Below are 115,343 nucleotides of genomic sequence, written 5' to 3' on the forward strand. Positions count from 1 at the left end.
TTCTATTTTGACTATCTCGAGAAAATTAGCTTCTCCCTGTTGATTTCGAAGCTTTGTATAACATCAAACCATCATAATTTATATAATACACCGCAATAAATAATTATTTTAAGTATTTATCTATAGATAGATACTTAAAATAATATAAAAAACCACCGCACCTTTAGCGCTGTGGTTTAGTATAGTTTCCATTATAACATTAGTTTTGCTTGCCAACGAAAGACGACTATTTAAGACTTCTACTTCCATGCTTTAGAAAATGAATGATGGCGAAAAGCTTCAGCTAATCCTGTAATTTGCTGCATACGTAAGATTTCATCATTATCCATACCTAATTCCTGACTTATATCATCATTTGTCCACTTCATATCACGCAATTTGATAACAAGTTGCGAGGTAAGTTCAACCTGATGTACACCTCGCGCAATATTATGTCGAATAGATGACGAAATTCGATTATCTATAGTTTTATTTAAAATAACAATAGGAATATAATCACTAATCGATTGATTTATCTGTTTATCTTTTTTAATAATTTGGCTTCGGTGATAACCATCAATAATAACATAACTATTAGATCCTGTTTGCTTCCCTACGACTACAGGGATTGTTATACCATCTTTTTTTATTGAGTGTTTAAGAAGCTTAAATTCAACGGGCCCTACTTTATTTGGATTATAATCATTATCCTTAACTAAGGCGCTATCCACTAATTTCACATTGAGTGTTGGATGTTTAAATTCAACTATTTTCGCCGATATATCGGAAAGTTGATTAAATATCTCGACTCGTTCTTCAATCGATAAATCCAATAAATCAGATACGTCTAGTTCATTTAATATCTTTAATAACCGAATAAAGTTATTTGTAATATCCATCATTACCTCGCCAAAATGTAATCGTTATATAATTGAATATAGTGATTGGTGATTTTTTTATTTTGGCTAAAAGATAATCCCGTACACCAATAATCATTTTTAATTAATACTTTACAAATACGTCTCCAACTAGGAATTGTTTTTTGTGCTTCTAATTTTTTATCCGCAGAATCAGGAATACTCAAGACTCCAATTTTCTTACCATTTTTCCTCCACCAAAGTAGAAACTTAAAAATACGAGAACGATAATGTTCAGATAAATGCGGAGGCATACTATTGAGTAAGTATTTACTATATTTTTTATATGTATAACCTTCTGGAAGGTTAAATCTATAATATCCAACAATATGTCCTTGTTTTTTACTATACCTAGCACCAAAATTAACGCCTTCAACACGTTCAACAAGTTTTTGCCAAGTCTGTGGTTCCAGTATTTGATATAACCACAAACCTTTACGTTGACTGTCACCAAATGGCTGACACAAACGTTGTTGAGATAAATTGACACCCGCTAGATTCATCAAGTCATAAATTAAATTATAATCCCAACCAAATTTACCATTAGCAGCCCAAATATCATTAACATGCCAATCATAAATAGGATAAGCATTGTATACGTTTTCACTAAGGCGTGTGGTCCACTTAATTCCGTAAAATGTGCTTTTTTTTTCATTCTTAATTGTACGATATCGATTAAGAGATTCGTCTGCACGTATTGCTACTAAGCACGCGCATCGTGCTTTTTTAAGATTTTGATACCAAAGGCTAAACTCAGTAATAAATTCTTCAAACTCCATCCCAATCTTAAAAAAAGGAAAAAAATTGAGATCACTAATAACTGAATAATGTGTAGGTAATGGACGTAGCCAACGATTTTCATCATCGGGATTCCAACAAATCCATTTGGGCTGAAATTGAGATGCAACATTACGCAAACTTAAAGGAAGACAGATCCAATAAGGATTAATTTCATTACGTTCTACCATACGATAAATATAGTCAATTGTATGATGATACTGCGCTTCTAAATCAACGATAAGAACATCAATAGGTAATCGACCCAATCGTCGAGCTTCTTCTATTGCGAGATTTAATAAGACACCAGAATCTTTACCACCAGAAAAAGAAATATAAAAATGAGAGAAATTACATAAAATTAATCGCATTCGTTCTCTAGCAGCCAAATTAACATTAACATTTAATGCTCTTTTCATAACGAAATAAACCCAAAAAAACTAGTGGTATACGCATTAATCACTTTAAAAAAGTAACGCCTATTATTTTACTTTATATATAGATACTACATAAAACCCCCGAACCGTTATTATTACTGCAATATAAGAGCTCTATAACCTCCAATTTAAATGCTTAAGTTAACTACATCTAATACTTTGATACTTTGATACTTTGATATTGGAAATTTTCCAGGTAAAATAGTGATATATAATCTTTAGATAATATTTATAAGTAAGAAACCACTCACAAATGAGCATATATATAAAAACAGTCCACAGATATAAATACGAATAGCTCTAAAATTAAACATCGCTATATATCGAACTCTATCTGCATCATATCCAGCCATTAACAGCATAGATTCTGTCGTTTTAGATTGCTTTGCCCAAGAATACAAAACGATGAAAGAAGATAAAAATGTGATCAAAAAAGTGACTTCTCCCATATTAAGTTCATTACTAATCCAAGCCCAAAAAAAACCATATAAAATAAGCACCCATATATTCCCCCAAAAGAAACCTTCAATACTTACAACATAAAGTGTTTTTATTAAAGCGATACTCAGTACCGCAATAAAAAACAAAGACATCAAAAATAACAAAGAACCTCCTGACTATAAGCAAATTAAAATACCACTCAATAATAGAAATATTAAGTAGTATGTCTATAATCTGTGGAGAGTAAAGTATTCTAAGCTATTGAGCCATTCATATATGAAATATGTAACATCAAAATCATACCTATTTGGCATTCGTTCTATTTTTAACCGTAATTAAAGTTCTATTACATAAAAAATGTGCCACATGTCGCACTAAATGCCTTGCCATTGATAAGATAAAAATACAGTAACAAAAACACCTAATAACTCACTCCACTTATCATCCATCATCAAATTAAGAATTATCTACAACCCATAAAAAAGGCCCATATAGGGCCTATTCAAGAATTAATTTGTCATCTTTCTCAAAGTTAGTAAGCAAAGTACATTTACTCTCATCTGATGTTGATACAACACTAACCCTATTATCGCAAACTCACACTGCTCTGCTTCTATAGACAACCACAACGGTTGATTTACAGGATTATATATCTGGAATGAATTTTATGGCAAAGATCATAATGACGTCACCAACAGCTACAAAATGGATTAATGGCTGGAAACTGAAAGAATTCAAGAGAATAAAGACAATAATTTATAGCAGTTCCACAATTAACAGGCACTTAGCCGTTAAAATAAGGTAATTTCACCTTTTGACTCATCCCCCCAAGGATATTCGCTAAGATTATCTAAATGATATGTTGGTCGAGTAGAAGGGATCGCAATATCGACAACAGTCCCTCTTAAATCACTATAACGTTTCTTATATATAGTCTTAATTACGATCTCTTTACTATCTAAATCAGTATCTACGTACGTATAGCCTGATGCGAGCGGAGCATTTGAGTATGACTTTAATACTAATTCTTGACTCTCTTTCGCAACTATCGTGAATAACACAACAAATAACAGCCCAAGAATAATTTTAATTACCGTATTTCTACTAATCATACTACTGGTATTCCCCCGTACTGAATACCTATCACTTCTGAAAAACCATCGATAAACCCTTCAGCTGGGATAATGTAACCACCTAAATTAACTGAGTGGTTCTGAATTAATTCGTTTGTTATGTCTTTATTTGCCTCACTATCAGGCATGATAGCTAACGTATTAGGTTGCTCGCACTTCATAGCTATATTTATACTTTTCTCGCCCATTTCAAAATCAGTATTAATAATATCGGTTTCACCTGTATTGCAAACCTTACCGTTAAATATAATAAATTTAGTCTCAATAATATGGTCGCTAATAGCATATGAAAACTGACCTTTCCCTGTACCAGCAGCACTATCAACAATAGGACTTATTAATATCCCTGGCTCAGTACTTACCCATCGATCTATAGACTTAGTAGAGATATTTAGTTCTGATATAACCTCACTTTCTGTCATTTTATTATATTTTGCGCATCCTGAAAATAAAAGTACAAGAGCAACTATCGATATAATTCTCATCATTTAAAATCCTAACGTTGATATATTAACTTTAATTATTAAGACCATTACCTCTAAGTAAATTTTCTTTAGAATAGTTAAATGAATCGCCTTGTATATAATCATATCTAGCGATCATTCATCCTGATTGATAACTGACCTTCAATTATTGAATTTTATTTTTTGGTTTAAGAAAAAGGCGTCCTTTCCTTATTAATATTATTACTTGAGTTTTTTCAACGCTTGGTTAAATGAGTTCGTTGAATAAGTTAAGTTTTCAATTATTACACCATCTTTTGTCTTGAACTCATTTAAAAGATATTGAGTGCCAGCCTCTGTTTTAGGATTGAAGCTCCTTAATTGACCCTGTCGTTGCTCTTCCATCATGATTTTTTTGCCGTTAACCATAATCGGGGACTCAGTTTCAATCAATTTGATCCCTACATCATCTGATTTTTTATCGGAAACCATCATCATAGAAAAGATAATCTTTCCATCTTTTTTCTCGAAAGATGAAACCGCCGTAATTCCATCTTGCTTCACTTGAGGGGAACCGATAAGACCGTCTTCAACGACCCAGCCAGTTACAGGACTGGCCGCAAATGTTCCAAATGAAACGAACAAAGACGCAATAGCAATAGTTTTAATTGTAGTTTTCATAAATTTACCTATTTAAATAATGAGAGATTTTAAGTGTTTTACTTTTACGAACGTAATCAACAAACTTTGATAATTCAGTAATTAGTTATTTATTTTTAAGAGGATATTTCACCCCGAAACCGCTTACCTATAAAGCAACAAAGTTGAAATAAAAAAACCGTCATCGACGGTTGCATCCAAACAATAAGTCTTCTTTATTTAGGCATAAAGAATTTAACTCTTACCAGTTTCACTTCCTTATAACCCCTTGATACTCGATAACAATTCCGATGTGAAACTTCACTATAACCACTAAAAACCCAATAAACTCTAGTGCTTATATCTTCAATGCACAAACACCTGTACCACTAGTCGCAACATTCAATATGGTACTTATTATTATTTTATAGAAAATTAGTGCTAGAAGCTTTTATTAAGAATTATACAATTCAATTCTTAATCAGTTGGACTAATAGTTTATTAAGTACATTTATTGACGTACGTAATTTATAAAAGAGCTATGAGATCTATCTCAATAGCCTGAATTATAATAGCATAATTAGTACAGAGTCAATACAAGTGTTAACTTTATGGTTAACAGTATAGATAATAGTATACCATGACTATAGAGCTGATTTTATAGTAACACATTCAACTTATTGCTTTTCCGAAGTTTATTTTTTACTCTTTTGCTGACTCTATTCACTTACTCTAAAAATAAATTTCGTTGCTAAAGCTAATTTCCTTTGGCTTTAATATAGATAAAATAAATAATCTTGATACAAACAATAAACTTAGTGATTAAAACAGCCATAATACTTCTGCTAAATATTATAGCTGCAATAATTTATTATTTAATCACCCCACAAACCAAACGTGCGCCACCACCACCAAGAGGGCTAGGATGGTCTGAATGGTTATCACCTCCAGCATGAATCATTAAAGCTCGCCCTTTTAAATCAGACAATTTCAATCTAGGAGCGAGAACGGGTTGCTCAACATTACCTTTCATGTCGACATAAAGCGGCGGTAAGTCACCTAAATGATTATCATCATTCCATGGATAGCCATGTTTATTCGTTTTCATTGGATCATAGTGACCACCTGCAGCACCACCTAAAACAGGTTTGCCCATTTTTTCTGTTGTGCCACATGATGGATTAACATGAACATGGAAACCATGTAATCCTGCAGGTAATCCAGCTAAGTGCGGAGTAAAGACTACACCATATTTTGTTTGCTGTGCTGATATAGTACCTACCATTGCACCAGAATTAAGATCTGTCATTTTAACAGAAAAATCTGCAGCACTTGCGCTCGCAGAAGCTAAAATCAAAGTAGAAAGTAGTATTTTTTTCATATTTATTATCCTTTAAAATAATTCCATACCACAGTTAAATCATATTTTATTAATTATTTACCGCTCCAACTTATTAAATGAATCTAATGCTTTTCGTTGTCCAAATAAAGTAGCAAACTCTTCTAAACTTAGCCCTGATTTATTACGATGTTCTCCATAACTACAATTAGCCTTATATAACTTCCTTGCTATTTTTATTTCACCTTTAAGTAAGGCACCCATGAAAGCTGTATTTCCTCTTTTATCTTCAATACAAGCATTAGCACCTTCTTTAAGCAATAAATCGACGGATAATTCATGCCCATAATAAGCGGCAACCATCAATGCGGTATAACTTTGAGGATTACGCTCATTAATAGGAAATCCAGCATAAATAAATTCATTTATCACTTCATTATTTCCAACCCTAGCAGCATCAAAAAATAATAATATTAGCTGTTCAGAGTCTTTTTTATGACGATCTAAGGCCATTGCTAAATTTGATGTTGCTAATAGCATCAGAGAAAACGTAATATAAATTATATTTTTCATTTTCTTCACCTTTGAATAGAGGAAACTTACAAAGGTGCTAATTGGGGGAATTAGCAATACCCTTTGTAAGCTAATGTTATTTAAATACTTTTATTAGTTATTTTCTCCAATGGTATATGGGTAGCTTTAGCCAAACGCATCCCATAGTTTTCATCTGCTAAATAAAAATAGCGTACCATTTTTATTTTTATTTCTTCATCATTAACTTTATTTAAGTCACCTGAAAGGTTATGAATAAGATCTTTTTTATCTTGCTCATTAAGACTTCTATAAAATATACCTGCTTGATAAAAATCGCGTGGATTATTAATACCCTTCTGTTGAATAACGCCATGAAGTTTTGTTTCAATACTTTTATATTGTGGATCATCCGATAATTTTATCTGATTACTTGGTTCGTAATTAATATTTGAATCTATTTTAGCGTTATTACTAAATCCATCTTGATTATAGTTGTTGACCTGCGCTAATGGACGGTTTATTGGTAACTGAAATTGATTTACCCCTACACGGTGGAGCTGCGTATCAGCATAAGCAAATAAACGCCCTTGAAGTAATCGGTCTTCAGATGGTTCAATTCCAGAAATTAAATTAGATGGAGCAAATGCAGCTTGCTCTGTTTCCAAGAAGAAATTACTAGGTATACGATTGAGCGTCATCGTGCCTACTTTTTTCTCTGGAATATTAAGCCATGATTTTGTTGCATCTAATCCATTATAATTAAGTTTATCCATTTGTTCAGGAGATAATACTTTTACATAGAGATCCCATTTTGGATAGTTACCTGCTTTTATTTCTTTATATAAATCATTGGTTAAATGATTAAAATCTTTGCCTTGAATCTCTGCAACTTCATTAGGCCTTAGACTTTTTACACCTTGCTGGCTTTTCCACTGAAATTTAACATAATTGACATCGCCTTTGTTATTAATCCATTTATATGCGTGAACACCAAATCCATCCATCATTCGATAACTAGCAGGAGTTCCTAAATTACTATAAACCCATGTAAGCATATTTGTAGCGCTAGGCTCTAAACTAAAGAAATCAAAAAAACGATTAGGATCTTGTATATTAGTAATAGGTGATGGTTTTAAAGAGTGCACCATATCAGGAAACTTAATCGAATCTCGAATAAAAAACACCGGTAAGTTATTGCCAACTAAATCCCAATTTCCCTGTTCGGTATAAAATTTGGTGGCAAAACCTCTAGGGTCTCGCAATGTTTCAGGCGAGCCCTTAGAATGAATTACGGTTGAAAATCTAACAAAAACAGGCGTTATCTTACCTTTTTCTGCAAATGGCGCGGATAGCGTTAAATCTGAAAAATCAGACTCTGCAACAAATTCTCCATGCGCTCCAGTACCACGAGCATGGACTACACGCTCTGGGATACGCTCTCTTGCAAAACGTTGAAGTTTTTGAATAAGTTGAACATCCTGAAGCAGTACTGGCCCGTTTTCTCCTGCTGTTATTGAATTTTGATTATCACCAACTGGTGAGCCATTATCTCTTGTTATTGTTTGAGCTTGTAAAGACGCACTCGCTAACACAGTTATTATTAACAATATATTATTCGACGATCGCATAATTATTTTCCTTATACACACATTCCATTTACACACATATTCATATCTAACGACTTTTTTACTTCTATGCAAAAGTATCTAGACATTACAAGAATGTATAACTGTTAATAACTATGATATTAATAGGTATTAACAATGAAATTTTTACAAGAAAAAAAATTGCTAATAACCATTTTTCACAAGCAAAATACAGCAAGGAAATAAATATTTAAGAGAAATTTATGCCACAAATGTAAAATATAACTCAATCATTAAGTCACCATTATTAAATATATTTTTCAGCAACAAACTCTCTATTAATACTTTAATAAAGAACATATAGGTAGAATCTTTACCTGAATGAGTTAGCTAAAAGAAAATTTCTTTTTTATATTTAGATGCCATTACTTAATGAGAATTAAATACGAAGATATAATATATGCTAAAAAATATCACAATAGCTTTAGGGGCAGGATTTATTGGCAGCCTAGCAAATATTTTAGCTATTTATCTCTTAAATCTATTGCAAGGATTATCCAAACCAGCTTATATTTTCATTTATAAACAGGTTTTTGGGGAGGATTATAGGCTTTACTTTATTGTTTGCCTTTTTTCAAACTGAAATGGTTTATAAAAAGTATTAATTAGTGCAACATTAATTTTATTATCAATATCTTCTAGCTCCTTTGCGCATGACTTATATTATTCTACAGAACCAGTATTCCAAATGACGCCGAAAGGAAATCTTCTTGTCGATAAAAGATGGTCTAGCTAGATGGCCAGCAGCAACCGTCACAATAACAGAAATTAAAAGTTTAACCTCACAAAACCAAAAGTTTAGCGCCGTATACACCAATGAACTGAATAAATTGCAATTAACATACTCAGGACTGCCTGCTTACTCTTGGTTTAAAGATACTTATAAAATAATTTTACAGGTGATGGTGTAGGCAAAACTTGGTCATTAATCTTAAAGGATAAATCTCCAACAATGTTCGCAAGTTTAACTACTAATAAGCCTTAGTTCAGTTAAGGAATACCTATATTAAATACCGTCTATTGCGGCTCTATTTTTACATAAATGTTATCCTTATTTGCAAAGCTCGAATATAAAAAAGGCTACCAAAGGTAGCCTATAACGAGATTTTTATTTAAAAATCATAACTCTAATATTTTCTTAAAATCTCTATGATTGCCGTTTTACTATCTGAATGAATAATAGCATCTATATCTTCGTCATTTTGGAACAATTCAGATAATGCCATAATCGTATTGATATGACTGTCCGAATCTATTGCTGCTAATGTTACCGATAAATATACATCGCCATTATCTTCTGATTCTAAATCCACACCATTCTTAAATACCGTAAGTTGAAGCCCGGCTTCATTTACACCATCTTCAGGTCTAGCATGTGGCATTGCTATTTTAGGAGCGAGAACATAGTAAGCACCAATTTCTCGATGCTTCTGCTTAATTGCTTCTACATAACAAGGATCAACTTTTCCATTCTTCAGCAAAACTGAACACATTAAGTCTAATGCAGAATTAACCGTTAAATGCTTTTCTGATGTGACGACAATACCGTCATTACCAATTAAATCAAATAAGCTCATGAAACAATCCACCCTAGCACAAGTCCAACGACACCAAAGTCAAAATCAGAGAAGGTTGTGGCCTCTAAGCCTAAGCCACCTAGTACTGGAAGTAATAACATTGGTAAGATCGATATACAGATACCTTGTGTAAATGAGCCAAGTATTGCCCCGCGTAAACCGCCCATAGCATTACCGTATACGCCAGATGCACCGCCGACAAAAAAGTGAGGAACAACGCCAGCGACAATGACTGTCCATCCCATCATACCCTGTATACCCATTACTAACAGACCAGCAGAGAAGGACGATAAAAATCCAATTAATACAGCATTAGGAGCAACTGGAAATACCATTGGACAATCTAAAGCAGGTTTTGCGCCTGGTACTAATTTATCTGAAATACCTTTAAATGCAGGGACGATTTCAGCTATAAACATTTTTACACCTTGTAATACGATGTAAACGCCACCCGCAAATGTTAAAGATTGCATAAATGTAAAGACTAACCAATTTTGACCACCGGAAATGCTTTCAACAAATTTACTACCGGCAAACACTGAAGCTAATAAAAAAAACAGCACCATGGTTGTCGCTATCGCTACAGGTGTATCGCGTAAAAACATTAAGCTTTTTGGTACGTTAATATCTTCTGTTGACTTAGATATATCACCAAATTTACTGCCGATGTAACCTGATATAACGTATGAAAGTGTTGAGAAATGACCCATGGCTAACTGATCTGTACCCATCACTTTTACTGTATATCTCTGAGCTATTGCTGGCATAATTACCATTAAGGAACCAACAATGATTGAACCCAATGCAACTAATATAGTGCCTTTAATGCCAGCTGTTGATAAAATTACAGCAACTAACATCGACATAAACATCGTATGGTGACCCGTTAAAAATATAAACTTTAAAGGTGTAATGCGAGCCAAAATAATATTTACGATGAAAGCAAAAAATATAATTAGTGCCATTTCATAACCGAACGCTTCTTGTGCTATAGCGACAATTGCTTCGTTATTTGGAATAACACCACTAACACCAAATGCTTCTGTAAATATTGTTGAAAAATTATTTAATGCGCCTATTAATGCTCCCGCACCAAAACCTAGAATTAAGTACCCCATTACGGTTTTAATGGTACCTTTCAAGATAGTTGATATATCAGATTTTTGTACAACCAATCCAATAAAAGCAATTAAACCAACCATTATTGCTGGCTCTTTTAATAAGCTCAGCATAAATTCAAAGAAGTTAACCATATTCATTAATCCTTAAATTAAAGCTGTTAACTGTTCTTCAATAGATGCTTTATCAAAAATATTTTTAAGACTGATAATATTTATTTTTCCAGCCGCTTCTAATTGCGTTGCCACATCTGTTGCTGCTACCCATATATCAGCATTACTTGAGACTGCTGATGATAAATCCTCATGATCAACCTCAGCATCAAAACTAATTTTTTTTATCACATCTTTAACAGCCATTTCCATCATTAATGAAGTGCCTAATCCGTTTCCGCATACAACTAAAATCTTTTTCATTTTATATACTCTTTTTGTAGGATATTTAGGAATGAACTATTTCATTGCCTTGTTATTATGCAGAAATCTTAAAGGGTAAACCGATGAACAAAATAGATCTGCGTCACAAACACAAAATGAGATTGTGACGCAGATCTACTTAATAGAGTCTTATTAATAAAATGATTTATTACTGTTTTTCAGTGGAATTAAAACTGTGATGAATGTTGCACTATTTTATAATCGATAAATTCGAAAACCATATAATTAAATAAAACTAATCTAACTATTACTTACCATAATCTGTCAGCATTTTTTTCAATAATCTATTTACGTCTTTCGTTTTTTTATTTCGTTTAGTCAGCGCACTTAGCGACGTCGGTATTTTAGACTCTTCTTTTGTAATATCACCTTTATTAGCTTTTAATTTCATTTTCTGTACAGCTGGTAATAACAATCGAACTTCTTCGCCATCCTCATTAACTAATAAGACAACATTTTCTGATTCAACTTGTACAATAGTTAATAAACCATGCTTCATTGATTCAATTTTCTCACCAACCATAATCGATTCTGGTGGAACAGAACGATCTGCTAACTGTCCATTTCTTAACTTTGCTGCGCTAATAGCTCGAACATTGCCAGTATTTTCAAAAAAGACAATAACTGTATGTGTGTTGTAATATTCAATAACACGAACCAAACCATGTCTTTTTGTTTTGAATGTCGCACCATCTTGCATATCTTGCGGTGCAACCATCTTCTTAGGTAGCATACATATTCCTATCTCACACAGCTAAGCATGATTATCATAATTAATCTGTGCTTTTCATCTAAGAGTATAAACATATCAAACAATAAGATAAATTACGGATTTACTATCTCCCTTATTTGTTCATCTTAGTCTAATTTGTCTAAACCATTTTTATGTTACTTATTCCACTACCGTGTAATCATAAAAAGAATACAACATGATGAAGGTGCAATAAGAGCATTGGGTCATTTTCCCCCAAAGAGCGCAACTACATAAGCATCTGATAATATATATTATTTTATAAAGGTTTCGATGTTCTTAACCTCAAATTAAAGCGATATATTGATTTTAAAACATATCGTTATAATATTATAAGCGTAATATGTATCTTATAATCCCAGTAATAACATCTAAGGTAATTGGATACCCGCTATGTGTGATCAACAACCGTCATTGTCTGTTTTTGCTGCAGGAAGTCTTCGCTCGACGCTTACTCAGATAAAATCACAATTAGAGCAATTAAGCCAACAGCCAATAACGTTTACCTTTGGCCCTGCTGGTTTGCTTAACCAAAAAATACAAGAAGGGCTCCCTTGTGATCTTTTCCTATCTGCAAATATGACTCACCCCCAACACTTACATTCTATTTTAAAAATGAAAAACATTGCCCCTTTTTGTCATAATAGCCTCTGCATAACCATTGCACGCCGTCATTATCAGCAACAAAAAACATGGCTCGATTATCTTAGTGACCCGACATTAGTGTTAGCAACATCAACTCCTGATTGCGATCCCGCCGGTGACTACACTTGGCAACTGTTTGATAAAATAGCCAAACAAAATAAAGTATTAAGTGATCATTTAAAAAAAGTAGCACGGCCTTTAGTTGGCGGTATAAAAACGCTCACAATACCAACAGGATACACTGCTGCCTCTTTTCTTATTCATCATCATAATGTTGACATGTTTATTGGCTATTCTCATTACCAACACATCATTCAAAATGATCCAGAGCTAATAGTGATACCTATCCCTTCACAGGACAATACCATGGCTACTTATGGACTTGCATATAACAATAACGCCGTACTACCCATTGTAAATTATCTACTCTCCGCGCAAGGACAACACTACCTACAACAAGCAGGATTTAGTCCAATAAGCCAAATAATGGAATAAGCGTTTTATATGTTTGTTGCTCAACAGTAAAAGCAACTTGTTCGACGTTAATACCATAAGCCTGCTGGATATTCGATGGAATTAATACTTTATTACAACAGTCAAATTGCCACTTTCCTTGAGGAAATAATAGTAATGCTTTATCTGCAACTAATAAGGCATGGCTAGGATCATGAGTTGTGAAAATTATGCATTTATTATCACGACGAGCAAGTTTTCGTAATAGCTGTAATACTACCTGCTGGTTATGCAAGTCTAACGCTGAAGTTGGTTCGTCTAAAGCGATGACACTACAATCGGCAACTAATGCTCGAGCAATTAGTACCAATTGTTGCTGGCCACCAGATAGTTGTGTAAATATACTATCCGCCAACTCTACAATCGCTAAATCGGCTAAAGCAGCTAAAGCGCGTTGTTCATCATCACCGCTAGGTTGAAAGAACAATCCTATCTTTTGCGCCAATCCCATCAATACAACATCAATAACTCGATAAGAAAATGCCAATACACTCGACTGTGGTACAAACCCTATCCCTCCTTGAACCAAAATATCACCACTAAGAGGCGGTTGAATGTTGACCAAGCTATGCAATAATGTTGTTTTACCACAGCCATTAGCTCCTAAAATTGCACAGACTTCCCCTTTACAACAAGCAAAACTCATTGGTGAAAAAAGGGCTACTTTAGGCCCAAATTGCAGCCTCTGTACCACTAAACAATCCGCTATATTTAACGCCATTATTATTAACCTCGTCTTTCTCTAGCTAATAAAAAAATGAATAACGGCGCACCAAACAATGCCGTAATAATACCTAATGGAATTTCAGCCTGGCTCATCGTTCGAGCAATATCATCAACGATAACCATAATCCCAGCACCTAACCAAAATGACATTGGTAATAATCGGCGATGATCTGCACCAACAATGGTACGAGCCAAATGTGGCACTACTAAGCCAATCCAACCAATGCTACCGCTAACGGCAACTTGAGCTGCAATCAAAATTGCACACAATAATAGTACCCACAGCCTTAATCGAGCTACAGATAGCCCTAACGCTTTAGCTTCTGTATCCCCTAAAGACAAAATATTAATACGCCATCGTAAGCGGTATAAAATGCCTCCAGCCAAGATTAATGGTACTAACAATAACCCCACCTTATGCCAATTAGCGGTAGCAAAACTGCCCAATAACCAAAAAACAATACTAGGTAATTTTTCTTCAGTATCAGCTAAATACTGAACTAAATTCACTAGTGCAGCAAAAATACCACTCAAAACGATACCAAGCAGGATCAATATTAAGCGATCATTTTTTCCTAGCAAATTAGCCAGAACGTATATAACCGCAAGCGCTAATAAGCCAAAAGCAAAAGTAGAGCTCATCATAAGAACGGCAGGTAAACCGAATAAGATAGCTAAAGTGCCGCCAAATGCCGCACCAGAACTGACACCTATAATATGAGGATCAACCAATGGGTTATGAAAAACACCTTGGAGTATCGCACCACTGAAAGCGAGGCAGCCACCAACACAGAGAGCAATAACAATACGCGGTAAACGAATAGACCAAACAATATGGTTAGGTAAACTATCCGTTAAAAAAGGATGTGCAAATTCGTAACTAAGACGAGATAAGGTTAATGGATATTGGCCTAACGTTAGTGAAAACACAGCAATAACTAGCACTATTATCGCAGCAATAATATTATTTTGTTTATAAAAGAAACTATTCATCATGCTATTTTAGGTAACTGACGCGATAAAACTTATGATAATAAGCCTGAACTTTTGTATTTAAATCAACATCTTTAAATAACTGTGGATATAAGGTTTTTGCCATCCACCACTCACCTAATGCTACCGCTTCAGGCATTGGATATCCCCATGCTTTCGCATATTCAGGCATCAAATAAACACGTTGATTTTTAACTGCGTTCATCCATTTAAAATCAGAATCATGTCTCATTTTTTCAATCACATCAGGAAAACGATGCTGAACAAAAATCACTTGAGGATCCCAAGCTAAAACTTGTTCCATCGCAACTTGATGGTAGCCTTTTAATGTTGATGCTGCGACGTTTTCACCACCAGCACGAGCCATCATGACACCCGTATATTTTCCCGAACCATAAGTACTTAAATTCGGATTAGCCATATATACACGAAGTCGTTGACTTGGTTTTATAGTAGCTAGACGTTGTTTTAATTGCTTTTGTTGTGAGAATGTCGCATCGATCAAGTCTTTACCTTGTTGAGGTTTATTAATTACCGTTGCAATTAACTTTATTCCTTCAGCCAAGCCTTGATCATAAGCAGACACATCATCTTTTAAGCTCGGATTTAACTTATTTCTTTCCGAATCAGCTGCATGACGTAATGAAACAGCAACAACAGGTATGCCTTCTATTTCAATCTGCTTAATCATTTCAGCTGGCGCATAATTGGCTACAAATACCACCTGAGGATGAATGGCCAAAAGACTTTCGATATTTACTTGAGTTAAATCTCCAGGCATAGGCATAGTTACAAGAGAAGGAGCCAATCTAATGTACCCCTCACCTAATTGTTTTTTCCAACTACTTTGAATTCCAACAACTTTATTTAACGCATTTAATTGATTAAGTATGTTAAGTGTTTGATGCTGTAAAACCACAATTCTAGTCACTTTATCTGGGATCTCAACTGTACGCCCAAGTTGATCAATAACACGACGAGCAGCATAACTTGAAGATGAATTAACTAATAAAAAGAGAGCTATAGCTATGTGCAGGATTTGATGACGCTGATAATATTTAAACATAAAAAATTTCATTGAATACCGATATATAGCAAACTATACATCGATCTATTTTATGATTCAATATGCTTAATTATGGTTCTGTTACAAATAACCTTAATAGAATCCAACATTTCAAACGCAAAACTCACAGATAACGCTTAATAAACACCCACCTCACCAACTAAAAATGTAACAATTTGTATCTAAGCGCTTATTGCTCTTCATTTTATTTCTTTTATTTCAACAATGTATTATTCAAGCAAAAATACAAATCGTGACAATAAATATTTTTATATTTTTAAAAAATATACACATAACCTATATATACAACTGGTTTAATAATGAATGGAAGGAACCATGATGAAGATTAGATTATTATCAGCAGTAATTGGTATATCGATGCTACCCCTCTCGCTCGCTATTAGTTCTGAAATGAATAGAACATTATCAACTGAGCAACAATATTTTGCGCAAGAGTACCAATCTAAATATAGTCAAATTAATGATCGCTTAAGAGAATTACAGACATACGCAGAAAACCCTGACAATGTAATTATTATTAACGGTGAGCGTTTTATAGAACTAAGTGGTATTAAATATAAATTAAATAATAAAAATAATCCGGAAATTCCGTTAAGATCGTGGGACGACACTTCAGCGATACAAACCCTATTCCCATTCTTTACTGATGATTGGGAACTAAGCCAATATTCTGGCGGTGCAGTATTTGTAAACAAATATTTTGGTAACTATAACTATGGAAATGGTTGCCTGCTTGAGTATTATCCAGATGGAAGTATTCAGAATGGTCAGATTACCGATATAATAATTGAAACATCTAGCTGCTCAGTTAATTCATTTGATACTAATGTACGCTATTTTGGTAACCCTATAAGATTAACGCCTCAGGATTTTAATCAAGATCGTTTCCATGCTACTGCTGTAGAACGCTATAGAGATCGACTCTACATTACTCGTTCAGTGCAAAATCAAAATAATTATATTGATGTTTATAATATCAAAACGAATGAAATTATAGATAGGATTGAAGGCAGCACAACATCTAGTGGGCAAACGTACAAATATCATCGTTTAAATGAATTATACATTGAAGACAATTACTTATTTGTAGTTTCGTGGGAATCTAACCGTGTTGATGTTTTAGATCTTGATAATAATCATCAACATATCATGCAAATTGGTATCGATAGTTCTACAGGTACTGGCTTATTTAGACCACAATCAGTTGTAGGTAACAATAATTATCTATTTATATCCGATGCCAAAGATAAGATTGCTGTCATAGAAAAAACGCAAGTAACACCAGAAAACTCGAACCACATGGATCGCTTTGCATCGTTGGCATTTGGCACAGGTCAATATAGTCATCGATTGGTACAAATGCATATATTAAATGACTATTTACTTGTTAATACATCTAATAATAATTATGCAATTTACGATACGAGAAAAATTCAACCAGGTATCACACTACAGCCTGAAAAAGTTGTAGCGTTAGCCCCTAACAAAATTGAACGTTCAGGCGAACATTTGATAATAAATATCAATGGCCGGCTAGAGTGGCACAAGATATCGACATTTATCGCTAATAACTTTGAGTTTATTGAGCCTGAAGGAAATATTAAGTCATTAAATGGAGATGAAATTAATAACTATCAAGATATTCATTTTGATAATAATGAGCTAATAACGATAACCGCTAATAACATTAATATTAACTCGTACATCGTTAATAGCGACATCACTTTTACCGCAGATCAAAGTCTGGAGGTAACTCCAGTACAGTTTAATCAACTCATGCCTAGTGCAATACAGCAAATCTATACTAATAATGACACGTTAGACATTCTTACAAATGCAGAGCTACGATCTGTACGTATAAATAAGTTAATTAACACAAAATTTATTGATAATAGTACAGTTGAAATCACTAACTATAATGCAAAAACAGTCACCAACATTGATATTGAAGCAAAACTAAATGGCATTGATAAGTGGTTTATATTAGGGAATATCGACACACTGCCACCCTTTACACGTATTACACTTCCCCTATCTGCTTTTGGTGAAGTTGGACGCTATAACAGTAGCAATAATGATGGTGTATTTGATCTCACTACAATGATGAGCAGAGATGATAATTTTACTGACTTACTACAGACATCATTTAATTCCAAAACAGATAAATTTGTACAAAAGATCAAAAAAATAAAGCCTCGGTGGAACATACGCACAACGGGTGCGAGCACTGGTAACTGGCTACCAATGAGCGCACTACATGCTCGTGAATACCTCATCATGATGACAAACTTTGCTTATATGGCGTCATCTGAAGAGTATAAATTATTCTGGTTCAATTTCAGTGAAATGTACGGAAATGGGACAGAGTTCTATGGAAACGCAGGCCCAGTAGAAGGTCCTAATGGCTTCTTCACACCAAATGACTATGATCACTACTATGATGCAATGCTTAATCGTGATTACTTAAGTCTAGGTGTTGTTCAAAATGTTGGGGGCTTAGGTAGCCCATCTATTACAGGTATTTCTGAAAACAATTTTTATCTTCACTACTATGGTTACTATGGGATCCTAGCTCACGAGTTTGGCCATGGCTTTGATGGTAAACACCTTTATAACGATGGCACCGCTTTCTCTGCTTCATGGTTTGGGTTCCAACCTATGATGACTGACTTAGGGATGTACTTGATCCGTAAAGGTGATATGCCTTATCTTGATGTAGATGAAGATCTAAACGGTTTTTACAAAGATGAGAATGCTCGATACCGTCACTTCCCTGCAACAGCGAAGCGGGCTCATCGACCTGATAGTAACTCAAATAAATTTGATAAATGGTTTATGGCCTCTTCAACAATGCCTCAAGGATGGTTCGCTAACACTGACTCCTTTAAATATGAGCAACTAAATAATCATGAGAAAGCTTCAATAGCTAAATTAAATAAAGATGGACAGCAACTTCCAATTTGCCGGTTTACTCAAGAGATAGAAGGATACCAAAAAACGCTATACGGTTATGTTAATGAAATAACACCTAATAGCTATGAATGTACATTAGGAAGTGAAATCAGTTATCGACTAAGTAATGGTACCTATTTCACTCCAGTGTCAACGCTAAACCAATTTGATTGGCTATCGCTACATAGTCCAGATTCTTCTGGTCAGTTAGTGGCAAGTGACCAAGGATCGCCATTGTGCACGATTAATTCATCTGGCTTCTATGGTGTTGGCTTTAATGTAAATAATGCCTGTCAACAGATTCCAGAAATATATTGGTCGAACGGCAACAGGTGGTTTTTCTCAAGTGGCCATAGCACCTATCAATATCGCTAACAGCCATTAACCAGCAATTCCTCCCCCAATAACACTTAATTATTGGGGGATTCCCCATCAACTTAGATATTTGATTCAACTTAGCGGAGTCGGGACTAGATATTGTAATTCGTCATTCCCGTGACTTTTTCTAATCAAAAAATTAAATACTAACTCTTGTTTTATAATCTTTTTAAAGAAAGGCGCACATATTTTCTAGTATCGTCTTGCTAATAATTCACCTTATACTTTCCTTTGGGGTTTATAGCAAAATTTCAGCTAAGTATATATAGTTTTGTCCGTGAACTTATGTAATTAACTATCTCAATCCTTCCTTCTCATTATTTAACTGAGATGAACACTCAATTTAAATATTACCTAATTATCAAATTCATTCTAATTAATATACTTACCCTATCGAAACAAAATCAGATAAAAAGAGATATCGAATGAATAAAGGAAAAATCAAAACTGCAACTATAGCTATATGTATAGCTATATTACTAGGTAGCTCTGTCCAAGCTAATGAACTTAAGCCAGAAAAATTTGTAAGTACCGATCAATCAGTACATACAGTAGAAATAAAACAAGCAGCTATGAATTACGCTAAGTTTTGGAATACGGGGAAAGAAGCATATGCTCGTGAAGCTTTATTAGAAAACTTTCAAGATATGACCCCACCCAAAGGCAGAAAAAAAGGTATTGAAGGTGTACTGGAGGCCTCTCAAAATTTCCGAAAAGTCATACCTAATTTACATGTAGAAGTTGAGCATCTACTTATTAGTGGTGACTTTGCAACAATTCGATACCGTTTTAAAGGTAACTTTAACGGCAAAATGGGAGACGTTATAGGTCAAGGCCAAGTTGTCGATTTTCCAGCTGTTGATATTTATGAAGTACATAATGGAAAAATCATAAGAAATTGGCATTTGGAAGACTATAATACTTTCTTTTCTCAAGTAAAATAATCTCTGCTGTTAGTTCATCTTCAAAATAGAAGAACCATTAAAAAACCATGCACTACCCCAGCAACAAAACATTCAATAAATTAATGTGTTATTCATTAACATATCTAAACAACACCTGTAACCTATTATTTTTCAATAAAATATAGTAACAACCTAATTATTCTGGATTAGGATTATTGCCATTAGTCGGGGAGCTTTAAGCTGAGATCACCATAATGGTGGGCCCCGTTGAACCTGAACCAGTTAGCACTGGCGGAGGGTGTTAGGTTTTTTTTGAAAAAAATCACAAACAATAAATTTTTCTTTATAAATCATAACATTAAGACAACAAAAAAGTATTATACAAATTTCTAATTAAGTCATTTTCCTGCCCCATTTATGTCCCATTTCCTACTCTCTGTCCCATTTTACGTCCCATTCTAGCCTCATTTTTTATTAAATATTCTCCTACGATTATCCTTCTATTACTACACCAAACCAGCCCTCAAAAAACGCTTACTTTCAACCAATCCATAAGCATTAATTTCTCATAAATCACATCACACAAAACACGTCTATATACTGCATTAGCCAACAAAAAAGGCGCACTCAGTACGCCTTTATAATGCTGACAATTAATGGCTGTTGCTATTAGTTACCAAAGGTTCTTAATTTTAGATAAATGATTAGGTAAATCTTGTGGTTTTTCACAGCATACTTGTTCCATCACTTGCTGAAGCTGTTTCTTAATCATATTCATCGCATGGTGACCACCGTTTTGACCTAGAGCGCCAACACTATACATAAAGCTCCGCCCCATAAATGTAAAGTCCATCCCAGCAGCTAGAGTACATGCAATGTCAGAACCTTCTCTAATACCACTATCCATCATAATGGTTGTTTGGCCTTTACACGCATTAAGAATTTCGATCCCTTTACTTATGGTTGATGGACCTGCATCCAACTGTCGTCCACCATGATTAGAGACGATAATGCCATCCAACCCTATTTCAATAGATTTTTTTGCATCTTCAACAGTCGATAAGCCTTTTAGTACTAAGTTCCCATCCCATTTATCACGTAACTTTCGTACTTTTTCCTCGCTCAAGCGACCATTAAAGGTTTTATCCATAAATAGGGCTAAATGATGCATATCCATTGAGCCCGACATATATTTGGTTAACGTTTTAAACTCAGGTTTTCCTTTAATTAAGGTCTCAAGCGCCCATTCAGGAGAAAGCATTATCTGCAGCATATTTTCTGCTGTCATTTTTGGAGGCATTGCCAACCCGTTTTTTATTTCTTTCGGACGATAAGCAAATGTAGGAACGTCTGATAATAGTACTAACGTTTTAACCCCTGCTGCTTTACAACGAGCAAGTAAATCATCAGTGATAGCATCATCAACTGGGTGATATAACTGAAACCACATTTTGCCTTCAGTAATTTCAGCAATCGTTTCAATTGATTCTGTTGACACTGTACTCAATATAAATGGGACGTTATGCTCAAAAGCTGCTTTTGCTAAAATCTCAGGAGCTTTCGGCCAAATTAGTCCTTGTAGTCCAACTGGACTTACACCAAATGGAGCATCATAAGTTTCACCGAACAATGTCGTTTTTAATGAAACATCCTTATAATCTCTTAAATAATAAGGAATAAGTTCAAGTTCTCGAATATCATCCGTATTACGTCTTAAGCCAATCTCGTTGTTACAGCCACCATCAACATATTCAAAAGCAAACTTTGGCAAACGTGATTTTGCTTTTTTCCTAAGTAAATCAACAGATGGATATCTAGTATTAAAATAGTCGTTCATGATACATCCTTTATTCTATTTGTTATTTTTATTAAATTTTTATATTTTATAACAGTCACTTAATCATCACATAAACACTACCGCTAATCATTCACGAACTCACCATTAATGCATCTGTAATATGAAAACCATAGATCATAATTAAGCCTATAATCCCGGTAGCGACGAGATAATAAAAAGTAGGAATAATCGTTTTACGTAGAATCGCTCCCTCTCGACCTAATAGGCCAACAGTGGCTGAAGCCGCTACAACATTGTGTATCGCAATCATATTACCAGCAGCCGCACCCACAGCTTGTAGTGACACCATAAAAGCGCTTGAAACCGATAATGTACGTGCAACTTCAAACTGGAACTGACTGAACATCATATTAGACACAGTATTAGAACCTGCAATAAAAGCCCCTAAAGCACCAATTCCGGCACTCAATGCAGGAAACCCAACGCCCACAATGCCAGACACAAAATTAGCCGTCATCACTGGCATACTAACTAAATCAGCACCATTAACTCCTGAGTTAATAAAGATCCGTACCATAGGAATAGTAAAGATAAGTACGAAGCCAGCCCCTAACAAAGTCTTACTCGACTCACCAAATGCGTTCATCATTGGTTTAAGACTGCCAGATTGAATCAATGTCGCCATCAGAGCTGAAAACACCAAAATACCGCCAGGAAGATAAAGAGGTTCTATCGCTGCACTGATCCCAACCTGTCCAAGTATATTGGTAAAAGATAAACTCACTCCCCCTAACAAAGCTTTAAAATCGACACTAACACGACTGATTACCAATATAAGCGCCAACAATACATAAGGACTCCATGCCAATACCAAATTCATTGGCTTATTATCTTGTTTAATGTCCATCTTTAATGAGCCAAGCCACTCGCTAGGCCAGCACTCTTCCTTCTCAAAATCCCATACTTTCTTTGGAACTAAAAAACCTCTTTTCGCCGCTGATACCACTATCGCTAAGCTGACTAAACCACCAATAAGAGAAGGAAATTCAGCACCAAGAAATACACCAGTTAAAGCATAAGGAATGGTAAAAGCTAAGCCTGCAAATATGGCGAAAGGTAATATATCTAAGCCTTCAGTCCAGCTACGCTTTTTACCAAAAAAACGAGTCAGCATCATGGCCATAAAAATAGGAATAAAAATACCAACGACGCTATGAATAAGTGCGACATTAGACGTTATTTGCTGCAGATAAAAATCCCAAGTAGAGCCATTAGCAATAAGACCTTCCGTAATATTATGAGTATCAAGTCCCTTATTAACACCTACAATAATCGGTGTTCCCACAGCGCCAAATGAAACGGGGGTCGATTGGATCATCATTCCCATTAATACTGCAGCCATAGCAGGAAAGCCGATAGCAACTAATAGAGGTGCAGCAATTGCTGCTGGGGTACCAAATCCTGATGCGCCTTCAATAAATGAGCCAAAACACCATGCAATGATAATTGCTTGTACTCGTCGATCAGCAGAGATACCTGTAAAACCATTTCGTATCGCGTTTATTGCTCCGGTATGTTTTAAAGTGTTTAATAAAAAAATAGCACCGAAGATAATCCACAATACAGAAATAGTAATTACAACCCCCTGTAATGATGAAGCAAAAATACGAGCAACAGACATATCCCATCCTAAAAGAGCAATGATGACTGTCATAAAAAAGGCAACAGGCATTGCTCTAATAGCAGGCCAATTAAGGGCCAATAAGAGAACACCGGCGACCGCTATCGGAGTAAATGCGATTAACGCATATAGAGTTTGACTCATTATTATTATCCTTTTATTTCACGCTTAGTTGAGTGCTATAAATGTCTATTAGGAATCACAACATCCATCGTAATGACTTTATTATTAACATTTACCCAACCTAATTAGCTTACAGCTCACTTGCGTGTAAGCATTTTGTTATATCAACGTTAACGTAACTCTTTATTTTTTTGTGATATAGAGAAATAATGAAAAATATTTTTTCCAAAAAAGCATAAATAATGACAAAGGCCGATGATTTAATTTTATTTGCTCAAGTAGTTGAACAGGGGTCATTCAGCCGAGTTGCTGAAAAGAATTTACTTACTAATTCGGTAGTTAGCAAAAGGATTGCACGACTTGAACAAGAGCTTGGGGTCCAACTTCTCTATAGAACAACGAGAAAACTGACATTAAGCGAGGCCGGTAAAAAATTATACAAAGGAGCAACTAATGTCCAACAAGCGACAACAGAAGCAATTAATACCGTATCTGGATTCGCAGATAACGTTACAGGCCACATTAAAATGTCTGTACCAACAATCTCAGGTGATCTGCTGTTAGCTGATGCTGTAGCGGAATTCTGTGCTCTACATCCTGGCATAACCGTCGACATATCACTCGAAAACTTGTTCGTTGATATTATCGAAGACAATTATGATCTTGTTATCAGAACTGGTCGTTTAGAAGATTCAAGCTTAATTGCTCGCCACATTATTGAGTCACAATGGGTTATCTGTGCCACCCCTGATTACATTAAGCGTAATGGCCAACCTCAAGAACCTGAAAATCTACTTGAACATAACTGTTTACAGTATGCTTACCAAACAACAGGAGCGAGTGAATGGGAATTCAAAGGTGAAGATGGTACTTACATCATTAAGATTAAGGGGAATTTCACTACAGACAACGCAGCAGCTTTAAGAAAAGCAGCACTTGGTGGATATGGTATTGCCTATGTTCCTCGTTGTTTAGTCTATCTCGATTTAATGAAAGGAGAATTAATTGACATCATGCCTAATCGCGTTGCAAAAAAGCTAGGGGTCTATGCTATTTATCCTTTTACTCGCCACCCGTCTAAAAAAATACGTCTATTGATAGAGCATATACGTCAACGTTATTTGTCTATGAGTGAATACTTTTAAATAAGTTTAATGTAGAGGCAATATTGGGATACTTTATAGCTCATGGAAATTACCATCCTATTATTGTCATAAGTGACACAACAGTATCTTGAGCTTCTCCCTTTGGTATTGAATAATCTTGCTACTATTTTTTTATCTTTCTAAAAGTAATTAATAACCCTCTTTTTTAATATCCTTTTTAAAAAACTATCTAAATGAATACTGGATTTGAAATCCAGTATTGCCTTGATGATTAAGATGATGACTTTCTACTGGAATTTAAAAAGCCGCAAATAGCGGCTCTTTTAATATTAAAATATTTATAATAGAGATTATTTTTTGCTTATCCAATTTTACGTAATGGATCTTTAATTACATCATCTAATAATTGTTCAAGACTTGCAGCAACAAGTTCACTAGCACTTTCCATCTCATACATATGGTTGATGAGAGCTTTATTATCATTACTTGCCCCTGCTTGAATCGCTAAGCGTCCAGAATCATGAACGTGCTTATGCGGCTTATCCAACTGATTGTAACTCGGTAAATGACTGTATTGCGCAGCCCCATCTCCCTTGAAATACCATTTACCAAGACGGCACTCAGTATGACTATTAACAGCGGCAGTAAAATCCTGTTTCCCAACCAAACTATAGATGTTATTTTTCCAAACAGCGTGGTCAAGCTTCACTGTATCTAAGAATGCAGATGCCGTAGCAACACGAATAATTTCCTGCATATGCTGAGATTTTGATAACACATCAGTAACGACTACTTTAATTTGCTCTGAAGATACAAATACTTCCTCTGCACACAATTGATTATCTTCAATCGTGTGTTTAATTTCACTTGTCTGACTGAGTACTTGATTAACTAAGCTTTCAATTTTTCCACTGGCATCATTCGCTTTACTTGCAAGGGCGCGTACTTCATCTGCAACCACTGCAAAACCACGACCAGCTTCTCCAGCTCGCGCAGCTTCGATAGCTGCATTTAACGCGAGTAGGTTTGTTTGAGCTGATATTTCTTGAATTGTGAGTACCAGTTTACTAATAGAAACGGCAGTGTTATCAAGTGTAACTGCTGCCGCCATACTATTTTTAGCTTGATTGGCTATCTTTTCCGCACGATTTTCTAATCGCGACAAAGCATCATGAGTCTGCATAAATATTTCATCAAGCAATTTTAGTTTTTCGTTCTCAGATACTAAATTTTCAGCACTACTAGCCAGTCCTTCACGAATACGCTCTAGCATTGCCCCGCCACGTAAATGACTATCCATCAATAATGAATCAAGGTGATTATTTTCTTTGAGTTGTTGTATTTCACTTTCATTCATAGAAAGTTGTTCAACAAGCTCTGTTATTTTTTGTTCATACTGTAGCCGTTCATCCTCAAGCAATTGTTTTATAGCTAGGTTTTCACTTTTCAATTTACGACTAAAGAACATATGTATAAATCCAAATAGAATATTGAATATAAAATTTATCCCATATTTAAGTGATAACTTAATGGATAATATTCGTTTAATTACGTTGAATATAGAACAAAAAATAACAACAACTATGCTTCATCCCTATAGATATATTAAACACTAAACAATGAACTAGCATCAATATCCCGTTGAGATATATGCGTACTAGCGCACTAAATATAGCCATTATTTTGCTTGAAAAATAACTTAGGCATAAAGAAATACCCATAAGAAATGAACAATATGTGAATGTGGAATAATTCCGAATACTCAATAATTGAGTCAACAGTATTAATTAAATCCTACGTTTTAAATACACCACTACAAAAACAAAGGAAAGTGCGTTTTATTTAGGTGAATTAATATTAGACAAATTATAGGTAACTTCTTCACGAAATATCTTACGGAATGTATAAATACCGCCATATCAGACGGTATTTAACAGTAAAGATAATTTATGGACAGAAAGTAGTTAGATTTCTGATCTCTAACTGATTAGGAATAGATTAGTAAAAGTATAACGAAGTGACTAAACTAGCTTCGCCACTACCATAATAACGCTTAAAAAAGAAAGAGGTACTTAACCTCTTTCTTATTATTCTTGTTGCCCTAAACTAAATTATTCACTTGAAAGTCCAATAATTCTGCTTTTGTTGGTGCTCCATTCGAACCAGCACGGCTAACCACAATTGCCGCAACCATATTACCTAATTCAACCGCTTGAGAATATGTCCACCCAGCTGAAATACCTGCGATCACTCCAGCACAATGACTATCGCCGGCTGCAATCGTATCAACAACATCAACCTGAAAAGCGGCAACATGCGTAGGTTCACTGTCAGGTAAACAAACCGTTGCTCCGTCTTTATCAAAACGGCAAATTATACAAATTCCGTAATGATTAGAGATAGCTGCAGCATGACCTAAATCACCAGCCCCCGCACTATCTAACAGAACCAATTCATCTCTATTTACGGTCAAAATAGGTTTCTTTTTTAGTAACAGGTGAATAAACGTCGCATCAATATCTGATAAGCGGGGACCAAAATCCACAAATAATGTTTTATCATCTCCTAAGGATAATAACCATTGACGTAATGACTCACTTTGAGCACCTACTAGCTCATAACCTGAAACATAAACAATAGCATTATCAGGTGTTGGTATTTGAGCGAGTAACTCTGGGGACCAATATTGTTCACAACCATCAATAGTGATAAACGTGCGCTCTTTATTCGCCTCTACGAGAGCAAGACACCATCCATTATCGTAACAATCGTGACGCAGTAATACAGGTAAGTTTTCACGAGCCATTGCAGATTCAACGGCTTGTCCCCAACTACCATTACCCACTGGTATACCATTAATAGCATTAAACTTCATGCGGCTAAGCGCACGTATCACATTGAATGCACAGCCGCCAATCTGACGATCGATTTCATTGGCTGTGATATCCCCACCACTGTAAGGTAATTGCTCAACACCAAGCATGACATCACCAAAAGCAGCACCAACAACAATTATTGGACGACTAATTAATAGCGAAGAAAGATCAACCATAAATCACTCTTATGTTCGTCTTGCTAACCAGTACATGAAGGACTAGCGCAATCGTAAAAGAAACGAATAACCCCAAACTCGAACTTTCAAAAACACCCACAGCAAGTGGACCATCAATGAATCCAGTTTTTGTTACCATCAAACCAGATAAAGCTCCAATAAGCCAACAAACCAAAGTACGAGTGTAACAGCCCGTTTCGCCGTACAGATCGTGTTCAGAATAACCGACATATCGATGCGTCTTCATAAAATCAACAAGGAAAATAGCGACCCAGGCGGAAAGGAATACACCACAAATCATTAAGAATGAGATGAATGGACCAAGAAAATCACCTGAAATAAATAATACATAAACAGCAATACTCAATACCAGAACAGCATCAACAGCTATCGCTGTACGTTGCTTAAGTTTGATACCCATCGTCAGTAAGTTTAAACTTGCCGAATAAAGGCTCAACACAGCTATAGTAACAATGCCCGCTACCGCTGCGGCTAAATAGGGAATAGCCATCCACGATGGAAGTAACTGACCAATGGCTGCAATGGGGTTAGTATTAGTTCCTAAGTCTGGAATTTGTGCTGTCAGTAGAATTCCCGTTAAGATAAGTAGTAATAAAGGTAATGCCGCCCCGCCTACAACAGTTAAAAATATATGTTTTGAACTAGATGATGGACTTTGATCACGGCTATAATCTGCACCTGCAATTGCCCAGCTAATTCCTGTTCCCGCAGCAATAATTGATACTGCTGGTAAGAATCCTGTGATCCAACTTCCTGACGGCAACGCTAAGATACTGTTCCAATCGGCCGTCGCGATAAGGTAAATCGCAACAAACAATGTCATCGCACCAAATGTACGAGTAATCCACTTTTGAAGTAACAGAACCGTATTCTGACCAAGAATACTAACAACGACGGTCAAACCACCAAAGAGAAGTAATGATAATGCAGTGATGATAGAAGTTTCTTCAAAGCCAAGTGCAACGAATAAAGCAACCAACGTCAGGGTACCAGTAATAATATTAACCGCCTCCCAACCCATTAAGTTTATCCAACAAAAAGCAGTGGGTGCTATATTCCCTTTTTTACCAAAGCTTGAACGGGATAACGTTAATGTTGTTGTTCGCCCTACCTTACCCGCAAGACTCGACATACCAACCAAAGAAAAAGAAAGTACGCCAACAATAGCTGCTAATACCGATTGAAAAAAAGATAGTCCAAAAGAAACGATAATCGCCCCATAAACAACACCCAAAATACCAATATTTGCGGCACACCATACAAAAAACAGTTCAATTGGTTTTTTCGTTTGCTTGCTTGATGGAACACGAGAAATACCCAGTTCTTCCATCGTTAACTGTTCATCTTTTGGTACATTGACAGAAATATTATCAATACTACTCATGGTATAAATCCTTATATATTCTGACGATAAGTCATAAGTGCACGAGCGTAAGGTGCAAAATCAATATTGTTAGCTGTATTGATTAACGTAATATATGATTCATCGAAAGCATCGACTCCATGTAAGGCACCACAAATAGCCGTTGCCATTGTACCTATAGTATCGGTATCGCCCCCTAAGTTAGCGGCAAGTTCAGCACACTTCATTGGATCTGTTTGCGCTAATTCAACAAGTGCGATCGCCGTCGGTATTGATTCAATAATATCCATACCGGCTCCAACCCTCTCATATAAATCATTAAGTGCAATCTTCTCGTCGCTCTGTTCAGCAACAACTGCTAATGCATATTGAATTCGATACCCCAACAATGGGCTAAATGTAGACTCATGATTACGTTGGACATTATTGGTTAATTTAACTAATTCCTGCTTAATATCATCCCACGATGCCCCTTCAATCGCGCGGCTGACAGACCATGCAACAGCAACTGCGCCCGCAATGGCAATATCCGATTTATGCGTCGGTAGGCATGACAGGCGAACTCCTTCAATAAAGGCTGCCACATCATTCGTTGATAATAAGCAACCTATCGGCGAGACACGCATGGCTGAACCATTCGTAACACCATTAGCTTCTATATCTTCAAATGAGACACCCTGCTCAATCGCGTTCAATGCCGCTTTTGAGGTAGGTCCAAGTATGTTTTTATTAAATGCATCAATACGTTTAGCCCATAACATAATATGCTTTGCGATGAGATCAGGAGATATTTCACCATCAGCTTCAATAATGGCATCCATTAACGCAACACATTGGCTCGTATCGTCAGTATACTCTCCAGCTTTAAACTCATTCGCCGCGATGTTTTCTTCAGGCCCCGGTAAAAATGTATCTATCCAGCCAAAATAACTAATAACTTTATTTTTTGTCCATAGCTCTGATGGCATGCCCATCGCATCGCCAATAGCTTGCCCATAAAGACAACCTAGAATTTTTTTCTCAATATCAGTTAATAATGCTGTGTTTGTTTCGTTCATATACCTACTCCAGAGCCCATGGCTAATTCTGAAGTCACTATAAGTCCAGTTACAGTCCAGTAAAAAAGCTTAATATGAATAATGTGATTTAAAACCATTGATACGTCAGACTTTTTGATATTATATGACAACTATCACATCTACAGGGACTAGATACATGGAACAACATTTCATCAAACATATAAAAAATAAAATAGACGTTAACGCATCAACTCCATTGTATCTCCAGCTCAAAAACATCCTTGAAGAATTGATTAAAAACAAAACATTTAAACATGGCAGTGTGCTGCCATCTGAAAGAAAGTTATCAGAAATACTAGGACTATCTCGCGTTACAATTGTCAAAGCATTAGCTGAATTAACAGAGTTAAATCTTGTAATAAAAAAGCATGGCAAAGGGACAGTTATAAATTTACCAATAGACTATAACCTTTCAGGGGGGGGATTTTCATCACAACTAAAACAGCAGGGTGTTGTTTCTAACCGCTGGTTAATCAGGGAGCTTATAGCAAATAAACATCCTCAAAAACTTGAAATCAATTGTGACCAGCGGATCGCAAAATTAAAACGAGTGCGCCTGGTTGATGGCATGCCTGTTTCAATTGAAACAACCTATATTCCTGAACAATTCTTGCCTCGGCCCGATCTATTGGAAGAATCTCTCTATGGATATTGGGAACAACAAGGCATTGATATAGACGTTCAAGAGTACACTCTCGCAATATATAGACCAACCATTGAAGAGGCTACCATGCTTAAGGTATCTCCTAACTTTCCTCTAATGAAAATAAAACTAAAGACATATAATAAATCTGGGGATGTTATCGAATGTGGCTCAATAATTTGTAATACTGATTACTATCATTTTAAATTCAACGTCAAAGTTGCACTGTAATTGTACAATTAAACATGCCGCACAAGGATAACTATTGGTGCAGTCAATAATTTAGTCGGCAGCATTAGTTGAATTCCCCGTTTGAAACACGGAATTACAAACATAAATAAAGGACTGTATTTCAAACGCGACCCTTTATTCTTTAAAATTCTGACATATTTTAGGTTATTATCGAGATTAGCATTCAGAAACCAGTGCATCGGATAAAGATTTAAGCAACACCGACAGTCCAATCGTAGCATTATCGCTTAAAGCCTCATTCGATGTCGTCGCGGCTAAATACGATAAAATATAAGCAACCTGCTCATTGCTATATTTAGGTACTGAGTTTTGTTTCGAAAGTGACGTTACACTATTCATATGCTTACCCTATTGATCTGATACATTATCTTTGAGTGGATACTCTTATTCATTATTACCGTTTCGTTTTTCTCAGTGAGTAAACTAGAACAGTCGTCTTCATTACCCACCTTCGATAATATCCTTATCTAACTGATTAAAAAGGTATTAATGGGAATATTGCGCACTACTCATTAATGCGTACTTAGTGCTAATGCGCAGAACTAAATTGCGCATTATGCTCTGCTTAACTCTGCGCACTATCAACCTATCTAGTTGATTTAGTTTGATTAACTTAAAGATTGCGCATTGACTTAATTGCGCACTTCAAATTGCGCACTTTTTCTATGATTGATGGCTAAATGCGCATTTTTCTCTTTGATATAAAAACACGTCGAGTAAGTATTATTCCCTTAACTGTTAACTCCTCTATCCCTGCCTCTATCATTACTTTTCTGCTGCCTTTCCCTGCTTATTCAATGGTTGCTGGTATATAGGCTTACGTTATTGGTTATCGTTGGTTGACAGATAATCAAATAAACGAATTCAGCTAGCACTTTCCTTATATAACTTATCTGAAAGTAACCTTACCGCCTCATTGGATTCGATATGCATTCTGCTCAAACAATTATCTAACCACGGTTTCAGTTCACTATCCCACAGTTTATTACTAACCCGTCCTAAACCAATATGGCGTAAGTGCTGGCGAATATTATCGATGCTTGGGGAAAATTGACCATGGCCACCACATGAGGAACATTTACCACTCTGCATTAAACCAGTACCGCTACACCGAGGGCATGTTACCGATTTAAGGGACTGACTTTGCGCGTATTCATCTATACGGCGGCGTTCATTAATCACTAATACTTCAAGTTCATTAATAACGGACAGTAAACGCTCTTCTGCTGCTTGCATGCCACAAATATCAACATCACGCTGTAATTGCTTAATCTTTATCTGCCAGCCTTTAATTAACCGGTTACTACGCTTAGCCTGGTCGCTGTGATTTCGCCATAATGCAGCAAGTTGTCGCTTTTGACTGGCTACGGGCTTATCGCAAAATACATCTAAAGCAATACAGCTTAGTGCCAAGGCTAAATCTTTACGTTGGAATGACTCATCATTCAGCCAGGTCGGCATCACGTTAATAATTCGGTCAACTGCAGGTGCATCATGAACATACTTGGCCAGCAATAAATCCATACCTAACGGCTGCTTATGCTGAACTTGAGCAAACACCGCTAAAATAACATCTCCTGTTAAATTTGAACGACCGCGTGAGCCAATTGTAACGCTACGCACAGCATGCATTCGTGTTAACAACTCAATAGCTCTGCTCATAAAGCCCCATGTATTCAGTCAACTCATTATCTGAATAACATGTTAAGACATAAACCTAGTATCAACGAGACAATTAAAGTGTTTTTCAATTCAAATAGTGATTAGATTGATAATAAATATTAAAAGTAAAAACAATGGGATGAATATCTGGCAGGATATTTATATAAGACTGTTTTCTATAGCTATACCACGGAAGGAAAAATCAAATAAATAGCAACTTAACTTCTTAAGAATATCATTAAAATTCCTCGCCTATTCAAGGCGAGGATGTCAATAGTATCAACTATATTATCATTCGAAGCTTTTTAAATTCTCGTGATACTGTCGATACGTAGTTAATACTGATTCTGACGGAGGACCCGTAATTTTGCTCACAGCAATGACAGTGATAGTTGCGAAAATAACGCCAGGAATAATTTCATATAAATCAAAAATCCCCCCCGTTATTTGCTTCCATACTACGACAGTGACAGCACCCACAATGATACCGGCTAAAGCACCATAGCGATTCATTGATTTCCAATATAAGCTTAGCAATAACACTGGACCAAAAGCCGCACCAAATCCAGCCCATGCATAAGAAACCAACCCTAATACTGAACTCTCTGGATTTAACGCTAATATCAACGCAATCACTGACAACACAACTACAGCAATACGCCCAACCATCACAATTTCTTGACTAGATGCTTGTGGTCGAAAGACTTGCTTATAAAAGTCTTCTGCTAATGCTGAAGATGACACTAATAATTGTGAATCAGCAGTACTCATTATGGCTGCGAGAATAGCCGCTAATAAAAAGCCCGCCATCACAGGATGAAAAATAGCATTAACGAGTAACATGAAAATTTTCTCACTGTCGGGTAAATGACCTCCTTGCCCATCAACATATAAAATTCCAGTTAACCCAACAAGCACAGCACCAGCCATTGACAATGCAGTCCAAATCACAGCAATACGACGTGCTGTACTAATATCTTTATTAGAACGTGTTGCTTTAAATCGCGCTAAAATGTGTGGCTGACCAAAGTATCCTAGACCCCATCCAACTAATGATAGAATCGCAATCCATGATAATGGCTCACCTTTAACATCACTCCATAGGGTCAATAACTCAGGGTTTTTGTCATATAACATATCAGTTAAACTGCCCTGATTTAAACTCATTGCCACAATTGGAACAATCAATAACGCAGCTGACATCAGCAGACCTTGAACTAAATCAGTCCATGACACCGCTAAAAAACCACCAAACAATGTATAAGAGACGACACAAACAGTACCAATAATGACTGCAACGGTATAATCAAGTCCAAAGACTGTCTCAAATAATTTTCCGCCTGCAACTAAACCAGCACTGGTATAAAAAAGGAAAAATAGAAGAATGAAAAAAGCAGAAATTGTTTGAATAAGTTTAGATTTATCATCAAATCGCCGAGATAAAAACTCAGGTAAGGTCAATGAATTATCAGTAGTAATACTATAAGTACGTAACCGTTTGGCACAGATTAACCAATTGAGCCAAGTCCCCAACAATAGCCCTCCAGCCAACCATAACGATTCAACCCCAGCAAGATAAGCATAGCCAGGTAATCCTAGCAACAACCACCCACTCATATCTGAAGCTCCTGCCGATAATGCAGCAGGCCACGGACCCAAAGTGCGTCCACCAAGAAAGTAGTCGCTTGAACTTGCTGTCCGTTTATAAGCCATATATCCAATTGCCAGCATAACAGCTAAGTAAACTATAAACGTTGCAGCTATGACTGTATTATTTTCTATCATTATTATACTTCCTGTTTGAATGACCTCTATTCATGTAAAGGCCTATTATGGCTATTTCATATACACCCTTTATACTGTTTCTCCGTTCCCCAATTCCAACAAAGTAGCATTACCGCCAACAGCTGTGATATTAATCGTACGTGTTCGCTCTGTAACAAACCGTAAACAATAGCGCTGACTGCCGATAATAGGCAGTACAGTCCCATCAACTTCAGAAATAAGCTGAGCTAATACCCCCTCTCTCTGAGCTAACTGACGCGCCAGTTTTTGGGCACCGTTAATATCACCACAATAAGCAACACCTGCAGTTTGTGGGTGGTTAACTAATCCATAGAGGTAATTTATGTTCACCACGGTGATCACTCCAGCTATACAACCTAATTGTTCCAGCTGAATTTTTATCTGCTCAGCATATTGAATATCAGGAATACAAAGTAATATTGAATTACCACATACCAATGCTGCAGCTAATTGACCCACAATTGCTTCTTCGACAACACCTTCCTGTGCAGTAATAATAAAAACACCTCGCCCACAACAATAGAGTTCATTGGTTTCACCTGTAGGTCCTAGCATTAACTTAAAACTGGCAGCATATTCCAACGCATTAAGACATTGGAATTTCACCATCGCAGCGATATTCATTGGCAGTTGCTGTGTCCAATGCTGTAAAACATCAGCCCGTTCTTCAAAACCAAGATTATTCCAACTAATCATTGCTATATCGCTATTATCAATTAATTCCTGCAAATTTTGCTGCATGATCGGCTCCTTATTTTTCACTTATTGGCTGTACATAATCTTGAGTAAATCGATACAAATAATGAGGACCACCCGCTTTTGGACCTGTTCCAGATAACCCTTGACCACCAAAAGGCTGCACGCCAACAGATGCCCCAATCTGATCTCGGTTGATATAGCTATTACCCACTCGAGCATGGTTATCAATATCAAGATAGGTCCGCTCATTACGGCTATGAATTGCCATAGTTAACCCGAATCCTGTATTGTTTATTTGATCAATAATTTGATATAACTCATTGGCTTTAAATCGCACCACATGCAAAATAGGCCCAAAATGCTCTTGCTGTAATATATTGATATTGCTAATTTCAATGGCTGTTGGTGGAACAAAATCACCGAATTGACACTCAGGACCCAATGGTGTTTGTGCAATCACCTTGGATTGATTTTTTAACGTTTCAATGTGAAGAAGTAGCTTCTTACGCGCTAGTGCATCGATTACAGGTCCGACATCGGTGCTATGACGATCTGGACGCCCAACACTCAATTCAGCCATTGCGCCTTTAATTAACCCAATCACCCGATCAGCAACATCTGCTTGAACAAAAAGCACCCTTAATGCTGAGCAACGTTGACCTGCTGATGTAAACGCTGATCTAATCACATCTCGCACCACTTGTTCTGGTAATGCAGTACTATCAACAATCATTGTATTTTGTCCCCCTGTTTCAGCAATAAAAGGGACAGGGGCGCACTCCCTTGCGGCTAGAGTACGATTAATCGTTTGTGCTGTTGACGTTGAACCTGTAAATACCACCCCAGCAATGCGTTCATCAGACAATAACTGGTGACCAATATCCACACCTCGTCCAGGTAACAGCTGAATAACGCCTAAAGGGATACCCGTTTCTTGTAATAATTCAATCGCACGATAAGCAATTAATGATGTTTGCTCCGCCGGTTTTGCAACGACAGTATTACCCGATACTAATGCCGCAGCGATTTGACCAATAAAAATAGCTAATGGAAAATTCCATGGACTAATACAAACAAACACCCCACGGCCTTGGTAATGTAATTGCTGATCGATACCACTGTAACTAGTGATCCGTTGGGGGGACTCAAAATTAAGGAGCGCTTGCTGAGCGTAATAACGACAAAAATCCACCGCCTCACGAATTTCATCAATCGAATCTTGGATGGTTTTTCCTGCTTCTCGATGACATAACGCCACCAGCTCGTGCTGGTTCTGCTCGAAACTATCAGCAAGTAATAATAAATAGCGACAACGAACTGAGACTGGACTTGTAGACCAATCAGCAAACGCATCTGAAGCATGTGATATTGCATGCTCCACTTGCTCTTTATTTGCAAAAGTGACTCTACCTACAACCTCACGCCGATCATAAGGTGCAGTCACAGTTCTTATTTCCGCTGAAATTTCATTTGCAGGAAGATTTTGAGGCAAAGGGGCTGCGTGCCATTGATAGTCTGTAAATACAGCGACTGCTGCATTAAAAGGTTGCCATTGTGATTCTATATCAATATTTATCGCGACCGAATTACGGCGCTCATCACCAAAGATTTCTGGAGGTAAGGGGATCAGATTATTATGTAATATTTGACGCTTTTTTAAGGCATAAACAGGATGCTCGATTAGATCTTCAATTGGACAGTCGGCATCAACTAGACGATGAACAAACGAACTATTAGCGCCATTTTCTAATAATCGGCGCACTAAATAAGGCAATAAATCTTTGTGGCTACCGACGGGCGCGTAAATGCGAACTCGCACATTGAACATTGCCATCACATGGTTATAGAGTGCATCCCCCATACCATGTAAACGCTGAAACTCAAAATTATGGTGTTGTGACATCGCAATAATAGCACTCACCGTGTGCGCATTATGAGTGGCAAACTGTGGATAGATAACACCATGGAGTGTCGGGGATAATAATAGACGCGCACAAGCTAAATACGAGGTATCAGTTGCCTCCTTGCGTGTAAACACAGGGTAACCACTGTAGCCTCCTTGCTGACTAATTTTAAGTTCACTATCCCAATATGCGCCTTTGACCAACCGCAATGGAATAACATCACCTTGTTGTTTAGCTAATGCTGCCACCCAAGCAAGTACAGGTAAAGCACGCTTCGAATAAGCTTGAACCACAAGGCCAAATCGTCCCCACCCCTGTATTTGTGGCGACTTATATAATTTTTCAAATAATTTTAAGGATAACTCTAATCGATCAGCCTCTTCAGCATCAATGGTGATACCAACATTATTTTTACGCGCACAGTCTAGTAATGACAGTAAAGAATCATACATTTCATTCAAAACACGTGCTTCATTAGCGATGTCATAACGTGGGTGTAATGCCGACAATTTGATTGAAACAGTAGGATCAGGTGAGGCATTATTCGCACCTTTCATGGTTAAATAGCTATCACGTCCTACCGCAACGATTGCAGTAATATAATCTTGGTAATACTTGCTAGCGTCATCAGCCGTCAAAGCCGCTTCACCAAGCATATCAAATGAATAACTAAACCCTTGATCACGTTTTGGTTTACCGTTTTTCATCGCTTCATCAATATTACGTCCCAACACAAATTGGTGACCCATAATTTTCATGGCTTGATGCATTGCTTGACGAATCACCGGCTCAGACATTTTATTAACCAACCGGTTAAGAATATGAGATGGAGAGCCATTGCGTGGCATATCAAATGAGACTACTTTCCCTGTCAACATTAGTCCCCATGTTGACGCATTAACAAATAATGAATCTGAATTTTTGAGGTGAGATTTCCAATCTGCAACACTCAACTTATCGCGGATCAAAGCATCAGCTGTCGCAGCATCAGGGATACGCATTAATGCCTCAGCCAAGCACATTAACAAAATGCCTTCTTTAGTATCTAAGCTATATTCCAATAACAGGGCGTCTATCATCTGAACTGCGTTTTTATCAGCACGTACGTGTGTAATTAATTTTGTCCCTTGCTTCTCCATATCAAAACACTCTTCTAGAGAAGGAGTAGCTAATGGCAATAATTGAGTTAACCACCATGATTCATCAACCGCATAATGCGGTGAAATCAGCGACCACAGCCGATCTAGTGGCTGCTCAATAAAAGAAGGCTGAAGAACATCAGTGGCATTGAACATAGTGAATCCCTCGACGTAATTAACGTTATAACTCAGAATTTGTGTTGTCGCTGCATTTTGCATGTGACATTACCTTTCAATCGCCTTTTCACATAACATCGAAATAACAATTTGTGAACAACATCAAAACATTCCGCTAAGATATATAAAATATTATTCAAAACAGACTAACTAATACAGACGTGTAAAATCACACAGGACGATTACAAATAATTAATTCCTATATACATATCTGATCTAGCAATCTCCCTCAATTTAAATAAAAGTACTTACCTCTAATATAAATTAAAAATATAAAAATCTTTTTTCAGCTCTATCGATAAAAATTAAAATATTTAATTTAAGAAAGGCAGTTATACAACTTATGACTAAAGTAAAAATAACCAATCATTAATTGATTTTTATACTTTTATATCAGTATAAAAATGAGTGAGCGATTATATATATGATAAAATCACCCACTCCTATACACTTTCCACTAGAAAGAATATTAAAATGTTTTTATATGTTATTAGGCACGAAAAATAAATAAACTAAGCTAGTGTTTTTATTTAGACCGATATTAAATAGTGCCTATTGGTTAGCTACTAATAACATCGAATATTCGGACCAAGCAGAACTACCATCTCGTCGACTAATAGAACCATCACCTACACCAAAAACAAAAAGTTCTTTCGACCAATGTGCTGGAGTTGATGACCATACAGTACTATCACCAGAATAAATATTTTTACCTATATTAGGAAATGCATATTCATTGACAGCTGGCTGGTAGCATGATGATTCATGAATACTTTGTAATTCTTTAATATTTGGTAAACGCCATTCTGTAATCCCACCAAATTGATATAAATAATGCTTCGTATTGTTATTAATATTTTTTACTGTTTGAAGAGCCGGTTGCCATGTTTGTAATAATGGTTCATTAATACAGCTAATACCATCCCATTTCATTCCTACTAAGCAGCGCATCCATGTTAGATCTGTTTTCAAATCTTTCACTGTACCGTTTTTACTTACTTCAAAACGACCATCAGGTGCAGTACGAGGTGCTTGAATACAAACTTGAGCGGTTACAGCCGCCTGGACATGGCTAGAACAGGCAGAAACAACCAATAATGCAGCAGTAAATATCTTATTCATTTTTATTATTCCTTATTCTGTAACCAAGCGAACCAAGAGTGCATTCTCGTAATAACAGCCATCTTCATCAATGGCTTTATCATTCTTACAAAGATCAATGCCATAAGTTAGATCTCCAATAGTGTCTCCTGCTTGATCAACGCTGGTATAAATAAGCGCTTCAGGATTATCTGTTGTAAAACGGGTTGTATTCCAATACCAACCAAGATCATCATTACCCCCATTTACATGTGGGAAAAAGTCCAAGTTCATACCCGTTAATAAATCTGCATCAGGTAATTTGCGTGATTCACTTAGATCCAATAAATCAAATTGTTCGTTAGCAGTAGGTAATCGCCAATCACTTTTACCACACAGATTGATTTTATTAATGTAATTAACATATTGTTCAGTATTACAAAAATCGCTGTTTCCATCAGTACTGCATGTCGCAGCAGCATGATCGTTTTTGTTAGGTGTATAAGTTGCCGTTTTCAGCTCATAACCTCTACCTTTATGACGTGGGCTAGTAACATCATCAACCTTCACTTCCCACATCAAACCAGTATTAAGGTCTTTTACACAATCCCAATTTTTAGCCGTTTGTATAAGCTCATTACCTTTATTGTCAATTTTGACTAAGTTGAACCCTGATTTCCCAGAACTATCAAGGCCATAATCAGCATCTTGTCCAGGAAATTCATCACTGGGTTGGTCTTGCATTTTGCCATTTACAAAATGCTGAGTTACGCCAGTATCATTAAAACCAAGGGCTTTAATGGTGTTGTTTTTTATTTTATTTTTTACAATCGAGATTGCATCGGTATCATTAGCAGAAAATGCTTTTACAAGATATTCAGATTCAGTACCAACTTTCAATAAACTTGATTTAAACTCTTCGTCTTTATCAAGTTCTTCCATATAGCGTACAAAGTTGTCATTAAAATGATTGAATTTTACCTTTTCAGCCTCATCAGATAATTCAATTGTAAAAATGTCATCAATATCACTGCTAATATGTGTATTAAGAGATTGTTTAATACTTTTCACTGCATCTGCAAACAATAGCGGATTACTAGCATCGTTCATTTTTGAAAAAACAAGAGATGAGACGGCTGAAACCGTAATTACCTTACTTTCTCCAAATTCTTTCGATGCTGGACTTACTAGTTTAAAATCATACTCATTAGATAACTTTGTTGAATTTATATTACGTCCGTAAACCACAATAGGTTTAGTTAATAACGAAGAGTTCTTGTTTTTTAATATAAAAGTACCATCCGTTGATTCTGAAACAATGTCTTTATCATCACATATAAAGTCACTGTTGAGATCGACACAGACCATTATGCTGTCACTGAAACCTTCAGCAAGTTTACCTGTTAATGTATATGTTAATTTAGAGCCTTCTAAATCAGAATCTGAAGATCCATTACAACCAGCTAGTGCAATACTGACAATTGCACCAACGATAGAAAGTTTAAAATTCATTATTTCACCTATTCTTAATGAGTGTTTCTCTTAATTTAATGACGACAAGCACCAACAATGACAACCAACCTAGGCTTCCTCCACCCGACCGGTTGCTATTATCTTTCGTTGTTTCTGGTTTGGTATAACCTGAGATATTCGCTATCCCCCAAGAAACCAGTTCGCCACTTTCACCTACAGCACGATCAGTTACTTTTAACGTCCAAGTACCTTCAAGTGATTCGCCTTTCAAACGATTAACTTCCTGATTAAATCGGGACATCAATTGTTGATTAAATTCATCTTGCTGAATGTTTTCATAAGCGAGCAACGTTATTTCACGATCGCCAATTGGGGGTGTTAACGTGACTTTTAAATCAGACATGCGCTTATGTTTAATATGTAGAGAAACAGAAAAATCATTATTTAGAACTGCAGTATCAGATAAGGTTAATAAATATGATTTAACTCCAATTTTATTTCCTCCGAGCCCTCCTTCTGTGGAGGTTGCATCGATCAAAGCAGAGTTTTCTACTTTTGGGATATGAGTTAGTTTGGGTGTACAAATGACAAATGGAATACTGTATTCATCTTGAGTTGGAACTTGCTGGTTATTAAAATCTGTAACCGTTTCAGCATTAAGAGTGAATGCTTCGCCACATTGCGTACTATCAGGAACTTTTACTGTGATCGTTGCTTGTTGTTTTTTCTGGCTAAAACTATTACCAAACGCACCAACATTAAAAGAGATCACATCATCAGATTGTTCAAAACTTCCGGTAAATTTATGAATACTTTTGCCTGAGATATTATAAATATCTAATGGAATAGTGGCTTTTTCATCTTTAACCATTAAAAACTGTGGCGCATAAAAAACGACCGTGTTGGTTAAAATATTATACGCTTTAAACTGCTTAACAAATAAATCACTATAATTGCTTTGAGGATATAGTCGCTCAGCTGCTTTCACGATACTTAAAGCAGCATCAGGCATTGTTACTCCGCCACCTAATGCTGCGATACCTTCCCAAATAATACGGTCGATATGTTCATGTACACGTTCACCGTGTTCGGCAATCGCCAACTTCAAGACTTGAAATAAAGGTGTGGACCATAACTGATCTGCATTTGTACCATTTCTTACTACATGCGCAGGATAAGATATACCAGGTACGTAACGCGCTTCAGTATCGTTTAAAATACGCGTACTTATTTTTGATGTATTTACCCCATCCCAACTAAATACTATCTCGGGTTGAAATGTTTTATTTGTACGGTAACGAGAAGAAGCAGCCCAATAATCTCCCAGCCCTTCACCGATCGCGCCGGTATCACCATCACGCCACCGCTTAACTAAAGAAAAGTTAATCATATGAGCTAATTCGTGCAAAATCACATCGGCATCTTCAGCATCTGCAGATACTCCATTACCAAACACAATCACATTTTGAGATGAATACGCGGTTGAATTGTCTTTATTACCAAAAAATGCATCGAATTGAACGGGCTCACTGAATATGTCAAAACCAAGTTGCTGTAAATACTGCACTGATTTATCAATATGATAAAACGCCATCGTATCTAAAAACTGAGTATTTTTATTTCCATAATCCTTGATATCTCGTTCTATCGTAAAATCACTTGCCGACGTTATAATTCCTTGTTGGCTGATATCTGACTCTAATACACCATCACCATCAATATCAAAAGCTCGTACATCAACGGCTCTGACTCGACTATTTTCTAAATACCGTATCCCTTCTACTTCTGTCACCTCAACACCAGAATAGAGTGAATAGGCTGCACTTGATATCACATCAGAATATTCCAATGTTGTATCTTCAAGTGCTGTTAATGGATCAGGGTCAAAAACATTAAATGTCGTAGTAACAATTGTCTTTGGACTACCGGCTGCAACAAAAGGAGCATAGGTTTGCTCTGGCGTATTAAGATCAATCGCTCGATTATCATCTTTAGCTGATTGGCACTCACTTTCGCTTAGAAGGTGCGTATAAATCTGTATCACTTCTTTTGTGTTTTTATCAACGGTAACAACTACCGAACTACTACATGCTATAGCGTTATTAAATCCTTGATAAAAACGATATTGCGTAGACACCAAACTCGTTGAAACGCTTTCATTGACTAAACCAGTTAACATATAGCGCTGTGCAAGAAATCGCTTCACTTCATCACTCGATGTTACATAAACAGAGTCTGACGGAAAGTCGATCGTACTTGCTAACGGAGCTGTACCGTACAAACCTACGATGGGGAACAATAGTGCTAAGATATGCTTTTTCATTACATTCCCCTTTAAAAATTATACTTAATGAGGACGTTAAAATTACGCCCCGCTTCAGCATTATATTTTGATATCGCATCTGACATGCCACCTACATCTTGGTAGCGTATATATTCACGATTAAAGAGGTTATTAAGATTGCTACTAATAAATAGATCAGTAATAGGCTCATAACTTAGCCCTAAATCTACAGTGCTCCAACCTGCCGTTGTCACACATTCACCATCTGAACATGTTGGTACTTTATTCATCTCTGCCGCAAAATTCCAACGCACAAACGCATCAAAATCTTGGCTATAATCAAGTGTTAAATTACCTTCCCACGGGGTTGATGTTTCAACGTATGCACCATTATCATCTTCTGTAGTCACCACACCCACACTGCCTGAAGCGGTTACAGTTTCACTTATTTCTGCGCTTGCGGTCATCTCGAAACCATATGATGTCACTTTATCGAGATTCACATATTGAATAGTAATACGTCCATTATCACTGTTCATACCCGTTTGTTTCGTACGAATAAAATTATCAAAATCACTGTAAAACACTGCAGCATTAACACTGTAGATGCCCATACGAGATTTCACGCCAATTTCAAAGTTATCGCTGGTTTCTGCTTTCAGATCATAATTGGGGACTATCTCGAATGGCGGTATGCCATCATGAGGAACATAACCATATACTTTGGCATAATTAGGCGAATTGAAGCCATGGTTGTAACTAAAGTACGCCTTCAATTCATCACTGAAGTTATAACCAATAGAAAATGACGGCGATATTTCACTTGATGTTGCATTACTAAGCGCTAAGTTATAACCATTGCTAGCTAGCTGATTTTTATCTTTCGGCGTTAACTGATGAAAATCATATCGAATGCCTACACCGATATCCCATGCATTCCACATAATGTCATCATGTACATACATGCCTATATTAAACGTATTAGCATCAGCAAAAGGATTAGTTTCAGAAATAGATGTAGAGCCATCACTAATAGAAGTTTTTACAAGTTTCCGTGAATGTTCTTTAAAAACAGTATCAACACCCCATACTATATTTTGATTATCAAGATGACGTTGGAATTCTGTTTTCAACCCCACTTTTTCTTCATCAAATAAACTATTATCAAGTGATAAATGTTTGTAATTTACATTTTGGACCAATTTAGTCTCATACTGTTTTTTATTATTGTTATTTTTTGTTAATTGGTAATAAGTCAGTACTTTAGCATCATCAAATAATGCAAAATCAGCACCATTATATAAATATGTCACTTGATATTTATTAGAAGAGGTAACTGTATTTTCATTAAAGTCACCAGGCTTATAATTATTATGATCATTTCGATTCATTGTATCTTCGTAATAAGAAAATTTAGTTTTAATTTCTTGATGATCACTAATATAAAAATTACTTATTAAAGAAATATCAAATCCATCGATATCTCGATCATATACTTCGCCAGTATAATTATTAGATTCATTTCCCATCCATTGGCTATAACGTATTAAATGTTCAGATGAACCTATACGCTGTGCAATATTCACGGTACCTTTTATTTTGTTACTTTCACCCACATAATTAGAGTCAACTTCAACAGCAGTATTTTTATGTGATGAAAGATAATCCGATGCATCTTTAGTCGTAATTACAATTAGGCCACCTAGGGATCCTGAACCATGCAGAGAAGAGCCGGCCCCTTTTATAACCTCGAGTTGTTTTGCTGCAGACAAATCAAAACTATTACGCCCCACTTTGTCATTTAAATCATCAGCACCATAACCATCACTCGTTTCAACACCATCTTCAATAATTTTAATGCGGTTACCACTCATACCACGGATCGTAATATTCTGAGGACGTCCAGCACCACCGCTAACACTGACACCAGGAATATTTTTCAAGCTATCATAAAGCTCAGTTGCACCTTCGCGTTCCAATTCCTCGGATGTAATAACCGTTACAGAACCATTCACTTCATAAGGCTCTTTTTCAATTTTTTGCGCTGAGACCATCACGACATTTGTTTGAAAAACTGATTCATTTTTTAATTGTGAAGATAACATGTCAGCCGCGTATACATTTCCACAGAGCGCAGAAATCACTACAGCGAGTACTGTCTTATTCATGGATAAACTACTTATTATTGATTGGTATTGGTCAGATTAAGCAAAAATGCATAATCCATCGCTTGTTGGCGGAGCGCCTTATTACTGTCGGTATTGTGTCCAGACAGCAAATCAGTGACTAACAAATAAGGATTATTTGCTGTCGATGATTCTTTAATACGTGCAATATATTTCGCTGCTTCCCAATAAGGCACGCGACTATCAAATAAACCACTTCTAACTAACATAGCGGGATAATTTTGTGCTGATATATTGTCAAATGGGCTATAAGCACGCATCACATCACGCTCTTCAGACTTATGAGGGTTTCCCCATTCAGCATACTGTTGACCAGTTAATGGGATAGATTCATCAGACATACTGTTTAGTACGTCAACGAATGGTACCTGCAGTACAGCCCCTTTAAATAATTCAGGAAACTGGTTGATTGCTGCAGCAACGAGCGTACCGCCAGCACTACTACCTAGCGCTAAAATATCTCTGTCCACTTTCTGTGCTGATGATGCAATCCGAAATTGTTTCATAGCCTGAGCAACAGCAATAAAATCTTGAATACTATTACGTCGATTTACACCTTTACCTGCTTGGTACCAATCATCACCTTTAAAACCACCACCACGGACATGTGCAATAACATAAACAGCACCTCGATCGACTAGTGAAATAATCTGCGGCATAAAATAAGGACGCATGGTGACGCCATAAGCACCGTAACCGTAAAGGAATACTGGAGAATTATCTTTAAGCATATCCTTGCGATATACCAAAGATACAGGCACCTCTACATCTTGGTGGTTTACACTAATCAGTTTTGAAACATAGTTCTCTGTATCAAATTGGTTATATATATCTGCTTTTGAACTAACTATTTCACCAGTCTCTATATTTAACTTTGTCCATGCTGGCGGCTGACTTAACCCCATAGTACGTATATTAATTGTCTGACTTGAAGGGTTCGTATTACGATCCATCCATCCAACTGATGCCGCTTTTGATAAATTATTACTAAATACTTTTTTTCCTTGATGATCAAAACCTTCTAATAATGTTATTCCTTGTCTTTTCTCTTCAATCACAATACGACGATCAGCAAGGAGCCAACGAATAATCTCCCCTTTAGGTTGAATAATAGGCACCCATTCACGTTGCACATCCTGAGCAGTGTAAATTGCAAAATTCCCCCCTTTGTTAGACTTTATGTAATACTTATCATCCAGCACATCGACATAATACTCGACACTATTCTTTTGAGGTTTAACTAATCTAAGCGCTGCTTTTGAATCAATACTTAATTCTTCTTTACGTAATAGATATTGAACACTCGTATCATGATTATTACTCTGAATAAGAATACTTTTCTCATCGGATGCTATATAAGCAGAAACTAACCAAGCCGGTTTTGTTTCTTGGTATAACGTAACTGATGTGTTTTTATTAATATTTCGTAACACCGCTTTATATGGTCGATACGTATTAACTTCATTTTGAACAACAATAATTTCTTCGTCTGATTTCCAGACTAAAGTATCAGCATACTCGCCACATAACTTAGTCTTTATATTTCCTGAAGCGATATCTATTACTGATATAACATAATTATCATCACCTATAGTATTCTCTGCGATTGCAACTAAACGGTTATTTGGACTAACACTCCAATTCCCTAAGTCATAATAATCATGATTATATGCTCGATCATCAATATTAATTACGACATCTTCGCTGTGATTATTTTTACGTATTAAGACACCTCTCTTCCCTGTATTTAAAATTTTATAATGATATCCATTCATATCTAACCAAGGCTTTTCTGCTTTATATCCAGCCATAGTTTCCCACTCATTGAGCAGATTTTTCTGCTTGCTCACCAATGGTTTTAAATAGCGTTCAGATAGCTCATTTTCATTTTTTAAATGTGCCAAAACTGCCGTACTTTTACGACTATCATCACGTAACCAACAAAGATCACAAAAAGGACTCTGTAACATTGAAGTTAACAAGACAGAACTTAACAACGCAGAACTTAACAACATAATAAACTTATAGAAGTAAATTTTTACACACCATACACATTAATGATAATGAGATCAATAATCATTATCATTTAATTAACGGTAATAAAAATACAAAATTACTATCTTTTGTGTTACATAAAACAGGAATTCTTAGTATGAGTAGCCTCAATATGCATTAAAAATACATACCCTTTTAGTTGTTCACTATTACGCTTCTTATAAACTTAATTACTATAAATCCAAAAGATAACAGCAGAGTTAACACCAACACTAAAACAATAAATATCAATAACTTAACAATTAAATATGACTATTTCTTTAAATGTAATCCTTATCTTTTCATAGCAAATAGATAAGACATTTACCAACAGAAATATGACTAATTGCTGCTGAAACATTCGTAATATCACTGCTTTTTACTGCACTAACATCGTACTGAGTAATCAACTTACACCTTCTTCAATAAGTAAAAGACCAAAGGTTTATCTAAAAAATGTTAATTGATAAAAGTGGCACTAACTCATTAGCATGACATAAAATCAATATACAATTTTAGTTGCTGAAATATGTGCATTAGTGTCTCTGGTGTACACTCGCCCTCATTAACATGAGGCTGTAATCATTAATTTTAAAAGGGCGATTCAACCCAAAAACACTTATCTTTACCTATAAAAAAGGCCCTTAATAGGGCCAATTCAATTATCATTGCTTTTTTATCTATTTAAACTGCATATCTGACAGCTTAGCTATTTCTGTAATTCTCGTATTTACACTACTCAATATAGCCAGTAGTTTATCCATAAATACTCTTTACTATCTTTTGCAAAACAACAAACATACCGCATAAGAATATGACGCTAATAAGTAGAGAGCTGTATCATTTTCTAAGCTGCTTATACGGCAATGAACGTGACCGCGTAACGGTAAATGAGATAACTTATTTTCTAAGCTAATAATGGTACATAATTAACATCAACCAACTTCAACTTTATTGGAGTGCTATTCTCAATCTTTTATAATTAAATAAGTAGCAATTATAATATCAGAGCATTTTGAAGGTAAATTTGAAGTAGCGTTAAAATATCGTCTGGAGTCTAAATCTAAGTGCTTAACTATATTAAAATTAATGACGCACGAAGTTATGCTTCAAGATAATTTAGAATCAGATTGTTATTTTGACACTGCTGAACAACATCTTTTCGCTGAAAATAAAAGCCTTTGTATTCGAGAAATAGAACGGTCAGGAATTAAACTTTGGATAGTTAAAGGGCATCAAGCTGACTGCTGTGAGCCAACAAACATTACTGATACCAATAAAGAAAAAAGTATTATTAAAACAATAGACTATCATATTTTGTTGGCGATAAAGAAAACTCGCAGTCTTTATTTTGTCGGTAAGTTTCATATTACTTTCGATAAACTTGATGGACTAGGTGAGTTTGCCATTATGACTGATGATAATAAATTACTTGATGGTTATCGATCTGAATTAATTATACTCGAAAATATTATAATATGTTCCGGTCAATTAATGAGTTAGCGACTCGGCTTACTCATTAATGCCTCAGATGCGCTACGCAAAAAAAAACTAAATTCAAATAATCACCTAGTATTCATATTACAAAAATAATAACTAAAAAAGACAAGCCCCTTACTTTATTACCTGTAAAATTAATAGCATACAAATATAATTGCTACATGCTATCTATAATTTCTCATACTAGTCGTCGTGCTCTACGACTAATGTCTAGCTATCTGAGACTATTTTCGTTTGGTATAAGATACTAACAACTGAACTTCAATGATTACTTTTAGTAGTAGGTTGATTGGTTATTTTATTTAATAGTGAGCTTCAGGGGGTTATAACAAATAACGACCTTATTCCTGATTATTCTGCGCCCTATTTATAATGCGTTGCCTTCACTTATTAATAATAACTCAATTTATCCATAATATAGAGTCATAGAGTTCTTTGTACCAGAAAGTATATAGCTAACTACTCGGCTAAACCTTCGAGCATGAGTAATTAACATTGTTGGAATTACACATCTTAGAGTATGAGCGAAAGGAATCAAAATGAGCAGTACTTTAGAGTCCGTACATATACAACCAGATCAGCCTCAAATCAATGAGGATGAACTCACTTATGAACAACAACATAAACCAAGTTCGGAATTTGGTTCCCGAGAACAATATTTAGAGCACGAATTACAAATCATGGCGCCTAAACGCTGGCGTCCCAATTTACCGTTTAAAGATTATCGATTTGAGATAGAAGATACCATCCCAGCTCTGGCGGGTACCATTGGTAAAGTTGTTATGGTGGGAGCCATTGCAGCAACCTTTGCTGGGGCTCTAGGACTAAATGAAGGCTTTATTTTAGAAAATGTTCGTTTTGAATTACTCATAGCATCTGTTTTCATTATTCTTTTCTCTGGTTTTTTATTGCCGACCGCTAACCTTGCGGGTACACACGGCCCATTAATCCCTTTAATTCCTATTGTCGTTGCCGCCGGCGGGCATCCTATGGCTTTTGGGTTGCTGATTGGTGCGTTTGGCTTAATCTTAGCCATCAGTAAAGGTGGCAGCATGTTGGCAAATCTCACCAGTAAAGGCGTATGTGGCGGTTTATTGCTCTATCTTGGCTTTGTGGGAACTGCTTCTCAAGTTAAAAATCTATTCGCTTGGGCTGAGGGAATAGGTATGAGTCATATTGCTTTTGTAGTGATCTTTTGCACTATTATTTTATATTCTTTATTGGAACATTTTCGTAAGCGTTGGCTAGCAGTACCTCTTAGCTGCTTGCTGGGTGGTACTTTAGCTTTTGCAATGGGTGCCCCGTTTTCTTTTCAAACCGAGCCTGGTTTGCCCAATATGAACCCTATGTATTGGTGGGGAGAAGATACAGGCTGGATGCTAGGCTTACCTACGCTTGAGCATTTCATGGTGGTATTACCCTTTGCTATTTTAGCAGTGGCTATGTGGTCGCCAGATTTTTTAGGGCATCAAGTGTTTCAAAAAATCAGCTATCCAGAACGTACAGAAAAAGTACATATGAACATTGACGATACCATGACTACGGCTTCAATTCGTCAAACGTTCGGTTCTCTGCTCGGTGGTACTAATTTTACTTCTTCATGGGGTACTTATATCGTACCGGCGGCTATTGCAAAACGTCCTATTCCTGCCGGCGCTTTACTGACGGCTCTGTTCTGTATCATAGCCGCTGTTTGGGGCTACCCAATGGATTTAGCTATATGGCAGCCTGTACTTTGTGTTGCGCTAATTGTTGGGGTATTCGTTCCATTGCTAGAAGCTGGAATGGAAATGACGCGTGAAGGGAAAACCACACAATCGGCAGCGATTGTTGTATTTTCTTCAGCGCTAGTTAACCCAGCATTTGGCTGGTCTCTCGCCATGCTGTTAGATAACTTAGGCTTAATCGGTTGTAAAGAACGTAGTGATGAACTTAGTAAAATGAGCCGTTGGGTGTTGCCTGGAACTATGTTTATTGTGCTAAGTGGTGTGATGGCGTTGGTTGGTCTTCTACCTGGGATACCGGCGATTATCCCAAGTGTTCGTTAACCTTTAAATAAGAGTTATTGAGTGTTTAACCCTTTTTATTATTAAGTTTAATTACGTTGTGAGGTGACGTTTTATTAAATCGTCTTATTACCCAACTGCTTTTAACTCAGTTCAACCCCTAGATTTAAAGCATCAGCTAAGACAGTCTGGCATTTATATTAGCTAGGCTCGATTAATGTTTAGTTTTGATCGGAACACAAAAAGGCCTCGCAATCGCAAGGCCTTAGTTTCATCTATCGAACAATTGTAACAATCCACTTCACTGACTTAATCGCTTTTATCAGTGTTTTGCTGAACTGCACTGGTAAGTGTCTCTCTCAATCAATATCGTCACTATGAATATACGATCTCGTAACCCATACATATGCCTGCTGGATGCTAAGCCATGGAGTTATCCTGCGTTTATTGCATCCCAAATGGGCCACAAAGATATGACAATGGTATTGAAGGTTTATGGCACTTGGATGCCGAGTGGAAATGAATCAGAAATAGAAAAAATGGAGATGGCATTAAGATAATCGTACCCCATCTGTGCCCCATTTGAAAAAGTGACGGTCATAGAACCAAAAAAAACCACGCTCTATCCCAGCAACAAAACATTCAATAAATTAATGTGTTATTCATTAATATCTCTAAACAACACCTGTAACCTATTATTTTTCAATAAAATATAGTGACAACCCAATTATTGTGGATTAGGATAATTGCTATTAGTCGGGGGGCTTTAAGCTGAGATCACCATAATGGTGGGACCCGTTGAACCTGAACCAGTTAGCACTGGCGGAGGGAACTAACTATCAACGATACCACACCGTTAATAGATGCAAGCTTGAGTCACAACTGCACATTCTCATACCGCAGTTTACGCTTTCCTGCTTGATACTTGTTCCTGATGCTGCGCATGAGGAATTATGTATGTCACTTATCACATCGTCACACCACACTGTTACGCCTATTGTGTTAACTATCGCAGGATCGGATAGTGGCGGCGGTGCTGGCATTCAAGCAGATATTAAAGCCATTTCAGCAACAGGTAGTTATGCTTGCTCGGTGATCACCGCAATTACCGCTCAAAATACCCAATGTGTTAGCGGTATACTCGCTATTCCACTTGAGATGGTTGAACAACAGTTAGATGCTGTTTTTACGGATTTAAATGTTCAAGCTGTAAAAATTGGTATGCTCGCTGATAGTGAGATTATTCGGTTAGTTGCGGCTAAAATTCGTCATTATCAACCACAATTTTTAGTTATTGATCCAGTAATGGTTGCCACCAGCGGTGATGTATTATTACAACAACACGCTATAACTACGCTCAAAACTGAATTACTGCCATTAGCTGATATTATTACCCCTAACCTACCAGAAGCCGCTGCATTAACCGGTTTAGAAATCCCACAATCTATGGCTGATATGCAAGCAATGATTAGCGCATTGCGAGACATTAATCCTCATGCCGTGTTACTTAAAGGCGGACATTTAGAACAAAGTAGTGATAGCACTGATTTATTGATTTTAGCTAATAACGTTATCGAGCTAACAACCCCTCGTATTGACACCAACAATACTCATGGCACTGGTTGTACTCTGTCTGCGGCTATCGCCTCCTATTTAGCACAAGGCAATGATCTTACAACAGCAACTACCTTGGCTAAACGCTACATTACCGCAGCCATAACCGCCGCCGATGAACTCAATATTGGTCATGGTCACGGACCTGTTAATCACTTCTTTGCAGGTCATCATCATGTGCGTTGATCTGGAAATCACCATAATTAATGGCAGCTTACGTTATCACTCAAATGGCAGCGCTACCGAAAATATCCCTGTAATTAAGGATCTGAATTTAACGATTGCTGCTAACAAATGGACATGCCTAGTGGGTAAAAGTGGTTGTGGAAAAAGCAGCTTAATTAAATTCTTAGCGGGATTATTAAACGAGACAACTGAATGGCAAGGTCAACTGACTATTTCAGATAATCAGCCTTTAACAGGGCGAGTAGCTTATATGGCACAGCAAGATCTGTTATTGCCTTGGTTAACGGTGTTAGAAAATGTCTGTATTAGTAGTAAGTTCGGCCACCATGCTTCGAACTCAAATCTACAACAACGAGCAATAACATTATTAGAGCACGTCGGCTTAGCAGATAAACAGCAGCTATTACCCCAACAGTTATCTGGTGGTATGCGACAGCGCGTCGCACTTGCTAGAACATTATTGCAAGATCAACCGATTGTATTAATGGACGAACCATTTTCAGCACTCGATGCCGTCACCCGTTATCGCCTCCAAGATCTATTTGTGAAATTACTGAAACATAAAACTGTGGTACTGATTACCCACGATCCTCAGGAAGCAATCCGATTGAGTGATCAGCTGTATATATTACAAGGTCAACCCGCTTTTGCCACTGCATTGTCCTTACCGCCGACATTACCACCACGGCGCTTTGATGCTGAATCTGCTAGCCACCAGCAACGTATTTTTGACATATTGGCACACGATCATGACTGATATTACTCGTTTAATCACCACCAAAGCAGCCCATAAGCAGTCATCTACAACCCATGACCTTGCCGCACCAATACGGTTACTAATCAGTATTAGTGTGCTACTAGGGCTATGGCAACTTACGGTCGTGGTGTTCAACTTACCCAGTTTTATTTTACCACCACCACTGGATGTGGCGCAGCGATTAGTTACGCGATACGACGTGTTACTTCGTAATACTTGGGTCACAGGGCAAGAGATCATTCTTGGACTCATTTTAGGTTTATCGCTAGGGCTATTTTTTGCCTTGCAAATGTTGTTATTTAAACCTGTTAAACGATGGTTATTACCGTTACTGATTGCAAGCCAAGCCATTCCTGTGTTTGCCATCGCGCCAGTGTTAATGCTGTGGTTAGGTTATGGCATTGGCTCCAAGGTTGTTATGGCAGCGTTAATTATCTTTTTCCCTGTTACCACTTGCTGCTATGACGGCTTACGTAATACACCAACCGGTTATCTTGAATTATCAACCACGATGGGCGCGACCAAGTGGCAACAGCTTAAATATATTCGCTTTCCTGCAGCCTTACCTGCGCTGGCTTCTGGGATTCGAGTTGCGGTAGTTATTGCACCGATTGGTGCTGTCGCTGGCGAATGGGTCGGTGCCAGTCAAGGCTTAGGTTATTTAATGCTACAAGCTAATGCTCGCATGATGATTGATGAAATGTTCGCAGCACTCTTCATTTTATCGCTGTTATCGGTAGCACTATATTTCATCACTGATCGGTTATTAAAGCGCCTTATTCCATGGCAACTTTAACAACGCACTTAACACTCTTTTGATACTTACTCTTTAAAGGATTTATTGTGAAACGTATTATTTTAATCTCCGCAGCAATGTTGATACTGTTTGGCTTTTCTGTCAGCGCTAAAGCTAGCACTCCCCCTCAAAAGCTCACCCAAATAAGCCTAATGCTTGATTGGTTTGTAAACCCAAATCATGGCCCGATTATTATTGCTCAACAACGAGGTTATTTTAAACAACACGGTTTAGAAGTCGATATTCAGCAGCCTGCCGATCCGTCATTACCACCGAAATTAGTTGCCGCCAATAAAATAGATCTCGCTGTTTCTTATCAACCGAGTTTAACGATTGATGTCGCTGCTGGCTTACCATTAATCAAAACCGCTACTCTGATTGCGACCCCACTTAATACTTTGATGGTACTAAAGAAAAGTGGCATTACCGATTTATCACAGCTAAAAGGAAAAACCATTGGGATTTCAATCGCAGGTAATGAAGATGCGACCATTGGTACTATGCTTGCAGCTCACGGCGTTAAATTAAGCGATGTTAAAATTGTTAATGTCGGTTGGGCACTCTCATCATCATTGGCTTCAGGTAAAGTTGATGCTATCTGGGGGGGACTACGTAATTTTGAAACCAACCAATTAGCTTTAGAGGGTTATCCAACTATCTCGTTTTTTCCTGAAGAAAACGGCATCCCTAGTTATGATGAATTAATTTTTGTCGCCAATAGCAAACATTATAACCGTCAAGCTATCACGGCTTTTAATGCTGCTATCACCCAAGCAACCACTTATATCATTAATCACCCAGATGCAGCTTGGAAACAATTCATTCAATACGCCCCTGACACCTTAGATAACACGCTTAACCATAAAGCATGGAATGACACTTTAAGCCGATTTGCTTTGCGCCCTGCGGCCGTTGATTTTAAACGTTACGATGATTACGCCCAATTCTTATTTAACCACCACGTTATAACCAAACTACCTCAAGCCAAAAATTACATTGGCAGCTTCTAAGGAGAGATTATCATGACATACCAAGATTTAATTGATGCTTGCCAACCACAATGGCAGACATATACCCACCATTCATTTGTGATGCAACTTGGTCAAGGTACACTGCCGCACACCTGTTTTATGCATTATTTAAAACAAGATTTTTTGTTCTTAAAACAATATGCACGTGCTTATGCGTTAGCCATTTATAAAGCCCGAACGCTAGCCGATATGCGTCGAGCACTGCCAAGTGTAGCCGCTTTACTTGATCACGAAATTGCACATCATGTTGATTATTGTGGTGCTTGGCACCTGACTGAACAAGATATGGAACAAGAAGCTGAAGATGTCGCTACTGTTGCTTATACACGTTATGTATTAGATGCAGGTATGCAAGGGGATATCGTCGATTTATATGTGGCTCTTGCGCCTTGTGCCATTGGTTATGCTGCAATTGGTAATATGTTAATCAATGATACTCAGACAGTGTTTGATACCAACCCTTATCGTAGCTGGATTGATCTTTATAGCGGTGAGGATTATCAGCAAGGTGTCGCTGCTGCAACGGTATATTTAAATAACCTATTAGCAGAAATCTCCGTTCATAGTCAACGTGGCCAACAATTGATTCAAACTTTTAAAGTAGCAACAGAAATGGAAATTGCATTCTGGCAACAAGGACTCAATGTTGGAGTAATCGATAGTGAATAACTCATCAAACGCCACTGTTACTGATGTTTCTATTACCAATGATATTATTGCCGCATTGGCCTTAGTGAGAGAACAAAAACCATTAGTGGTCAATATTACTAATTTTGTCGTCATGAATACTACCGCCAACGCTTTGCTCGCCATTGGAGCTTCACCCATTATGGCGCATTCGCAGCAAGAAATGACAGAGATGATGCAAATTACAGGATCACTAGTAATCAATATCGGTACACTAGATAGTGTATGGATTGAAAGAATGTTATTTGCGGTAGAGCAAGCCAACGCGTACAACAAACCGATCATTTTAGATCCGGTCGGATGTGGTGCGAGTCTACTCCGCACTCAAACAGCACGTACCATTGCCGCTAACGCTAATAATTTGATTATTCGCGGTAATGCTTCAGAGATTATTGCTCTTGCTGGCGAAAGCAGCCAAACCAGAGGTGTTGATGCTCTCGATAGCAGTGATACAGCATTAACCGCTGCGCACTATTTAGCGACACATTATCAAGCTAATGTGGTTATCTCTGGTGAAGTGGATTACGTTGTTAGCGCCACTCGCGTCATTAGCCTTAAAAACGGTCACCACATGATGCCATATATCACAGGAATGGGATGCTCACTAACCGCACTGACTGGCGCATTTGCTGCTGTCGGTGATACTACCGGACTAGCTGCTACTGCGATATTAGCAATCGTTGGTGAAATAGCCGCGAAACATTCAGCAGGCCCTGCAACATTACAACTCAATATTCTCGATGGCTTATATCAGCTTAGTGCCAATCAAATACGTCAGCACCTTCGTATAGGAGTGGTATCATCATTATGAGTAATATCCACAACCCTTATTTATTGTATTTAGTCACCGATGATCAACAAAGCATCACGGCTTTAGAACGCGTGGTACGTGAAGCCGTTGCTGGCGGCGTAACTATGGTACAGGTGCGTGAGAAACACGGTGATGTACGCGAATTTATTCAACGCGCTCAAGCAATTAAAACCATTCTTCAGCAAGTCTATACAGCAACAGGCCATCATATCCCATTGATCATTAATGATCGGGTTGATGTTGCCCTGGTCGTCAATGCCGATGGCGTTCATCTAGGACAAACGGATATGCCCGTCACCCTAGCACGAAAGTTATTAGGTAACGATAAACTGATTGGACTTTCAATTGAAACCGAGCAACAGCTATTAGATTCAGCCTCACTACCGATTGATTACATCGGGCTCAGTGCTATTTTTGCGACCACCACGAAAAACAATTTGCTGACATATTGGGGAATCGAAGGCTTACAGCACGCAGCAGCAATCAGCCGCTTTCCAATTGTAGCCATTGGCGGAATTAATCACTCTAATTTAACTGCAATAATGGAAGCTGGTGCTGACGGTGTTGCGATTGTGTCGGCAATAAGTCATGCAGAGGATCCTCGTCAAGCAACAAAAGAGATAGCAGCATTACTTAGCCAAAATTTACAATAATAAAAAATGGGCTGAAACTCTCAGCCCATTTTAGATTATCAATTCTGTTTTAGTGTTTACGTCTAAATAAACTTAAACCTAACAGTAATAGCAAGCCAAAGATTCCCCAAGAGCCACCCGAACTATTATGTGGAGGTGTAATATTATCATCAATCTTAACACCATCACGATGTTTAACATTAACCTCTATCTGCTGCGTTGCATTATCAACCACTGCTTTGTTAATTGTTGAACCTGTTAATGAAAGCGTAAACGTATAATGACCCGCTTTTAAACCATCAACATTAAACATAATCGTCTGAGCACCATTTTGTTTTAATGCGATGCTAGGTAGAGATATTTCAGGCGTTGGTGAGATTGCTATAGTCGCAATATCCCCTGCTTGTGCCGTTGCTGGCATTGTATAAGGTACGGATAAGCGGCTACCATCAAGTAACATTTGTAGTGGCACCTCACCCGCTTGGTTGTAACGGTATGCTAACGCCAAAATAGCAGGATCATGATCCGATGAGCGGTAAGCGTCGGCACTGTATAATAAATCAATATTGGCGCCTTTATGCTCTTCGTTATAATCAAACAACGTCGATTCCGCCGCATTGATATGCCAATCCGTTGCATCTAAAACGCGATCTTTAAGCGAAGGACTGACAAGAATATGATCAAGCGAGCCAATTTCATCATTATATGAGTAACTATAACCAACGTGTGGTTTACCTTTACTCATCATGTCTACCGCATTGATGTAACCATAACTGTGACTGATCAGCCCACCTTCAGCGCCAAACTGGAGCTGTTCACCAATAAAGGTATCACGCGCAGCTTTAAGTGTTTTTCCTGTTGGATTATCCGTTAATACCAACAATGCATCTTCTTGGCCGTAAGAGTTTAAATCACCAACAATGACGCGATCTCCACCCCATTTTTCCATTTGCTTACCAATTTCGTAAGCTGCTGCCACCCGAAAGTTTTCACAAGAGCCTTGGAAATCAGGATCTTTGACTTTACCTTTCGCTGGATCGAAGTTTTGCCATGTTTCCCAACCTTGCCAGTCTTCCCAACATGTAGAACCTTTTGATTTAAGATGATTAACACCAATGGTTAAACGTTTACCCGTATTATTAATAATGAACGAAGCAGCCAACATATCGCGTTGATAGTTTTTGCCGCTTTCACGCACTTTACCTTTACTATCAACTAATGCGACACCATTTTTATCCGCAACCACAGGCGCTTGCTGTGATGGCATCAATATTTGTTTTACTTGTTCAACAGAAACTCGAGCAGGACGGTAAAGCATACCAGAGGTGATCGCATCACCACCAAACGTATCTAATTTATCAATGATCGTATCGCCGTTAGAATCAATTCCAATAAAGACATAGCGGTTATCAATATGATCTGCTTTAGTGTGATCTGCTGAGTCTTCACGGTTATATTTTAAATTAACACTGTTAACTAAACCTGAAATAGCCCCTGCACGACCATAGCCGTTATTTTCAATTTCCATTAACCCAAGAATATCAGCATCTAAACCATGAATAGCCGCGACAATTTTCGCTTGTTGCCGTTCAAATTCAGCTTCGGAGTCAGCTCCTCGATTTGATTGCTGTGGGTTTGCATCACCACCGAACGGTGAATTAAAGTAATTCAATACATTTAAAGTCGCTACACGTAAACCAAAACTATGATGTTCAGTTTTATCATTCACTATTGGTGTAGGCTGACGAGGCTGATGTTTAATAATGTTTTCAGCTGTAATTGTATTTTGAGTAATTAAACGGAAATTATTATATGAGTAGCTTAACACCCCTTCTAAACCAACAATAGCATCGTTAATGCGCAGCGGATTATTCTGAGGATCAATGCCAAAATCAGGATAATAAGGGATCACGCCATTGGCAGCTTTGCTATCGGTTTCAACATAAAGACGGCGATCGTTATTGTCTGCAGCCTGCTGTTTCGCTTCCTTACTGCCAGCAACATAGTGTTGGTTAGGTTGGAAATTTGGTCGTTCAAATGCTAAGACTAAATTATTACGGTAACCACTGTAATCAAAACTGAACGTACGAGAAATTCGCATTGTTTGATCATCTTCTTGCTCTGGAACAATATCAGTAGGCAAGCGAACTAACATACCTTCATGACGTTCTAGCGTTGCTTGAAAACTATTACCATCTTCAGCAATTTGAACGAGATCGGTTGCTGCTGGCTTTCCAGCATTGGAATTAACGACTTCCAACAAATCATTGGTTGCGACCACTTTGGTCATACCGTAATCTTCTTCAATAAAACCACGAACACAAATTTCTTGACCAATAAGATCTGCATTTAACGGTACATTGGTCTCAACAAATATGCCATTCGATGTAGTATCTACACCATCGTCATCAAATAGATAAAAGCCTTTCTCTAATCCAGTGGTCACAGCACTAACTACGCCCGTTACCAGATATTCTGCATCACTCTTATATTTACCATCAGCAATAAGTGGCGAACGGTATGAACTACCCTGAATCTCACCAATACGTTTTTGACTTATTCCCTTAGCATCACGACAAGGTGTAATAGATACAGATTTCGTGGCTAATATTTCTATCGCTTTATTATTTGAAGAGCCTTCAACATCTTTAGAAATAAATACCTTATCAATACCCGCATAACTCGATGAACTAATAGCAGCACTAACCGCTAACGCCAATAAAGAGAGTGATCTATTATTCATTATTATAATTCCCTTCAATTAAAAATATAGAGATGCGTAAGTATCTTGAACAACTTTATCAATATTAGTTTCAAAGACTATAAAGGTTGAGACTTTCATCCTAGAACGTTCTTTATCCCACCAATGGTTATTGGTTTGGTTTTTATCTGAAACTAACGCGCCATAAGGATCAACCATTTGTTTGCCGTTAAATACTGTAATAATATCCATATTTTCTTCTTGTTTTATTAAAGGCACAGAATTTAGCTTGCACAGTAGTTTAACCAATCAAAAACTCAATATTAAGAGTAAAGTTTTGTGACCTCAATTCCATATAGAGAACAAAACATTAAACAAATAATACTATTTTTCTAATTTGGAATTAATGTAGGAGTTATTATTAATTTATAACGAGGAAGGAATATATATTAATAAAAGTAATAACCAAAATGTATTAACTATATTTATATTAATACGCTAATACAGTTTGATTTATAATTTTCTATTATTTTGTTGTAGATGGTAAGCGTGGCGGCATAGTTGCTCTTTCAATGCTGCACTCATATGACCCCATTTCAAACTCACGACAGATCCACGGTCTATTTTCGTAAATAGTACATAGTAACGTATCGCGATCAACAGCAGCGCACCAACCATCGTCAAGACGTAGCATAACTTCACCACCCCATTCATCAATATCAATGTACTCTTCAGGAACACCTGTATCGGTAATAATCATCACTTCCAACCGACAACAACATGCTTGGCAAGTGCTACAGGTCATACTTGGATCGGGTTCGGTGCTTATATTCGTTATATCAATGGTCATATCTATTATCGCTATGTTTTCTTAGGTGCATAGTAACTCAAACCCACCCTAAAAACACTGACATCATTGTTATTGCTTATACAAGCACTATCCTATTCGTAGTATAAATAGAAATATGATGACAACGTTTAAGTAATCATTCTCCCCTTCACTCGTGTATATATAGATTTACGTCCAGATACTATAAATCCATGCTATTGTAATCAAATCAATAACAAAAAATTAACCAAAAGGATGGTTATGCACGATATTACCACAATGACAATCACGGTTTTTATGGGGTTCTTTGCCATGATGAACCCTATTGCCAATACCGCTGTTTTTGTCGGAATGACAGGGAGTCAAACTCCAGAGCAACGCAAAAAAACCGCATTTAAAGCCCTTACTGCTGCCTTTTTTATTATTGCTACCTTCTGTTTGTTAGGTAAAGGGATCTTTGAATTATTCAGTATTACCTTACCGGCACTGCGACTTTCAGGTGGAATTTTAGTTTTTTTAGTTGGTTATCACATGTTACAAGGTGATAGTTCAAAAATGCACTCAGAATCTAAAAGCAGCGACGCTACCGAAGAGAAAGACATCTCTATTTCGCCATTAGCGTTACCTATTTTAGCTGGCCCTGGTACTATCGCGACAGCAATGAACTACTCCGCATCCGGATCATTTCTACATACTATAATCACCATTGTTGCTTTTGCGACCTTGTGTTTAATTACCCTAGTGTGTTTTCTTTATGGTCCAAAGCTGGTTGATAAGGTCGGTGAAGCAGGAATTACAATTACTACCCGCCTAATGGGATTAATTTTAACGGTTATTGGTATGCAAATGCTAATTCAAGGTGTACATGATGCATTCATGCTGTTTAACGCGACAAATTTAGCGAAATAATTCGCGATTATTTACTCCTCGATGACAAGATAACAGCCTTAACCCTTCCTTTTTTAAGGTTGTTATCTTGCATTGGTTACATTTTCACCCTCGACATTTACAAACAAACCTCTGTATAATTCGCACCCTTTACATCTATCTCTGTTTTCGTGCATCTTCTTTTGGCTTTATTGCCAAAAAATCATCGAATAAAACTGCTAGGAATACCTCTTGATATCTACCGCAAACATTACAATGCAATTTGGCGCTGAGCCGTTATTTGAAAACATTTCAGCTAAGTTTGGCAACGGTAACCGTTATGGTCTTATTGGTGCTAATGGTTGCGGCAAATCAACCTTCATGAAAATCCTTAGTGGCGCACTAGCCCCAAGTTCTGGCAACGTGTCTATCTCTCCAGGACAACGTTTAGGTACTCTAAGCCAAGACCAGTTTGCGTTTGAGCAATACACGGTTGTTGATGCGGTAATTATGGGTGATGCAGCGTTATGGAAAGTAAAGCAAGAACGTGATCGTATTTATGCTCTGCCAGAAATGACAGAAGAAGACGGCATGGCTGTGGCTGAACTAGAAAGCGAATTCGCAGAAATGGATGGCTACAGTGCAGAAAGCCGTGCTGGGCAGTTACTGCTTGATGCTGGTATAGATGAAGAGCTTCACTATGGCTTAATGTCACAAGTAGCACCTGGTTGGAAATTACGTGTGTTATTAGCACAGGCTTTATTCTCTAACCCTGATATATTGCTACTTGATGAACCAACCAACAACTTGGACATCCACACGATTAACTGGCTTGCTGGCGAGTTAAATCAGCGTAAATGTACCATGATCATTATTTCTCACGACCGTCACTTCTTGAACTCTGTATGTACTCACATGGCAGATATCGATTACGGCGAATTACGTATTTACCCTGGTAACTACGAAAAGTTCATTGAGGCATCATCTCTGATTCAAGAACAATTATTATCAGAAAATGCCAAGAAAAGTGCTGAAATTAGTGAGTTACAAGACTTCGTAAACCGCTTTGGCGCTAATGCATCAAAAGCAAAACAAGCAAGTTCTCGCGCGAAAAAAATGGATAAAATCAAACTTGATGAAGTAAAATCTTCAAGTCGATTAAAACCATCATTAAGTTTCAAGCCAGGTAAAGCACTTTACCGTCAAGCACTGATTCTAGAAGAACTCGGTCATGGTTTTGATGGGGAAACATTATTTGAAGGCGGCGATTTAATCCTTGATGCAGGCTCTAAATTAGCTATCATCGGTGAAAACGGCGTTGGTAAAACCACCATGTTACGTTGTTTAGTTAATGAGCTAAAACACAACCACGGTGTGATTAAATGGTCTGAAAATGCATCAATCGGTTACTGTCCTCAAGATAGTTCAGCAGATTTTGATAACGATTTAGGCATATTTGATTGGATTTCACAATGGCGTACTAAAGATCACGATGATCTAGCTGTACGTAGTATCTTAGGCCGTTTATTGTTTACGGCTGACGATATCAACAAGAAAGTGAAGAACTGTTCTGGTGGTGAGAAAAACCGTTTAATCTTTGGCAAACTAATGATGCTAAATATTAACGTATTGGTAATGGATGAACCAACTAACCACATGGACATGGAAGCAATTGAAGCATTAAACAACGCCCTAAAAATATATGAAGGCACGTTGATTTTTGTAAGCCATGACCGCGAATTCGTATCATCATTAGCTACACGCATTATTGATATTCGCGACAAGAAAGTGGTTAACTTCCACGGCACATTTGACGAATACATGTCAAACCTTGCCCTTGAAGGTAAAGTTGCTTAACGCATGATACAAGTAGCAAGTTACCGCATTTGAGATAACTTGCTACTTCACCATCTAAATATCTACCTTGATAGTGTCATTATAGTCCAGCGTTATATTGCTAATATTTGCGACATGACCCACCCAGTATGCGCAGCAGTTTTACCTGTAGATGGATGCGGCAAGCCTTCTAACAATTGCTTTCGCATATTATCAATATGGTATAACTGAATATTAGTCGGGTTTTCAATGATAATTTGTTGCTCTTTATCACCAGAAATAACCTCTATTGGCGCTTCATCAAACACTGAAAAGCGAATTTCACCTTGGCTTCCGTAAATCACGACTTTATCTTGGCGTGAATGACCACCAAAATTCCAACTTCCACTTCCAGTCACCCCATTAGTATGTAACCAACACGCACTCACAGCATCTAACGCGGTATATAAATGCTGTTGATTAATACCTATCCCTTTTACGCTTGCAAAATCACCCAACAAATATCCAAATAAGTCTAAACCATGGCTCGCTAAGTCATCAAAATAACCACCAGCTGCAATCGTTTTATCCGTACGCCAGTTATATTGCTGCGAGAGATCCATTGGATTAGCTGGCTTATTCAAATGCCAACTAATATGACGTATATCTCCAATTTCACCATCATCAAGGAGCTTCTTTATATGATTAAAACGCGGTAAAGAACGACGATAATAAGCAACAAATAATGGTAACTGTACTGCTTCAAATGCAGCAACAATTGCTTGGCAATCTGCATAAGTTGGTGCTAACGGCTTCTCGACACAACAAATTTTCCCAGCTTGAGCAACCTTCAAGGCCAACTCTTTATGGCTATCAGGTGGGGTGGCAATATATATTGCGTCAATCATCGGATCATTAATAAGTACATCAGCATCGGCATGTACTGTCTCTATATTGTGTCGCTGAGCATAATCTTGCGCTAGAACCTGGTCACGACGCATAACAGCCGCTAAAGTGAAATTTGATACTTTATGATAAGCAGGTCCGCTCTTAACCTCAGTGACTGCACCACAACCAATCATGCCCCACCGGATCATCTTCGTGTTCATTACTTAATTCCTTTTCATGGTTATTATTGCTCTGTCACTCACTGTACTCGCTATAGTTTATGCTATAAATTACGTATACTACGAACAAGAATTCCAATTAGATAGTTACTATGACAACCATTACTTTAATTACCAATGTCGGTAATATTGATATTAGCCTTAATAAACAGAAAGCTCCTGTCACTGTACGAAATTTTATTCAATATTGCCGTGATGGCTTTTACAACGATACAATTTTTCATCGTGTTATTGCAGGCTTTATGATTCAAGGCGGTGGTCATAGCGAAGATTTAATAGAAAAGCCAACTCGAGACCCGATTGTTAATGAAGCTAATCGTGGTCTTAAAAACACCATCGGTACGATAGCAATGGCGCGTACAGACGCTCCCCATTCAGCAACGGCACAATTTTTTATTAATCTCGCTGATAATGATTTTCTTGATTACACAGCAACAACAAATAGCGGTTGGGGTTATACCGTCTTCGGCAATGTAACGGCGGGGATGGAGGTTGTAAACCATATCGCCCAAGTTAATACGACAACAACACAAGGCCATGATGATGTGCCGTGTAGTGCAATTATCATCAAACAAGTAACGATTACGGAATAAGCATTCTTTTATTATGTAGGAGCGTTGAATGATAGCCACCGCTCCTACTGCAACACCAAACGATTAATTAACGTGATAACGCTTTCGTTTTAGTAATAATCTCAGCATTCTTCGCTGAAATAGGCATTACTTTTAGCGCATGCACATTACTTCCGCCAGTATTACCAATCGGTACACCATCAATGGCAGTCAATAATGCAGCACCTATAATACGAATTAACTGGCCACTGATTTCTTTAATATCACGCTGTTTAATCGCCCAACGCAACATCAAATAATGAACTTTAACATGCCAGTAGGTTGATTCCTGACCTAGCACATGCGCATTTTCCAAATGTCGAAATGCTGTTATAGGATCATCTTTTTTTTGAGCTCGATATGCACGAATCATTTCTTTTTTAACATAAGGAGCTATATTTTGGCTAAAATTACTCATTATCCCTCCGAGTTATTATTCATCCTTAAATAATTAACCTACGATAGTTCTATTCGCGTAGCGTTACAGCAGTACCAAACGCTAATAATTCACAAGAACCATCCATAATTGCACTCGTTGTAAATCGAACGCCAACAACAGCGTCTGCACCTAATGCTGAAGCATCTGCTTCTAAGCGCGTCATTGCTTGCGCACGTGCCTCATTAAACATTTCGGTATATCCTTTTAATTCTCCACCAACAATTCCTTTTAAGCTTGCCATAATATCACGGCCAATATGCTTAGATTGCACCACATTACCTGTTACTACACCTAGTATAGCGATAATCTCATGCCCAGGAACCGTTTCTGTTGTTGAAAAAATCATTATGTGAAATTCCTCTTAATATTAATTATGAGACACTCAATAAATCAAATACATCTAATTATATATCCCACAATAAAGGAGGTCCCCTCTCAATACAACAAAGGCTGAAAAATATGTGACAGAAACACCTGCTTACATGTAAACTATTGAGTTTACATTTTTTGCCTGATATACTTTTTATACAAATTCAATAGAGTGTAAAAAAATGAAAAAAGGCTTAATTGGACTAGCTCTACTTGCAGGTGGTCTTGTCACATCTCTTCCAGCAACTGCCGGTACGTTTACTTTAGGTCACACTTGGCTACTTGAAATTGGTAACGTTAAAGGAAAGATCCCATTTCCAATTTGTCGTAATGCAAAAGGTTTTAAAATCGAAGCGCAACGTGATCTTAAACTTGATCGTGTAAAAGTACGCTTCCGCAATGGCGAAGAAAAAACCTATAATTATTATCGCGATGTGAAAAAAGATAAAGATACAGGCGCACGTCTATTTGGCTATGAGCGTTGTATTAAGCATATTGAAGTATCAGGAAACTCTGAAGGTACTCGTGCTGGCGTTAAAGTAATCGGTATCGATTAATACACCTTAGAATTAAATTAAAGTAAGGTATTAATCTAAATAGCGTAATATGAACCTAGTATTTAAGGTCTCGTATTACGCTTTTTTATTACTCCGCAATAATATACTATCCTACAGATTTAGAGTTAATAGTAATTTTTACTATTACATTTGAAATAATGGCTGATATAGTAAGAAATACAAAATAAAATACTATTATATCTACAGCAGAAACAGTAAAGTTCAACGCCTTTGCTACCCCAAGTACAATTGGAAATAACCAAGAAACAAATGAAATAGCTCCTACAGCTGCAATTAACGTCATCTCATTTCTCGTTAAAGTCTTTAACGACTGAGTTTTTTATTTTTGGTATAATTAATTTATGTACAAAATTTGTTATATTAATGAATATAATAACAACTGATTATTGATACTGTTTTTTAAATAAGCTTAAATAAATAACCGACAAACACTAAAATAAAATTTATATTCTGATACTATTTATTATATAGATAAAAATATCTCGATAATATCCGCATAATAAATATTATCGAGCAATTGTTATAAATCACTGCAACTACAGGTTACAGCTGGAAAGTAAGTCATTTTATTATTGCGAAATAGAACCATGGCCGTATCGATGAAAGAAACAATATTATTATGTTGTTTAGTTAGTGGCTGCTCATAAATCCAACCACTACAGCCATAACCCACTAAGGGTAAAGTTTCACGATCAATAGCTTGATCCTCGGCAATTTCAATAATAAGAGTGGTTGATGTCGATGATAAACACCATGAGTAACCTTGTACTTCCCCACTGCCACTCACTTTAGAATTAATACTAATAACACCACGATAATACTGGTTATTTATTTCAATCATTCTTTTAACCTAATATTCTTGTAAATAATTTTTAAGACATTTACTCATACACACTATAGTAAAAAACTTAAAATACAAGGAGATAAAAAACTGCAGGCTATAAGTATGCACAAATAGCAATTAAAGAATCAGGTTAAGTAATAATTAAACCCTTATTAATGATATTAAATTTTACAAAAACCAAAATAGCGTTATAGTTTGTATACTGCTTAGTTAGCACAATAATATAAACGTCTTATTTGAAAGATAAAGATATAATACTAGTATTATATTTCCTCTAAAAAGTAGATATATCACTAACTATTTGTGAATATTATCTCATTGAAAAGTAATTTTATGTCAAATAATAAACAACAAATCGAACTACAAAAAGAAATGGGTCCTAACTGGTTTGCATCTGTTATGGGCACAGGTATTATCGCCAATGCTGCTGTTGGTCTACCTTTTATAGGTAAAAGCTTAGTTGGATTTTCAACCGTCGTTTGGTTGATTGCTTTTGCTATGCTGATTTTTATGACAATCTTTAAAAGTTATCAGACAATCACTAAACCACATATCATTACGCGCCAATTTAATGATCCCGTTATGTCGCAGTTCTTTGGTGCTCCACCGATGGCATTTCTCACTGTCGCTGGCGGTACACTTTTACTTGGCTCTCACATTTTCGGTCAAAGTCTTGCGCTTAACATTGCTTGGCCACTATTTTGGATTGGTACTATAAGCGGTATTATTACAGCAATTATTATTCCTTATCGTTTATTTACTCATAATGAAGTACATGATGATGCGGCATTTGGTGGTTGGTTAATGCCTGTTGTACCGCCGATGGTATCAGCAACAATTGGTTCAATGTTTATATCACATATGCCTCATTCAGCAGCTCAACAAACTCTACTTTATGGCATGTACGCCTGTTTCGGTCTCAGTTTAATGGCGTCTGTTATTATTATTACGCTGATTTGGAGTCGTCTAGCGCATGCTGGTACATCAGGTAGTGCTCGTGTGCCAACATTATGGATTGTATTAGGTCCACTAGGCCAATCTATTACTGCTGCGGGTTGTTTAGGTACCGCTGCATTGATTACCGTTAACGAACCAATTGCTAGCGCAATGAATGTAATGGCAATTTTATATGGCGTGCCTATTTGGGGCTTTGCTATGTTGTGGTTCTGTGTAGCAGCATTATTAACCCTACGTGCTATGCGTCGTAAAATGCCGTTCGCATTAACATGGTGGGCATTTACCTTCCCCGTTGGTACATGTGTAACAGGTACAACACAGTTAGCACACCATACTGGTTTACCGGCTTTTCAGTGGGCTGCAATTATTCTATTCGCGTTCTTAATTTTAGCGTGGATTACAGCAGCATTAGGAACATTGAAAGGCTTTAAACAAGGTAAGATCTTCCATAACCCTACATCGGTTATTCATATTAAATCAAAGAAAGGTAATAACTAAATATAAAAATTCCAGTAATCTTTAACTTATAAAGGTTAAAGATTACTGGGCTATTAGTCTGTACTTATGATTAAACTTTTACCGTTTTTTGAGTACGTAGACTTCCGATTACATTCACAAAAGCACCCAAAATAATCATTGCTCCCCCAGCTAATGTCCATACTGAAGGCACTTCACTAAATACTAACCACCCTAGTACAATCGAAAACACGACTTGAATATACGAGTAAGCAGTTGCTTTACTTGCAACTTCTGTTTTCATTGCTTTCGTTAAACCCACTTGTCCAAATTGGGTAAAAATACCTACGAATAACAACAATCCAAGTGCTTCTTTAGATGGCATTACAAAGTCATTCCCCAATAAGATCACTGATAATGGTAGTGCTATTAACGGGAAATAAAGGATGATCACCGAGCTATCTTCAGTAGTACTTAAACGTTTTACAATAATGTAGGACACACCACTACCAAACGCGCCTAACAGCGCAATACCAATACTAAATAGAGGTAACTGTTGAACATGATCTAAGGTTAACCCTGGTCCTACTATCAATACCAAACCAATGATTGAACAAAAAATACAAATAATGGTACTGATATGAATTTTTTCTTTAAGGAAAAGTATCGCTAAAATGGCAGTAAAAACAGGATTAAGATATTGTAAAATAGTCGCTTCTGCTAAAGGTAAGGTTGATACAGCATAGTAAACGCAAATTAATGCCAATGACCCTGTTACACCACGAGTTAATAATAGCTTTCGATTATTCCCCCACACACAAATACCTTTACGCTTTACATCAGCATAACTAATCAGTAGTGACACAATAGCTCGCGCTGCTACGATTTCAAATACGGGAATACCATAGGTATGCACCAATTTCACACAACTCGACATCAATGCAAATGCAAGCGCTGACATCAACATATATCTAACGCCAATGGGTATTTTATTTAAAGAAGAATTAAGCATGGTAGGCAGTTCATTAACATAAATAATCATTTTATGAAAAAAAACATCAACCTCGCAAGTGTTATATTGTACCGCTATTTATTAAATCCTAATTGTCACCGTCGTCATTACGACTGAAAAATGAACTGAAAATTAACAATATGAGATTTCCATAGCTGATCTGTTCATTTCTACCAACAAGCCTAGAATCAGTATTAATTTTATAAACTTGATTAACTACTATGAAAAAAGTCCCTTTATTAGCTTGTGCAATTGCTAGTTTACTTGGCACTCAAGCTGCAAATGCATGTACAACTTTACTTGTTGGTAACCAAGCCTCAACTAATGGTGCCTACTACATGGCACGTAACGAAGATTATAAGGCCGTATGGGCTAAACACTTCGTACTCCACCCTCGTACCATTAATGAAAAGGGTGAGTTCCACTCAAACACTGACCGTTTTACCTATCCTTATCCTAAAGTGTCGCTGGCTTATACCTCGATGCAAGACTGGGATACCCATGATCAAACAATGGGCGAAGTTGGTTTAAACTCAGCGGGCGTTGGTATTACCTCAACAGAAAGTTTGACCAATCGTAAAGCTGCACTTACTGTTGATCCTTATATCCAAAATGGCATTAATGAAGATTCAATAGAAAACGTGATTTTACCTCGTATTCACAGTGCTAGAGAAGGTGTTGAGTTACTAGGTAAAATCATTGAAGAGCGTGGCGCATCGCAAGGCTTTGGAGTTGGATTTATTGACAAAACAGGTATTTGGTATTTAGAAACCGGCAGTGGTCACCAATGGATGGCACGTAAAACCCCTAATGATGCCTATTTTATCTCAGGTAATCAGGCTCGTTTAGAAGAATACCTACCTCACAATAAGGATTATTTAGCATCGCCTAATTTAGTTTCTTTTGCAGAGCAACATGGTTTATATGTTGCAAAAGCCAATAAACCATTTAATTTCCACGATGCTTATGGCACCACTGGCGGTCAAGAAAATATCACTTACAACTACCCTCGAGTTTGGATTGCGCAGCATATTCTTAACCCTGGGCTTAAAACACAAGTTAATCGTGACCAACAAAATTACCCTGTGTTTTTAACCCCAACACATAAGATCTCACTTCAAAAAGTTGAAGCTATTATGCGTAACCATTACCAAGGTACAGCCATGGATCCGTACGCCAATAAGGATCCCCTTGGTCACTACCGTCCAATCTCAGTATTCCGTTGTGCTGAATCACATATTATTGAAGTACGTCCAGACCTACCTATTGCCATTGGTGAAACAGAATACATCAATCTTGGAATGACTGCGCTTGGGGTTTATATTCCATTCTATCAAGGTACAACTAAAATTCCGTACGGTTATGATATTGGTACCGATGTTGCCAGCAACGGCTCTATTTTCTGGGATATGCGTAAACTACAGACATTAGGTATGGCTAATTGGAAACAAAATGAACCCATTATTCGTGCTGCCTATGATAAATATGAAGCCGATACAGCTATTGCTCAGAAAAAAATGGAACAAAAATACTTAGCTATTTATAAACAACATCCAAAAGAAGCGACTGCTTTAATTAATAAATTCGAGAAAACAGCGACAGATAATGCGCTTAAAGTCACTAACGAAATATTTACTACACTGACTCAAAAAGCAGATATGGCATCGCATTTCGCTGGCGCTTAAGCACTTAGTCAACAATGATACTCAATGCCGTCATTAAAAGCGCTGACCTAAAAAATTAGCGCTTTTTTATGATCCTCAGTTTTCAGTGTGTCATGTCAGTAAACTCAAACAAATGAGATCTCTACGAGCGGTTTACGTTATAATCGCCGTCCAGCTCAACAATAAATAGCGTGATATGTACCAACTTACGTTTTCATTTGAAGAATTTCTTGCCGAGTTTTGGCAAAAGAAACCAACCATCATTAAAGGTGGTTTTAAAAATTTTGTCGATCCCATTACACCTGATGAACTAGCAGGATTAGCAATGGAAGAAGAGGTTGATTCGCGCTATATCGCTAAATTAGCCGATACTTGGGATGTTCGTCATGGACCACTGACATTTGATGACACACCTGAAGATAATTGGTCATTCATTGTTCAAGCCGCTAACCATTGGCATGAAGGTGCAGCACAATTAATAACACCATTTCGCCAATTACCCGGATGGTTACTTGACGATTTAATGATCAGTTACTCTACTCCTGGCGGCGGTGTTGGCCCACATATTGATCAGTATGATGTATTTATTACGCAAGGTTCAGGCAAACGTCATTGGCGCGTAGGACCGAAGAAAGATGATTATGAAGAAGAGTGCCGTCATCCAGCACTACGTCAAATCAAAGGCTTTGACCCTATTATTGATGATATTCTAGAACCTGGTGATATTTTATATATTCCACCAGGCTTTCCTCATGATGGTTACGCAATTGAAACCTCAATGAGTTTCTCTGTTGGGTTTCGATCACCTAAAAAACAAGAATTATTAAGTAGTTTTGCCGATTTTGTGATTGCTAATGATATTGGTGATGTGCACTATCATAATCCTATGCTTCCAGCCCGTGCTAACAACGGTGCCATTTTACCTGCAGAAGCAAAAGATCTTGAAAATATGATGCGTAGTTTACTTGATCACCCACAACTATTAAAACAATGGATGGGTGAGCATTTAACTCAGAATCGTCATGAACTAGATATAATGGCTTCTGAACCGCCATGGCAAAATAATGAGACTTATCAGTTCTTAGAAGACGGCGAAGCATTTAAGCGTATCGGTGGTTTACGTGCATTTTACCATCCAGATCAAGCACACCTTCTATACATCAACGGTGATCAATATCAATTACCGCCAGAATGTGCTGATGCCGCTAAATTATTGTGTGATGAAGAACAAGTAACCTATGCTAAATTGGGTGAACAACTTGATCATCCTGCATTTTTAGCCATGTTAACCCAATTAATTAACCTTGGTTATTGGTACCCTGTCGAATAAGCACTCAACAATAAGAGAGGCCATTGCCTCTCTTATTTTTCTTTAGTCCGTCGCTGATGCTCGACACAAATCAGTGTTATATCATCAGATGTTAATGGTAATTGAGTTAACCCACACACATAGCCATTATTGACATGAAGATGGTGCTGACAAGTAGAACACACACCAAAAGAACGATATTGATGTTGTTTTTGCATTGATGCTAATAATAAGATTAATTGTTGCTGTAATAATTCAGGATCAAATTCCGAGTTTTCCCCCTCTAAACCCGAACAGGCAGATAACAACTTCGCAGACGGAAAATAATCATCCAATAATTGACGCCCTTTTACGGTCATTATTAGATGCATTACACGTTTATCAGCACAATCAGCAACTTTCTCAATATATCCCTTTGTTTCTAAAACTTTAATTGTCTGAGATACCGTACCTTTCGTTAAGCCTAAAAACTCAGTGACGGCTTTGGGCGTATTAGAAAAACGGTTACAAATTGACAGATAATACAAAGCATCAAACTGAACTGGCTGCAAACCATGTTCAATAAGCCCTGTTCGCATTTCTACTCTGATCAAGTTACCGATACGATCAAGTAACTGTTGAATAATGATTATGTTCATAAGTTAATAGTATCGACTCAAAACAATATTGACAACTGTCTTGTTATGTTCTTATATAAATATAGTATTGAGTCGATACCATAATGATATGAACATCACTCAATTCACACAGCGGAGGATGTCATGAACACTTCAACCAACCATAAAACGATGTTGGCCATCATGGTCACTGCAGTATTCACTTTCTCAAGTTCCGTTTCTGCCCATTCAATCCACACCGGTGGTATTCAAACCAAAACCAATAGTCAGGCACTTGCCCCCTTTGATATTATTCATACTAAAGTCACCACTCAAGGTAATGTGGCTACTTTTCATATTGCCGTCTCAGGCAAAGCAGGAGAAATTACCCCAACGCCTATTGGTAAATTAGCGGGCAGTGATGTTTTCTCATATGTATGGCCATTAACATTAAACAGCCATGCGGTAGGTTTTGAAAAAGATGCTGGTATCTTAGCGTTAGCTGTCACCTCTCATCCCGATTTTGATGACACACCACTTTACGATGAGAATGGCGATGGTAACAAAGCTAACGACGGTAATATATGGCATAGCCACTGGGTTGTTTTAGCACCCAATGAAAAATGTGGCCCTAATGCTCTCGGTGTCGTGGATATTCCAAAAGGTGAAAAACCAATGCTACCTAATACATGGCCTGGATTACCGCTATTAATTGACAGTCCTAACTACCAACCTGAGTTCCGAGGCCATGCACTTAACGTTAAAGTAAGATTTAACAATATTGAATCCCTTAAAAGCGCTAACTTTGATGGTGTAACTGCAGGATTAAGGATCAATGCAAGTGCACATTCACCGCTATTATGTGTGAAAAATGTCTTTGATGTTGCTTCTGGTGATTTGAGCCTACCCGGCAAAACGAATCACTAACAATTATCCATGACATATCTTATCAATAAAGAAATCAACCTTACTTCTCTAACTATTCGAGTAAGGTTGATATCAAGATTATGATGAGCTATAAGTCGCTTGACTACGTTGCCACCAAAATACTATTTTATGGTAAACAACCACCAATATTTGAGTGATCATCACCAATATAAATGGAATAGCGCCTACAATTGCTACCTGCTTATTAAGATCAACATTATTAATTATTGCTAACGCTATTCCCATCGTCACAACAATAACTGACCAACAAATCTTACTGCTAGTGCGAGTATCATCCATTAACATACACGCAGAATAAATTGCAGAGTCTGAACTCGATATTACAAACGTCAGTAGCAATAGCAATGCTGCTGTCGACAATATGTCACTCATTGGTAACTGAGCAAAAAAAGTAAACAACCCCTTGGTATAATCTTGATTTACAGCTTGCACGACTTCAGTAAGATAGCTACTTTCAAACACCGCACCAGCAAAACCAGAGAACCACATAATAGATGCTAATGTTGGTATAAAAATAGTACAAATTAAGAACTGTCTCACCGTACGCCCACGGCTAATTCGAGCAATAAATGGCCCGACAAATGGCGCCCAAGAGATCCACCAAATTAAATAAATAACAGTCCAACCTTGGCTCCACTTTTCGCCCCCCTCAATAGCAGCCAACGAAACTTGCGGCAATAAAACAATATAGGCAGTTATTGAACTCACCATTCGCCCTGCGACGGCAAAAATATCAACATTAACCAATACAAAACCAAAAATTGCCACCATAAGCCACATATTAAAACAACTAAGTCGCTTAATACCTTTTTTAAGCCCTAGCGCACTTGAGACCATGAACAACGTACCGACAACTACCGTCAATACTACGCGCATAGCTGTCAAATCTTGTTCGATACCCGTAACACTTCGAATTCCTTGTTCAACCAAAGCCATCGTATTTGCTAGAACACCAGCAATGCCAAACAAAATAGCTAAAACCGCAATTAAATCGACAATAGCTAACCATTTAGGCCGTTCAGATTTAGATAATGATGCACTGATCCTCATTGGTCTTTTATTAATATATACCTGCCACCCAATAAGAAGACCAGCCAAGGCATACAAGCCCCAAGCATGGATCCCCCAATGAAAATAAGTAAGCCCTAAAGCTGCATCTTTAGGATCTCCGTCATACGTTATTGGAGGCATATTTGAAAAATGGTAGATAGGTTCTGCCACTCCCCAAAACACTAATCCTGAGCCCATTCCTGTGGTAAACAGCATCACTAACCATGTCACGATACCAAATTCTGGCGCTTCATCACCGAGTGTCGTTTTACCTAAAGGTGATATACAAAGTGCAAAACAAATTACCAACACCACTGTTGAAAACAAAATCACATAATCGTCCATTTCAGTGATTACAGCTTCTGTTACTGAGGCTAATTGATAAACGCTAAATTGCGGAAAAAAAATAAAGAGCACAGCAATAAATGCTGCAATAAAAATGAATAAACGAGGTTGGAAGTTTACATCCATGTAGGTTACCAATAATCATCAAAATATTAACAATAAAGTTACTTTGTCAAATCGTACCAACCCTGTCCACAACACTATTGAGACAATTTTCATATTAGGGATCTTTGTCACTTTTCAGAAGGGAGCCGTAAGTCTTATATAGATAAAGATTCATTTATAACAGAGGGTTAAACATAGTTCACAATTGAGCTGAGCCACAATCATCATCACTAATTAGTATTTATCTAAACATATTCATATGAAACGATCATTTATATCTGCCGTTGGTAATAAACATTGGCTATGTTTCCCAAACAGCGCATATCTATTTTTAGCTATTTTTTTATAAATAAAATCACGAATAAATACTGGAATATATTTCAATAAACTAAAGTAACGCCACTTTCCACCCAAAAGCTCGCTAATAGCAAAAATAGCATTACTACGTTCAAAAACGACACCATTTGAGATTAAAACTACTGTTTCATTTTTAAGCGCATCGATCTGATATCGTTGCTGCAAATAGACGCCTGTAGCAGATTGAGCCGAACAAAATGAAAATAGCCGCTGCGGGTCTCTTTTTATAATAAATAGCACTGAGCTTTCACATAAATGACAAATACCATCAAAAATAACAATATTTTTGGCTACTTGGCTGTTATCGTTAATATCCACAATAGATTCTCTATTCATCTTACCTCAAACAATAACAACAGATTAATAATGAAATAGATATATTTAACTTAAAAAAAAGAGCTAACACAATGGTTAACTCTTATTCAGGTAAAATAGATAATAACGTAAATTATAACCGTGCTAATTCAGCTTTACGGGTTTTATTTACCACACAGAAATTACCACGACGGGTGCGACACTTTGAGCATCGTTCACATTCAACGTCAGCTTTATAACCCTCTAACCAACGTTTAATTAGCTTAGGTTCTGAAAGTAATGGTCGTGAAAGTGCAAAAAATTCGATACTCGTATTATTCGCCATTGCTTCAATAGCATCGAACTCACTTAAACCGCCAACCGTAATAACGGGTACATCAACATCTTGACTGATCACATCACCATATTGATGGAAGTAACCTTCAGGCTCAATCGTATAGCCATCGTAAGACTCACCAACCATAGTGTCAGCTTTACCATGGACATTCCCTGAAATAATAATTGCATCAACACCAACAGCTTCTAGTTTTTTACAAATTAGGCGAGTATCAGCAAACGTTAACCCACCATCAAAAAATTCAGATGCAGTTAGTTTAACTAAAATAGGGTAATCGTCACCGACTAAGGTTCTAATTTTAGAGTAAATTTCTAATAAGAACCGCATACGGTTTTCAAGGCTACCACCATATTGGTCATCACGTTGATTATAATATGGACTTAAAAATTGGTTAATTAAATAAGTATGTGCGGCATGAATTTCAACCCCATCAAAACCCGCATCTTGTGCACGTTTAGTGGCTAATGCAAAGGCTTCAACAATATAATCAATATCAGCTTGAGTCATCGCCTGACCCAACGTTTGCGTACCTTTTTCACACACAGCACTTGGTGCAAAAATCACGCGCTCGCCAACATTATAGGTTGTTTTAGTACCACCATAAGCAAGTTGCATAACGATTTTGGAATCGTATTGGTGAACAAGATCGGTTAACTTTTGATATTCTGCGATAAAAGAATCGTTATACATGCCCATCATACCGGCATTAGGCTTTTCTTCTTCGACAATATTTGCATAACCCGTTACGATCAGCCCGACTTCCCCTTGCGCAAGTTCTTCATAAATAGCATAAAGTTTATCGGTCATATGGCCATCTTCTGTTGCCATATTTTCCCATGTTGCACTACGAACAAAGCGGTTTTTTAATGCCATGTTACCAATACGGGTTTCTGTAAACAAAGTACTCAAATCAAATCCTCTTAAATATCGTTTTTTCTTAATTCACCTGCACCCAAAAAAGCCAAAAAGAACAGCATCTTAATACTGTTCTTTTTATAATAAGCGCTAAGCTGGAATGAATAATACCGCTAATATACCTAAAAATCTTTAATCTGGATTAAGATAATGTCACTTCTATCAACTATATTCTTAAGAGCAATTTACAGAATTACAGCATCACGTCAACCATTACAAAATGCTAACACCTTCCGTTTCAAGCACGCTATTTGCACCAGCGCGATCAATAATTTTAACTAAAACAGATTGAATTGTTTCATCTTCTCGAACATCGTTCTCACTGGCAAATTTTTGCTCTTGAGGCTCAGCCCCCTCTTCAAGGGTAAATGTGACCACAACTTCAGTTGCAATATCAGCAGTCTTACCAAAATAAGCCAAAGATAGCAGAGGATAACCTTTAAACCCCTTCTTAACTTGCTTTGCTATGCGTTTTTTCGCTTTATCTACATTCATAATTAACTCTTGCTGGTTATTAAATAAAATCAAATAGTACCGAATCATAATACGTTGATTACATCAGTGATAATACCTAAATTAAGCGTTAAAGCATGGAAAACCAATAAGGTGGTGACCGTTTAGTCCATTTGGCAAACGCTGATTTATCACCTCTATAGAAATTTCGATAAGCCGCTATCGCATCACCTTCAACTTTGAAATCATCTGGCATTGCTTGGACAAAGGCTGTCAGCCCGATTGCATCATATGAGAATGCTGAAATATCACTAAGAACAGCAATCGATTTATGATCATCCTGCTTATTGTAACGAAATTTGTACTCTTTATTTAATGCTAGAGTTAATGCTTTTAGCCATAAAAAATTATCGTATGATTGCTCAACCCACAGTACACAAGGGTGATTAATGTGGGTCGATTTATAAGGCGTCGTAAATCCCTTTTTATTGAGAGCAGTACATAAAAGTTGCACACTTTCTAAAATCATTTTAACCACATGTTGATCACAGTGGTATTGCGCACACTTTTCAATATCATCATCTAAAATAAAAATATTCATCGAATAGTCCCTTATTTGATGCACTTCTAGTTTAGAAGAAAATATGAATGTTATAAGACTATTTCTATATATGGTCGTTGATAATGCGCTAATAACTGTTGTATGCCTTTAACAGTAATATCCAATGTCGCAGTATTGGTAAACGGATGACATTGTAATGATAAATAATTAAATATTGCATTATCAACAACTAACTCAACCTCATTATTCTTATCTTTGATTATATCTAAAATAGATACAGCCCCAGGCGTAATACTTAGATATTTTTCTAACCGACGCGGAGAAGCAAAACTTAGGCTGGTAACGCCTAAACGTTGACTGAGCGACTTTAGATCAATGCTTTTATCTGCAATTACAACAACTAAGAAATGCCGGCTACCTTTTCTATCCTTAATGAATAGATTTTTAGTGGCCACACCTTCAATATTCAGCCCTAAAAGATGTGCTTGTTCACAGCTAAATACTGCTGGGTGATCATATTTTTTATAATCAATAGATAATTCATCAAGTATGTTATATATATTCATCATTCAGCCTTTATTAAATTAAATAATAACCCTAATAAATAAGCTATATTTATTTTCTAATTTATATTATTTAAATTTAATCAAGATTGATAATAGTATTAAGTGTTTATTTGAAAAATAGAAGACTGATCATATTAAGGCAGGAAGTGAACGCATAGAGCCTAAACATGCTAGGCTCTATGTGGTGCGAACAATCAGTATAATAACGAGAAAACGTAACTACCGCACCAACTAAGCAAAAGTATAACCTTGCTTAGTGCTAAGGCGAGTTTTACTTATAAAAAGCTTCAACAGTACCTTTTAATGTAATAAGTAGTGGGTTACCGCGACGATCTAATGCTTTAGGTGATGGTACTTTTACCCAACCTTCACTAATGCAGTATTCTTCAACATCAAAACGCTCTTTGCCGTTAAGTAGAATGCCGATCTCATATTCAAAAGCAGCTTCTAGGTAATGTGGGCTACGAGGATTACCAGAAAGGTGATCCGGTAAAGTCGGGCGTGATGTAGTATCGTTCATGTTAGTGCCTGTCGAAAATAAAAAGTGCGCTATTGTAGACAATCTCAAGCTAACGCTCAAGAGTTGTATCTAGGGAAGTAAAAACTAACCATTAAACGTCTGTAATGCTAACATCGACGCATCAGCTTTCATGCGTTTCAACAAAAATATGGTCATGTAATAGCCAGCAACAACGTTCACGCTAATAATTATCTACTGACTATCCATTATCAGTTGTTCAATATTTATATCATCCAGCTGTTGATAGACATTGATTGCCTGCTTCGCTTCTTTCTTAGGCGTTTTCTGCGTGGATTTTAAAAAAGCATGAATAATAACAATATCACTGTCTTTTGTTTTAATGAACAATACCCTTGCTGATTCTTTGCCATTATCGACTCTTAACTTATAAATTAACCCTTTGTATTTCCATATTTTTGGGTTGAGTAACTTTAAGCTTTTACAATGATAAATATCATTATGGGTTTGATACGATTGAAATTTATGCTCAATATTCAGTTGTAATTTTTGTGAAATATCATCAAAAAAATCATAAAGCGCTATTGTTCTATTTTCTTTTTGTACTCTATAAATGTTCATTTTTATCATTAAGTTAACGCAATATTTTTAACATTCGGCTCCTCAAATAATGAAAAGCCAAATGGTTATTTTATTATTCAGGAAGTACCCAATCTGGACGCGGAAAATGGCAGGTATAGCCATTCGGTTGATGCTCTAAATAATCTTGATGTTCAGGCTCTGCTTGCCAAAAATCACTCGCAGGCACAACTTCCGTCACTATCGGCCCTGGCCAAATGCTTGAAGCATCCATTCGTTTAATCAAATCTTCGGCAATGGTTTTTTGCTCATTTGAGGTATAGAAAATAGCAGAGCGGTATGACGAACCAATATCATTCCCTTGTCGATTAGGGGTTGAAGGATTATGGATTTGAAAAAAGTAAGTCAGGATTTGAGTAAAGCTCGTTTGCGTATTATCAAAGGTTATTTCAATCGCTTCAGCATGGCTGCCATGATTGCGATAGGTCGCATTGTCAACATCCCCACCGGTATAGCCAACCCGTGTTGAAACCACACCGTGTTGTCGACGAATAAGATCTTGCATACCCCAAAAACACCCACCCGCTAGTATTGCTTTTTCGAGACTCATATCACCACTCCTATTGTCACATTGCGTGAACTTATAACTTTTCATACAACCACAAGTTAATATTTATCGCAATTAGAACTTGAAAATACCACTCACCAATTCTCGCTAATCATACCAGCCAATATCATCAAGAATTTAATGACTATTGAGGGATCAGATGAGTTAGCCGAATAGCAACTCATTGTTAAACAATTTATTGAACACAAACGCTACGCGGCAAAGTAAAGAAACCATTAAGCTACCGTTAATATTCCTTATAATGGAGTATTAACGATGAACAACAACGTTCAAATTAGCTAGTTTGACCATTCAATGCCAGTTTTATTCGTTGCTTTGTACGGTAGTTTGGAATCGAAATAAATTGATTCTGAATCGGTTGAGCTCGAGGATTATCATAACCATAAATATCATGACGCATCTCTAACTGACCACTGGGTGTTACCCAAGCCGTTAAGTAAGCCACATCAAGATTAACACGCATATTCAAGCCAATCTCACGATGCTTATTGGTATTAATCATATCGTCAACCGAAGGCAAATTCGGCATATTTTGATAAGACAAAATCATTGTTGCCATCTGACGTGGTTTTTGAACTCGCATACAACCAGAACTAAAATCTCGGTGGTAATGTTTAAACAATGGATACTCTGATTGTGATTCATCGTGCATATACACAGAGAATGAATCAGGCATTAAGAACGCTACACGCCCTAAAGCATTTTCAGGACCTGTATCTTGACGAAATTCGTGTGTAAATGTCTGTGGATTCACCGTTGCCCAATCAATTGATTCTTGTGGTACAACAGAGCGATCTGTCCAGCTATTAATAACATCAATACGGCTATTCTTTAAAAAATTAGGATTGGCTTTAGCCGCTGGAATAATGTTCTTAACTTTAATCGTTTCAGGTACATACCAATAAGGGTTAATCACAACCGTATTAATGTATGACTGGAACAAATTGGTTGGGCGTTTTGGCATCCCATCAATAATTTTCGATTCAAATACGGGCTTTTTATTATCATATAACGTCATTTTGAAATCAGGAATGTTGACAATAATTTGTGGGCCATTTCCCTGTAATTGTGCAAAACGCTCACGTTGTAAGTTCAATGCCGTAATACGTGCCAAACTAGAATAAGGGCGTATTAATTGGCTCACAACATCAGGCCCAATAATGCCGTCCATCTTCAAACCATAGTCGCCTTGAAAGGCCTTAATCGCTTGGTTCATCACACCGGTATTGGTAATCGTTGCTTGGGCAGTAATTTGTTGATATTGAGGCTGAGTTAAATAGCCCAAATTCCAAAGCACTGTCGCCACTTTACCACCATAAAGTATGGTATCACCGAACGGGACAATCTTATCAAAGTGAACGTTACTCGAATCAAGTGGGTTACCCGGCAAGTTTAATAGGTGGTTAATAACATCCATTGTTGGAACAAACAGCGAAGAAGGAATAAGAGAATGGATCTTTTGAACCGTTAATGGGAAATAACTCTGTGCCATTTTCAATGTCAACGGCGTCAATTTCACTGGATGTGAATTGTATAATGGTCGAGGATCTAGCATTAATTGATGCACATAATCCACGTAAACCAAATACGTATCCGTTAATAACAGATCAAATCCACGCTCATCCGGCAATGCCTCTAATTTCTTCAACTCTTTTAGACGCTGCTTCATACCGGGTAGTGTATTGGAATCCGCCAGCGCTTGTAATTGCGGCATGATCGCATTGACAAGCGCTAGATTTAACCAGTATGGCATGAAATTATTATCGGCATACAACGTATTCAAAATGCCACCGTTGCACACTTTTACCGTTGAGTACGAGCACAAAGACGCTGTACTATTAACCGTAACGCCATCTAAGACATGCCAATCCAGATCACTGCTCGCCCCATTATCAGTAGCCAAAGCAGAACCACTGGTTAATAATGCCGATATAGTCATTACCGAACCAATAAATGTACTTATTTTTTTACGATTACATCTCATCCAACGTTCCTTAACTAAAAAAGTATACTTTTTTAGAATTAAAATCATTCACCAAACAAATAACAACGATTTTAATAATAACTAATAGATGTAATTTATGTTAAAAAGAGATAGATGAAAAATCTTAATTTCGGAATATTAAATTTTGAGGTGAATTTTTTTCAATTTCTATTAATAAAAAATCAAACAAATATTTAACCTTAAATGAAACCATTTAGTTAAATTTAAAATTAAATCTTGAAAGTTTTGAGGCAATAAAAGTGATAATTTATTTATTTCGTTAAAAACAACGTTTCATTCCAGTTAGAATTAAACGTTATTAAATAAATAGTTAGTAAGTCAAAAAAACAAACGTCAATTAGTTGACCCTGTTCGGTCATTTCCCATTAGTAGCGTTTTTTCTTACTCTTTCCTCTGATAAAAGTGCGCTGATTTTGCTGGAATATCTAAGTAGAACGCCCACATAACACGTTTACTACTATGCAGATTAAACCCAACACCTAACTTACTTTAGTATTACAAGATTGAGCTAAGCTTATCTCTTAGCCACTTGTTTGCAGGATTATTATCGCTGCGCTTGTGCCACATCATAAAGTGTTTAAAAGGCTTTGATACCAATGGTAGCGGCATAATTTGCAAGTTAAATAGCTTAGCGTATTTCTCTGCTAATAAAGTACTCACCATTGCTATAGAGTCACTCTCAGAAACCAACGCCAACATTGATAATGCTGATGCCGCCTCACATGTTATCTCTTTCGGCATAAGGTTCTCATCGGTGAAGTAATTCATTTCCAGTAAATCTATTCGCCGCTGTTGAACCGAGCATCTAATCTCAGTGTCCAACTGCTCTCGAGTAAGTGTGTTTTGAATTCTTGGGTGCCCCTTGCGACACACCACAACTACACTATCATCAAGAAATGGTGCATAGGAAAAAGCGGAATTAGATCGTACGCCCACATCAATTGCTAGATCAGCTTTCTGTAAGCTGAGTTGATGCAATAATTCTTCTTCACTATTGGGCGTCATATGTAATTGAATGGTGCAATTACCTAATGTTATATCGGCTTCAATTTTAGATCTTACTATATGCATAATAATTTCATTCACATAAATAGTAAAAGCTCGATGTGATTGAATATCAAAACCGGCCACATTCCCTAACGCACTCTCTACTTTAGTTAAAGCTGGTTCAATCTCAGCAGCTAATTGTATCGCGGCATGAGTCGGGCTAATTCCCCGTCCTTCTCTTACAAAAAGTGGCGTACCTAACTGAGATTGCAACCGCTTCAGTACACCACTGACTCCCGGTTGCGTTAAGCCTAATGACTCTGACGCCAAAGTGATTGAACGAAGTCGATACACTTCTAAGAAAACCACCAATAAATTCAAATCGAGTTTTGACTTCATTTTCCACCAAATACATAACTAAATATGATGTTTAAACTAAATAATACTTTATATATTCTGATATGTCATTGCCATAGACTACACACATCAACAAGGCATTCAGCTTATAAAATGAATTTTAATACTGTTAAACGTGCAAACAGGTGGATTTAGCTTACGTTAAAAACACGTGTCAGAAGGGTATCTATGTTAATGACTTATAGGAATTAACAATTGCAGAGCAAACAGTCTAGATATCAATAGAGGTAATAAATATGAAAAAATCACTACAAACAATCGTTATGGCTATTATTTTATCAACATCTTATAGTGTTGCTGCTGCTGATGGTAACTTTACTGGTAATGTATCTTTAAAAGCACCACAAGCTCATGCTACAAATGCTCAACGCTATGTACAAGATGGTATTGCAGGCGACCATAATTCAAGTATTGTCTTTACTCAGAAAACATCACAGTTAACATTCGCAGAAAAATTAGCATCTGCTAGCGCTAAATAAGTAGCAACCTAATATAAATACTTATTAAGATTATGCTTTGAATTAAGAATAATTTACACCGAGATTTATATCAGCACTGTTACTTTAAAGAAGTGCCTTTGAATACCAAGAACACCATAGAAAAAGCCGCAATTTAAGCGGCTTTTTCTTTAATGCAAATCTTCGGTATATATCAACGGTAATTCATTTTTGATAAATAGAGTCCCCGTGAGTTCATTGCCACCAAGCTGTTCAGATATCACTTCTGAATAGTCACAAGCCTCTTTTTGAGCACATTCAAGAAGATCTGACGTACCTGACAGTATTGAGTATCGCATCATCCCCCCTAACGCCTTGTTACCATGTGCGCCATAGAAGTAATAAGTATCATTAAAGTCTGCTTGCATCTTCTTTATTGTCTGGATGTATGGGACATAATTATGTTTTCCAGTAACAATTAATGGCCCATTGTAAAGCGTGTCACCCGTAAATATTATTTTATTACCTTCATCAACAACAAGCACACTATCGTCTGTGTGACCTTTTACCTGTGTGATTTTAACTACTCGATTTCCCAGATCTATATTCTTACCTAGATCCAGCCATTCGTTAACAATCGCTTTTTCTGGATATGTACCAAATGCTAACTCTTTAGGGGCGAAAATGTATGTTTTATCATCAACCGCTCTTTCTCTGATTTTTTCAATATCGGCAAAAGCAATATGATCAAATTCATCGATACTAGCGTTATGATCAAAATGAAAGTGAGTCAGTAATAACGTTACTGGTTTGTCGGTCAATTGATTGATTATATTGCTAATTCTTTGCTTAGATTGAGAGTGATTTTCACCAGATCCAGTATCTAGCATTAACGCTCTTTGATTGCCGATAATTAAATAACTAATATTATACTGGCTGCTTTTAGGTTCTTCTATCATATAAGTGTTATCAGCAATATAACTGACCTTAAACCAATCTCCAGAAGCGGATTGTGCCTTTGATTCAGTTGCCAATAACGATGTTGAAAACGTCATCATGACGATTGACGAGGTTAATGAGCTAATAATGAGGCTTTTTTTCTTTGATCTAACCATTTAAATTACTCTAAGTATAATTGAACGAAAAAATAGCTTTAATTTTCATGAATTATTATTAGATCCTCTGTTATCATCAATATAGAACCTATATAGAAACAAGATAGATGTATAAGATCGATTGGACGTTAGCACAATTAGAAATATTTGTAGCCGCAGTAGAACAAGGTTCTTTTTCTGCCGCAGGAAGAAAACTTGGTATCGCACAATCTAAAGTAAGTAATTCAGTAGCAGATTTAGAATTAATACTTGGTTTACAACTTTTTAGTAGAGCGAAGAAAACGCCAACACCTACACCTGAAGGCAATAAATTTTATGATAATGCGAAATCAATTCTCGTAAAGTGTGAGCGTATCAATACAGATATGATTAACATATCAATGGGGATGGAAAATGCTTTAACTATAGCCATAGAAGATGGATTACCTTTCGGAAATATCGATCTCATTTTCAAAGAAATAGCAGCTAAATTTCCATCGCTATCGTTAACGATAATAAATGCACCTCATAAGGAAATAATTCAGGGAGTTATCAATAGAAATATAGACTTAGCTGTAACATTAAGTCCATCAATGTTCTCTGAATTTATTGAGCAACGTCATTTAGATCATGTTAAGCAAATACTAATTACATCTAAAAATCATCCAATTGCCCAATTACACTCTCCCTCTACGCGTAATTTAAGCGAGTATAGAGAAATTAAATTAATAACAGATATGGATGAGAATAAATATTCTTCATCTTGCTGGTATTTAACTAACTATTTTAATATTGCCGGTGTGGTTTCATTAGGGATCGGCTGGGCGCTTGTTCCTGAAACTGTTTTTAATTGGACAGTTAATGAGAATGATGGTTTAGTCAGCATTAAAAAAGATAACTATAAAACAACGTTACCTCTCGAAATGAAGTTACTTAAACGTGTAGATCACATTAATGGCCCTGTAATGCGTTGGCTATATGAAAAATTTGACGCTGTTTTCGGAGGGAGGGACTTAAACTAATACCAACCACAATGAATCACTGCCATCTATAGATTACAAGTTAACCATTCAGTTAAAAGCATGTCTAAATATACTTATTATTTTAAAAAATGAGAGCTAGGCTACAAAATCTCACGGCTAATCGTTGTCTAATCCCACCCAATAAAATTAATTGAATAATCAGACGATTGTATAGCTAACGAAGATATATATGAACAATATAACCACAGTACCAGCACAAGTAACAACAACGTTAACAATGCCCTTACTTCTTGCTCAAGTAAACGCTGAACTTAGCCTACATCAACTCGACTTAATCACAATAAAAGGCTCATACTCGCAGTTTTTTGATTATTTTAATTCTAAATTGGCTCCATCAATTAATAGCTGGATTGATGCTGTTAATTGCGATCATGCAGTCCAATCTAATATTAATAGCCATTATGGACATTTAGCTTTTTCACATTACCTGGCACGTCAATATGACCCTCTTCGCTGGTCAGCAGACGTTGCGGTTATGACCCGTGGCTTCATCAATATCACAGATACAAAACTATCGTTTAACTCGATTAATATTCATCATATTTACGATTATCTGGTAACTGAGCTAATTGATATCGATGATATGAAACACCAATTTAGTCATTTACTTATCACTGATAATATTAATTATTTATATCGTAATACACCACCGTGCATACATAGATATGCTATTGATAATAATGAGCTTATCGAAAAAAACGTTCAGCAAAATATATCAATGTTGTTTAAGTTATATCTAAAAACAATCGCAACCGCGACGCAAGCAATAGTACTCAATAAATAATTACAGCGATGAATCACCACATCATTCCCACAGCACATAGCTTATGAATGATGTGGCTATAACAGCCTTAAAGTAACTGTCTAAGTTTATGTTCCACTAATGGATCGTTTGGAACAAGTTGCTGTGCCATCTCTAACAATTGAATTGCATCTTGCGGATAATCATCTTGATGTTTAATCGCAATATCGATAAGAGGTTGTACATCAATTTGGGCCTGATGCTCTTGCACATGCGCTTCTTTTTCATCGATAAGAATATTATGCGCAGTACTCAATAAACCTAAACGATGCTCTGAGTAAGCATTCGCTTTATTAAGACTTTGATAATAATCTTCTTTAAAACGTAATGTCTTAGTCTGCTGACGAAACTGAGCAATATCAATTTTCTGATAGCGGATAAAATCCACAGCGACCTGCTTGTAAAAGCCAAATTTATTAAGGTAAGTAGCATGTGTACCATGCCCCATACCAAATACACGTAAATGAGTCAGTTCGGGATAACGTTTAGCATGTAAACGATCAATATTATTCGTCGGATCATAAATGATATAGCCTTTAGCTTTACCTAAATTGAGATCATGATAATCACCTTCCCAATCAAATTGCTGAGCTAGTGCAGTACTCGATCTATCATCCCACGGAGCAATAGATTTATTCTTAGTGCTTACAGGATGAAATAATAATACTTGATCAAGTTGCAGTAGGTTCGCAAAGGCACCAACGGCAAAACCACCACGGCTTAAACCATAGCCTAATCGATAATTAAAGGGCTCAAGCAGCGTTGTTAGTTGTTCAAGAAAGAATATTAAGTTACGACTACGAAACCAATTACTTTTGCCTAAATGTTGAAAAGAAATAACATTTACTTGTTGTTTTCGAGCTAAATGATAGCCCCATGGTGCGAAATCATCATCAAGATCTTGCTCCTGAACATTTGTACCTGCGGGAGAAAAAGTAAACAATAGCGGTTTATTTACATCAACAAACTCATACTTAACAAATACATCATCAAGTAAGTCCCCTCCAGACATCGGTAGTTGTGCTTGTTGCTGCGAACGCGAATGCGTTAACCACTCATCTAACCAATACAATAATTTCATTTAGCCCACCTTTAAAAACAACGGCGGAATTGTAACAAAGATAATCACTAAACGAAAATTTAGTTAGAACACTAATTATTAAAACAGATTAACCTCAACAATAAAGTGCCGCTACATTGTCCCTTCAACCCTCATTACTATTAATAGTCTTAATACAAAAAACTATAATCTAAAACTCTACTATATACATCTAAACTATACTGTATGAGGTGATTACCTAAATGCTATTCGATTGAAAAGATCAGTCATGTAGGAGGTTATTATGGCTATTTCAACAAGACTAAATGAATATTTACAGCAAAATCATATTGATTATCAAAAGGTTTATCATTACCACACTGAAGATTCCCTTGGTAATGCGGCAACATCCGGTATTCCACCGAAAATGGTCGCTAAAGCAGTTTTACTCTTAGATCATGAAGGCCGTAAAGTTATGGCAGTGTTAGCCGCTGACAAAAAGATAAATTTAGCGGTTCTTAATCATGAATTTAATGCTGAATATCATCTTCTTGATGAAAAAGAAGTTTATCGTCTATTCTCTGATTGTGAAAAAGGCGCAATTCCACCGATTGGTAGCGCATATAATATAGCGGTAATATACGACCAACAACTTGATGACCTAGATAATATTTATATTGAAGCGGGCGATCATCAAACCTTGTTACGATTAGATCATTATGCTTTCACTGAAATAATGAAGAATGCAAAACATATTCACTTTAGTAAAACAGTTTATCATTGATCTTAAATTCATAGCGCAATAAGAATAAATACCAGACAAACCTACCAATATACTTAGGTAACATAAGTATATTGGTCCTAAAACGGTAAATTCGCTATTTATCTGTAATACAACAAAAATACATTGACCTTCCCCATAGTGGAAGCTTTATGTTATTGCTTTCAATACCACATTTCGGAATCATCATGAAAAAATTATCTTTAGCTATTCTTTTATCGGCTTTACTTTCTACCACAGCCTTCGCAAGTGACAACGTCATCGACCATAGTAATCATATGCCAACGAAAGCAACAACCAATCTAGAGGCATCAAAAACAATGATGGATGACTCTATGACGGCAATGTCTGGTATGCATTCTTTAAAATTAACAGGTGATCCAGATTTAGATTTTATCGCTGGTATGCTACCGCACCATGAAGGTGCAATAGTGATGAGTGAATCGATTCTACCAACATTAACAGACCCAGCAGTTCATCAATTAGCTATTGATATTGTTAAATCACAGCAACAAGAAGTGATTTATATGAAGAATTGGTTAGCATCACATAAAGAACTACCACAAGATAAACGTGATATTGCTAATTCAGAAGAAATGATGACTAAGTCTATGAAAATCATGCACAACATGATGGAGGTTAAACTAACTGGCAATCCTAATATTGATTTTATGGCGGGTATGCTGCCTCACCATGAAGCCGCAGTAGAAATGGCCGAAGTTATCATGCCTTACTTAAAAGACCAATCAACTAAAACCTTTGCTAAAAACATTATCAAAGCGCAACTCAAAGAAATTGCGTTTATGAAAAAGTGGCTAAAAGAACATGCGCCAGCGGCACAAAAACTAACTCCAGCTAAAGATATGACATCAAGTCACAACCACCATTAGTCATAACTTCCAACTCTTATACGAAAATCCGACTTACTTTAAGTCGGATTTATCAGTTAATGCTATTTCCCAACAAACAATCCAATTATATGGCGCAATCATCAATAATATAAAAGTAAATCTAATTACTGATGACCATATTATTTACTCTGAAGATAAATTAACGCTTAATTAAAGCCGTAATAATGCAGTGAAAGACTCACTGCATTCTAAATATGAATTACAACCCACTATTAATTGAAATAACAATAATATTAACGCTTAAATTTATCTGCCCACTGTGGCCATAACGCCGCCAAATCCATATGTTGTTCAATCGTATCTGCTATACGATCAATACCTTGCTCTCGAATCTGATCAAAATCAGGCGTTTGAGTTGCTTCTAAACCAGCCCAACCCAAGATTGCATCACACGCCGCTTGTTGCTCAAAAATACCATGCAAGTAAGTTCCAAAAACTTGATTATCACAACCCAATTGACCATCAGGACCATCAGTTAATTGTAAAGGAGCATTAGCAGTCACACCTTGAGTGACACCGGCATGAATTTCATAGCCTTTAACCATAACAGGCACTTGATCAGGTAATGTTAGCGTACCCTCTGTTTGTTGAAGGCATTTGTTTTTTTCAATAGTAGTAGCGATAGATAAATATCCTAAACCGCGACTAATACCCGCCTCACCTTCAATAGCATACGGATCAGCAATGGTTTCACCTAACATCTGATAACCACCACAAATCCCCATTACTCTGCCACCAAAACGTAAATGCCGTTGGATCTGTTTATCCCATCCTTGTTCACGTAAAAAAGCTAAATCGCTGCGTACACTTTTCGTTCCCGGAATAATGACTAAATCAGCAGCAGGCAATGGTTGACCCTTACCTATAAATTGTAAATTAACTTGAGGGTGCATACGTAGTGGGTCAAAATCAGTATGATTACTGACGCGGGTTAAAACGGGGACTACCACATTTAATTGTTGCTCTGCAGCTTCAACTTGTTGACAATTTATCGCATCTTCAGCTTCTAACATTAGACCATGCAAATATGGCAACACACCTAACACCGGCTTACCGGTTTTTTGTTCGAGCCATTCTAAACCAGGTTCAAGTAATTTAATGTCGCCACGGAAACGATTAATAACAAAACCTTTAACTCGCGCTTGTTCTGACTCAGAGAGTAATGCAAGGGTGCCATAAATATGTGCAAACACGCCACCGCGATCAATATCAGCAATAATAATCACTGGTACATCGGCTTTTTCAGCAAAACCCATATTAGCGACATCATTTTCTCGTAAATTGATTTCAGCTGGACTACCCGCACCTTCAATAATAATAGTTTGATACTGTTGTTGCAGTAGCGTAAAAGATTCCATAATGGGTGTCATCACCACTTTTTTGTAATTATGATAACCAACCGCATTCATGTCAGCTAAAGCTTTACCTTGCACTATCACCTGCGCACCGACATCGGTATTTGGCTTAAGTAATACCGGATTCATATGTACACTAGGATCGATACCACATGCTTGAGCTTGAACAGCTTGTGCCCGCCCAATCTCACCACCATCTTTAGTTACTGCACTATTTAATGCCATATTTTGTGATTTAAAAGGAGCAACGTTAATACCTCTGCGCGCTAATACTCGACATAACCCAGCCACCAGTACACTTTTTCCTGCGTCTGAGGTTGTTCCTTGTACCATTAAGGCGCGTACCGTTGGTTGTAATGTATCCATCATTTCCTAATTCCATTTTTGTATAAAAGCCATTATCGTTGCAAAGTATTAATGATTATTACCGATAAGTTATAAAAACATACTTGCATAAGAACCAATATGATGTATATGATATTGATTATCATTTTTCTGAATCCCTTTTATGAATTATCTTATTTTCCCGACAATGTTGGTATGGCTTTTACTTGCGATTAGTGTTGGTTGTATCTTAACAAAAACAACTTCTTGGCGAATACCGCTAATACTCACATTAATAGCTGCTGTGGCATTTAATACACTTACAATTATTGGCGCCATAATTGTAATCAGTGGTATCGCTATAGCCAGCTTTACTGCACGACAACATACCAAATCGTTAATATATATTGGCCATGCTGCCGTTATCTTGTGGGCAGTAGGATTAATCATTCACATTTATCCTGGCATCAATAATTTATTAGTACTTGATAAGGTTATCAGTGGCCCACTCAGTCGCCCTTTTACACTTTACTTTAATATTGATAAGCCAATGCTTATTTTTGCACTACTAATACTAGTACCTAATATATTAAGTAATAACGAATATAACTGGCGTGATATTTCACTCTCACTCACTCAAAAAATCATTATTGGTGGTGGTTTAATTACCTTACCGTTATTAGCATGGGCATTACAGCTAGTAAAACCAGAATTAACACTACCATCATGGTGGTGGATCTTCGCTATTAATAATCTTATCTTCACCTGCGTTGCTGAAGAAGTGCTCTTTCGAGGGTATATTCAAGGGTTTTTATGTAAAAAATTATCAGCGCCGATTGCTATTATCATTGCCAGTATATTATTTGGATTAGTACACTTTGCCGGTGGTCCACTATTTATCATAATTGCGACATTAGCTGGTGTACTTTATGGTTTAAGCTATTATTGGACGAGGAAGATAACGGTCGCTATCGTGGTTCATTTTGCATTTAACTTACTACATTTAGTCTTTTTCACCTATCCACTACCATTGTAATAATGCAAGATAAAAAGAAGTTTTATCCCTTCTTTGGGTAAGCCGCAAGTGATTTAATCGCACCAAAGAAGGGATAAGGAGCAAGATGTAATGTCGAAATTATTGCTCATTGATGTTCTCAACAACCCTAAAATATTACTGAATATTGATGATAGGCTTAGTTATCAAATTATCACCGAAGCTCGTCACCTCTCGCTATTAGGCCAGTTAAAAGCACGTTGTGATAGAGCACATATCGAACAAGACCTGCCATTACCCATCCAACAGCAGTTGCTATCGGGATTTCATAGCTATCAAAAACAACAGCAACAATTACTGCTTGAGCACCAACATTTAAATGAACAATTACAGGGAATTATTAGCTCTTGGCGTTATTTACGTGGTAGTGCATTACAGTGGCTCGATAATGATATGTTTGCAGGTAGAATCAAACATAATATCGATATTTATGTTCCACAACAGCATGTGGTAAGCGTTGAAAAAGCACTGCTCAATAACGGCTGGCGTTACAAAAATATTGCTGACTATGAGGAAACCTTTTATCGTCGCTGGGCACAGCAAACTACACCTCTGATTCATAAACAACGGCGTACTGAACTCGCCATTCACTTTCAATTATTACCTAAAACATTAATCAATAAACTCAACCCTATACCACTGCTACACCATCATTTATCCCCCCCTGCATGTAAACCTGCAACATTATTATCACCCGATGCGATGGTACTTCACCAAGCGATTATGTTATTTAACCAAATTGATTATCATTATGGCTTACGTGATATTTACAGTTTATATCTACAATTTGTTTACTTTGGTCAGCAAGCAACTTTTTGGCATAATCTAATTCAACTCCACCAGCAAGTTGGTAATGATAATAGCCTTTATCTTGCAGTAAATTTATGCCGAGATTTATTTAACTTATCCGTTCCTGACAATGTGCTACTTTATTTTCAACAACATAAGTTAAGTCGATTATCCTATTGGCTATATCAACAACGTTTTATTAATAGGTTTATTTATCAATTTCCTTTACATCGCAATAGAGATTATCGAGATGCGGTAAAATCACTTCGGTTTAGAGGTCGTCTAAAACAGATGCCAATTTATTGTATTGTTCCCCATATTATTAAACGTTTAATTATTAATAGTATTCCACATGACGACGAAGAAGTGATTTACTAATTGCTAACGACCTACTCTATGACCAGTTTCGATCTATAACACAGTACCTAACATTACTTATCATGCTACTATGCGAAATCATTATCAGGGAAAGATAATTACGTTGAATAACATGTTGTTTTACAAACATACCAACATAAAAAGAGCAAAGAATGGGTCGTATTTGTGCATGGTGCAGGCGGAAGTTCTGCGATCTGGTTTAAACAAATAAAAGCCTACAAGCAACATTTTAATTTACTATTACTGGATCTACGTGGTCATGGTAAATCTAACACCATGTTCCAAGATGTAATCAACAATCACTATAGTTTCAAAATGGTGACTAAAGATATTATTGATGTTCTTAATCACCTCAGCATTCAATCAGCGCATTTTGTAGGTATCTCGTTAGGTACGATCATTATTCGCCATCTAGCTGAACTTGCCCCTGAACGCGTACAAACAATGACCCTTGGTGGCGCGGTTACACGGCTAAACACTCGCTCTCAATTACTGATAAAGCTAGGTAACTTTAGCAAGCATATTTTACCTTACATGTGGCTCTATCGATTATTTGCTTATGTCGTCATGCCACAAAAAAGTCAGCGTCAATCACGTCACTTATTTATCCGTGAAGCCAAAAAATTATGCCAACAAGAATTCAAACGTTGGTTTAAACTTGCAGCTGATGTCAATCCAATCATGAAATACTTTACAGAAAAAGAACTCACGATTCCAACGCTATATTTAATGGGTGAACATGATTATATGTTTATCCAACCAGTAAAAGACATGATTAAATCCCATAAAAACAGCATATTAACCAAACTATCAAATTGTGGTCATGTGTGTAACATTGAGCAACCAGAAGCGTTTAACTACCACTCTATTGGATTTATTCAACAGCACAGCCAAACCATTCGCTAATACTAACTCGGCTACTAACAATTATAAGCCACAGTGAGGCATTGCACACTCACTGGGCTCAAATTCAAATATAGTCTCTTTTAAACTGGCAATACTTTACTTAAAAAACGCTGTAATTGATCAGTCACAAATTGTGGCTGTTCAAGGTTACTAATATGCCCAGCTTCTGGAATAAGCACATACTCACTACCATCAATCGCATCATGCATTAATTGTGCTTCAAGTGGTGGACGTGGATTATCTTCTAGACCTGACATAATTAGTGTAGGAACCGTTAGCTGTTCAATATCATCAAAAGTATCACGGCGACCAAACACCATTCGTCCAATATCAGATACTGCGACAGCACGATCGCCTTGCAATTCTGCTAAATAATTGCGGAAATCGCTCACAAGTTTAGGGTTATGAATATGGCCTTCACGACGGAAGAATAATGGCGTAATGATGTCGATCAATGGTTGAGGTAGATGTTGTTGATCACGTAATGTATCTAGCATCGCAAAATATTTCGTATGCAATACCTCTGGTTCATAGCCTAAAAATGTATCCATTAACACTAATGCAGTGACTCGAGTTGGTGCTTTTAGGGCTAACTCTGCTCCCCACATACCACCAACTGATAAACCGATAACTGCAAATTGTTCAATGTTCAAATGATCCAATAATGCCAACACATTATCGGCATAATCGCGTAAAGTACGTGTCGCTAAAGGCGCACTATCAGAACCGCCATGAGCCCAGAAATCAGGTACAATACAGCGATAATGTTGGCTTAATACCGCTATTTGCGGTGCCCACATTGCACTATCCCATAAATAGCTATGACCAAAAACAAGCACTGGGCCCGTACCTTGATCACGGTAAGTCATCTGTTGACCATCAATAGCGAATGTTTGCATTGCTCGTATCCTTTCTTGATTAACATTTGAGTTAATATTGATTTGTTATTCATTGTTGTTGATCCGAGTTATCATAACAGTTACGCCATCGATGTAACTCGGTACTTATTACGAATATTAACTAATCCTTGACGATAAAACACCCAAGCACATAACCCTGCTGCAATATTACCTAACATTGCGCCAGTAAAAAGTCCTGGTAAGCCCGCAAAATGTGCCCCAATCCATAACACTGGTAGATAACACACAAATAATCGTAATGCAGAAATTAGCAATGCACGCATCGGTAACCCCATCGCATTACAAATTGACACCATCAGCATACAAATACCTAATGCCCCCAAACTAATAGGCACACGCACTAAGTGAATCATTAAAATATGCTGTACTGATACATCGCTGGTTAATAATTGTGTTAACGGCTGAGCGCTGACAAATAACACAGCAGCAATAGCAATCTGCCATACCAATACAAAACGAACTGCGATCATGATCAACGCTTCTATGCTGGCGATATCTTTACGGCCAAGCATTCGTCCAACCATTGGCGGCATCGACATTGTTAATGCCAGCACTACCACTAACGAAAAAAATTCCAGTCGAGATCCAAGAGCCCACGCAGCAACGGTAGCGGCGCCAAATCCTGCAACCAATTTCGTGGCCAGAATCGCCGAAACTGGTGGTAATAATTGGCTCAACATTGCAGGTGCCATAATATGAATTAATTCTTTAATCGCTTTATAAACGGCAAGTCCGCGCCAGTCAAAACTCAGCCATTGACGTTTAATCAATAACGGGAATACCACTAACATGCCAATACTAAACGAGACTATCGTCGCCCATGCTGCACCATTAATACCCATATTAAAAGTAAACATAAACAGTGGATCTAATCCAATGTTAAGCACACTGGTAATTACCATCATAATACCTGGTAATAACGTATTACCATTAGCACGACAGATACTGTAGGCAAAATACACCATCGAACCACACCAAGCACTTGCTAACCAAACAGGCCAATAACTATCGATAACAGCAAACACATTTGATGGTGCGCCAAGTAACCATAACAGTTGATGACGTCCAAACCATATTGCCGCGCACAATGCCATAATCCCCAAATCACCGATAATCACCACCACACCGCCTAATTGGCGTGCACGATGATGATCATTAGTACCTAGTACCCGTGAAATTAATGCTGTCGTCGCAATACCTAAACCAACTTGCAAACCGATAACTAACATTTGCATGGGTAAGGTAAAACCTTGTGCAGCCAGAGGTAGGATCCCAAGCTGCCCAATAAAAGCACTATCTACAAGCTGAAAACTCATCAGCGACATAACCCCAAATAACATCGGCCATGTCATAGAAAACAGTTGATGTGCTAAACCGCGTGATCCTGAGGGAGTGATTGTTTTTACATTCATAATGACAACTTAAATAAAACGTTAGCAGAAAACATCTAGCGTCAAGCCACAACCTTGTACTCAATACCAATAAAAAATCCCCGCCGTAGCGAGGATTAAAAAATAACTATGTAGCTTAAATTAACGTATAACTAATTTTACTAAATCCGCAGGGCGATAATAAATAGATTTTAATACTTTGCCTGTACGAATAAGTTTACCATCAACCTCAACATCTTGAGCACATTTCGCAATAATATAATCACCTTTAGTACTCGCCATCAATGAGACACCTTGCTGAGCATAAAAAGCTTCAGTTTCGTCATATTGCTGCTGACTACGGCATACTTTACTCATGTTGCTTGAATGCACTTCATTCCAACAATCAATAAATGTAAATCCTAGGCGCTCAGACATCTGTAATAAAATATCAATTAAGTAACTGATACCAATATTATCACCGATTTTTTTATCGCCTAAATGAACCAAACGTCCCATCAATACATACACTGAATCAACAATAGCATCCGCTTGTTCTACCAATGAATCAGCTTCAGCAAGCTCTGTCATTTCTTCAACCGCCAATGACGTATGTAACGCATCAGCTTGAGCATCAAGACTAGCCGGATTTTCAATATCTAAATCAAAGGTGGAACGAAACTCTCGAATATCGCTGTAAAGGTGATCGAAAAGGGGTTGGTCTAGCGTAGAAAGCTTCATTCGAATATCCTTGTTTCTGGTTTAAGGGGATACGTTTTTTATCGTCCACAATACATTTTTATGATCAACAAAATCACGCAACGGTCGAAGATACTAATCCAATCCTTAGCCAGATACAAAACCAATTACCTAAAAACCGTCAGCTTGACGACAAAACATACTTTACCATTATCGGCATACGCTAAAACGCAACAATTGAGATATCATTATTCGTATTTAATCACTTGCGAATTAAAGTAAAGCCAATAAAATTTCTACCGTAACTCTCTCTGTTGAGATAATAATATACATGTTGGAGAAGTGATGATTGCAGGTCACCGTGGCGCGCGCGCAGTCGCCCCAGAAAACACATTAATATCCATGAAAGCAGCCGCTGATGCTGGTGCTAAATGGATAGAGACGGATACTCAACTTTGCGACGATTTAATCCCAGTCATTATTCATGATAAGAGCGTCCGTCGCTGTACCAATGGTTCAGGAAGTGTACGTCATAAGCCACTCAGTGAATTAAAGCAATTAGATGCAGGAAGCTGGTTTGCCGCTGAATTTGTAGGTGCAACAATTCCAACACTAACAGAATTACTGCAAGCCTGTGATGATTATGGATTAAACCTTAACCTTGAGATCAAAGTCCATTATGAAGAAGAAGTCGAACTGCAAGTACGTAAAACGATAGAAGCAATTAAAGACTACGGCTTTGATATAGAACGACTGATTCTTTCCAGTTTTTCCTATAACGCGGTAAAGCACTGTTTAAAACAATGGCCTGAAGTTCGCCGTGGGCTAATCATCGAAGATTGGGTGCCTGATATTTCACGTTTAGATGCAAAACTTGATCTCTACAGCATTCATTTAGATCATCGTTTACTGACGAAAAAACTTGCAAAAGAAATTACCGATTCAGGAAAAGTACTCCAAATATGGACGATGAATGATCCTAAGAAGGTAGATAAGTTTACCCGTTGGGGTGTTAGCACAATTATTAGTGACGATCCTGGTTTATTAATCTCCGCAGCAAGAAAATAAGACTCATCACCAGACACTTCATTTGCGAGTCAATTCATTTACTGATCATTGATTGGCTCGCAACAAGCGACAATTATATTGCTCGTTCTTATTTTATCCTCAACTCAATTCAGCCCTTTTATCTATATTAATGCTTCAATAGATCATCACTAAAAGCGGATCTTTATATTTCAAAATAATATAAACAATTTATGTTTGATATCATTAAAATGTAACTATATGTTTATAAATAGTATAAATCAATGTTCATCTATTTATAACTCTCTTTTATTACACACAAAATCAGATAATTATGCAACCAACTGTCAAACGACAATTTATTTGATATCTAGTGGAGCACATTATTCATGTCAGCCTATGACACAGTATGTATAATGGCAGCCATTGCTGTCTTTATCTCAATTATTAACCACCGTATTGGTAAGTTCCAACCTACCATCGCTATCACTGGCTGGTCGATAGCAATATCATTTATCCTCTTAATATTAAGCAAGTTAGGCTATATTCCACTTAATGATGAGCATGAACTGATTCAGATGGTACAAGGCGTCAAATTTGATGACTTCTTACTCAAAGGTGTCTTAGGTTTCCTACTCTTTGGTGGCGCGCTAAATATCCAATTACCTCATCTTAAAGATCAAAAGTTTGAAATATCTTTCCTTGCTCTTGCTGGTACCGTCTTTTCAACTTTCTTTATCGGTACAGTACTATGGGCAATATTTAAGGTCTGTACTATTGATATCGATTTTATTTATTGCTGCTTATTTGGTTCATTAATTTCCCCAACCGATCCTATTGCGGTACTCGCTATTGTTAAAAAGCTTAATGCTCCACAGCGAATCTCAACCCAAATAGAAGGTGAATCACTGTTTAATGATGGTGTTGGCCTAGTCATTTTTGTCACTCTATTCGAAATTGCATTTAGTAAAACAGCCCCTACTGTATCAAGCACTGCAATATTATTTATACGTGAAGCATTAGGCGGAATTGCATTTGGTGCTGTACTTGGGGTTATATTCCACTTCTTAATTAAAACCTCGCATGACAATATGTTCCGCTTAATTTTAACCATTTTAATTCCAACATTTGGTTATGTCGTGAGCGAACATATTGAAGTCTCAGCACCACTAGCCATGGTTGTAGCTGGTATTATTATTGGTAATTGGACGCGTAACACTATCTCAGAGACAGCTTCTCATCAGATATCACATTTATGGGAACTTGCTGATGAAATTCTAAACGCGATTTTATTCTTATTAATCGGCTTTATGATGATCACCTTCACCTTCCACACCATTGATATAGTGGCTGTTGTGATTGCCATACCGTTAGTATTACTAAGTCGCTATCTCACGATCAAATACTCTTATAAAATCTTTGCCCGATACCGCAACTATAATCCATTATCAGTAAAAATATTAACATGGGGTGGATTACGTGGAGGATTAGCGTTAGCGATGGCAATGGCTATTCCAACAGGGATCCCAATTGGTTTTAGTCCTGATATTGATGTTAAAGAAATCATTGTATTAATGACTTATGCGGTAGTAATTTTCTCGATTATCATCCAAGGATCAACAATTACACCAATGATTTACAAAGCAAAAGCAGAACAAGAAAAAATGGATCAAGCGTCTGTAAAGACCACTGAAAATACAGACTCTTCAGCAACTGATAACAACAAATAACCAAGGATATTTTATGTTCTGGATCCATCACCATCATATGATCATTGCATTTATTGCACTTGGAGCGGCTTTTGCTGCTGGTCTGATGGGCGTATTTAATCAGGCTAAAGACAATTAAGCATAGCTCGCTATTTATACACTAGTAACTATCTACGGTAATATTAACAATACAAAGGCCACCGCCAACCATGGTGGCTTTTTTATGCAAACGTTACTTATATTGTGTTAAAATGTAATAAAGATGTTGACCACCAAAAAATTAGTCATATGATAAACGTTACCTATTGATTAACTGTTATGACGCTTATGAGCAAGGATTGCACTCTCGTTGAATGGAACAAAGATCGTATTTGGTATTGTAATATGCCATACCGAATCGCAGGTGCGCCAATTGGGCATCGAATGACTATTATCAAATTAGATAACAACAAACTATTTATTCACTCCCCCATTGAAATTAATACCGCATTACAACAACAAATTAGCCAACTAGGTGAAGTGGCTTATGTAGTAACACCCAATAAAAGTCATAATATTTACTTGTCTGATTGGTGGTTAGCCTCTCCTCAAGCCTATTTTTATGCGCCTCCAGGGCTCATTCATAAACGAGGAGACCTAACATTTGATGATGCACTTGGCAATAAAACACCACTTCATTGGCAAGGCCAATTATTGCAAACCGTCATTCGGGGTAGCGATACTATGGAAGAAATTGCTTTTTGTGACCCACAATCTAAAACACTTATTTTAGGTGATGCCTTAGCTTGGATGGTGGAAAGTACTCACCCCCTTACCTTTGCAATTGCTATGATTAATGGTTGTTATTTTAAACCGGCGATGCCGTGGTATTGGCGTATAACCTTTCAAAACCATACTCAGCTTAGACAATCCATTCAAGAGATCCTCACTTGGCCCTTTGAACGTATTATCTTGTCACATGGCAAACTAATTGAACATGATGCAAAAGCACATTTTTCCGCCGCATTTAGTTGGGTAATACCATATAAAGTGAAAATAGCAACGACTAAATTGATGTAAAAAAATACATATATAGGTTATTTAAATATATAAAACACAATTAATATCAATTTATGTGCAAGATCAATATTGCTCTTATTTTAAAGGCGCATAGTAATAAACATAAGAATGATAACAACACGCATTGGAGCTTTTAGTTATACTAAATCGCTCGAGTTAGGAGTTAACTAATGAATCTATTTAAACTTTATTCTCGTGATATTCTAGGTCTTAGCGTCATTGGATTTTTTATCTTAAGTATCCTCGGCATGATTTTCGGTACTATTGCGTTATTCAATTATGCCAGTGGTAACACGACATTAGCAGTATCAAATGCACATCTTGCTGTATTACATATTGCTTTTATTATTCCCGCATTAATCATTGGCCACTATATCAATCGTCCTTCTTGGGTTGCAGCGGTAGACAAAATCAAATTTGCGCGCGAAATCAAACAATCTTGAGACTTATCAAACACGATGACTAAGCCTCATTTATCTGCAAATTTCTGACGCAATAATGTAACCATTGCGCGCGTTTTTTCCGGTAAAAAACGCCGTGATGGATACACTAAGGTCATCATAATATCGGAGTAATTAACATCAGTTAATACCTGTACTAGCTTTCCCTGTTGCAAAAATTCTCGCATTAAAATATTCGGCAATAACGCGATTCCTTGTCCTAAACTTGCCATCTGCTGAATAATATTAATATCTTCAGACACTAACCGTAACTGCGTCCCCTCTTGTAGCAAGGTTGCATTATAACGGCTAGCTAATAACCAATGCTGCTGTAATTCAGCGATTGATTTAGGCTCAGTATGTTGTTGTAAATATTCTGGTGATGCAAATAAACCATTACTTGAGGTTAAAAATGTTTGTTGAACATAATCTAAATTAATAATTTCAGCCATATTCGGTAATAATTGCAAATCAATATTTTCTCTTTCTAAATCAACGCTTTTTTGTAAATACAATAACTCTAACTTCACCAATGGAAACTGACGCGAATAAGCATCTAAAACTTCGGCAAACATCGGAGATGCAATAAAAGACGCTGTCGAAGCCAACCTAAATACGCCCTGTAAGCTATTTTGCTGGCTCTCAAGTAAATTAATTGCGTGATTAACATCCGTTAATGGCTGACTGATATGTTGATACAACAACTGCCCATTTTCAGTTAATTCAATATGCCGAGTAGTGCGAATGAGTAACTGGCAATGAAGTGCTTTTTCTAATTCTTGCAGCCGCCGACTCACTTTTGAACGTTGTAATCCATGAGCAGTTGCTGCAGCACTTATACCGCCATGACGTACTGTTAGCATAAATAAATACAAATCATCCATTGATGCTTTCATTAAAACCCCCAACATTGTCCTATTTTTAGGACGCAAGTGTGACATTAGTCACGATACTCAATCAAGCTAATTATTCTTATACTAGTCAGATTGCTCGTATCTTTGGAATCTCCTATGTCTCATTCTCACACTACTTTTCAGCGCTGGATGCGTTGTTTGATTGTTCTTTTTATTCTACTAATGGCCTATATTGTTATTGCTGATAGATATGTCCCATTAACCAGTGAAAGTCGTGTTCAGGGTTACGTTGTACAAATCGCCCCTGAAGTTTCAGGTACAATTACCCAAGTAGACATTAAGAATAATCAAACAGTAACCAAAGGCGAGTTACTATTTCGTATTGATGATCATAAATATCGCTTAGCGGTTGATCAAGCCCAAGTAGCCTTAGAACAAGCACACCAACAAGAACAAGCCCTGTATGCACAAGCCAGTGTTGCTCAAGCGAATATTGCCACCAGCCAAGCCAATTATAATAACGCCCATCGTGACTTTAAACGTGTTAGCCAATTAGCCAAAAAACAATTAGTTTCAGCATCAATGCGTGATAATGCTTATGCGAAAAACCAAACTACACTGGCTAATTTAGCGGCAGCGAAACAACAAGAGGTAGTGATAAAAACTCAGCTAGGGCCGAAATTAGGCCAAAGTACCGTGGTGCTAGCAGCTGAAAATGCATTAGCCCAAGCCAAACTCAACTTAGCCCATACTCGAGTCATTGCACCAAGCAATGGTGTGATCACCAATCTTCAAGTTGATATTGGTACTATGGCAAATGCTAATCAACCAATGCTCACCTTTATTCCTACTGATTCAATGTGGGTAACGGCTGATTTTAGAGAAAAGTCAATTTCTAATTTTCACGATCATTCAAGCGCTTATGTCGCTTATGATGCTTTACCCGGCCAAGTGTTTCCATTAACCGTCAATAATCGTGATTATGGTGTCGCAGCGGCTCAACAAGTTGCTAATGGTCATCTTACAAGCATCGAAACCAGTAACCGCTGGGTTCGTGATGCACAGCGAGTACGCGTCAACTTCACCAGTCAACAACCATTACCACCACAATTATTTGTTGGCTCTCGTGCTACGGTGGTTGTCTACCCTCAGCAAGATCCTATATGGCAATTGTTAGCTAAAATCGAAATCCATTTAGCCAGTGCACTGCATTTTATTTACTAACTAAAATGAGTTGTTAATACAATTAGTGATTAATTTACGGAGTCACAACTTATGAAAACAATGCGACTTTGGTTTGGCTGCGTAGTGGGTCTAGCTATTAGCATGATATTTGGCTGGTCATACGGATTTTTTGCAGCCTTATTACCGATCATTATTATGACAAATGCAGATCACTGGCACTGGAATAATTATCAACAACTCGTCGTGGGTATTATTTGGGTCACAATTGAAGTCAGTTTAATTAATGGCTTTTTCCAATCATCGCCGCTACTTTTGACGGCCGTTGTTGGAGTATTTTTTCTCGAAAAATGTGTTGCGATGAGCCATAAAAGTAGCTATTTATTTGGCTTTGTTGGCTTACTTGTCGGCTCTATTGCACTTAATTTTGCCAGCTATAGTAGTTTTGATTTGGAAGACTTTTCAGTGACCTTGTGGTGTAGCGCAATGGTTACTGTGCCTATCTGCGCTCTAGCCTTTTATCTCTTTCCAGAGCCCATGATTGCAACAACAGTAGACACCACCAATAATGAGCAACGTTACGATCATATCGGCATGATACGACAAATAGCCCTCGGTTGGATCATCGCCATGCTAGCTTTTTTGGTATTTCAAATTGGTGATCTCAATGATTCATTATCAGCCCAAGCATCAATATTAATTGTACTGGCACCGATGACCTTAATTGGCTCATTGGCAGCAGCTAAAATACGTATTATTGGTACCTTTCTTGGCTGTTTAGCTGGCTTAATTATTCAGATTGGACTTTATTCATGGGCAGATAACGGCATACTATTTATTATGGCCTATGCTATCGCTGCCGGGATTTTCTGCTCTTGGTTAGCGCTTGGTACTATCAAATCTAGCATTGCTTTTTCAGCAATGTCAGCTTTAACCGTACCGCTTACAAGCTCATTAATACCCGATAAAAAAGATGCGGTGTTTGCTATTTTTTATCGCTTTAGTTCCATCTTTATTGCTGTGGTTTTAACGTCTATGGCTATTTGGATAATCCATCACTTTCTCGTTCGAGTGATTAAATCACCCGATGAACATTTTAGCCACTGATGCTATTAATCCCATAATTTCTTTACATTAAATACAAAAAAGCCTCCAATTTAGGAGGCTTATACAATATCAATATTGCTATTACTTACAGAATACACGCGCTTGACGTGGTGTGTAGACACCAAAAGTAACTACACTTAATAAGCCATTAACAAAAGTTTGCTGTACTTCAACTTTAGCAACTTTATCAACACCGCCACATAGTTTTGCGGCATCTACAGTTTTATGTTGGCCAATACCCGAAACAAAAAATGGCTGAGATTTATTTAATTCAGCTGCTTGATTCTGTGGTGCAGGTGACATAATAAAAGTTTGTCGAGCACAACCCGTCATAACAGTTGCAGCAATTACTGTAGCAAGAATAATTTTTTTCATTACGTTAGCTCTAAAATGGGTAAATAAAAGTAATATTCATTTAAACACATAAACAATCACTATCGTATCCTTTTAAAGCATATTTATACTAAATGTTGATTTATCAAACTTAATGTTTACCTTTTAAGCAAACAATCATAATTATGATATAAACAATGGAATGATTTATAAAATATTACGCCAAATCATCTTTAGTCACACTGACACCTTTAATTTGAGCGAAAACCTGCTCACCAACCTTAAGTTCTAGTTCATCTGCAGCCCATGCAGTAATATTGGCCCACAAATGCGTCTCACCAATACGTAGTTTTACTTCTACATGTTCGTCATCAGCATAATGAATTTTATCAATTCTTGCCGCAAGAATATTACGAATACTACTTGCTTGAGGGTAATAGCGTGTAATCGACACATCATTAGAAAATATTCGAACTCGCACCCACTCTCCTCGTTGATGAGGTAATTGTGTTACCCATAGCGATGCATCATGGCTAAGCGCCACTTGAGTTAATGCATAACGGGGATGATTAATATTCACCCGCGCACTTAACAACGAACTCTGCTCTTTCGCTGGTAGCCAAGGCCGCATTTCTGGGGAACTCCAAACAGAATTCACATGACCTGATATTAAGACTTTGCCCTGATTAAGCATTACCATTGAGTCAGCTAACCGCAGAATTTCATCTAAGCTATGAGTGACATAAATAATCGGAGTATTTACTCCTTGCGCTAATTTTTCTAAATAAGGCATCAATTCTTGTTTACGTGGCATATCTAATGATGCTAACGGTTCATCCATTAACAACATATCGGGCTTAGTCAGTAATGCCCGCCCTATTGCTACTCGCTGTTTTTCCCCCCCAGATAACGAGACAGGGTAACGCTGGAGTAATGGTGCAATGCCCAGTAACTTAACCACATCATCAAAATGTTGTTGGTCAGGCAGTTTAACCCCGTAATTTAAATTACCTTTAACAGTGTAATGAGGAAATAAGCGCGCATCTTGGAACACATATCCAATATTGCGTTTATCAGCACTTAACGCAACACCCTGTTGGCTATTAAATAATACTCGCTCACCAAGTTGGATATAGCCGTTATCGGGATGACTTAAACCACTAAGTACATTGACTAAAGACGTTTTTCCCGCGCCAGAACGTCCAAAAATAGCAGTGATACCTTGCATTGGAACATCAAGATCAATCGCCAATGCGAGATCACCTAATTGCTGGGTAAAACTCATTTTTAGCCGTTTTTGCGGTGTTTTAGTACTCATTACGCTGCCCCCAGTCGTTTTCTCGCAATACGAGTCAGCCATTCAGAGGCAAATAATGATAATAACGCGATAATAATAGCAACCACACATAGACGAGCCGCTTCACTTTCTGCACCAGGGGTTTCAATAAAGGAATACATTGCTAAAGGAATGGTTTGGGTTTGACCTGGAATATTAGAGACAAAGGTAATAGTGGCACCAAACTCTCCTAACGCACGTGCAAAGGCTAAAATAGTGCCAGTAAGGATACCAGGGATCATTAATGGTAACGTGATAGTAATAAAGACTCTAAAAGAAGATGCCCCTAGCGTACGTGCCGCTTGTTCTAATTTTTTGTCAACACCTTCTAGTGCTAATCTAATTGATCGTACCATCAATGGAAATGACACCACCGCCACGGCAAGTGCCGCACCGCGCCAACTAAAACTAAAACTAAATCCAAACCACTCATAGAGCCACTTACCAATCGTACCTTGACGACCCATAGTGATTAACAATAAATAACCAATAACCACCGGTGGTAATACTAACGGTAAATGAATCAGCCCATCTAATAATGATTTACCCCAAAATTGACGTCGAGCCAATAGCCAAGCACAGCCAATTCCTAATGGTAAACTGAAGATCACCGCCACACTGGCAATTTTCAAACTTAAAAATAACGCTTCTAATTCATATTCAGTAAGCACTAACAATAATCCTGTGGAGTTTTTATTTGTTATAGCAATAGCATAGGTAATCATTTACTTGCAGTCAGCAATGATTTGATCTCCGTGCTGTATTCGCTGTTTTTTTAAACGTAATTTAGATAAACACAAAAGGTACTAAGCTTTCACTCAGTACCTTATTATTAATTTACTATTTATGCTTTAACTAACAACTATTTTGTTACTTGGTCAAAACCGTAAGATTTGAAAATTGCAGCCGCTTGAGGTTGTTGCAGATACTGATAAAAACCTTTCGCTGCAGGTGTAACATTACCTTTTACCAAAGCCATTGGATATACAATAGGCTTATGTGAGTCAGCAGGAAATTGATAGACAGTTTTTACTTTTTTAGAAATCTCAGCATCTGTTTTATAAACAATACCTAATTGTGCTTCTCCGCGCTCCACAAGTACTAACGCAGAACGCACATTATTTGCACTTGCTAATAATGGCTGGGCTTGCTTCCATAGCCCTAAATATTCTAACGCCTGTTTTGCATAAATACCGGCTGGCACATAATTAGGATCCCCTACTGCTAAGCGTGTACCGTCTAATGCTTTAGCCAAATCCCAACTAGCACTAACTTTGACTTTATTTTGTGGGTACGATAATGGCGCAACCATAACTAAGCTATTTTTGACAATATCTTTGCGAGTGTTCGCAGCTATTGCCCCTTGCTGCTGCGCATAATCCATCCATTTTTCATTAGCTGATAAATAGATATTTGCAGGTGCTCCTTGACTCACTTGACGTGCTAAAGCAGACGATGACGCAAACGATAATGTGGTTTCTACGCCTATTTGTTGTTGATATTTAGCAGCAATAGCATTCAGAGCATTCGTCAGGGATGATGCAGCGAACACAGTAACTTTTTCAGCTGCTAAAGCTGGTTGAGCAAACAGGGATAATACAGCAGCAGTAATAACAACAGATTTTAATGACATAACAGACTCCATAATATTTCGATATATAGTAATGTATATATCGATATTTACCAAGCATAACTTTATGCCAATGGCATTACTTAACTCAACTTTGATCATGTGGTCATCGCAGCTATAGCCTGCCATCACTATCAGAATTGTAAAATTAACAAAATAAGTTTTTTATAATTGAGGATTTATATGCATAAAAATAGGCATATTATCCTCGAAGTATTAGATCATTTATAACGTACTATAGTGAGTATCATATGAAAATTCTTATCCATGTTAATCAACCTGAACGTTGGGAAATTGCATTAAATAATGTTAAAAATATCATTGCAATGGATAACACCGCAACGGTAGAGCTTGCATTAAACGGTGAAGCACCTGCCCTTGTTACCACGGCAATACTTGCACAAAACAAACATACCGACATTATTAATAACTTCGTTCAAAACAACGTTATTATTACTGTATGTCATCACTCACTTGTTAATCTAAACATTAGCCCTAAAGAGTTATTTGAAGGTATTGAAGTTGTACCATCTGGTGCATACGAAATTGCTCTACGTCAACACCAAGGATTTGGCTACCTTAAACCATAGTGATAAAAAAGAAGAGATGTAAGGCGTGTAATTTTAATCCTACAGAATTAAATAACATTAAAAGCAATCGATTACTATTTCCTAAATTGAGCTTTTTTATACCTTTTATTTCTTAATTTCACGCCTTCAACAAGATCTTGATCACAAATAAAAGTAATGCATAAAATAGTTATTTTCATTCAATTATTGCACTGTATTATCGGCGAAAATCCATCGTCGCGGTAATACATCATGTTTAAAAAAACGTTACTTGCTGTTTCTCTAGCTGCTACTTCGCTTATTAGTACATCAGCTTATGCAATAGAAAATGTCGATTTGTTGATAAAAAATGCAACTGTCCTAACTATGGATCAGGACAAGACAGTATTTGATAACGGCTTAGTTGCTGTAAAGGGCAATAAGATTTATGCCGTTACTGATGGTATGGATATAAACGAATACAAAGCCATTAAAACCATTGATGCCGATGGTGACATCGTTATGCCGGGTCTAATCAACTCCCATACTCATGCTTCAATGACCGTTTTCCGCTCAATGGCAGATGATGTGCCAGACCGTTTACACCGTTATATTTTTCCACTAGAAAAAAAATTAGTATCGCGTGATATGGTACGTATTGGCGCACAACTAGGTAACGTAGAAATGCTAAAAGGCGGCGTAACGACTTACGCTGACATGTATTATTTTGAAGATGAAGTAGCAAAAACCGTCGATCAAATAGGTATGCGTGCCATCCTCGGTGAAACTATCATTCAATTCCCTGTCGCAAGTGCAAAAACACCTGAAGATGGTATTAAATATACGCTGAATTTTATTGAACAATATAAAGATCACCCGCGTATTACACCAGCATTTGCCCCACATGGCCCATACACTAATTCAACTGAAACACTACAAACTATTGCTAAACTATCACTAAAACACGATGTACCAGTAATGATGCACCTTGCTGAATCTGATCGTGAGCGTGAAGTTATTGCAGAGCGTTCAGGTGGCCTATCTCCAATTAAATACATGGAATCAATCGGCGCATTAAACTCTAACTTCTTAGCTGCACACGTAATTGATGCAAATGATGAAGACATCGCTATTTTGAAAAAGCATGATGTTGGTGTTGCTCACAACATGAGTGCTAATATCAAATCAGCCAAAGGCGTGGCACCTGCGTTAAAAATGTTTAATGACGGATTACGCATTGGTTTAGGCACTGATGGTCCAATGTCTGGCAATACACTAAGCACCATTGATGAGTTTAACCAAGTCGCTAAAGTACATAAACTAGTTAATAAAGATCGTGCTGCAATGCCTCCAATCAATGTCATTGAAATGGCAACTATTGGTGCAGCACGTGCTTTACACATGGAAGATAAAATTGGTTCTTTAGAAGTCGGAAAGCTAGCTGATATCATTGTTATTGATACTAAAGCACCGAATATGATCCCTGTTTATAATCCATATTCTGCATTAGTGTATTCTGCTTATGCGACTAACGTTAAACACTCTGTTGTTGACGGGAAGTTGCTAATGGAAGACCGCAATATTCTGACTGTTAACGAGAAAGCAGTACGTGATGAAGCATTAAAATTTGCTGATGTAGTACGTAAAACCGTGATCGAAAGCGGCGAAATCGTGCAATAATCCTCACGTTAATCTGTATATAGAAAAGAGTGTGCTGCACTCTTTTCTATTCATTCTGGGGCAATGCTTGCAATACCTCGAATCGTTGGCTGTACAACAGCTATCATCTTGCACATTTTTTCATATTTAATCTCTTCAATAACAAAACCTGCATCAATGATAGATTGTTCCGTTGTCCGATTTAGATGACAATTATCCGCCACTCGACGCCAAATAAAATTAAGCCGTCGTTGCCAATGATAACAACTGGATCCAGGCTCTGCAGCTACATGCTCTAAGAAAATAAACCGCCCCGTTGGTTTTAATACCCGTTTAATTTCTTGCAACGACGCCGCAACATCCTTAACAGAACAACAGACTAATGACACGAACACATAATCAAAAAAATCATCTTCAGCTTCAATATGATCGGTTGAACATGATAAAACTGTTGCTTCAATACTTGATTGTGAATGTAATTTTTGTTCTAACTGCATCCGCATATGTTGATCTGGTTCTGATAAATAGAGTGTTAACGATGTTTTTTGTGGATAAAGCTCTAAACTAGCTCCAGTACCAGCACCGATCTCCAACACCTTGCCGTCGACGTTTTCAAGTAGTATTCTACGCCATTCAATCAAACAGGCTTCTTCGGTATGTTGCATTACCTTGTCGTAAAATAAAGCCATAAAAAAAGACATCACAAAATTCCGTAATCATAAAGTCATAACTTTAACACTTTAAAAGCAATAAACAGAATTTTCACTAATCTTTATTATTAACAATAAAATAGAATATCAAAACGTAAAAACTTGCTAATAATTTACGGTACAGATAATATCAACAATAGTCACTCATGAGCATGTGAAATTGAATGGACATCAAGCAGAGAATAACCAGTACTTACCGTTATATTGAACCTAATTTATTTATTATCGGGCTATTTGGTAGCATAGGTTTCCCTGCTTATTATTTCATCTGGGTTTATATCTTTCCGCAGCCCTATGAAAACTTACCATTACGCATAGTATGTGCCTTACTCTTTTTACCATTTGCTATTAAAGCATACATGCCAAGCATATTTTATCGTTATAAAGAAAAGCACTTTGTGTTTAGCATATGTTTTTGCTTACCTTTTTTCTTTTGTTATATGATGATACGCAATGAATGGTCCGTTGAATGGATAATGTCTTTCATGGCCGCCATTTTTTTATCTATTATTATTATCTATGACTGGCTAATTATTCTGATTTTTACCACGATAGCGGCGTGTACAGCAGCTCTAATGGGCTATCTAACAATGGGAAATATTGGTAATGGTTTTCATTCCTCATATCTCATTGTATTCAGTTTCTCTTATTTTACTGGCATTTGTTTTAATTATCGCAATCGAATAGAAATTGAAAGTAAACAACTTTTTTCGCGATCTTTCAGCAGCGGTATTGCTCATGAAATGCGTAATCCTCTTGGTGCCTTATACGCATCTCAAGAAGTATTATTAGAACTTCTACCCGAAAGTTTAACTGATGATCCTCTGCATAATCGTCTAATATCTAATGCTGAAATAAGTAAATTACGAAATATAATTAAAGACAATATTTCAATAATAAATAATGGTCATAATACAATAAATTTATTATTGAGTTCGATTGACAATCAAAAAATATCACCAAACTCATTTCATCACTTCTCTATTAATGAAGTTATTAATAATGCTCTAGATGTCTACGGTTACAAAAATAAAAGTGACCGGGAGTTGGTTTTTTTTCAAATGAATAAAGATAATCTTTTTTTCGGAAATGATATTTTACTCCGTTATGTTATTTTTAATCTATTGAAAAACTCTTTTTATTATAAAGACAAAACTAATTTCAAGATCATTATTTCTGTTTATAGCAAAAATAACGAAACCATTATTAGTGTTAAAGATTATGGTAAGGGAATATCGTCAACATCAATAAAAAACATATTTACTGAATATTACACTTCAGGGAAAAAGAACAATACTGGCTTAGGATTATCTTTCTGTAAAAAAGTAATCGATGCCTTTGCTGGATCAATCGAATGTTATTCAACAGAAAATATATCCACAACATTTATTATCCGCTTACCTATCATCACATCACCAGCAGTGGATAAAATGAAATATGATCTGATGAGTATTAAGAAAATATTATTTATCGGTAATCAGAATAAAATATTATCTGATATTAATCATTTAGCATTCTTTTATAACTTCGAACTTTTTTATAAAAAAGCGTCTTTATATAATATAGCTGATCTTGATACAAATAATTATGATTGCATTATCATTGATATAAATACAATCAACAATACCCTATTAACTGAACTACAAGAGAAAATAGCAACAACAACTATTAAAATAATAGTTATTCACCATAAAAATGATGCTCAAAAAATAACGTTATCGAAGGCATACGAATCTTATGTCTTTGAGTATGATCATATAGACAAGTTGCAACAAAAATTAATCACACAAATTTTTACTCAAAAAAAACCAAACAATATTTTATTTGACACAATCAATTCCAATAAAACTAAAATTATGATTGTTGATGATAATATCTCATTACGTTTATATTCTGGTATTTTGTTAAAAAATGCAGGTTATGATGTTATTGAAGCTGATAATGGTCTTACTGCTCTCAATTATTTACAAGAAACGACAGTTGATCTCATACTAATGGACTCACAAATGCCAATTATGTCCGGTATCGAGGCAACAAAAGAAATTAGAACTAATAATCAATATTGTTCACATCAACATATCCCTATTATCTGTTATTCTGGTTCATTAGATGAACTTCAAAAAGAACACTTAGTTAATGTCGGTATAACTGACTTTTTACTTAAACCCTCATCTAAAAAAACACTATTAAATATTGTTAATCAATGGCTTTAATCATAAATTTACTAAAAAGTAGGTATAGCTAATCTATACCTACTTTCAATTATAAACATCGTTATACTAATTTACGTCGACCATAAACGGCTAATGACATCATCATTAGCCAAAATAGAGAGAAACTACCACCAGAACCTTCACCGCCATTATTATTTCGTGGCCACTGCGTGTTGTAATCTAATAAATTAACACTTGTTGGAATGACTTCATCCTTCGTAACGGCAACTAAATAAGTACCTTGTTTAGTGTCTGCGTTATCAAATAATGGGTATAGTTGATCAAAAGGTAATGTCACAACAGCAGTCTTACTCCCCGCTGCAAACTCAACATTTTTGGGTGCTAGAGCGGCTGTTTTATCACCTTTTACTTTAGTTGCAACATAAACAGTCGCTAGCTGCGCATTATCAATATCTTTGCTTCTAGTAAGTGTGACTTCAAATTGTTGGGCATTGATATCTTCA

107 protein-coding genes and 2 riboswitches (1 of these 109 running past the window's edge) are annotated in these 115,343 nt (G+C 36.9%); of the genes, 41 read left to right on the forward strand and 66 right to left on the reverse strand.

Features of this window, described 5'->3' with window-relative positions; all coding sequences use genetic code 11:
- Positions 1–239 precede the first annotated feature (239 nt).
- From PPBDW_RS16850 to katE1, 9 genes are all read right to left on the reverse strand, one after another.
- Positions 240–881 carry a ParB N-terminal domain-containing protein gene (locus PPBDW_RS16850; protein ID WP_054262146.1) on the reverse strand — a complete coding sequence of 214 codons (642 nt, stop codon included), beginning with the start codon at positions 879–881 and terminating at the stop codon, positions 240–242.
- Positions 881–2,092, reverse strand: coding sequence for a DUF3440 domain-containing protein (locus PPBDW_RS16855; protein WP_036790609.1), 1,212 nt, complete (start codon positions 2,090–2,092; stop codon positions 881–883). Before PPBDW_RS16855 ends, PPBDW_RS16850 begins: the two co-directional genes overlap by 1 nt.
- A 236-nt stretch (positions 2,093–2,328) precedes the next feature.
- A complete protein-coding gene (locus PPBDW_RS16860; RefSeq protein WP_146146267.1) occupies positions 2,329–2,715 on the reverse strand; it encodes a hypothetical protein in 387 nt (128 codons plus the stop codon).
- A gap of 627 nt (positions 2,716–3,342) precedes the next feature.
- Entirely contained in the window at positions 3,343–3,663 is a 321-nt protein-coding gene (locus PPBDW_RS16865) for a hypothetical protein (protein WP_036790614.1), read from the reverse strand.
- Positions 3,660–4,172, reverse strand: coding sequence for a hypothetical protein (locus PPBDW_RS16870; protein ID WP_036790617.1), 513 nt, complete (start codon positions 4,170–4,172; stop codon positions 3,660–3,662). Before PPBDW_RS16870 ends, PPBDW_RS16865 begins: the two co-directional genes overlap by 4 nt.
- A 198-nt stretch (positions 4,173–4,370) precedes the next feature.
- Positions 4,371–4,808 carry a hypothetical protein gene (locus PPBDW_RS16875; protein ID WP_036790620.1) on the reverse strand — a complete coding sequence of 146 codons (438 nt, stop codon included), beginning with the start codon at positions 4,806–4,808 and terminating at the stop codon, positions 4,371–4,373.
- An 829-nt stretch (positions 4,809–5,637) separates the two neighbouring features.
- Entirely contained in the window at positions 5,638–6,147 is a 510-nt protein-coding gene (locus PPBDW_RS16880; protein WP_036790623.1) for a superoxide dismutase family protein, read from the reverse strand.
- Positions 6,148–6,204: 57 nt separating this feature from the next.
- Positions 6,205–6,678 carry an ankyrin repeat domain-containing protein gene (locus PPBDW_RS16885; protein ID WP_036790626.1) on the reverse strand — a complete coding sequence of 158 codons (474 nt, stop codon included), beginning with the start codon at positions 6,676–6,678 and terminating at the stop codon, positions 6,205–6,207.
- An 80-nt stretch (positions 6,679–6,758) separates the two neighbouring features.
- A complete protein-coding gene (gene katE1 / locus PPBDW_RS16890; protein ID WP_036790628.1) occupies positions 6,759–8,267 on the reverse strand; it encodes a catalase KatE1 in 1,509 nt (502 codons plus the stop codon).
- Positions 8,268–8,995: 728 nt separating this feature from the next.
- Here katE1 and PPBDW_RS16895 point away from each other — a divergent pair.
- On the forward strand, positions 8,996–9,196 hold the full coding sequence (locus PPBDW_RS16895) for a hypothetical protein (RefSeq protein ID WP_036790631.1): 201 nt from the start codon (positions 8,996–8,998) through the stop codon (positions 9,194–9,196).
- A 216-nt stretch (positions 9,197–9,412) separates the two neighbouring features.
- Here the strand turns inward: PPBDW_RS16895 and PPBDW_RS16900 are convergent, their stop codons facing one another.
- The 4 genes from PPBDW_RS16900 to PPBDW_RS16915 all read right to left on the reverse strand — a co-directional run bounded on the left by PPBDW_RS16900 (position 9,413) and on the right by PPBDW_RS16915 (position 12,136).
- Entirely contained in the window at positions 9,413–9,862 is a 450-nt protein-coding gene (locus PPBDW_RS16900; protein WP_036790634.1) for a PTS sugar transporter subunit IIA, read from the reverse strand.
- Positions 9,859–11,115, reverse strand: coding sequence for a PTS ascorbate transporter subunit IIC (locus PPBDW_RS16905; RefSeq protein ID WP_036790637.1), 1,257 nt, complete (start codon positions 11,113–11,115; stop codon positions 9,859–9,861). The genes PPBDW_RS16900 and PPBDW_RS16905 overlap by 4 nt, the downstream gene beginning before the upstream one ends.
- A 12-nt stretch (positions 11,116–11,127) precedes the next feature.
- Positions 11,128–11,397, reverse strand: a complete 270-nt coding sequence (locus PPBDW_RS16910) for a PTS sugar transporter subunit IIB (RefSeq protein WP_036790649.1) — start codon at positions 11,395–11,397, stop codon at positions 11,128–11,130.
- Positions 11,398–11,665: 268 nt separating this feature from the next.
- Positions 11,666–12,136: a hypothetical protein gene (locus PPBDW_RS16915; protein ID WP_181316449.1), complete on the reverse strand. Its 471-nt coding sequence runs from the start codon at positions 12,134–12,136 to the stop codon at positions 11,666–11,668.
- A 426-nt stretch (positions 12,137–12,562) separates the two neighbouring features.
- On the opposite strand from PPBDW_RS16915, the gene PPBDW_RS16920 reads away from it, so the two are divergent.
- Positions 12,563–13,309: a substrate-binding domain-containing protein gene (locus PPBDW_RS16920; RefSeq protein WP_036790655.1), complete on the forward strand. Its 747-nt coding sequence runs from the start codon at positions 12,563–12,565 to the stop codon at positions 13,307–13,309.
- On the opposite strand, the gene PPBDW_RS16925 is transcribed toward PPBDW_RS16920, so the two are convergent.
- From PPBDW_RS16925 to PPBDW_RS16935, 3 genes are read right to left on the reverse strand one after another with little or no spacing between them, the layout of a single operon-like run.
- Positions 13,281–14,048 carry an ABC transporter ATP-binding protein gene (locus PPBDW_RS16925; protein WP_036790658.1) on the reverse strand — a complete coding sequence of 256 codons (768 nt, stop codon included), beginning with the start codon at positions 14,046–14,048 and terminating at the stop codon, positions 13,281–13,283. The genes PPBDW_RS16920 and PPBDW_RS16925 overlap by 29 nt on opposite strands.
- 5 nt (positions 14,049–14,053) lie before the next feature.
- The gene (locus tag PPBDW_RS16930) at positions 14,054–15,046 is read right to left on the reverse strand and encodes a FecCD family ABC transporter permease (protein WP_036792806.1); all 993 of its coding nucleotides are present in this window, start codon (positions 15,044–15,046) and stop codon (positions 14,054–14,056) included.
- 4 nt (positions 15,047–15,050) lie between these two features.
- Positions 15,051–16,112, reverse strand: a complete 1,062-nt coding sequence (locus tag PPBDW_RS16935; RefSeq protein ID WP_036790661.1) for an ABC transporter substrate-binding protein — start codon at positions 16,110–16,112, stop codon at positions 15,051–15,053.
- Between the two features lie 336 nt (positions 16,113–16,448).
- Here PPBDW_RS16935 and PPBDW_RS16940 point away from each other — a divergent pair, with 336 nt between their 5' ends.
- Both PPBDW_RS16940 and PPBDW_RS16945 read left to right on the forward strand, forming a co-directional pair.
- The gene (locus tag PPBDW_RS16940) at positions 16,449–19,460 is read left to right on the forward strand and encodes a YncE family protein (RefSeq protein ID WP_181950654.1); all 3,012 of its coding nucleotides are present in this window, start codon (positions 16,449–16,451) and stop codon (positions 19,458–19,460) included.
- A 428-nt stretch (positions 19,461–19,888) separates the two neighbouring features.
- Positions 19,889–20,407, forward strand: coding sequence for an ester cyclase (locus tag PPBDW_RS16945; RefSeq protein ID WP_036790667.1), 519 nt, complete (start codon positions 19,889–19,891; stop codon positions 20,405–20,407).
- A 177-nt stretch (positions 20,408–20,584) separates the two neighbouring features.
- Positions 20,585–20,685, forward strand: a riboswitch (TPP riboswitch).
- Positions 20,686–21,041: 356 nt separating this feature from the next.
- On the opposite strand, the gene PPBDW_RS16950 is transcribed toward PPBDW_RS16945, so the two are convergent.
- Complete coding sequence (locus PPBDW_RS16950; RefSeq protein WP_036790670.1) at positions 21,042–22,205, reverse strand: alpha-hydroxy acid oxidase; 1,164 nt, start codon at positions 22,203–22,205, stop codon at positions 21,042–21,044.
- 91 nt (positions 22,206–22,296) lie between these two features.
- Positions 22,297–23,991, reverse strand: coding sequence for an L-lactate permease (locus PPBDW_RS16955; protein WP_036790672.1), 1,695 nt, complete (start codon positions 23,989–23,991; stop codon positions 22,297–22,299).
- Between the two features lie 221 nt (positions 23,992–24,212).
- Between PPBDW_RS16955 and PPBDW_RS16960 the strand changes: the two genes are divergently transcribed.
- Positions 24,213–25,115: a LysR family transcriptional regulator gene (locus PPBDW_RS16960; RefSeq protein WP_036790675.1), complete on the forward strand. Its 903-nt coding sequence runs from the start codon at positions 24,213–24,215 to the stop codon at positions 25,113–25,115.
- Between the two features lie 322 nt (positions 25,116–25,437).
- Here PPBDW_RS16960 and PPBDW_RS22970 read toward each other — a convergent pair whose 3' ends face one another.
- From PPBDW_RS22970 to PPBDW_RS16980, 4 genes are all read right to left on the reverse strand, one after another.
- Positions 25,438–26,544, reverse strand: coding sequence for a methyl-accepting chemotaxis protein (locus PPBDW_RS22970; protein ID WP_036790678.1), 1,107 nt, complete (start codon positions 26,542–26,544; stop codon positions 25,438–25,440).
- A gap of 633 nt (positions 26,545–27,177) precedes the next feature.
- Positions 27,178–28,128, reverse strand: coding sequence for a PfkB family carbohydrate kinase (locus PPBDW_RS16970; RefSeq protein ID WP_036790681.1), 951 nt, complete (start codon positions 28,126–28,128; stop codon positions 27,178–27,180).
- A complete protein-coding gene (locus tag PPBDW_RS16975; RefSeq protein WP_036790683.1) occupies positions 28,121–29,533 on the reverse strand; it encodes a purine-cytosine permease family protein in 1,413 nt (470 codons plus the stop codon). The genes PPBDW_RS16970 and PPBDW_RS16975 overlap by 8 nt, the downstream gene beginning before the upstream one ends.
- Before the next feature lie 11 nt (positions 29,534–29,544).
- The gene (locus PPBDW_RS16980; RefSeq protein WP_036790686.1) at positions 29,545–30,570 is read right to left on the reverse strand and encodes an ADP-ribosylglycohydrolase family protein; all 1,026 of its coding nucleotides are present in this window, start codon (positions 30,568–30,570) and stop codon (positions 29,545–29,547) included.
- 157 nt (positions 30,571–30,727) lie between these two features.
- On the opposite strand from PPBDW_RS16980, the gene PPBDW_RS16985 reads away from it, so the two are divergent.
- On the forward strand, positions 30,728–31,465 hold the full coding sequence (locus PPBDW_RS16985) for a GntR family transcriptional regulator (protein WP_036790688.1): 738 nt from the start codon (positions 30,728–30,730) through the stop codon (positions 31,463–31,465).
- Positions 31,466–31,642: 177 nt separating this feature from the next.
- Here PPBDW_RS16985 and PPBDW_RS16990 read toward each other — a convergent pair whose 3' ends face one another.
- The 10 genes from PPBDW_RS16990 to PPBDW_RS17035 form a co-directional block, all read right to left on the reverse strand.
- Complete coding sequence (locus PPBDW_RS16990; RefSeq protein ID WP_058118938.1) at positions 31,643–31,825, reverse strand: hypothetical protein; 183 nt, start codon at positions 31,823–31,825, stop codon at positions 31,643–31,645.
- A gap of 525 nt (positions 31,826–32,350) precedes the next feature.
- Entirely contained in the window at positions 32,351–33,148 is a 798-nt protein-coding gene (locus PPBDW_RS16995) for a TIGR02642 family protein (protein ID WP_054262149.1), read from the reverse strand.
- A gap of 291 nt (positions 33,149–33,439) precedes the next feature.
- Positions 33,440–34,933, reverse strand: a complete 1,494-nt coding sequence (gene putP / locus PPBDW_RS17000) for a sodium/proline symporter PutP (protein ID WP_036790691.1) — start codon at positions 34,931–34,933, stop codon at positions 33,440–33,442.
- Between the two features lie 69 nt (positions 34,934–35,002).
- The gene (locus tag PPBDW_RS17005) at positions 35,003–35,695 is read right to left on the reverse strand and encodes a hypothetical protein (protein WP_036790694.1); all 693 of its coding nucleotides are present in this window, start codon (positions 35,693–35,695) and stop codon (positions 35,003–35,005) included.
- A 10-nt stretch (positions 35,696–35,705) separates the two neighbouring features.
- On the reverse strand, positions 35,706–38,852 hold the full coding sequence (gene putA, locus PPBDW_RS17010; RefSeq protein WP_036792813.1) for a bifunctional proline dehydrogenase/L-glutamate gamma-semialdehyde dehydrogenase PutA: 3,147 nt from the start codon (positions 38,850–38,852) through the stop codon (positions 35,706–35,708).
- 573 nt (positions 38,853–39,425) lie between these two features.
- Positions 39,426–39,995, reverse strand: a complete 570-nt coding sequence (locus tag PPBDW_RS17015; RefSeq protein ID WP_036790697.1) for an Lcl C-terminal domain-containing protein — start codon at positions 39,993–39,995, stop codon at positions 39,426–39,428.
- A 12-nt stretch (positions 39,996–40,007) separates the two neighbouring features.
- On the reverse strand, positions 40,008–41,465 hold the full coding sequence (locus tag PPBDW_RS17020) for an Lcl C-terminal domain-containing protein (protein ID WP_054262150.1): 1,458 nt from the start codon (positions 41,463–41,465) through the stop codon (positions 40,008–40,010).
- 4 nt (positions 41,466–41,469) lie between these two features.
- Complete coding sequence (locus PPBDW_RS17025) at positions 41,470–43,749, reverse strand: proprotein convertase P-domain-containing protein (protein WP_036790700.1); 2,280 nt, start codon at positions 43,747–43,749, stop codon at positions 41,470–41,472.
- An 11-nt stretch (positions 43,750–43,760) separates the two neighbouring features.
- Positions 43,761–45,878 (reverse strand): TonB-dependent hemoglobin/transferrin/lactoferrin family receptor, encoded by a 2,118-nt coding sequence (locus PPBDW_RS17030; RefSeq protein ID WP_036790702.1) that lies wholly within the window; start codon positions 45,876–45,878, stop codon positions 43,761–43,763.
- A 14-nt stretch (positions 45,879–45,892) separates the two neighbouring features.
- Complete coding sequence (locus PPBDW_RS17035; protein WP_036790706.1) at positions 45,893–47,911, reverse strand: prolyl oligopeptidase family serine peptidase; 2,019 nt, start codon at positions 47,909–47,911, stop codon at positions 45,893–45,895.
- A 1,021-nt stretch (positions 47,912–48,932) separates the two neighbouring features.
- Between PPBDW_RS17035 and PPBDW_RS17040 the strand changes: the two genes are divergently transcribed.
- The 10 genes from PPBDW_RS17040 (at position 48,933) to thiE (ending at position 57,971) form a co-directional block, all read left to right on the forward strand.
- Complete coding sequence (locus PPBDW_RS17040) at positions 48,933–49,433, forward strand: class IV adenylate cyclase (RefSeq protein WP_054262151.1); 501 nt, start codon at positions 48,933–48,935, stop codon at positions 49,431–49,433.
- A 536-nt stretch (positions 49,434–49,969) separates the two neighbouring features.
- Entirely contained in the window at positions 49,970–51,478 is a 1,509-nt protein-coding gene (locus tag PPBDW_RS17045) for a DUF3360 domain-containing protein (protein ID WP_036790709.1), read from the forward strand.
- 335 nt (positions 51,479–51,813) lie between these two features.
- Positions 51,814–51,996 (forward strand): hypothetical protein, encoded by a 183-nt coding sequence (locus tag PPBDW_RS17050; protein WP_146146330.1) that lies wholly within the window; start codon positions 51,814–51,816, stop codon positions 51,994–51,996.
- A gap of 187 nt (positions 51,997–52,183) precedes the next feature.
- Positions 52,184–52,284: riboswitch (TPP riboswitch) on the forward strand.
- A 109-nt stretch (positions 52,285–52,393) separates the two neighbouring features.
- Positions 52,394–53,236 (forward strand): bifunctional hydroxymethylpyrimidine kinase/phosphomethylpyrimidine kinase, encoded by an 843-nt coding sequence (thiD, locus tag PPBDW_RS17055; RefSeq protein WP_036790712.1) that lies wholly within the window; start codon positions 52,394–52,396, stop codon positions 53,234–53,236.
- Positions 53,226–53,993, forward strand: a complete 768-nt coding sequence (locus PPBDW_RS17060; RefSeq protein ID WP_036790715.1) for an ABC transporter ATP-binding protein — start codon at positions 53,226–53,228, stop codon at positions 53,991–53,993. Before thiD ends, PPBDW_RS17060 begins: the two co-directional genes overlap by 11 nt.
- Complete coding sequence (locus PPBDW_RS17065; RefSeq protein WP_036790718.1) at positions 53,986–54,789, forward strand: ABC transporter permease; 804 nt, start codon at positions 53,986–53,988, stop codon at positions 54,787–54,789. The genes PPBDW_RS17060 and PPBDW_RS17065 overlap by 8 nt, the downstream gene beginning before the upstream one ends.
- A 77-nt stretch (positions 54,790–54,866) precedes the next feature.
- Complete coding sequence (locus tag PPBDW_RS17070) at positions 54,867–55,799, forward strand: ABC transporter substrate-binding protein (protein WP_156312924.1); 933 nt, start codon at positions 54,867–54,869, stop codon at positions 55,797–55,799.
- 12 nt (positions 55,800–55,811) lie between these two features.
- Positions 55,812–56,489, forward strand: coding sequence for a thiaminase II (gene tenA / locus PPBDW_RS17075; protein WP_036790724.1), 678 nt, complete (start codon positions 55,812–55,814; stop codon positions 56,487–56,489).
- Entirely contained in the window at positions 56,482–57,318 is an 837-nt protein-coding gene (gene thiM / locus PPBDW_RS17080) for a hydroxyethylthiazole kinase (protein ID WP_424022322.1), read from the forward strand. The genes tenA and thiM overlap by 8 nt, the downstream gene beginning before the upstream one ends.
- Positions 57,315–57,971 carry a thiamine phosphate synthase gene (gene thiE, locus PPBDW_RS17085; protein ID WP_036790726.1) on the forward strand — a complete coding sequence of 219 codons (657 nt, stop codon included), beginning with the start codon at positions 57,315–57,317 and terminating at the stop codon, positions 57,969–57,971. Before thiM ends, thiE begins: the two co-directional genes overlap by 4 nt.
- Before the next feature lie 49 nt (positions 57,972–58,020).
- On the opposite strand, the gene PPBDW_RS17090 is transcribed toward thiE, so the two are convergent.
- The 3 genes from PPBDW_RS17090 to PPBDW_RS17100 form a co-directional block, all read right to left on the reverse strand.
- The gene (locus PPBDW_RS17090; protein ID WP_054262152.1) at positions 58,021–60,693 is read right to left on the reverse strand and encodes an ExeM/NucH family extracellular endonuclease; all 2,673 of its coding nucleotides are present in this window, start codon (positions 60,691–60,693) and stop codon (positions 58,021–58,023) included.
- A gap of 18 nt (positions 60,694–60,711) precedes the next feature.
- Positions 60,712–60,903: a hypothetical protein gene (locus tag PPBDW_RS17095; protein WP_036790729.1), complete on the reverse strand. Its 192-nt coding sequence runs from the start codon at positions 60,901–60,903 to the stop codon at positions 60,712–60,714.
- 274 nt (positions 60,904–61,177) lie between these two features.
- A complete protein-coding gene (locus PPBDW_RS17100; RefSeq protein WP_081278712.1) occupies positions 61,178–61,501 on the reverse strand; it encodes a YkgJ family cysteine cluster protein in 324 nt (107 codons plus the stop codon).
- A gap of 240 nt (positions 61,502–61,741) precedes the next feature.
- Between PPBDW_RS17100 and PPBDW_RS17105 the strand changes: the two genes are divergently transcribed.
- Both PPBDW_RS17105 and PPBDW_RS17110 read left to right on the forward strand, forming a co-directional pair.
- Complete coding sequence (locus PPBDW_RS17105) at positions 61,742–62,389, forward strand: MarC family protein (RefSeq protein WP_036790732.1); 648 nt, start codon at positions 61,742–61,744, stop codon at positions 62,387–62,389.
- 210 nt (positions 62,390–62,599) lie between these two features.
- Positions 62,600–64,204, forward strand: a complete 1,605-nt coding sequence (locus PPBDW_RS17110; RefSeq protein ID WP_082386850.1) for an ABC-F family ATPase — start codon at positions 62,600–62,602, stop codon at positions 64,202–64,204.
- Positions 64,205–64,296: 92 nt separating this feature from the next.
- On the opposite strand, the gene PPBDW_RS17115 is transcribed toward PPBDW_RS17110, so the two are convergent.
- Positions 64,297–65,271: a Gfo/Idh/MocA family protein gene (locus PPBDW_RS17115; protein WP_036790734.1), complete on the reverse strand. Its 975-nt coding sequence runs from the start codon at positions 65,269–65,271 to the stop codon at positions 64,297–64,299.
- A gap of 110 nt (positions 65,272–65,381) precedes the next feature.
- Between PPBDW_RS17115 and PPBDW_RS17120 the strand changes: the two genes are divergently transcribed.
- The gene (locus PPBDW_RS17120) at positions 65,382–65,882 is read left to right on the forward strand and encodes a peptidylprolyl isomerase (RefSeq protein ID WP_036790737.1); all 501 of its coding nucleotides are present in this window, start codon (positions 65,382–65,384) and stop codon (positions 65,880–65,882) included.
- 67 nt (positions 65,883–65,949) lie between these two features.
- On the opposite strand, the gene PPBDW_RS17125 is transcribed toward PPBDW_RS17120, so the two are convergent.
- Together PPBDW_RS17125 and PPBDW_RS17130 are read right to left on the reverse strand one after the other, a co-directional pair.
- The gene (locus PPBDW_RS17125; RefSeq protein WP_201257795.1) at positions 65,950–66,318 is read right to left on the reverse strand and encodes a DUF3703 domain-containing protein; all 369 of its coding nucleotides are present in this window, start codon (positions 66,316–66,318) and stop codon (positions 65,950–65,952) included.
- A 49-nt stretch (positions 66,319–66,367) separates the two neighbouring features.
- Complete coding sequence (locus PPBDW_RS17130) at positions 66,368–66,685, reverse strand: heavy metal-binding domain-containing protein (protein WP_036790739.1); 318 nt, start codon at positions 66,683–66,685, stop codon at positions 66,368–66,370.
- 205 nt (positions 66,686–66,890) lie between these two features.
- Here PPBDW_RS17130 and PPBDW_RS17135 point away from each other — a divergent pair, with 205 nt between their 5' ends.
- The gene (locus PPBDW_RS17135) at positions 66,891–67,265 is read left to right on the forward strand and encodes a DUF2541 family protein (RefSeq protein ID WP_036790740.1); all 375 of its coding nucleotides are present in this window, start codon (positions 66,891–66,893) and stop codon (positions 67,263–67,265) included.
- 106 nt (positions 67,266–67,371) lie between these two features.
- On the opposite strand, the gene PPBDW_RS17140 is transcribed toward PPBDW_RS17135, so the two are convergent.
- On the reverse strand, positions 67,372–67,569 hold the full coding sequence (locus tag PPBDW_RS17140; protein WP_036790741.1) for a hypothetical protein: 198 nt from the start codon (positions 67,567–67,569) through the stop codon (positions 67,372–67,374).
- Positions 67,570–67,806: 237 nt separating this feature from the next.
- Positions 67,807–68,127 carry a hypothetical protein gene (locus PPBDW_RS17145; RefSeq protein ID WP_036790742.1) on the reverse strand — a complete coding sequence of 107 codons (321 nt, stop codon included), beginning with the start codon at positions 68,125–68,127 and terminating at the stop codon, positions 67,807–67,809.
- A 336-nt stretch (positions 68,128–68,463) separates the two neighbouring features.
- On the opposite strand from PPBDW_RS17145, the gene PPBDW_RS17150 reads away from it, so the two are divergent.
- Positions 68,464–69,585, forward strand: coding sequence for a TDT family transporter (locus PPBDW_RS17150; RefSeq protein WP_036790743.1), 1,122 nt, complete (start codon positions 68,464–68,466; stop codon positions 69,583–69,585).
- A gap of 70 nt (positions 69,586–69,655) precedes the next feature.
- Here the strand turns inward: PPBDW_RS17150 and PPBDW_RS17155 are convergent, their stop codons facing one another.
- Positions 69,656–70,555 (reverse strand): DMT family transporter, encoded by a 900-nt coding sequence (locus PPBDW_RS17155; protein WP_081045045.1) that lies wholly within the window; start codon positions 70,553–70,555, stop codon positions 69,656–69,658.
- Between the two features lie 221 nt (positions 70,556–70,776).
- On the opposite strand from PPBDW_RS17155, the gene PPBDW_RS17160 reads away from it, so the two are divergent.
- On the forward strand, positions 70,777–72,240 hold the full coding sequence (locus PPBDW_RS17160; RefSeq protein ID WP_036790744.1) for a C69 family dipeptidase: 1,464 nt from the start codon (positions 70,777–70,779) through the stop codon (positions 72,238–72,240).
- A 175-nt stretch (positions 72,241–72,415) separates the two neighbouring features.
- Positions 72,416–73,549 (forward strand): ribosomal protein uL16 3-hydroxylase, encoded by a 1,134-nt coding sequence (locus PPBDW_RS17165; RefSeq protein WP_036790745.1) that lies wholly within the window; start codon positions 72,416–72,418, stop codon positions 73,547–73,549.
- Between the two features lie 32 nt (positions 73,550–73,581).
- On the opposite strand, the gene PPBDW_RS17170 is transcribed toward PPBDW_RS17165, so the two are convergent.
- The gene (locus tag PPBDW_RS17170) at positions 73,582–74,166 is read right to left on the reverse strand and encodes a MarR family winged helix-turn-helix transcriptional regulator (RefSeq protein WP_036790749.1); all 585 of its coding nucleotides are present in this window, start codon (positions 74,164–74,166) and stop codon (positions 73,582–73,584) included.
- Positions 74,167–74,289: 123 nt separating this feature from the next.
- On the opposite strand from PPBDW_RS17170, the gene PPBDW_RS17175 reads away from it, so the two are divergent.
- On the forward strand, positions 74,290–75,051 hold the full coding sequence (locus PPBDW_RS17175) for a hypothetical protein (protein ID WP_036790751.1): 762 nt from the start codon (positions 74,290–74,292) through the stop codon (positions 75,049–75,051).
- Between the two features lie 78 nt (positions 75,052–75,129).
- On the opposite strand, the gene PPBDW_RS17180 is transcribed toward PPBDW_RS17175, so the two are convergent.
- The 11 genes from PPBDW_RS17180 to PPBDW_RS17230 form a co-directional block, all read right to left on the reverse strand.
- A complete protein-coding gene (locus tag PPBDW_RS17180; RefSeq protein ID WP_054262153.1) occupies positions 75,130–76,593 on the reverse strand; it encodes a BCCT family transporter in 1,464 nt (487 codons plus the stop codon).
- 234 nt (positions 76,594–76,827) lie between these two features.
- A complete protein-coding gene (locus PPBDW_RS17185) occupies positions 76,828–77,265 on the reverse strand; it encodes a thiol-disulfide oxidoreductase DCC family protein (RefSeq protein ID WP_036790754.1) in 438 nt (145 codons plus the stop codon).
- A gap of 112 nt (positions 77,266–77,377) precedes the next feature.
- Positions 77,378–78,490 carry an NADH:flavin oxidoreductase gene (locus PPBDW_RS17190; RefSeq protein ID WP_036790756.1) on the reverse strand — a complete coding sequence of 371 codons (1,113 nt, stop codon included), beginning with the start codon at positions 78,488–78,490 and terminating at the stop codon, positions 77,378–77,380.
- A 219-nt stretch (positions 78,491–78,709) separates the two neighbouring features.
- The gene (locus PPBDW_RS17195; RefSeq protein ID WP_036792831.1) at positions 78,710–78,991 is read right to left on the reverse strand and encodes a hypothetical protein; all 282 of its coding nucleotides are present in this window, start codon (positions 78,989–78,991) and stop codon (positions 78,710–78,712) included.
- Between the two features lie 88 nt (positions 78,992–79,079).
- Entirely contained in the window at positions 79,080–79,550 is a 471-nt protein-coding gene (locus PPBDW_RS17200) for a pyrimidine dimer DNA glycosylase/endonuclease V (RefSeq protein ID WP_181318362.1), read from the reverse strand.
- Between the two features lie 50 nt (positions 79,551–79,600).
- Positions 79,601–80,077, reverse strand: coding sequence for a prolyl-tRNA synthetase associated domain-containing protein (locus tag PPBDW_RS17205; RefSeq protein ID WP_036790761.1), 477 nt, complete (start codon positions 80,075–80,077; stop codon positions 79,601–79,603).
- A gap of 271 nt (positions 80,078–80,348) precedes the next feature.
- Complete coding sequence (locus tag PPBDW_RS17210; RefSeq protein ID WP_036790764.1) at positions 80,349–80,597, reverse strand: DUF3297 family protein; 249 nt, start codon at positions 80,595–80,597, stop codon at positions 80,349–80,351.
- Positions 80,598–80,789: 192 nt separating this feature from the next.
- Positions 80,790–81,176, reverse strand: coding sequence for a type II toxin-antitoxin system RelE/ParE family toxin (locus PPBDW_RS17215; protein WP_036792833.1), 387 nt, complete (start codon positions 81,174–81,176; stop codon positions 80,790–80,792).
- Positions 81,177–81,249: 73 nt separating this feature from the next.
- Complete coding sequence (gene msrA / locus PPBDW_RS17220) at positions 81,250–81,744, reverse strand: peptide-methionine (S)-S-oxide reductase MsrA (protein ID WP_036790766.1); 495 nt, start codon at positions 81,742–81,744, stop codon at positions 81,250–81,252.
- A 292-nt stretch (positions 81,745–82,036) separates the two neighbouring features.
- Positions 82,037–83,746, reverse strand: coding sequence for a L,D-transpeptidase family protein (locus tag PPBDW_RS17225; RefSeq protein WP_036790768.1), 1,710 nt, complete (start codon positions 83,744–83,746; stop codon positions 82,037–82,039).
- Positions 83,747–84,262: 516 nt separating this feature from the next.
- On the reverse strand, positions 84,263–85,153 hold the full coding sequence (locus PPBDW_RS17230; protein WP_036790770.1) for a LysR family transcriptional regulator: 891 nt from the start codon (positions 85,151–85,153) through the stop codon (positions 84,263–84,265).
- A 254-nt stretch (positions 85,154–85,407) separates the two neighbouring features.
- Here PPBDW_RS17230 and PPBDW_RS17235 point away from each other — a divergent pair, with 254 nt between their 5' ends.
- Complete coding sequence (locus tag PPBDW_RS17235) at positions 85,408–85,650, forward strand: hypothetical protein (protein ID WP_036790772.1); 243 nt, start codon at positions 85,408–85,410, stop codon at positions 85,648–85,650.
- Between the two features lie 149 nt (positions 85,651–85,799).
- On the opposite strand, the gene PPBDW_RS17240 is transcribed toward PPBDW_RS17235, so the two are convergent.
- Positions 85,800–86,723 (reverse strand): MBL fold metallo-hydrolase, encoded by a 924-nt coding sequence (locus PPBDW_RS17240; protein WP_054262155.1) that lies wholly within the window; start codon positions 86,721–86,723, stop codon positions 85,800–85,802.
- A 107-nt stretch (positions 86,724–86,830) separates the two neighbouring features.
- Between PPBDW_RS17240 and PPBDW_RS17245 the strand changes: the two genes are divergently transcribed.
- Complete coding sequence (locus PPBDW_RS17245) at positions 86,831–87,724, forward strand: LysR family transcriptional regulator (protein ID WP_036790773.1); 894 nt, start codon at positions 86,831–86,833, stop codon at positions 87,722–87,724.
- Positions 87,725–87,914: 190 nt separating this feature from the next.
- Positions 87,915–88,529 (forward strand): hypothetical protein, encoded by a 615-nt coding sequence (locus PPBDW_RS17250; RefSeq protein WP_036790776.1) that lies wholly within the window; start codon positions 87,915–87,917, stop codon positions 88,527–88,529.
- Between the two features lie 67 nt (positions 88,530–88,596).
- Here PPBDW_RS17250 and PPBDW_RS17255 read toward each other — a convergent pair whose 3' ends face one another.
- A complete protein-coding gene (locus PPBDW_RS17255; protein ID WP_036790779.1) occupies positions 88,597–89,628 on the reverse strand; it encodes a hypothetical protein in 1,032 nt (343 codons plus the stop codon).
- Between the two features lie 262 nt (positions 89,629–89,890).
- Between PPBDW_RS17255 and PPBDW_RS17260 the strand changes: the two genes are divergently transcribed.
- Positions 89,891–90,370 (forward strand): aminoacyl-tRNA deacylase, encoded by a 480-nt coding sequence (locus PPBDW_RS17260; RefSeq protein WP_036790781.1) that lies wholly within the window; start codon positions 89,891–89,893, stop codon positions 90,368–90,370.
- A gap of 185 nt (positions 90,371–90,555) precedes the next feature.
- Positions 90,556–91,257: a DUF305 domain-containing protein gene (locus PPBDW_RS17265; RefSeq protein WP_054262156.1), complete on the forward strand. Its 702-nt coding sequence runs from the start codon at positions 90,556–90,558 to the stop codon at positions 91,255–91,257.
- A 254-nt stretch (positions 91,258–91,511) separates the two neighbouring features.
- Here the strand turns inward: PPBDW_RS17265 and PPBDW_RS17270 are convergent, their stop codons facing one another.
- Positions 91,512–92,999: a cobyric acid synthase gene (locus PPBDW_RS17270; protein ID WP_036792841.1), complete on the reverse strand. Its 1,488-nt coding sequence runs from the start codon at positions 92,997–92,999 to the stop codon at positions 91,512–91,514.
- 142 nt (positions 93,000–93,141) lie between these two features.
- Here PPBDW_RS17270 and PPBDW_RS17275 point away from each other — a divergent pair, with 142 nt between their 5' ends.
- The 3 genes from PPBDW_RS17275 (at position 93,142) to PPBDW_RS17285 (ending at position 96,084) form a co-directional block, all read left to right on the forward strand.
- On the forward strand, positions 93,142–93,993 hold the full coding sequence (locus PPBDW_RS17275) for a CPBP family intramembrane glutamic endopeptidase (RefSeq protein WP_036790783.1): 852 nt from the start codon (positions 93,142–93,144) through the stop codon (positions 93,991–93,993).
- Between the two features lie 90 nt (positions 93,994–94,083).
- Positions 94,084–95,178 (forward strand): nucleotidyltransferase family protein, encoded by a 1,095-nt coding sequence (locus PPBDW_RS17280; RefSeq protein ID WP_036790786.1) that lies wholly within the window; start codon positions 94,084–94,086, stop codon positions 95,176–95,178.
- 165 nt (positions 95,179–95,343) lie between these two features.
- The gene (locus PPBDW_RS17285) at positions 95,344–96,084 is read left to right on the forward strand and encodes an alpha/beta fold hydrolase (RefSeq protein WP_036790789.1); all 741 of its coding nucleotides are present in this window, start codon (positions 95,344–95,346) and stop codon (positions 96,082–96,084) included.
- Between the two features lie 80 nt (positions 96,085–96,164).
- Here PPBDW_RS17285 and PPBDW_RS17290 read toward each other — a convergent pair whose 3' ends face one another.
- The 3 genes from PPBDW_RS17290 to PPBDW_RS17300 form a co-directional block, all read right to left on the reverse strand.
- Positions 96,165–96,983 (reverse strand): alpha/beta fold hydrolase, encoded by an 819-nt coding sequence (locus tag PPBDW_RS17290; RefSeq protein ID WP_036790791.1) that lies wholly within the window; start codon positions 96,981–96,983, stop codon positions 96,165–96,167.
- Between the two features lie 80 nt (positions 96,984–97,063).
- A complete protein-coding gene (locus PPBDW_RS17295; protein WP_036790794.1) occupies positions 97,064–98,416 on the reverse strand; it encodes an MATE family efflux transporter in 1,353 nt (450 codons plus the stop codon).
- Between the two features lie 120 nt (positions 98,417–98,536).
- On the reverse strand, positions 98,537–99,115 hold the full coding sequence (locus PPBDW_RS17300) for a nucleoside triphosphate pyrophosphohydrolase family protein (RefSeq protein WP_036790797.1): 579 nt from the start codon (positions 99,113–99,115) through the stop codon (positions 98,537–98,539).
- 303 nt (positions 99,116–99,418) lie between these two features.
- Here PPBDW_RS17300 and PPBDW_RS17305 point away from each other — a divergent pair, with 303 nt between their 5' ends.
- From PPBDW_RS17305 to PPBDW_RS17320, 4 genes are all read left to right on the forward strand, one after another.
- Positions 99,419–100,141 (forward strand): glycerophosphodiester phosphodiesterase family protein, encoded by a 723-nt coding sequence (locus PPBDW_RS17305; protein WP_036790800.1) that lies wholly within the window; start codon positions 99,419–99,421, stop codon positions 100,139–100,141.
- 347 nt (positions 100,142–100,488) lie between these two features.
- The gene (locus PPBDW_RS17310) at positions 100,489–101,829 is read left to right on the forward strand and encodes a cation:proton antiporter (RefSeq protein ID WP_036790804.1); all 1,341 of its coding nucleotides are present in this window, start codon (positions 100,489–100,491) and stop codon (positions 101,827–101,829) included.
- 306 nt (positions 101,830–102,135) lie between these two features.
- Positions 102,136–102,867, forward strand: a complete 732-nt coding sequence (locus tag PPBDW_RS17315) for a DUF4336 domain-containing protein (RefSeq protein ID WP_036792842.1) — start codon at positions 102,136–102,138, stop codon at positions 102,865–102,867.
- Between the two features lie 170 nt (positions 102,868–103,037).
- On the forward strand, positions 103,038–103,310 hold the full coding sequence (locus tag PPBDW_RS17320; protein WP_036790807.1) for a hypothetical protein: 273 nt from the start codon (positions 103,038–103,040) through the stop codon (positions 103,308–103,310).
- A 26-nt stretch (positions 103,311–103,336) separates the two neighbouring features.
- On the opposite strand, the gene PPBDW_RS17325 is transcribed toward PPBDW_RS17320, so the two are convergent.
- On the reverse strand, positions 103,337–104,203 hold the full coding sequence (locus PPBDW_RS17325; RefSeq protein WP_036790810.1) for a LysR family transcriptional regulator: 867 nt from the start codon (positions 104,201–104,203) through the stop codon (positions 103,337–103,339).
- Between the two features lie 114 nt (positions 104,204–104,317).
- On the opposite strand from PPBDW_RS17325, the gene PPBDW_RS17330 reads away from it, so the two are divergent.
- Both PPBDW_RS17330 and PPBDW_RS17335 read left to right on the forward strand, forming a co-directional pair.
- Positions 104,318–105,385, forward strand: coding sequence for an HlyD family secretion protein (locus PPBDW_RS17330; protein WP_036790813.1), 1,068 nt, complete (start codon positions 104,318–104,320; stop codon positions 105,383–105,385).
- A gap of 51 nt (positions 105,386–105,436) precedes the next feature.
- The gene (locus PPBDW_RS17335) at positions 105,437–106,450 is read left to right on the forward strand and encodes a DUF2955 domain-containing protein (protein ID WP_036790815.1); all 1,014 of its coding nucleotides are present in this window, start codon (positions 105,437–105,439) and stop codon (positions 106,448–106,450) included.
- Between the two features lie 81 nt (positions 106,451–106,531).
- On the opposite strand, the gene PPBDW_RS17340 is transcribed toward PPBDW_RS17335, so the two are convergent.
- The 4 genes from PPBDW_RS17340 to modA all read right to left on the reverse strand — a co-directional run bounded on the left by PPBDW_RS17340 (position 106,532) and on the right by modA (position 109,752).
- Positions 106,532–106,825: a Bor family protein gene (locus PPBDW_RS17340; RefSeq protein WP_036790818.1), complete on the reverse strand. Its 294-nt coding sequence runs from the start codon at positions 106,823–106,825 to the stop codon at positions 106,532–106,534.
- Between the two features lie 175 nt (positions 106,826–107,000).
- On the reverse strand, positions 107,001–108,101 hold the full coding sequence (gene modC / locus PPBDW_RS17345) for a molybdenum ABC transporter ATP-binding protein ModC (RefSeq protein WP_054262157.1): 1,101 nt from the start codon (positions 108,099–108,101) through the stop codon (positions 107,001–107,003).
- A complete protein-coding gene (gene modB / locus PPBDW_RS17350; RefSeq protein ID WP_036792847.1) occupies positions 108,101–108,790 on the reverse strand; it encodes a molybdate ABC transporter permease subunit in 690 nt (229 codons plus the stop codon). The genes modC and modB overlap by 1 nt, the downstream gene beginning before the upstream one ends.
- A gap of 191 nt (positions 108,791–108,981) precedes the next feature.
- A complete protein-coding gene (gene modA / locus PPBDW_RS17355) occupies positions 108,982–109,752 on the reverse strand; it encodes a molybdate ABC transporter substrate-binding protein (protein WP_082386851.1) in 771 nt (256 codons plus the stop codon).
- A gap of 248 nt (positions 109,753–110,000) precedes the next feature.
- Between modA and PPBDW_RS17360 the strand changes: the two genes are divergently transcribed.
- Together PPBDW_RS17360 and PPBDW_RS17365 are read left to right on the forward strand one after the other, a co-directional pair.
- On the forward strand, positions 110,001–110,339 hold the full coding sequence (locus PPBDW_RS17360) for a DsrE family protein (RefSeq protein ID WP_052671611.1): 339 nt from the start codon (positions 110,001–110,003) through the stop codon (positions 110,337–110,339).
- A gap of 231 nt (positions 110,340–110,570) precedes the next feature.
- Positions 110,571–111,977, forward strand: coding sequence for an amidohydrolase (locus PPBDW_RS17365; protein WP_036790821.1), 1,407 nt, complete (start codon positions 110,571–110,573; stop codon positions 111,975–111,977).
- Between the two features lie 50 nt (positions 111,978–112,027).
- On the opposite strand, the gene PPBDW_RS17370 is transcribed toward PPBDW_RS17365, so the two are convergent.
- Positions 112,028–112,657, reverse strand: coding sequence for a class I SAM-dependent methyltransferase (locus tag PPBDW_RS17370; protein ID WP_036790824.1), 630 nt, complete (start codon positions 112,655–112,657; stop codon positions 112,028–112,030).
- A gap of 173 nt (positions 112,658–112,830) precedes the next feature.
- Here PPBDW_RS17370 and PPBDW_RS17375 point away from each other — a divergent pair, with 173 nt between their 5' ends.
- Positions 112,831–114,879, forward strand: coding sequence for a hybrid sensor histidine kinase/response regulator (locus PPBDW_RS17375; RefSeq protein ID WP_036790827.1), 2,049 nt, complete (start codon positions 112,831–112,833; stop codon positions 114,877–114,879).
- A 61-nt stretch (positions 114,880–114,940) separates the two neighbouring features.
- Here PPBDW_RS17375 and PPBDW_RS17380 read toward each other — a convergent pair whose 3' ends face one another.
- Positions 114,941–115,343: the end of a reprolysin-like metallopeptidase gene (locus tag PPBDW_RS17380; protein ID WP_036790830.1), read on the reverse strand. Its footprint extends 746 nt past the window's final position; only the last 403 of its 1,149 coding nucleotides appear in the window; the start codon falls outside the window, past its right edge — the gene reads right to left on this strand; it ends in the stop codon at positions 114,941–114,943.

The organism is Photobacterium kishitanii (assembly GCF_000613045.3).
Classification (GTDB): Bacteria; Pseudomonadota; Gammaproteobacteria; order Enterobacterales; family Vibrionaceae; genus Photobacterium; species Photobacterium kishitanii.

Bases quoted from the DNA above. Each gene is read 5' to 3' on its own strand.
- PPBDW_RS17185 (WP_036790754.1), bottom strand. From the start codon at position 77,265: ATGAATAGAGAATCTATTGTGGATATTAACGATAACAGCCAAGTAGCC.
- PPBDW_RS16865 (WP_036790614.1), bottom strand. From the start codon at position 3,663: ATGATTAGTAGAAATACGGTAATTAAAATTATTCTTGGGCTGTTATTT.
- PPBDW_RS16925 (WP_036790658.1), bottom strand. From the start codon at position 14,048: ATGGCGTTAAATATAGCGGATTGTTTAGTGGTACAGAGGCTGCAATTT.
- PPBDW_RS17020 (WP_054262150.1), bottom strand. From the start codon at position 41,465: ATGAATTTTAAACTTTCTATCGTTGGTGCAATTGTCAGTATTGCACTA.
- PPBDW_RS17270 (WP_036792841.1), bottom strand. From the start codon at position 92,999: ATGGATACATTACAACCAACGGTACGCGCCTTAATGGTACAAGGAACA.
- PPBDW_RS17115 (WP_036790734.1), bottom strand. From the start codon at position 65,271: ATGAACACGAAGATGATCCGGTGGGGCATGATTGGTTGTGGTGCAGTC.
- PPBDW_RS16850 (WP_054262146.1), bottom strand. From the start codon at position 881: ATGATGGATATTACAAATAACTTTATTCGGTTATTAAAGATATTAAAT.
- PPBDW_RS17265 (WP_054262156.1), top strand. From the start codon at position 90,556: ATGAAAAAATTATCTTTAGCTATTCTTTTATCGGCTTTACTTTCTACC.
- PPBDW_RS17205 (WP_036790761.1), bottom strand. From the start codon at position 80,077: ATGAATATATATAACATACTTGATGAATTATCTATTGATTATAAAAAA.
- PPBDW_RS22970 (WP_036790678.1), bottom strand. From the start codon at position 26,544: ATGTTCTTTAGTCGTAAATTGAAAAGTGAAAACCTAGCTATAAAACAA.
- thiD (WP_036790712.1), top strand. From the start codon at position 52,394: ATGTCACTTATCACATCGTCACACCACACTGTTACGCCTATTGTGTTA.
- PPBDW_RS17235 (WP_036790772.1), top strand. From the start codon at position 85,408: ATGAAAAAATCACTACAAACAATCGTTATGGCTATTATTTTATCAACA.
- PPBDW_RS16945 (WP_036790667.1), top strand. From the start codon at position 19,889: ATGAATAAAGGAAAAATCAAAACTGCAACTATAGCTATATGTATAGCT.
- PPBDW_RS17240 (WP_054262155.1), bottom strand. From the start codon at position 86,723: ATGGTTAGATCAAAGAAAAAAAGCCTCATTATTAGCTCATTAACCTCG.
- PPBDW_RS17070 (WP_156312924.1), top strand. From the start codon at position 54,867: ATGTTGATACTGTTTGGCTTTTCTGTCAGCGCTAAAGCTAGCACTCCC.
- PPBDW_RS17180 (WP_054262153.1), bottom strand. From the start codon at position 76,593: ATGGATGTAAACTTCCAACCTCGTTTATTCATTTTTATTGCAGCATTT.
- PPBDW_RS17120 (WP_036790737.1), top strand. From the start codon at position 65,382: ATGACAACCATTACTTTAATTACCAATGTCGGTAATATTGATATTAGC.
- PPBDW_RS16880 (WP_036790623.1), bottom strand. From the start codon at position 6,147: ATGAAAAAAATACTACTTTCTACTTTGATTTTAGCTTCTGCGAGCGCA.
- PPBDW_RS16930 (WP_036792806.1), bottom strand. From the start codon at position 15,046: ATGAATAGTTTCTTTTATAAACAAAATAATATTATTGCTGCGATAATA.
- PPBDW_RS17375 (WP_036790827.1), top strand. From the start codon at position 112,831: ATGGACATCAAGCAGAGAATAACCAGTACTTACCGTTATATTGAACCT.
- PPBDW_RS16955 (WP_036790672.1), bottom strand. From the start codon at position 23,991: ATGAGTCAAACTCTATATGCGTTAATCGCATTTACTCCGATAGCGGTC.
- PPBDW_RS16995 (WP_054262149.1), bottom strand. From the start codon at position 33,148: ATGAGCAGAGCTATTGAGTTGTTAACACGAATGCATGCTGTGCGTAGC.
- PPBDW_RS17360 (WP_052671611.1), top strand. From the start codon at position 110,001: ATGAAAATTCTTATCCATGTTAATCAACCTGAACGTTGGGAAATTGCA.
- PPBDW_RS17230 (WP_036790770.1), bottom strand. From the start codon at position 85,153: ATGAAGTCAAAACTCGATTTGAATTTATTGGTGGTTTTCTTAGAAGTG.
- modC (WP_054262157.1), bottom strand. From the start codon at position 108,101: ATGAGTACTAAAACACCGCAAAAACGGCTAAAAATGAGTTTTACCCAG.
- PPBDW_RS17105 (WP_036790732.1), top strand. From the start codon at position 61,742: ATGCACGATATTACCACAATGACAATCACGGTTTTTATGGGGTTCTTT.
- PPBDW_RS17290 (WP_036790791.1), bottom strand. From the start codon at position 96,983: ATGCAAACATTCGCTATTGATGGTCAACAGATGACTTACCGTGATCAA.
- PPBDW_RS16855 (WP_036790609.1), bottom strand. From the start codon at position 2,092: ATGAAAAGAGCATTAAATGTTAATGTTAATTTGGCTGCTAGAGAACGA.
- PPBDW_RS17225 (WP_036790768.1), bottom strand. From the start codon at position 83,746: ATGAGATGTAATCGTAAAAAAATAAGTACATTTATTGGTTCGGTAATG.
- PPBDW_RS17100 (WP_081278712.1), bottom strand. From the start codon at position 61,501: ATGACCATTGATATAACGAATATAAGCACCGAACCCGATCCAAGTATG.
- PPBDW_RS16915 (WP_181316449.1), bottom strand. From the start codon at position 12,136: ATGGTTGCACCGCAAGATATGCAAGATGGTGCGACATTCAAAACAAAA.
- thiE (WP_036790726.1), top strand. From the start codon at position 57,315: ATGAGTAATATCCACAACCCTTATTTATTGTATTTAGTCACCGATGAT.
- PPBDW_RS16980 (WP_036790686.1), bottom strand. From the start codon at position 30,570: ATGAACGAAACAAACACAGCATTATTAACTGATATTGAGAAAAAAATT.
- PPBDW_RS17060 (WP_036790715.1), top strand. From the start codon at position 53,226: ATGTGCGTTGATCTGGAAATCACCATAATTAATGGCAGCTTACGTTAT.
- putA (WP_036792813.1), bottom strand. From the start codon at position 38,852: ATGTTCAATGCCACTGATGTTCTTCAGCCTTCTTTTATTGAGCAGCCA.
- PPBDW_RS17260 (WP_036790781.1), top strand. From the start codon at position 89,891: ATGGCTATTTCAACAAGACTAAATGAATATTTACAGCAAAATCATATT.
- PPBDW_RS17295 (WP_036790794.1), bottom strand. From the start codon at position 98,416: ATGAATGTAAAAACAATCACTCCCTCAGGATCACGCGGTTTAGCACAT.
- PPBDW_RS17325 (WP_036790810.1), bottom strand. From the start codon at position 104,203: ATGAAAGCATCAATGGATGATTTGTATTTATTTATGCTAACAGTACGT.
- PPBDW_RS16935 (WP_036790661.1), bottom strand. From the start codon at position 16,112: ATGTTTAAATATTATCAGCGTCATCAAATCCTGCACATAGCTATAGCT.
- PPBDW_RS17195 (WP_036792831.1), bottom strand. From the start codon at position 78,991: ATGAATGTAGATAAAGCGAAAAAACGCATAGCAAAGCAAGTTAAGAAG.
- PPBDW_RS17050 (WP_146146330.1), top strand. From the start codon at position 51,814: ATGAATATACGATCTCGTAACCCATACATATGCCTGCTGGATGCTAAG.
- PPBDW_RS17175 (WP_036790751.1), top strand. From the start codon at position 74,290: ATGAACACTTCAACCAACCATAAAACGATGTTGGCCATCATGGTCACT.
- modA (WP_082386851.1), bottom strand. From the start codon at position 109,752: ATGTCATTAAAATCTGTTGTTATTACTGCTGCTGTATTATCCCTGTTT.
- PPBDW_RS17215 (WP_036792833.1), bottom strand. From the start codon at position 81,176: ATGAACATTTATAGAGTACAAAAAGAAAATAGAACAATAGCGCTTTAT.
- PPBDW_RS17045 (WP_036790709.1), top strand. From the start codon at position 49,970: ATGAGCAGTACTTTAGAGTCCGTACATATACAACCAGATCAGCCTCAA.
- PPBDW_RS16900 (WP_036790634.1), bottom strand. From the start codon at position 9,862: ATGAGCTTATTTGATTTAATTGGTAATGACGGTATTGTCGTCACATCA.
- PPBDW_RS17275 (WP_036790783.1), top strand. From the start codon at position 93,142: ATGAATTATCTTATTTTCCCGACAATGTTGGTATGGCTTTTACTTGCG.
- PPBDW_RS17150 (WP_036790743.1), top strand. From the start codon at position 68,464: ATGTCAAATAATAAACAACAAATCGAACTACAAAAAGAAATGGGTCCT.
- PPBDW_RS17365 (WP_036790821.1), top strand. From the start codon at position 110,571: ATGTTTAAAAAAACGTTACTTGCTGTTTCTCTAGCTGCTACTTCGCTT.
- tenA (WP_036790724.1), top strand. From the start codon at position 55,812: ATGACATACCAAGATTTAATTGATGCTTGCCAACCACAATGGCAGACA.
- putP (WP_036790691.1), bottom strand. From the start codon at position 34,933: ATGATAGAAAATAATACAGTCATAGCTGCAACGTTTATAGTTTACTTA.
- PPBDW_RS17300 (WP_036790797.1), bottom strand. From the start codon at position 99,115: ATGAAGCTTTCTACGCTAGACCAACCCCTTTTCGATCACCTTTACAGC.
- PPBDW_RS16950 (WP_036790670.1), bottom strand. From the start codon at position 22,205: ATGAACGACTATTTTAATACTAGATATCCATCTGTTGATTTACTTAGG.
- PPBDW_RS17015 (WP_036790697.1), bottom strand. From the start codon at position 39,995: ATGAATAAGATATTTACTGCTGCATTATTGGTTGTTTCTGCCTGTTCT.
- PPBDW_RS17255 (WP_036790779.1), bottom strand. From the start codon at position 89,628: ATGAAATTATTGTATTGGTTAGATGAGTGGTTAACGCATTCGCGTTCG.
- PPBDW_RS17160 (WP_036790744.1), top strand. From the start codon at position 70,777: ATGAAAAAAGTCCCTTTATTAGCTTGTGCAATTGCTAGTTTACTTGGC.
- PPBDW_RS17035 (WP_036790706.1), bottom strand. From the start codon at position 47,911: ATGTTGTTAAGTTCTGCGTTGTTAAGTTCTGTCTTGTTAACTTCAATG.
- PPBDW_RS17090 (WP_054262152.1), bottom strand. From the start codon at position 60,693: ATGAATAATAGATCACTCTCTTTATTGGCGTTAGCGGTTAGTGCTGCT.
- PPBDW_RS17125 (WP_201257795.1), bottom strand. From the start codon at position 66,318: ATGAGTAATTTTAGCCAAAATATAGCTCCTTATGTTAAAAAAGAAATG.
- PPBDW_RS17065 (WP_036790718.1), top strand. From the start codon at position 53,986: ATGACTGATATTACTCGTTTAATCACCACCAAAGCAGCCCATAAGCAG.
- katE1 (WP_036790628.1), bottom strand. From the start codon at position 8,267: ATGCGATCGTCGAATAATATATTGTTAATAATAACTGTGTTAGCGAGT.
- PPBDW_RS16910 (WP_036790649.1), bottom strand. From the start codon at position 11,397: ATGAAAAAGATTTTAGTTGTATGCGGAAACGGATTAGGCACTTCATTA.
- PPBDW_RS17305 (WP_036790800.1), top strand. From the start codon at position 99,419: ATGATTGCAGGTCACCGTGGCGCGCGCGCAGTCGCCCCAGAAAACACA.
- PPBDW_RS17210 (WP_036790764.1), bottom strand. From the start codon at position 80,597: ATGAACGATACTACATCACGCCCGACTTTACCGGATCACCTTTCTGGT.
- PPBDW_RS17170 (WP_036790749.1), bottom strand. From the start codon at position 74,166: ATGAACATAATCATTATTCAACAGTTACTTGATCGTATCGGTAACTTG.
- PPBDW_RS17145 (WP_036790742.1), bottom strand. From the start codon at position 68,127: ATGATTGAAATAAATAACCAGTATTATCGTGGTGTTATTAGTATTAAT.
- PPBDW_RS16905 (WP_036790637.1), bottom strand. From the start codon at position 11,115: ATGGTTAACTTCTTTGAATTTATGCTGAGCTTATTAAAAGAGCCAGCA.
- PPBDW_RS17320 (WP_036790807.1), top strand. From the start codon at position 103,038: ATGAATCTATTTAAACTTTATTCTCGTGATATTCTAGGTCTTAGCGTC.
- PPBDW_RS16960 (WP_036790675.1), top strand. From the start codon at position 24,213: ATGACAAAGGCCGATGATTTAATTTTATTTGCTCAAGTAGTTGAACAG.
- msrA (WP_036790766.1), bottom strand. From the start codon at position 81,744: ATGAGTCTCGAAAAAGCAATACTAGCGGGTGGGTGTTTTTGGGGTATG.
- PPBDW_RS17330 (WP_036790813.1), top strand. From the start codon at position 104,318: ATGTCTCATTCTCACACTACTTTTCAGCGCTGGATGCGTTGTTTGATT.
- PPBDW_RS16985 (WP_036790688.1), top strand. From the start codon at position 30,728: ATGGAACAACATTTCATCAAACATATAAAAAATAAAATAGACGTTAAC.
- PPBDW_RS17005 (WP_036790694.1), bottom strand. From the start codon at position 35,695: ATGCAGCAAAATTTGCAGGAATTAATTGATAATAGCGATATAGCAATG.
- PPBDW_RS16920 (WP_036790655.1), top strand. From the start codon at position 12,563: ATGTGTGATCAACAACCGTCATTGTCTGTTTTTGCTGCAGGAAGTCTT.
- PPBDW_RS16885 (WP_036790626.1), bottom strand. From the start codon at position 6,678: ATGAAAAATATAATTTATATTACGTTTTCTCTGATGCTATTAGCAACA.
- PPBDW_RS17310 (WP_036790804.1), top strand. From the start codon at position 100,489: ATGTCAGCCTATGACACAGTATGTATAATGGCAGCCATTGCTGTCTTT.
- PPBDW_RS17200 (WP_181318362.1), bottom strand. From the start codon at position 79,550: ATGAATATTTTTATTTTAGATGATGATATTGAAAAGTGTGCGCAATAC.
- PPBDW_RS17130 (WP_036790739.1), bottom strand. From the start codon at position 66,685: ATGATTTTTTCAACAACAGAAACGGTTCCTGGGCATGAGATTATCGCT.
- PPBDW_RS16940 (WP_181950654.1), top strand. From the start codon at position 16,449: ATGATGAAGATTAGATTATTATCAGCAGTAATTGGTATATCGATGCTA.
- PPBDW_RS16970 (WP_036790681.1), bottom strand. From the start codon at position 28,128: ATGGTTGATCTTTCTTCGCTATTAATTAGTCGTCCAATAATTGTTGTT.
- PPBDW_RS17165 (WP_036790745.1), top strand. From the start codon at position 72,416: ATGTACCAACTTACGTTTTCATTTGAAGAATTTCTTGCCGAGTTTTGG.
- PPBDW_RS17315 (WP_036792842.1), top strand. From the start codon at position 102,136: ATGAGCAAGGATTGCACTCTCGTTGAATGGAACAAAGATCGTATTTGG.
- PPBDW_RS17250 (WP_036790776.1), top strand. From the start codon at position 87,915: ATGAACAATATAACCACAGTACCAGCACAAGTAACAACAACGTTAACA.
- PPBDW_RS17135 (WP_036790740.1), top strand. From the start codon at position 66,891: ATGAAAAAAGGCTTAATTGGACTAGCTCTACTTGCAGGTGGTCTTGTC.
- PPBDW_RS17140 (WP_036790741.1), bottom strand. From the start codon at position 67,569: ATGACGTTAATTGCAGCTGTAGGAGCTATTTCATTTGTTTCTTGGTTA.
- PPBDW_RS17025 (WP_036790700.1), bottom strand. From the start codon at position 43,749: ATGAAAAAGCATATCTTAGCACTATTGTTCCCCATCGTAGGTTTGTAC.
- PPBDW_RS17245 (WP_036790773.1), top strand. From the start codon at position 86,831: ATGTATAAGATCGATTGGACGTTAGCACAATTAGAAATATTTGTAGCC.
- PPBDW_RS17155 (WP_081045045.1), bottom strand. From the start codon at position 70,555: ATGCTTAATTCTTCTTTAAATAAAATACCCATTGGCGTTAGATATATG.
- PPBDW_RS17095 (WP_036790729.1), bottom strand. From the start codon at position 60,903: ATGGATATTATTACAGTATTTAACGGCAAACAAATGGTTGATCCTTAT.
- PPBDW_RS17335 (WP_036790815.1), top strand. From the start codon at position 105,437: ATGAAAACAATGCGACTTTGGTTTGGCTGCGTAGTGGGTCTAGCTATT.
- PPBDW_RS16990 (WP_058118938.1), bottom strand. From the start codon at position 31,825: ATGAATAGTGTAACGTCACTTTCGAAACAAAACTCAGTACCTAAATAT.
- PPBDW_RS17340 (WP_036790818.1), bottom strand. From the start codon at position 106,825: ATGAAAAAAATTATTCTTGCTACAGTAATTGCTGCAACTGTTATGACG.
- PPBDW_RS16975 (WP_036790683.1), bottom strand. From the start codon at position 29,533: ATGAGTAGTATTGATAATATTTCTGTCAATGTACCAAAAGATGAACAG.
- PPBDW_RS16875 (WP_036790620.1), bottom strand. From the start codon at position 4,808: ATGAAAACTACAATTAAAACTATTGCTATTGCGTCTTTGTTCGTTTCA.
- PPBDW_RS17280 (WP_036790786.1), top strand. From the start codon at position 94,084: ATGTCGAAATTATTGCTCATTGATGTTCTCAACAACCCTAAAATATTA.
- PPBDW_RS16870 (WP_036790617.1), bottom strand. From the start codon at position 4,172: ATGATGAGAATTATATCGATAGTTGCTCTTGTACTTTTATTTTCAGGA.
- PPBDW_RS17370 (WP_036790824.1), bottom strand. From the start codon at position 112,657: ATGTCTTTTTTTATGGCTTTATTTTACGACAAGGTAATGCAACATACC.
- PPBDW_RS17030 (WP_036790702.1), bottom strand. From the start codon at position 45,878: ATGAATAAGACAGTACTCGCTGTAGTGATTTCTGCGCTCTGTGGAAAT.